The sequence below is a fragment of the Mycobacterium paraffinicum genome, assembly GCF_001907675.1.
Lineage (GTDB): Bacteria > Actinomycetota > Actinomycetes > Mycobacteriales > Mycobacteriaceae > Mycobacterium > Mycobacterium paraffinicum_A.
Map to the genome: position 1 here is coordinate 113,250 of NZ_MPNT01000003.1, position 112,947 is coordinate 226,196.

Sequence of the window (112,947 nt, forward strand, 5' to 3'; positions counted from 1 at the left end):
CGAGGACGAGCGAGCCAGCCAGCAGGCCTTCCTGTTCGGCCCGCCTCCCCTGGGTCCCGACGCCCCGCCGATCGACCGGCTGGTGGCATTCGGCCGGGCACGCATCTGTTTCGCCCACGCCCATCGCGAACTGCTGTCAGAGGCCCACCGCGATCCGCAGACTCGCTACAGCGCGCCCGTCCTGGTGCACCACACCCACATTCGGGTGTTGCTCCAGGCGGCGCACACCACCGGCGACCTCGACGCTCAAACCGATGCCTTGCTGGCCCTCCTGCACGTGAACTACGTCGAGCACCAGCTCAACGAACGCGGTCACACCCTGCAGACGTTGGGTGACGCATGGGAAAGCTTGGCGCGCAAGCTTTGTGGGCGATAGCGCAATGACCTCGCCGGCACCGCTCTGGGTCCTGCACGTCGACCTCGATCAGTTCCTGGCGTCGGTCGAGTTGCGCCGCCATCCCGAGTTGGTCGGCCGACCGGTCATCGTCGGCGGCAGCGGCGACCCGGCCGAACCGCGCAAGGTGGTCACCTGTGCCTCCTACGAGGCCAGGGAATTCGGCGTCCGCGCCGGCATGCCGTTGCGGGCCGCGGCGCGCCGCTGCCCCGACGCGACGTTCCTGCCGTCGGATGCGGCCGCGTACGACGCGGCCTCCGAAGAGGTGATGGGGTTGCTACGCGACCTGGGACACCCGGTCGAGGTGTGGGGTTGGGACGAGGCGTACCTCGGGGTCGCCGGGGCCGACCCGTCCGAGGTGGCCGAAGAGATCCGGACCGTCATCTCGTCGGAAACCGGGCTGTCCTGTTCGGTCGGGATCAGCGACAACAAACAGCGCGCCAAGGTCGCGACCGGCTTCGCCAAACCGGCGGGCATCTTCACGCTCACCGACTCGAACTGGATGACCCTGATGGCGGACCGTCCGGTCGACGCGCTGTGGGGCGTGGGCCCCAAGACGGCGAAAAAGCTTGCAGCGCTGGGGATAACGACCGTGTGGGAGCTCGCGCACAGCGATGCCGAGCTGCTGACGTCCGCGTTCGGCCCGCGCACCGGCCTGTGGCTGCTCCTGTTGGCCAAGGGCGGCGGTGACGCCGGCGTCAGCGCCGAGCCGTGGGTCCCCCGCTCGCGCAGCCATGTCGTCACCTTCCCGCGCGACCTCACCGACCGCGCCGAAATGAACTCGGCCGTAACGCAATTGGCGGAACAGGCGTTGGCGGACGTGCTGGCGTCGGGCCGCATCGTGACCCGGGTCGCGGTCACCGTGCGAACCTCGACGTTCTACACCCGCACCAAGATCCGCAAGCTCGATGCTCCCACCACCGAGCGCCACGCCATCGTCGCCGCCGCGCTGCGGGTCCTGGACCTATTCGAGTTCGACCGCCCGGTCCGGCTGCTCGGGGTGCGCCTCGAACTGGCCATGCCGGACTAGCGATGCCGGGGCGGGCCGCAGCGCCCGGGTGAACACCACGTTGACCTGACGCATCGCCACGCTGTAGGGCCACCAGGCCAGCCGCTTGAACGCGTACAGCGCCCGGATGTCAGCCGACGTGTAGATGAGGTAGCGGTTCTTGGCCACCCCGGCCAGGATCTTTTGGGCGGCCTTCTCCGGCGACACCGCGTGCCCGCTGAAGCGGTTCACCCAGCGCGCGACCTTGGGGTCTGCGCGGTCCACGCCGGCGATCTCGACGGTCTGGACCAGCGGGGTGTTGACCGCACCCGGCACCACGACCGACACCCCGATGCGGTGCCGGGCCAGGTCGAAGCGCAGCACCTCAGAGAGGCCGCGCAGCCCGTATTTGCTTGCGCTGTAAGCCGCATGCCACGGCAACGCGACCAAACCGGCCGCCGACGACACGTTGACCAGGTGCCCGCCGTTGCGGGCCGCCACCATCGGCGGCACGAACGTCTCGATGACGTGGATCGGACCCATCAGGTTGATCGCGATCATCTTGCTCCACTGGTCGTGGGTCAGCCGGTCGACGGTGCCCCAGGCGGACACTCCGGCGACGTTGAGCACGACGTCCATGCTCGGGTGGTCGCGATGGATGTCGGTGGCGAACGCCGCCACCTCGTCGTAGTTCGCGATGTCGAGGGCCCGGTGCGCGGGCACTTCTGCGCCCAGGGCGCGGGCGTCGGCCACGGTCAGCTCGAGCCCGTCGCGGTCCCGGTCGGTCAGATAGAGCTCGGCGCCGTCTGCGGCCAGCCGCAACGCGGTGGCACGGCCGATGCCGCTGGCCGCCCCCGTGACCAGACACCGTTTGCCTGCGAAGTACCCCTGCTGCCCCATTGCCGTGACGATACCGGCGGTAGCGCCTTACGGACGCCCGCCCCAGAGCGCGTGCAGCCACAACCGCTCAAGGACGCGCACGCGGCGGTCGAGATCGTTGTCGCGGCCGGCCAGGATGGGATCGCCGGTCAGCATCAGGGCGGTGGTCCCGGCCAGGGTGCGGATCAGGGTGGGCAGGTCGTCGCTGATCGGGTGGGCGGTCCCGGCCTTCATCTCGGCCTCCACGATCGCGACGATCTGGCCCAGCACCACTTCGAATTGCCGATCCATCAGGTTGCGGATCTCGACGTCGGTGTTGCGCGCCTCGTTGCAGGCGGTCATCAGCGGGTCGTTGTGCGCGTAGACGGCCGCGGCGCTGCCGACCATGCGTTTGGCGAACTGCTCAGGGGACTCCCCCGGCTCCCGCGGGGCGAAATCGTGGGTGAGCTGTTCGAGTTCCTCGGCGGCCTCGGCCATCAAGTGGGCGAGAACGGCGTACTTGGAATCGAAATAGAAGTAGAAGCCGGACCGGGCAACCCCCGCCCGCACGCTGATGGTGCTGACCGACAGCTCCGCGAATGGCTTCTCCTGCAGCAGTTCCCGCACCGCCTGAAGGATCGCCTGGCGCTGTTTGTCGCCGCGCCGTTGCCCGCCCGGTTCCGGGGTGGCGGGGTGGCTGCTCATTCCCCGACCTTGCACCACGCCGGCAAAAAAGCAAACTTGACAGCCGTCAAGTTTTTCCCGAAGGTTATAAGACAGTGACGGCTGTCACCTCGGAGGGAACGCGCAAAGGAGCGTCTATGACCGCCACCATCAGCACCCCGCAATACCTGCTTGACCAGGCGAGGCGCCGGTTCACACCGACGCTGAACACGATCCCGGGGATGGGTGCGGTCGAGAAGCGCCTGCTCGCCCACGACTTCGAAACCAAGGTGCTGGCCGAACCGCCCGCCGGCAGCAACCTCAAGCCCGTGGTCGGCGATGCCGGTCTTCCGATCCTTGGCCACATCATCGAGATGTTCCGCGGCGGCCCGGACTATGCGCTGCACCTCTATCGCACCCGCGGCCCCCTGCACTACCTCGACTCGCCGATCATGCCGGCGGTCACCGCGCTCGGCCCGGACGCCACCCAGGCCGTGTTCTCGAACAAGAACAAGGACTTCTCCCAGAAGGGCTGGCACCCGGTGATCGGCCCGTTCTTCAACCGCGGCCTGATGATGCTGGACTTCGACGAGCACATGTACCACCGGCGCATCATGCAGGAGGCCTTCACCCGCAGCCGGCTGACCGGTTACGTCGAGCACATCGACCGGGTGGCGAGCGACATCGTCGCCAACTGGCCGACCAACGACGCCCGCTTCCTGTTCCACCCGGCGATGAAGGAACTCACCCTGGACATCGCCTCGCTGGTGTTCATGGGGCACGAGCCGGGCACCGACCACGAGCTGGTCACGAACGTCAACCAGGCGTTCACGATCACGACCCGCGCGGGCGGCGCGATCATCCGGCAGCCCATTCCGCCCTTCAAGTGGTGGCGCGGCCTGAAGGCCCGCAAGCTGCTCGAGGACTACTTCATCGAGCGGGTGCGGGAACGCCGCCACGCGACCGGGACCGACATGCTCACCGTGCTCTGCCACACCGAAGACGACGACGGCAACAGCTTCACCGACTCCGACATCGTCAACCACATGATCTTCCTGATGATGGCCGCCCACGACACGTCCACGTCGACGACCACCACGATGGTCTACAACATGGCCGCCAACCCGGAGTGGCAGGAGCGGGCGCGTGAGGAATCGGCCCGGCTCGGCGACGGCCCGCTGGACATCGAGGCGCTGGAGAAGCTGGAAACGCTCGACCTGATCATGAACGAGTCGCTGCGCATGGTCACGCCGCTGCCGTTCAACATGCGCCAGGCCGTTCGCGACACCGAGCTACTTGGCCACTACATCCCGGCCGGTACCAACATCACCATCTGGCCCGGCATGAACCACCGGCTTCCCGAATTGTGGACGGACCCGGACAAATTCGACCCCGAGCGCTTTGCCGAGCCCCGCTCCGAGCACAAGAAGCACCGATACGCCTTCGCGCCGTTCGGCGGCGGGGCCCACAAGTGCATCGGCATGGTGTTCGGTCAGCTGGAGGTCAAGACCGTCGTGCACCGGTTGCTGCGCCGCTACCGGCTGGAGCTGACCCGGCCGGGCTATCGGCCGCATTGGGACTACGGGGGCATGCCCATTCCGATGGACGGCATGCCGATCGTGCTGCGCCGGCTGTGATCCATCGCGAGCAGACGCAAAATCGCGCCTTGCGCCTGCCAGACTTGCGATTTTGCGTCTGCTCGGCCAACTCGAACTAGGCGAGCAGTCGGTTCGCGCAGGCGATCAGCGCGCGCAACGCCGACTGCGTCGAGTCGTCCGACCAGCCCATCGCCCATTCCGCGCGGGCCCCGTTGCTGCCGCAGACGAACGTGACGGTGTGGCCGTCCGAGCCCAGCTGGTGGAACTTGAGGATCTCCACCGGGACTCCGCGGTCGTGCAGCATCGCGCTCAACGCCGCGATTGGGCCGCTCGCGACGGCGGTTGAGGTGTTGATGCGGTCGCCGACGGCGATAACGGCCTCGAAGTTGTTGGCCTGCGGCCCCCGCCGCCCGGCGGTATCGGTGCACGCCCAGCTGCCCAGCCGGATAGGCCCGCCCGTGTGGGCGTAGGTCGTAACGAACTCGTCCCAGCACATCGCGCCCGCCTGCTCCCGCAGCCCGCGGGGCAGCGGGGCGCCGAACTGCCCGGCGAACCACATCGTGGCGGGGCACGGGCTGGTCTGGTTGGTGGACGGATCGAACCGCTCGGGAATGGTCATGGTGCCGGTCTTCTTCGGTCGAAAGGAGTGACCGACGGCAGTAGCTTCCGACCCACAGCGGGGGGTCGGTCTAGGTCAGACCCCGCTGCGGGTGCTAGCTACTACGGCTCGCTCGAGAAGACGCACGAGCGCAGACTCTAGCGCGATAGGGCCCTGACGTGCAAGTTCCGCCTCGCCGCATAACGCGTCGGACCGTCACGAAATTAATCCGAAATATTGGTTTACACGTGTGCAGCAGGGGGTATGAGGCGGAGGCAACAGTCATTCAACGGCTGTGCAACAACCCCTCGAAGGAATGATGAAAGAAGGCTCATCATGAAGGCAAAACGCACCATGAAAACCCTCAAATCGGTCGCAGCGGCCACGGGGGTGGCAGCGGTGTTATTACTCCCGACCGGATGTGCTTCATCTGCGGCCGGCAGCGGTGGACTGCTCGGCGGCACGGTCGGCGGCGGTAGTGGTGGGATTTTAGGTACGGTCGGCGGGATTGTCGGCGGCCTCTAACCGATTTTTTCCAGCGGCCCTCGGGAAGCGATTCCCGGGGGCCGCTGGCTTTATCCGGTCGGCCCGGACGACGGCTCGAAGCGGAGATACGCCTGGATGGTCGTTCCGCTCGGCGTCGTGTGGGTGCGCACCAAGTCGGAGATGGCGTTGACCAGATACAGGCCCCGGCTGGCGGGACCGCACGGCCCCGGATCCAGGCGTCCCACCAACGGATCCTCGAAACACCCGGTGTCGCGCGCCTCGCAGACCAGATATTCGTCGTCGCGCCAGAAGGCGAGCTCGCAGGCTCCGTCGGTGTACATCAAGCTGTTGCTAGCCAGCTCGGTGGCGACCAGCTGCAGATCCTCGACTCCGTCCTGGGACAAGCCAATCCATCCCGCGTAGTTGACGGCGAACGACCGCGCGGGGCTCAAATCCGCCGACTTCCGCACCGTGTAGGTGACGGCCCCCGGATTCCCTGGCAGCGGCCGGTTGCAACGCCGCAAGACCGCGTCGGGCGCGTAGTCGGCGCTGTGCTGCAGGGCGCCGCCCCGCCACAGCAGCGGATGCGTCGCCCGCGCGTCCGCGAGCACATCGGCATCGAGCCGGCTGCCGTCGTAGAGGCACAAGCCGGTCACCTGGTAGCCGTCCATCGCCCCGTTGACCAGCGCCTCGTGTTCCACGCAGGCGACCAACTCTTGCTGGGTGCGTCCGGGCCAGGCGAGCTGACTGACGATCCGCGCCCGCCTATCGGGGTGGTCGTCGACGAAAGACCCCTCCATCGCCATGAATCGGCTCGGGTTGCGGCCCGCCTCCGTGATGTCGACCAACTGCAGACCCGCCGGCGCCTCGCTCGGGCCGAGCGCGTCGCGCAGCAAGGCCAACCTGTCGGACGGGACCGCGACCAGTACCGCCTCGTCCATCGCCAACCCCTCGCTGACGAAGCGGGTCACGACATCCAGGTACTCGTGCTGGGATTGGTAGATGAGCGCGGAGTGGACGAAGCCGAGCTGGCCGATTTCGGTGCCGGTCGTCACTCCACAACTCTCGCTTTCGATCCCCAAACGCCAACCCCCTGCTGGACCGGCCGTCTAACTTCTCCCTCCCCAGTACCCGCCGCGGGCCTTCGCTATACCGCGCTGCAGATCACATCTGAGAACTCAGTATTTTCCTAAAGCCACCAGGAGGCAGCGGCGTCCAGATGACGGCGAACCCGGTAACGGGCCAGGCTCTCGTCGCCCGCCTCGATCGCATCGGCAATCCGCAGGTGCGCGTGGTGAACGGCCAGCACGTCCGCCCAGGTCGGCGGCGCCTGTCCGGTGCTCGACCAATGCCGCCGGAACAACTCGACGATGATGCGCAAGAACAAGTCGAGCAGCGTGTTCCCGGCCAGCTGGGCCAGTCCGACGTGGAACCGGAACTCCTCCACGGCGGCGTCAGCGACATCGCCGGGCGCTTCGTCGACCTCCGACCGGTGGGCGGCCAGGAAGGCAGCCACCTCGCGTTCGCTGCACCGCTTGACCACCTTGGCGACGTTGTCGATTTCGATGGCATCCCGGACGCAACGGAGGTCTTCTCGGCTCGGGTCGCGGTACTGCAGGTACAAGGCGATGGTGTCGATGCTGGCCTGCGCCTCGGGTCTGGCGACGACGAGGCCACCGCCCGGCCCGCGGCGCATGTGCGCGATCGAGTGGTACTCGAGCAGCCGCACCGCTTCGCGGAGCACCGCGCGGCTCACCCGGTAGCGCTCGAGAAGGGCCGTCTCGGTGCCGAAGACGGACCCGACCTGCCAGCCGCTCGCCGCGATGTCGTCACCGATCGTCGCAGCCAGCATCTCCGCCAGCTTGCCGCGCGGCACCTCGATGTCGAGTGGCCGCGGCCTGCGCCGCCGGCTCGGGGTGCGGGAGTGGTGGTGCTGCAGCCAGGCGGTCACGGCCTCGACGTGCCGCTGGCTGAGCGTCTTGGCGCCCGCCGAGTCGCCGGCGGTGACGGCGTCGACCAGCTCGGAATGGTCGGTGTGCATCCGGTCGACCGCCTCGGTGGCCTCGGACGCCGAGTCGGTCCGCGACTGTAGGGCATACCGGGTGGTGAGCCGCATCAGCACGTTGACGAAGAGTTGCAAGACCGGGTTTTTCGATTGTTCCGCCAAGGCGATGTGGAACTCGTCCCGAGGCGTGGGGAGCCCGGGCCTCCACGCTTCTTCGCCGCGCAATACCGCCCGCAACCGAGCGATGCCCGCCTCGTCGATCCGTTCCGCGGCCAGCGAAGCCGCCAACGGTTCGAGCACCAGGCGCGCGTTCAGCAGGTCGCCCAGCGTCGTGCCGAGATGTTCGAGATAGATGACGACGGCGCGGGTGGCGGGCCCGGCATCGGGCTGGCAGATGATCAGCCCGCCGCCCGGCCCGCGGCGCATTCGGGCGACTTGGTGGTGTTCGACGAGCCGGACGGCCTCGCGCAGCACCGAGCGACTCACCCCGAAGCGCTCTTGCAGCGCGTGCTCGGATCCCAGCGATTCGCCGACGGCCCAACCGCGGCGAACGATCTCCGCTTCGAGGTCCCGCGCGATCCTGGAAGCCAGCTTGTTCGCCAGGCGGGTGCTCACGTCAGCCCCAACGACGTTTGGGCGCAGGCGTTTTCAGCATGTCAGCAACATGCAGCCGGCGACGGGCCCGCCCCCGACGGACACGACGCCCACGTCCGGGCGACGCGATACCTGCCGCTCCCCCGCTTCGCCGCGCAGCTGCAGACAACCCTCGTGCAACGCCCAGTAACCGTGCATGCGCCCGGCCGAGAGCTGACCGCCGTAGGTGTTCACGGGAAGTTCACCGTCGCGGGCGATCCGCGCGGCGCCTTCGACGAACGGCCCGGCCTCGCCGTCGCCGCAGACCCCCAGCGCCTCCAGCCACGCGAGGGTGAGATAGGTGAAGCCGTCGTACAACTCGGCGACCTTCAGATCGGCCGGCTTGAGGTCCGTGCGCGACCACATCTGCGCCGTCGCGTCCGACATCGCCATCTTCGGGTAGTCGTCGCGGTGGAACCAGCCCCCGGCACCGTCGGATCCGCCGATCGCCTCCACCGCCACCGCGCGGTGCGGGCAGTCCCGGGCGTATTCCGCGTGCGAGACCACCACCGCGATCGACCCGTCGATCGGGACATCGCAGTCCAGCAGCCCGAACGGGGTGGACACCGGCCGCGCGCCCAGGTAGTCGGCCATGGTCATCGGGTCGCGGTAGACGGCACGCGGGTTCAGGGCGGCGTTGCGCCTGCCGTTGAGGGCCACCCAGCCCAGCTGTTGCTTGGTGGTCCCGTACAACTCCATGTGGCGCGTGCAGTTGAGCGCCAGCCAGTTCGCGGCCGAGTAGGCGTTGGCCGCCACCAGGTCGTTGACGTCGTCCATCGCGCCGACGGCGGGGCGTTCCGCACCCTCCGGCGTCTCGAACATCCGGGCCAGCGGCGGCGCGGGCGCGTTCTCCTGCGGCTTCACCGGGACATTGCCCCCGAGCATTTGAATGGTCCGGTACACCACCACGTGCCGGGCGCGACGCTCAGCAACCGCGCGGCACGCCGACATCACCGGGCTGAGCAAGCCGCCGGTGCCGAAACCGGACCCGCAATCGGCCGCTTCGATCCGCAGCTGGGCGTTGACCTCCCGGGCGGGGGTGTCGCCCAGCGTCGCGATGCCGTCGATGTCGGAGGCGACCAACCCGGCGTCCTCGATGGCGGACCGCACCGCTTCCATGGTCAGGTCCAGGCCCGCGATGCCGGTGCGCCGGCCGATCCGCGAGATACCGATGCCGGACAGGATCGCGTCCTTCTCGAAATGCGTCATGCACACCGCCCGTCAGACCATCGAAATCAATTGAGTGTACTGTATTCGTCGTGCCGGACGAGCCGCTGCTCATCGACTACTGCGCGGACTGCGCGCGCTGGGTGCATCCGGCGACCGGACAGTGCCGCGCCTGCGGCGACCGACTGGTGGCGCGACCGGTGTCCGGGCGTGGCACCGTGTTCACCTACACCGTCAACCACCATCCGTACAACCCGGAGATCCCAGTTCCGTACGTGATCGCGATCGTCGAACTCGCCGAACAAGAGGGTCTGCGGGTGGCGGCCAATGTCGTTGACTGCGAACCTGATTCGGTTAGGTGTGGCATGCCCGTCGCCATTCGGCCGGACCGGGGCAGCGGCGGGGCCCCGCTGTTCGCGCCCGCCTGACCCGGGCGGCTAGTTGATCAGCGGGTCGCGCGGCATGCCGAGGATGCGCTCGGCGATCTGATTACGGGTGACCTCCGAGGTGCCGCCGGCGATCGCCATGCCGCGCGCTCCCATCACCAGCCGGCCCACCACCGCACCGGGCCCGTCCATCAGCGCGACCTCCGGGCCCGCCAGCGCCGCCCAGATCGCGGCCCCGTCCATCATGTGCTCGGCCAGCTTCAGCTTGGTGATGTTGCCTTCCGGGCCAGGCCCGGCCCCCTCGACGCTGCGGGCCGCGCGACGCAGGTTCAGCAGTCGCATCGCGTGGTCGTCGGCGAGGAAGGAGCCGATCCGAACCGGCGCCCCCGCCAAGCGATCTGACTGCTGCGCGAGCTGCACGAGGGCGGGCGCCAAGCCCTCGTAGTACGAACCGCTGCCGCCGATGGTGACCCGCTCGTTGCCCAGCGTCGCGCGCGCGACCGTCCACCCCGAATTGGGCGTGCCGACGACGTCCTCGTCGGGGACGAACACGTCGTTGAAGAAAACCTCGTTGAATTCCGAGCCGCCGGTGATCTGCCGCAGCGGCCGCACCTCGACGCCCGGGCCCTTCATGTCGATGATGACGGTGGTGATACCGGCGTGCTTGGGGGCGTCCGGGTCGGTGCGCACGGTGGCCAGGCCGCGCGCGCAGTACTGCGCACCGCTGGTCCAGACCTTCTGCCCGTTGATCTTCCAGCCGCCGTCGACGCGGACGGCGCGGGTCTTGACCGACGCCGCGTCGGAGCCGGCCTCGGGTTCGGAGAACAGCTGGCACCAGATCTCCTCCTGACGCAGCGCCTTCTCCACGAATCTTTCGATTTGCCAATCGGTTCCGTGCTGGATCAGGGTGAGGATCACCCAGCCGGTGATCGAGTAGTCGGGGCGCTTGATGCCGGCCGCCCGGAACTCCTCCTCGATCACGAGTTGCTCCACCGCGTCGGCGGCCCGGCCCCAGGGCTTGGGCCAGTGCGGCATGACGTAGCCCGTCTCGATCAGCTTGTCGCGCTGCGCCGCTTTGTCCAGGGCGGCGATTTCGGCGGCGTCGGCGCGGATCCGGGTACGCAATTCTTCGGCCTCGGGCGGCAGGTCCAGGCTGTTCTCCCGTTTGGCGCCGGCGGCGGTGCGCTCGAAGACATCCCGGGCCGGCGCGTCACCGCCGAACAGCGCCGTTATCACCAGCGCGCGGCGCAGGTGCAGATGCGCGTCGTGCTCCCAGGTGAAACCGATACCGCCGTGCACCTGGATGTTCAGCTCGGCGTTGCGCGCATAGGCGGGAAACGCCAGGGCCGCCGCCACCGCGGCGGCCAGCTGGAACTGGTCCTCGTCCTCCGACGCCGCGCGCGAGGCGTCCCACACGGCGGCGACGCCCGATTCGGCGGCCACCAGCATGTTGGCGCAATGATGTTTGACCGCTTGGAAAGTGGCGATGGTGCGCCCGAATTGCTGTCGCACCTTGGCATAGTCCACCGCGGCGTCGACGCAGTCCGCCGCGCCACCCACCGCCTCGGCGGCCAGCAGCGTCCGCGCCCGGGCCAGCGCGGAGGCCCGCCCGCCGGTCAGGATGTCGTCGGCGCCGAAGCTCACGTTCTCGAGGCGGACGCGTCCGGAACGCCGGGTCGGGTCGAAGTTATTCGGCACCTCGACCGATACGCCGGCACGGCCGCGCTCCAGCAGCAGCACGTCCTCGCCCGCGGCGATCAGCAACACCTCGGCCAGCCCGGCGCCCAGCACGATCCCGGCGTCCCCGTCGGCGACGCCGTCCTTGAGCCGCACCCCGCCGTCCAGACCGATCCCAGCGGTGACGGTGCCGTCGATCAGCCCGGGCAACAGCCGCGACTTCTGTTCGGCGCTACCGTCTTTGGCGATCACCGCCGACGCGATCACGGTCGGCACGAACGGCCCCGGCGCCACGGCCCGGCCGAGTTCTTCGACGACCACCACGAGTTCGGGCAGCCCGAACCCGGACCCGCCGTGCTCTTCGTCGATATGCAGGCCGAGCCAGCCCAGTTCGACCAGGTTCTGCCAGAACGGCGGGCGGGGTTCCTCGGCGGCATCAAGCAGCGAGCGCGCCGCCCAGCGGGCCTTGTGCGAGGTCAGGAACGCGCGGGCGACCTCGGCGAGTTCGCGGTGGTCGTCGGTCAGTGCGATACCCATAAGGGGCCCTCCTCGCTACCGGCTGGGTAGCCTGCCCCGCTTCGAGGGGAAGCGGGGCGGCTGCCTAAAGAGTGTACTTAATGCGAGGAGGGCAACCCGTGAGGGTGGCTACTTGGGCGCGAAGCGCTGGCCGGCGTCCAGCCGCAGGCACTGGCCGTTGAGCATCGGGTTCTCGACGATGGCCGCCACCAGCTTGGCGTACTCGATCGGCCGGCCGAGACGCTTGGGGAAGGCGGCGTCCTTGGTCAGCGCTGACGCGAATTCGTCGGGAATCCCCTGTGTCAACCCGGTGGCGAACAGGCTCGGTGCGATCGCGAGCACGCGGATGCCCAGCGAGCCCAGGTCGCGGGCCATGGTCAGGCACATGCCGGCGATGCCCGCCTTGGCGGCGGTGTAGGCGACCTGCCCGATCTGACCCTCGAAGGCCGCGATCGACGCGGTGTTGATAATGACGCCCCGCTCTTCGTCCTCGGGCTCGTTCTCGGCCATGTGCGCGGCGGCCAACCGGCTGATGTTGAAGGTGGCGATCAGGTTCAGGTCGATCACGGATTGGAAGGACTCCAGGTCGTGGGGACCGGACTTGGTCATCGTCCGCTTGGCGATGCCGCCGCCCGCGGTGGTGACGATGACGTGCAGGCCGCCCAGCTTGTCGACGGCGTTCTGCAGCGTCTCCTCGGTGCCCTTGAAGTCGGTGACATCGACCGGATAGAACGCGCCGCCGATGGCCTCGGCCACCGTCTTGCCGTCGGAACCCTCGCGGTCCAGGATGGCGACCTCCGCCCCGCGCTCCGCCAGCAGCTCCGCGGAAGCGCGGCCCATCCCCGACGCGCCGCCGATGACGACGACCTTCTTCCCGTTGATCTCCATCCGGACCCTTCCTTTCGGGTTGTCAGATCTCTAGCAATCTGTAACGTTACGCAGGAACGCTAGCCTGCGCGCCGCCGAGGGTTGACCCCGCCTTGTCCGAGAGCCATGCCAAGCTGATTTCGTGCTCCTTGTCGACGTGGCGACCACCTCACTTGACGTCGGCGGCACGTCGTCACGGCTGAGCAAGGTCGCCCACATCGCCGACCTGTTGCGCCGTGCCGCCGACGAGCGCGACGAGGTCGCCATCGTGGTCTCCTGGCTCTCGGGTGAGCTGCGCCAGCGCCAGATCGGGGTCGGCTGGGCCTCGCTGCGGTCGCGGCCACCGCCAGCGTCGCATCCGACGTTGACCGTCGCCGGGGTGGACGCCGGCTTCTCGGAGATCGGGGCGGTGTCGGGCAAGGGATCCCAGGCGCGGCGCGCCGAGCTCATCGCCGGCCTGTTCGCCGCCGCGACCGACACCGAGCAGACCTTCCTGCTGCGACTGCTCGGCGGCGAGCTGCGCCAGGGGGCGCTGGCCGGGATCATGGCCGACGCGGTGGCCAAGGCCGCCGGCATCCCCGTCGCGGCGATACAGCGCGCCGCGATGTTGGGCGGGGATTTGCCCGGCGTCGCGGCGGCCGCCATGGGCGGCGACGCCCGAGCGCTGGACGCGTTCGCCCTGCGCGTCGGCCGGCCGGTCGGCCCGATGCTGGCACAGACCGCGGCGGCGGTGTCCGACGCGCTGGAACGCCACGGCGGCACAACGATTTTCGAGGCCAAGCTGGACGGCGCGGGGGTGCAGATCCACCGGTCCGGCGACGAGGTCACCGTCTACACCCGAAGCCTCGACGACGTCACCGCCCGGCTGCCCGAAGTGGTGGAGGCGACGCTGGCGCTGCCGGTGCGTGACCTCATCGCCGATGGCGAGGCGATCGCGCTGCGGCCCGACAACTCACCGCATCGCTTCCAGGTCACCGCGTCACGGTTCGGCCGATCGGTCGACGTGGCTAAGGCCCGTGCGGCCCAACCCCTTTCGGTGTTCTTTTTCGACATACTGCACCGCGACGGCGTCGACCTGCTCGACGCGCCGACCGCCGAGCGGCTGGCCGCCCTGGACGCTCTGGTGCCGGCCGCGCAGCGCGTCGATCGGCTCGTCACCGGGGACGCCGCCGAGGCCGCCCGGTTTCTGGAGGCGACGCTCGCCGCCGGCCACGAGGGCGTCATGGCCAAGGCGCCGGACGCGCCGTACCAGGCCGGCCGCCGCGGCGCGGGCTGGCTGAAGGTCAAGCCGGTGCACACGCTGGACCTGGTGGTGCTGGCGGTGGAGTGGGGATCGGGGCGCCGACGCGGCAAGCTGTCCAACATCCACCTGGGCGCGCGCGACCCCGCCACGGGCGAATTCGTCATGGTGGGAAAGACTTTCAAAGGCATGACGGACGCCATGCTGGACTGGCAGACGGTGCGGTTCAGCGAACTCGCTGTCGGCGGGACCGACGGTTACGTCGTGCGGCTGCGGGCCGAGCAGGTGGTCGAGGTGGCCTTGGACGGCGTCCAGAAATCGTCGCGCTATCCCGGCGGTGTGGCGCTGCGGTTCGCCCGCGTGCTGCGTTACCGCGACGACAAAAGCCCGTCCGAGGCCGACACCATCGATACGGTGCGCACGCTGTACTGACAAACCGGGCGCTGCTCGTTTCGCGCGCGTAGGGTTTCGCCCGTGGCAGTGAAAGTGCACGACAAAGACGTCAGCTACATCCACACCGACGACCAACTGCCGCCCGTCGCGATCGTCGACCGCTCCCCCATCACCGTCCGGCACAAGGTCGTGTTCGGGGCCATCGCCGTCGTCGGTGCCGTCGCGTGGGCGATCATCGCGTTCGCGCGCGGCGAGACGGTGAACGCGGTCTGGTTCGTGGTCGCGGCGATCTGCACCTACGTCATCGGGTTCCGGTTCTATGCCCGGCTGATCGAACTGAAGATCGTGCGCCCGCGCGACGATCACGCGACCCCGGCCGAAATTCTCGACGACGGCACCGACTACGTGCCGACCGACCGGCGGGTGCTGTTCGGCCATCACTTCGCCGCGATCGCCGGGGCCGGGCCGCTCGTCGGCCCGGTGCTGGCCGCCCAGATGGGCTATCTGCCGTGCAGCCTCTGGATCATCCTCGGCGCGGTGTTCGCCGGCGCGGTGCAGGACTACCTGGTGCTGTGGATCTCCACCCGGCGGCGCGGCCGGTCGCTGGGCCAGATGGCGCGCGACGAGCTCGGCGTCGCCGGCGGCGCCGCCGCGATGGTCGGCGTCCTGGTCATCATGGTGATCATCATCGCGGTGCTGGCGCTCGTGGTGGTGCGCGGACTGGCCCAGAGTCCCTGGGGCGTGTTCTCGATCGCGATGACCATCCCCATCGCCCTGTTCATGGGGTGCTATCTGCGGTTCCTGCGACCCGGGCGGGTCGCCGAGGTCTCGCTGATCGGGTTCGCGCTGCTGATGCTCGCGGTGGTCGCCGGCAATTGGGTTGCCGAAACCTCTTGGGGCGCATCGTGGTTGAACCTTTCGCCGGTGACGGTGTCCTGGCTGATCGTCAGCTACGGCTTCGTGGCGTCGGTGCTGCCGGTGTGGCTGCTGCTGGCGCCGCGCGACTACCTCTCGACGTTTATGAAGGTCGGCGCGATCGCCATGCTGGCGCTCGGCATCTTCATCGCGCACCCGGTCATGCGGGCGCCCGCGGTCTCTGGGTTCGCCGCCCGCGGCGACGGGCCGGTGTTCCCCGGTTCGCTGTTCCCGTTCCTGTTCATCACCATCGCGTGCGGCGCACTGTCCGGCTTTCACGCGCTGATCTCCTCCGGGACGACGCCCAAGCTGCTGGAGAAGGAAAGCCAGATGCGCTTCATCGGCTACGGCGGCATGCTCACCGAGTCGTTCGTCGCGGTGATGGCGTTGGTCAGCGCGTCGATCCTGGACCAGCACCTGTACTTCGCGCTCAACGCCCCGGCCGCGCAGACCGGCGGCACCGCGGCCACCGCCGCGCACTACGTCAACGGACTCGGCCTGTCGGGGGCCCCGACGACCGCGGACCAACTCACCCAGGCCGCCGCCGGCGTGGGTGAGAAATCGATCGTGTCGCGCACCGGCGGAGCCCCGACCCTTGCGGTCGGGATGTCGGAGGTGCTCAACCGCGTGCTCGGCGGGGCGGGCCTCAAGGCGTTCTGGTATCACTTCGCGATCATGTTCGAGGCGCTCTTCATCCTGACAGCGGTCGACGCCGGCACCCGCGTCGCGCGTTTCATGCTGTCCGATGCGCTGGGGAACCTTGGCGGACCGCTGGCCAAGCTGCGTAACCCGAGTTGGCGCCCGGGCGTGTGGCTCTGCAGCCTGGCCGTGGCCGCGGGCTGGGGCAGCATCCTGCTGATGGGGGTGACCGATCCGCTGGGCGGGATCAACACGCTCTTCCCGCTGTTCGGCATCGCCAACCAACTGCTCGCGGCGATCGCGCTGACCGTCATCACCGTCGTCGTCATCAAGAAGGGCCTGCTGCGGTGGGCCTGGATTCCGGGGCTGCCCCTGCTGTGGGATCTGGCGGTCACGTTGACCGCGTCGTGGCAGAAGATCTTCTCGGCGGATCCCAACGTCGGATACTGGACCCAGCACTTCCTGTACGTGGCGGCGCGCAACGCCGGCAAGACGTCGTTCGGTTCGGCCAAGAACGTCCATCAGCTCGACGCCGTCATCAGGAACACCTTCATCCAGGGCACCCTGTCGATATTGTTCGCGCTGGTCGTAGTCCTCGTGGTGATCGTGGGAATCATCGTGGCGCTGGGCGTGATTCGCGGGCCCGGTCGGCCGCTGACCGAGGAGGCCCCGGTCCCGTCGACGCGGTTCGCGCCGTCGGGTCTCATCGCCACCTTCAGGGAACGGCAGGTGCAACGGCAGTGGGACGAGCTGCCCGCAGCGACGCCCGCGACTGTCGCCGCCCGCAAGCACTGACTGTTTGAAGAGGTGCGCTCGGCCGGAAATCGCGCCGGGTGGTACCTAACCCGTCGCGGCGGCGAGCTCCGCCGAAACAGGTAGTGAAGTACGCATGTCGGGCGTGATAGTTGGCCGTACGGTGACTACATAGGGCAAAACGCCTGGTCAACCGGGGAAACGGCAAGGAAGGTGCTCGAAATGATGGTTCCACTCACGGGACTTCCCGACACCAACGCGTCCGTCGACGCGGCCGGTCATCAACAGCCCGCGGCGCTGCAGGCCGAAGTTTCATCCACCGAAGTTCTGATCACTCCGCAGCAGGTGCTGTTCAGCACCGCGGCCGCGCTTGCCGGCCGCGAGAGCATTGGCGGGCGGCTCGTCGCCATCATGCGGCGAATATTCGCAACCGCGCCGCACCCGTCGAGTCCGCGGCCGCGGTACTGCCCGCGACGGTACGGATTCCTCGAAGACGCGCTCATGGCGCGCGAAATGGAAAGGCTATGAACGGCCTGACCGTCGTCGCCTCCGCTGTGCTGATGGTGCTCATCGCAACGGGGACCTACAACCTGCAGTGGTGGCTCGAGCGTTGCGATTACGAACGCCATTTCGAGGACTGAAGCGAGGGCGGCACGCCACGATAAATGGTTGCCCCAAAGTCCCCTGTGCGGTCCTAAAATTGCGCGATGAGAGTCGGCATCGACTTTGGCACCACCCACACCGTCGTTGCGGCCGTCGACCGAGGCAACTATCCCGTCATCTCGTTTGACGGCCTCGACGCGTGGCCGTCGATCGTCGCGGCTAACGCCGCCGGGGAGCTGCGGTTCGGCGCCGACGCCGCCGCGGTCCGGCACGACCCGGGCTGGTCGGTGCTGCGGTCGTTCAAACGCCTGCTCAACGAGGCCGGACCGCAGACCGAGGTGAGCCTGGCCGGCCGCAGCCATCGCCTGGCCGACCTGCTCACCGAGTTCCTGGCCCAGCTGAAAAGCGACCTGTTGCGCCGCTCCAATGCCAACCTCACCGCGGGGGAAACCGTCGAGGCCGCGATCAGCGTGCCGGCCAACGCCTCGAGCGCCCAACGCCTCTTGACGTTGGACGCGTTCGTGGCGGCGGGCTTCCACGTCGTCGCGCTGCTCAACGAGCCGTCGGCCGCCAGCCTGGAATACGCGCACCGCTACCGCTCCACCATCACCGCCAAGCGGGAGTACGTCCTCATCTACGACTTGGGCGGAGGCACCTTCGACGCCTCGTTGCTCAAGATGACCGGACACGCGAACGAGGTCGTCATCAGCGAGGGCATCCAGCGCCTCGGCGGCGACGACTTCGACGACGCGATCGTCGAACTGGTCCTGGAACGGTCGCAACTGTCGGGCGTGGACGCGGCGGCCCGCGACCTGCTGCGGGAGGAGTGCGCCGCCCGCAAGGAGGCCGTGGGGCCGCAGACGCGCCGGTTCCTGGTCGACCTCACCGGGGTCGGCGGGGCGGACCGGCCGCCGTTCTCCTGCCCCGTCGACGACGTCTATTCGGTGTGCGCGCCGCTCGTCGACGAGACGATGAAGTTGCTCGACCGCGTGCTGCACAATCCGGCCGACGGCGGCACGGGCGTGACGTGGTCGGAGGTCGCCGGCATCTACGTCGTGGGTGGCGCCGGCAGCTTCCCGCTGGTTTCCCGGATGCTGCGCACCACCTTCGGCGACAAGCGGGTCAAACGCTCGCCGCATCCCTTCGCGGCCACCGCGATCGGCCTGGCGGTCTTCCTCGACAAGGAGTCCGATTTTGAGCTGTCCGAACGCTTCTCGCGCAACTTCGGGGTCTTCCGCGAGGCCGAGGCCGGCGCCGGCGTCGTCTTCGACCCGATCGTGTGCAAGGACGTCTCCCTGCCCGCCGACGGGAGCGCCCCCCTGGTGGTGAAGCGGTCCTATCGCGCGGCGCACAACATCGGCCACTTCCGGTTCGTGGAATGCAGCCGCCTGGTCAACGGCCGACCCGACGGCGACGTGACGCCCTACGACCCGGTGCTGTTCCCCTTCGACCCGGCGCTGCATGATCGCGACGACCTCGGGCGCCAGCCGGTCGGCCGGTGGCGGGACGGGCCCGACGTCGAGGAGCGCTACGTCATCGCACCCAGCGGCGCGGTGGAAGTCACGCTGACCACGCAGCCGGCCGGATTCGAGCGCACCTTCCGCCTGGAGCGCCGCTCCCCCGCGAGCGCCTGACGCGCCCATGGAGCTCTATGACGTCATGCGAACGACGTTCGCGGCGCGTGAATTCACCGACGACCCGGTGCCCGACGATGTGCTGGCGCGCATTTTCGACAACGCCCGGTTCGCCCCGAGCGGCGGCAATCGACAGGGCACCCACATCACCGTCGTGCGCGACCCCGAAGCCCGGCGCCGGCTCGCCGAGCTGGGCAAGGCCGCGGCCCGCCGCTACGTCGCCCAGCTGCAGGCCGGTGAAAACCCCTGGAATCCAATCCATCCCAGCCGGGTGCCGCAGGACGTCATCGACCAGACCGACATTCCCGACACCTTCGTCGCGCCGATCACGAACGCGCCTGTCGTCCTTGTCTTTTCGGTCGACCTGACCGTCGTCGCCTCGATCGATCAGGACCTGGAGCGGGTCGGTCTGGCCGGCGGAGCGTCGGTGTACCCGTTGATCTGGAACGTCCTGCTGGCCGCCCGCGCCGAGGGGTACGGCGGCACGATCACGACGATGGCCATCGCGGCCGAGGACCAGGTTCGCCGTTTGCTGGGGATTCCCGATCTGCACGCGATCGCCGCGGTGGTGCCCATCGGCAAGCCGGTGCGCCAGCTCACCAAACTGCGCCGCCGCCCGATCGCGGAATTCATCACCCGTGACCGTTTCGACGGTCCGGCGTTCGAAGGCTCAGACGAGGATTCCGCACGGCCACCTGGCTCATCACCCGATGCTGCACCGGGCTCGGACGCGCGCTCGCCGAAGCGGGTGCCCCGCTAGGCATTTCGGTGGCGATCGTCGAGCCGTGCGCACCTCGACGACCACGCCGGCGCCCTCGTGGCCAGCATAGTTGGGCTCGGGCGCCGGAATGCGCGCGTAGACCTCGGTCAGCAACGCCTTGAGCATGGTGCGAGCGAGCCAGCCTCGCGAGGCGCGTGACCGCGAGTACCGGCGCCCGGACCGTCCCCGCGGTGACCTGGCCGGGCCGGCTCGTCGAGGGCCTTTCAGCCCTAGGCGCACCGGTGGTTTCTGCGCATCCTGGAGCCCGCAGTGTCCCTTCCCAAGCCGAGAACGCGATCATGACCACCACGCAAACCGAACCAAGCTCCGTCGAAGCTCCCGACGCGGCCGAACAGCGCAGACACGAAGTCGACGCGATCGTCGACGCGGCGGCCGCGGCGGCCCGGGAGTTCCGGGGCCTTGACCAGCAGCAGGTCGATGCGATTGTCGAGGCGATGGTGCGCGCCGGGGTGCGAGCCGCGGGGGAACTGGCAAGTGTCGCGATCGAGGAGACGGGCTTCGGCGTCTTCGAGGACAAAGTCGTCAAGAACTACGTGGCCACCGAGTTCCTGCACGACTACCTGCGGGGCAAGAAATCGGTCGGGGTCGTCGACGAGGACGTCGAGCACAACATCGCCTATGTGGCCGAGCCGATCGGGGTCGTCCTGGCGATCACCCCGGTGACCAATCCGACGTCGACCGTGCTGTTCAAGGCGATCGTCGCCGCCAAGACCCGCAACGCCATACTTTTCCGGCCGTCACCGTATGCGGTGCGCTGCTGCGAGCGCAGCGTGGAGATCCTCCGCGCTGCAGCCGAAGCGGCCGGGATGCCACCGGGGGCGCTGCAAGTCATCCCCGACGCCGCACACGAGGTGACCCACTACCTGTTCAAACACCCGAGGGTCGACTTCATCTGGGTGACCGGTGGACCGAAGATCGTCGCGCTGGCGAATTCGGCCGGAAAGCCCGGGCTGAGCGTCGGTCCCGGCAACGCGCCCATCTACATTCACAAGACGGCGGACATCAAAGGCGCCGTCGTCGACATCCTGATCTCGAAAACCTTCGACTCTTCGGTCATTTGCCCGGCCGAGCAAACCTGCGTCATCGACGACGAGGTGTACGACGAGATGATGGCCGAGTTCGAGCGGATGGGCGCCCAGTTGCTCACCCCGGACCAGTCAAAAGCTTTGGCAGACTTTGCGTTTGGCTGCGGGGACAAGATCTCGCTGGACGCGGTCGGACAGAAGGCGTCCGAGCTGGCCGCCCGCGCGGGCTTCAGCGTGTCACCGACCGTGAAGGTGCTGCTGGCACAACTGCCCGCCGACCTGGACGAACTCGCTGCGCATCCCCTGTTGGCCGAGAAGCTGATGCCGGTGCTCGGGGTGGTGCGGGCGAGCAGCGTCCGGCACGCGATCGATGTCGCCGTCCTGGTCACCGAGCACGGCGGCCTGGGGCACACCTCGGCCATCTACGCCAACGACGAGGAGGTCATCGACGCATACGGCCTCGCGGTCCGCACCGGCCGCATTCTGGTCAACGCCCCGACTGCCGTCGGCGCCCTCGGCGGGGTCTACAACAACCTGACCCCCACCTTCTCGTTGGGCTGCGGCACGTGGGGCGGATCCAGCACGACGGAGAACGTCAACTACCGGCAGCTGCTGAACATCAAGACGGTCTCGCGTCGCCGCACCCCGCCGCAGTGGTTCCGCGTCCCGTCCAACACCTACTTCAACGAAGGCGCCCTGGACAACTTGCGCGAACTCGACGGCGAAACGGTCGTCATCATCACCGATGCCCTCACGGAGGAACGCGGCGTCGTCGACCAGCTGCGCGGCAAGTTGCGCGCCGAGCACGTGCAGGTCTTCAGCGACGTGACGCCGGAGCCCGACGAGACGACCATCCGCCGCGGTGTCGCGCTGCTGCAGCGGGCCCAACCCGATCTGCTGATCGCCGTGGGCGGCGGTTCGGTGCTCGACGCCGGCAAGGCGATCCGGCTGTTCTACGAGCACCCGGAGAAGAGCCTCGAGGAGTTGACGATGCCGTTCCTCGATCCCCGTAAGCGCGTGGCCGACTATCCGGTCGACCGGCATCGGGTCCAATTGGTCGCGGTTCCAACCACATCGGGTACCGGTTCGGAGGTCTCGCCGGCTGCGGTGCTGACGGTGGGTGGCAAGAAGGAGACGCTCGTCGATTACAGCCTGGTGCCCGACCTCGCGATCGTCGACCCGGTCCTGACCTCGTCGATGCCGCAGAAGCTGACCGCCGACACGGGCATCGACGCGCTGACCCACGCCCTGGAGGCCGCGGTCTCGATCTTCGCCTCGCCCTATACGGACGCGTTGTGCGCCCAGGCGGCTCGACTGATCTTCGACGCGTTGCCCAGGGCATACGACGACCCCGACGACCTGTCCGCGCGGACCGACATGTCCAATGCGGCAACCCTTGCCGGGCTTGCCTTTTCGAACGCGTTCGTCGGGACCAATCATGCGCTCGCCCACGCCGTCGGCGCGAGATTCGGGATCTCGCACGGCCGGGCGAACGGGATCTTCCTGCCGCACGTCCTGCGCTACAACGCGAGCCTGCCAAGCAAGTTCATGCCCGCGCCGGGATATTCCGCCTACGTGGCGCCGGACAAATACGCACAGCTCGGCCAGCTGATATTCGGCGGCCATGAGCCCGACGAATCCCGCGCCCGGCTATTCCATGGGGTCGACGAGCTGCTGAACCGACTCAACATCCCGCGATCACTGCGGGAGTACGGCGTCGACGAGGAGCAATACCTGGCCGCGCTGCCCGCGCTGGCGATGACGGCGTTCGAGGACCTCAGCAACCGCACGAACCCGCGGATGCCGTTGGTCAGCGAGATCACGGCACTGCTTCGGCTCGGCTTCTACGGCACTACCGAAGGCGGCGCTCAGCCACGCAGCTGAGGCAGCACATCGCGCTCGTACGCGGCGAAGAACCCGTCCATGTCGGGGCCGATCTGTTGGACGTACACCTCGTCGATGTCGGCGTCGACGTACTCGCGGACCTTCGCGACATGGGTGTCGGGGTCCGGGCCGCACGTGACGACCTCGGCGACTTGGTCCGGTGTCACCAGTGACATCAGGGCGGCGAAATCCTTGGGCCGCGGCAAGGTTTGCGCCGATTGCCCGGGCAGCGCGTCGTTGCCCCATAACCGGTGCGCCACCTTCAGCGCCGTGTCGGCGTCTTTGTCCCAGCTGACCTTGGTGCCGCCCTGCACGGGCTTGTTGCCGCCGCCGGACTCGCGGAATGTCTTGACGAGGTCGGCCTCCGGCATCACCAGGACGTAGCCGTCGCCGATGCGCCCGGCCAGCTCGGCGCCCTGCGGCCCGAAGCCGGACACGTAGATGGGCACCGGTTGGTCCCGCCGGGTGTAGATGCGGGCCTCCTGGACCTCGTAGTGCTTGCCGTGGTGGCTCACCTCGTCCCCGCGGTGCAGCAGACGGATGATGTCGACCGCCTCCTCCAGCATCTCCTGACGCACACCCACGGACGGCCATGCGTCGCCGAGGATGTGTTCGTTGAGAGCCTCGCCACTGCCCACCCCGAGCACGAAGCGCCCGTCGAGTTGCACGGCCGCGGTTGCCGACGCCTGCGCGATGATCGCCGGGTGCGTCCGGATGGTCGGGCAGGTGACGGCGGTGCTGACTGGCAGCGACGTCACCTCTGACAGAGCGCCGATCACACCCCACACGAACGGGCTCTGGCCTTGTTCGTCGTTCCAGGGATGGAAGTGGTCCGAGATCCACAGCGCCTCGAACCCGGCCGCCTCCGCCCGCTTGGCCTGGTCGATGAGTTCCTTAGGGCCGTACTGCTCGCAGGACAGGAAGTATCCGATCTTGGTCATGGCGGCGGGCTACCCGCTGCGCGGCGCGTTATGCACCGCACTCGCTGTTTATCCGGTCCGCGCGGCACGGGTCCGTTGGCTCATCCGCCGGGCGCCTCGGCGCACCCGAATCACACTACCGGGCAGGAGGTTACGCAGCGCCGAGCGCCGGCCGTTTACGACCGAACGGCGCTTCTGACCAAAACCGCTTTGCAGCAGACACTTTCGTCACCAAATCCGAACGAACCGGAGTTCAGGCGATCTTCTTTGCGATCCGTTTGGCGATCTGGGCTCCCCGATCGCCGACGTGGTCGGCACATGCGCTCACGTCGACGACGACGTTGTTGGCCGTGGTCAACGCCCGCTGGCACGCCCAGCCGTCCGCACCCTCCTCTTGAAACCGAGTTACCGTCAGCACGCCGTCGTCGACGGCGGCCTTGTTCAGCATCCAGTAGTGGGGGTGGGGGTCGCCCGGGTCGTGGAGATCGACACGGCGGTTATCGCAGTTGGCCCAGCCGGTCACCTGGCCGGCATAGAAGTTATGGGCGGTCATTGCCTCGGGAAACGTCACCACCGCCTGGTAGGCGATGTGATCCGCACGATCGCGGTGGTCCTTGAGTTCCTGCACGCGCACCGCGGTCCAGCCGCTGCCTTCGTAGGAGTATTCCTGCGCTTCGGCCCATACCAGGCATCCATCCTCGAGGGGACGATTGGTGTACATGGTGTCGCCGGAAGCCACGACCTCCATGTGGGCGTCCATGATGTCGCCGACATCCCCGCTGTCGAGCAGCAATCCGGACAGCGCCGCGGGCGGCAGCGGTTGCGGGGCATGGCCCAGCGTCGGAGCCGCAACCACCCGCCCGTCGGTGGTCATGGTGCATCCCGTTGTCAGCGCGGTCAATACCACGAGCGCCAACGCGTGCCGCTTCCCCGCCGCATCCCTCATCGGTTCATTTCCCCGCCCCCACCGCTGCATCGTCACCAAGCCTAGGTTGCTGATTCGGCGCGCCGCGACCGCGGCCGGAAACAACACATCGGGCGAAAATCGTTTCGCCCCGGAGTGCCGTGCCGCCCGAGCGCGAGAATCCCTTCGCCAATTTGGAGAAGGTAGTTCTCCACAGCCGAGAGACGATTTACGATACCGGTGATCTGTGAGCTCCCCGAATGATCGGAGTCCGTCATCGACGCCTGGATTCTCGATGCGGTGCGCACGCCCCGCGGCCGGGGCCGCCCCGACGGCGGCCTGCACGGCGTCCACCCGCAGGCCCTGTTCGCGCGTTGCCTCACCGCGCTCGCCGAGCGCACCGGCTTCGAGCCGGCCGACGTCGACGACGTGATCGCGGGCAACGGCATCCTCGGTGGCGACCACGGCGACGACATCGCGCGGCTTGCGGTTCTCCTCGCCGGTTGGCCCGAGACAGTGCCGGGGATGACGCTGAACCGATTCTGCGGATCGGGCCAACAAGCCATCACCGTCGCAGCATCGTCCATCGCCGCCGGCAACGAGGATCTGGTGATCGCCGGCGGAGTCGAATCGATGTCGCGGTGGGGCGTCACCGTGGGAGCCCCGACGATCGACGGCCAGAATCCCGCCTTCCGAGCGCGGTATCCTACCGTGCCACAGGGCATTTCGGCCGACCTGATCGCGACCCTGGAGGGGTTCACCCGCGAGACCGTCGACGCCTACGCCGCCCAGAGCCAGGAGCGCGCCGCCGTGGCGATCGACGAGGGCAGGTTCGCGCGTTCGCTCGTCGACGTGGCCGCGCCGAACGGGCCGGTCGAGCGCGACGAACACCCCCGCCCCGGCACGACGACCGAGACGTTGGCGCGGCTCAAGCCCGCCTTCGCCGCGATGGGCGATGCCCGCGCCGACGGCGAGCCGCAGACATTCGACGAAATCTGCGTTGAGCGCTACCCCGGCATCGGCCACGTCGATCACGTGCACCACGCGGGCAATTCGTCCGGGGTGGTCGACGGGGCCGCCGCGGTGCTGGTCGCGTCTTCCAACTGGATGCACGCCGCGGGCGTCACCCCGCGGGCACAGATTCGCGCCGCCGCGGCGATCGGTAGCGAACCGATCATCATGCTCACCGCCCCCGGACCGGCGGCCCAGCGCTGCCTGGAGCGCGCCGGCATGGCGGTCGAGGACATCGACCTCTGGGAGATCAACGAGGCCTTCGCCGCGGTTCCGCTCAAGACGATGCGCGATCTCGACATCGACCCCGAGGTGGTCAACGTCAACGGTGGCGCCATTGCGCTGGGCCACCCCATCGGCGCCACCGGGGCGATGCTCCTCGGCACCCTCCTCGACGAACTCGAACGGCGGGACCTGACAACGGGTCTGGTGACCATGTGCACCGGCGGCGGAATGGGTACGGCAACCATCATCGAGCGGGTGTGACGGTGCCCCAAACCCTGGAGCTGGAGCGGCCGGGCGATGGGGTCGCAGTGTTGCGCCTGAACCGCCCCAAGCAACTCAACGCCATCAATGAGGCGATGCAAACCGAATTGCGCCAGGCGCTCGCTGATTTGACCGCCGATCACGCGGTGCACGCCGTGTTGCTCACAGGCGCCGGCCGCGGTTTCTGCGCCGGGATCGATGTGCGCGATTTCGGTCCTTCGATGCTGGATGCCACCGCGCCCGCGCTGGACCGGATGCGCTTCCAGGAGCGGATGGCCGCCCTGGCCGAGGCCGTGCGGGCGTTGCCACAACCCGTCATCGCCGCCGTCAACGGGCCGTGTGTCGGGGCCGGACTCGCGCTGTGCCTGGCGGCCGACGTCCGAATCTGTTCGCAGGTCGCGTCGTTCGCCAACGCGGCCATCTTGCTTGGTCTTTCCGGCGCCGAGATGGGCATGAGCTACCACCTGCCGCGCATCGTCGGCACCAGCGTGGCCGCCGACTGGATGCTCACCGGGCGCACCGTCTCGGCCACCGAAGCCGACCGGCGCGGCCTGGTCAGCGAGGTGGTCGAATCTGACCGGTTGGCGGAGCGGGCCGTCGAACTGGCCGCGCTCATCGCGAGTCATTCCCCGTTGGGCGCGCAACTGACCAAGCGCGCGCTGCAGGTCAACACCGACGCCGCCAGCCTCTCGGCGGCGCTGGAGCTGGAGAACCGCAACCAGGTCATCTCGCACGCCACGGGCGAGGCGGCCGAGCGCCGCAAGAAATGGTCCTCGTGACGGGCCCGCTGCGCGGCGTGCGCATCGTGATGATGGGCGGTTTGGGCCCCGCCCCGTTCTGCGGAATGTTATTGGGCGATTTGGGCGCCGACGTCATCCGCGTCGACGGCCTGCCCGCTGTGGACGGGGCCCTCCCCATCGACTACACGGTGCGCCGCAGCCAGCGGTCGCTGGCCGCCGACGTGAAGGATCCCCGCGGCAGGGAGCTGGTTGATCGTCTCATCGCCGACGCGGACGCCTTCGTCGACGTGTACAGGCCCGGGGTGGCCGAACGACTGGGCATCGGCCCGGACGAGCTGTGCGAGCGCAACCCTCGACTGGTCTACGCCCGGATGACCGGCTATGGGCAGGACGGACCCCTGGCGGGCCACGCCGGTCACGACATCAACTACATCGCGCTGGCGGGCGCCCTCCACGGCATCGGCACCGCCGAATCCCCAGTGCCGCCGTTGAATCTGGTCGGCGACTACGGCGGCGGCGGGATGCTGTTGGCCGTGGGCCTGCTCAGCGCCATCCTCGAGGCCCGTCAATCCGGCGTGGGTCAGGTGCTCGATGTCGCCATGGTCGACGGGGTGGCCACGCTACTGACACCGTATTTCGGGATGATGCCCGCCGGCACCTGGCGCGACCGGCGCAGCGACAATCTGCTCGACGGGGCCGCCCACTTCTACGGCGTGTACGCCGCGGCCGACGGCGGCCACTTCGCCGTCGGCGCAATGGAGCCCAAGTTCTACGCGGAGCTGTGCGATCGCCTGGGCGTCGACGTGCCGCACGACGACGACGCGCCGGGCGCGTGGGCCGCCCACCGCGCCACCCTGGCCGCCCGCTTCGCTGAGAAGTCGACCCAGGAGTGGCAGCGTCTCCTCGACACCCCGGGATGCTGTGCGACACCGGTGCTTTCGCTCACGCAGGCGCCACGACACCCTCATCTTGCCGCGCGGCAAACGTTCATCGACATCGACGGCGTCACCCAGCCCGCGCCGGCGCCCCGGTTCTCCCGCACCCGGCCGCCCACCCCCACGCCGCCATCGCTACCCGGTGACCACACGCGCGCGCTGCTGGTCGAGTTGGGGTTGAACGCACAAGAGATCACCGAGCTTGTCCAAGCGGGCGTGGTGGCACAAAGCAACCGAGAGGGACGATAAATGTCGTGGGACTTCTCCACCGATCCCGAATGGGCGCGGCAACTCACCTGGGTCGAGGAATTCGTGCGCGAGGAGTGCGAACCGATCGACATGATCGTCAAGGAATCCCATGACCTCAACGACCCGGTGCGCCAGGCGCTGATTCCACCGCTGCAAGACATCGTCAAGGAGCGGGGCCTGTGGGCCACCCACCTCGGGCCGCACCTGGGCGGCCCGGGCTACGGTCAGGTCAAGCTCGCGCTGCTCAACGAGATCCTCGGCCGCTCGGAGTGCGCGCCGATCGTGTTCGGCTCCCAGGCTCCCGACTCCGGCAACAGCGAGATTCTGGCGCACTACGGCACGCCTGAGCTCAAGGCGCGCTATCTCGAGCCGCTGCTCGACAACCGCATCGTGTCCTGCTTCTCGATGACCGAGCCGCAGGGCGGTGCGGACCCGAAGGTCTTCCGCACGACCGCGGTGCAGGATGGGAATCACTGGATCATCAACGGGGAGAAGTGGTTCTCGTCGTTCGCTTCGATGGCGTCGTTCCTGATCGTGATGGCCATGACCGATCCCGACGCGCCTCCCTATCAGCGCTATTCGATGTTCGTCGTGCCCGGTGACACGCCCGGGATCAACGTGTTGCGCGACGTCGGCCTCGGTTACCAGCCGATGGGCGGTGGGCGCGAGGGCTACGTCCGGTACGAGAACGTCCGCGTGCCGGCCGACCACATGCTGGGCCCGCGGGGCGGGGCCTTCGTCGTGGCGCAGACCCGCCTGGGCGGCGGACGGATTCATCACGCGATGCGCACGGTCGGCCTGGTCCGCCGGATCTTCGACATGCTCTGCGAGCGGGCGGTGTCGCGGTACACGCAAGGCGAGGTGCTGTCCAACAAGCAACTCGTCCAGGAGATGATCGCCGACTCCTGGATGGAGATCGAGGCCTTCCGGCTGCTGACCCTGCAAACCGCTTGGAAGATAGACCAATTCGACGACTATAAGGCGGTGCGGGCGGACATCTCGGCGGTGAAGGCGATGATGCAGAAGGTGCTACACGACGTGTCGTCGCGGGCGCTGCAGCTGCACGGGTCGCTGGGCACCACTCACGAGATGCCGTTCGTGCAGTATTTGGTGGAGTCGTTCGTGCTGGGACTTGCCGACGGCCCGACCGAGGTGCACAAGGTGACGCTGGCGCGGTTGCTGCTGAAAGATCGCGCCCCCGCACCCGACCTGTTCCCGTCCGAACATCTGCTGCGGTTGCGCGCGGCGGCCGAGGCCAAGTTCGCCGACAAGTTGGCCGGCGTCCCGCGCCGCGTGGCGATCGCTAGCGCGGCGGAGCCGGGCGAAGCGGGTCGCCACCATCGGCCGCGTGGCGATCGCTAGCGCGGCGGAGCCGGGCGAAGCGGGTCGCCACCATCGGCCGCGTGGCGATCGCTAGCGCGGCGGAGCCGGGCGAAGCGGGTCGCCACCATCAGCCGCGTGGCGATCGCTAGCGCGGCGGAGCCGGGCGAAGCGGGTCGCCACCATCAGCCTTAGACGGATTTGGTGACGCCGACGTACGACAGCACCACGTCGGACAGATCCGTCATCCGGGTGAGCACCGCGTAGGAGCGGATGAACGACTGGCCCACGCAGCCGTCGATCTTGATGTGGAAGTTGCTGATCATGACCCAGGGATTCGCTCCCTTGAATTGTTTCTTGATCACCGGCACCGTGATGACGAGGCCGGGCTTCATGCCGACGCTCATCGCGCCGTTGATGGGGGCGGAAATATAGGGCAGCAGGGGTGGCAATGTGCCGGTGGTGTCGAAGGTCGGGCTGACGCCCGGGATGAGGCCAGCACCGCCCTCCATGATCACGCCGTTGGATGTACTCATATCGATGCCACAGCCGATCTGGTAGCCGACTTCCAGGATGCCGTGGGGCTCTTCCGATCCTTTCAGCGAGCCGACGAAGATGCCGCTGGCCACGTATTCGCGCGACGCGATGGAGGTGGTCAACGGCGCCACCGGAACCTGCGCCTCGTCCTTCGCGCCCAGTCCCAAGGTCCAGCCGTCTGGGGTGTTGAGGATGACCGGGGGATTCGAGGGCACCGCTCCATCGGCGGCCGGCGCAGCAGTCGCACCGGCGGGCTCGACCTCGGGATCGGCGGCAGTGGAGGGCGCCGCGATCAGCGAGGTGAGGAGGCAAACGGCGACGATCAGGGCGCGACGAACGACCACAGCTACCGGCCTCACGCATGACAACGTACGGACTCACCCTTTCGAGTCGCGAAATTTGCTGGGCGGCCGATCGAAGTTGTTGTCCGTTCGTGACTCTTATGCGATATGGACGCCAAATGTAGGATTAGGCTCAGTTAGCCGGCAGTTCAGGCAAGCGACGGAAGGGCCCGCGATGACGAGGCGTAGGTGCGCTGCTCTACTTGTCGCAGCTTTGACGGCCCTGGGAGCTTTGATGGGCGGTGCCGGGATGGCGGCCGGCGTAGCGCTCGCGTCCCCGGATCCCGGTCAGCAGCCCGATATCTCGGACGCGATCGACGAATGGCCGATCGAGTTCCCGTCCTTCCTGACGAACCCCGTCGACGAGAGTGGCTTGGCAGGCGACTGGGGCGGCGTCGGAATGTGGTGCAACAATCTTCACGCCAACTGCGCCTGACCAACTACGCGGGTCAGTCCAGCAGTGACCGCGCCCGGTCCAGCAATCCCGGCAGCGTCGCCGCCATCGCTTCCAGTTCCGCTCGCGGGGACGCTCGCCGCCGATTGTGCTTGACGATCAGCGACCACGTCGCCGCCGACTTGAAACAGGCGAGCGCGCTGAACCACGCCATGTCGGTGACAGTGCGGCCCAGTGCTTTCCGGTAGATCTCGGCGAGCTCGTCGACGGGCGGCACCGCGACTGCCGAGCCCGGGACGCGCCGGTAGGTGTCCGGATCGCAGTTGATCAGGAACCAGCCCGCGTCGATCCGCGGATCGCCCACCGACCAGATCTCCCAATCGATCACGGCGTTGATGCGGGCGCCGGCCGCCATCAGGTTGCCCAGACGGAAATCACCGTGCACCACGCTTGGCCCCATAGCCGTTGGCGCGCAACCCAACAACGCGTCGCGCACCCCCGGCCAACCGGGCACCAGCGCCGCGTCGACGGTCTGCAGCGTCTCACACCACCGCCGGACTTCGGCGGTCGCATCGACGATCGGTTCATCACCGAGGCCCACTTCCCTGGGCTGCAGGCTGTGCAGCGCGGCCATGGCCCGGCACGCGTTGCGGTACCGCTCGGCCAGATCGCCACCGGCGGCACAGCCGTCGAAAAGCGGCTCCACACATTCCCCATCGACGTGTGACATCACGAACAGCGGCGGCGTGTGGGGCGGTTCCCCCGGGTCCTCCCACAACACCTCCGGCACCGGAACCGCCTTGCCCGCAAGGGCTTTCAAGACGCGGGCCTGCCGCAGCACGTCGCGATGCGCGACCGGTTCGACGCCGGGCGGAGCGACCTTGATGACCACGGGCCGGCCGCCCAGCGCACCGCGGAACGTCAGGCTGGAGGCGCCCCCGGCGAGTGGGGCGACCCGGGTAACTCCGGCGCCCGTCAGGCGCCGCCGCAGCGCCTCCGGATCGAGCTCGGCCATTCAACCGGTGGGCTGGGTCCAGCCGACCTCGGCGAGGAAGGGCTGTGTGTGCGCGATGCGCCCGGTCAGGCTCTTCGGGTCACCGGTACACAGGCGCAAGGCCGTCTCGGTGATCAGTTCGATGTCTTCGGTGTCGGTCTTGGCCAGGTCGAGGATGCCGGCGCCGGGCGTGGCCACGGGATTGCTGGGGGCGGCGGCGTTGACGGCAATCCCGTCGTCGTACAGTTCTGCCGCAAGGCTTTTCGTCAGCCGGTTGAGCGCGGCCTTGACCGTCCCGTAGAAGCCGAAGCCCGCGGTGCGGTCGAACTCGGAGAACGGGGGGCCCGGCGGCAGGTCGCCGCCCAACGAGGTCAGGTTCAGGATCCAGCCTCGCCCGCGCTCGCGCATCGCCGGAATCGCCAACTGGCTCAACTGCAGCGGGCCGAGGACGTGCATCTCCATCATCAGGCGGGCCCGCCGTTCGGGGAAGCCGTCCAGGGGCCGCAGGAAGGTCACCGCCGCGTTGTTGACCAAGATGTCGGGGGCGCCGACGGCGCTGACCACATCGGTGAAAAGCCTTTCCCGTTCCTCGGGGCGCGACAGGTCGGCCTGGACCGCGACGGCCTTCCCGCCGGCGGCCACGATCTCGTCCAGGGTCTCGCCCAGCGAGCCCTGGTACCTGGGATCGGGGTCCATCGTGCGGGCGGTCAGGGCGACCGTGGCGCCGCGCGCGGCGAGCCGTGCCGCGATCGCCTTGCCCAGCCCCCGGCTGCTGCCGGTGACGAGCGCCACCATCCCATCGCAGCGTTGGTCCGCGCTCATCCTCGACCTCCTCGGAAACGGCTTCTCCGTGTCAGAGAATGCCATTATCGCCGGTCGAGCGGAAGTGGCCTGCCGCGCAACGCGTCGATCGAGCAACTCCCGCCACCGGTGAAGACGAGCAGGAAGAAGGCAAAGCAGAACAGGATGGACAAGCCGCCGCCGTTGCCCGCCGGTGGGTCGGCGACCGGCCAGAGCGCTTGCGGTTGGTGGATCCAGAAATAGGCGACCGCCATCTCCCCCGAGGCCACGAAGGCGACCGCGCGGGTGAACAGACCGGCGGCGATCAGCACACCCGCGACGACTTCGATCAGCCCGGCGTACCAGCCGGGCCAAGAGCCGACCTCGACGCGAACCGGCGACGGCACGGGCCAATCGAACAGGCTCCTCGATCCGTAGGCGGCGAAGAGCAGACCGTAGACCACCCGAAACACGCTCAGCACCGCCGGGGCGTAACGGCTCAGATCCTTTGTCACGTTTCAGAGGTTACGGCCGCGGTCCAGCCGAGCAGGCGCCGCCAGAGCCGATGCCGGCTCGACGCCATGTTGTGGCAGTGTGCGCTGTCGGCCAGCACCACGGTGGTGATGTCGGGGCAGGCGCGATAGAAGCCGGCCTCGGCGCGCGGGTCGGGCGACACGTCGACGGCGCCGTACCCGAGCATCACCGGAACGTCGATCTGCGCGGCGCGCTCGGCGACGACGCCGGGAATCATGGCGGTCCCGAACACGCGGGGCACCATCGATTTCGCGACGACGCAGTCCGCCGCGACGACGTCGGCGGGGACGTCGGCCAGATGAAACCAGCTCTGCAGATGCTCGCGCGGGCCCTCGAAGTAGGGCTGCGGCAACGCGGCAAGGATCTCGCGCGCGAGGTCGGCGCGTCCCCGCGCGGTTGCCGACCGGGCGATGAAGGCGGGGTCCAGGTTCAGCGGCGCGACGTGTTGATTCGTGCAACCCAGCAGGGCCAGCGCGGCGTAGCTGGAGAACAGCGCCTGCTGGGTGATGGCCAGGTAGCCGCCTAGGGAATGCGCGAGGGCCACCGGCGGCGCCCGGACCCCGACGGCGTCGGGTAACGCGGACACGGCGTGCGCGAGGGCGGCAGCGATATCACCGAAGTCGAAATCCCGTGCTGGTTGCGAGCTTTCACCGGTGCCTAGTGGATCGATGGTCGCCACGGCGTAACCGTTCTCCGCGGCGAAATCGGCGAAGCTATATCCGTGCCGGCCGGGAATGCGCAGATCCCAGTAGTCGCGGCTGTAGGTGCCGCCCGGCAGGCAAACCAAGAGTCCGAGCGGCTCCCCGCGGGCGGGATAGTAGGTGGCCGCAAGCGACGCCTGCTCCCCGATCACGTCGCCGACGTCAAACGTCAACGGCCGAGCGGCAAACGTCATACGGCGCAATCCTGCCATGCCCTGTCCTGTACACACATAGATGTACGTCCGTACGCAAGGAGGCGTCTTGACCTATGTGTTTCTCCTCTGCGCCATCGTCGCGGAGGTGATAGCGACGAGTCTGCTCAAGAGCACGGAAGGTTTCACCCGGCTCTGGCCGACCGTCATCTGTCTGACCGGTTACGCCGTCTCGTTCGCGCTCTTGGCGGTGTCGATCGCGCGGGGCATGCAGACCGACGTCGCCTACGCGTTGTGGTCGGCGATCGGCACCGCCTTGATCGTGCTGATCGCCGTGTTGTTTCTCGGCTCGCCGGTGTCCGTCGCAAAAGTCGTCGGCGTCGGGTTGATCATCGCCGGCGTGGTTACGTTGAACCTGTCCGGTGCGCATTGAGGCGAGGCGCGGTTTCGTCGCCGGGCCGTGAGCTGGTGTTTACGTAACGGCCTTCAACCGCGCGCCTGGTGTGCAAACATCGCTGCCAGAATGACGCTCTGCCGTCCGCGCGGGCGGCTCGGTTGATATTGCGGCAACCTCGAGGGAGCAGGACCACCACATGACCGATGTCGAACAGACACCCCCGGACGGAATCTCTCCCTCCAGCCCCGCGCGGGCAGATCTGGTTGAGCACTCGCGCACCGGGATGAGCGCGGCCGCGCTGCAGCGGGCCATCAACGACCACCTGCGCTACTCCATCGGCCGCCCGGCTGCGGCCCGCCGGCCCGAGCATTACTACCGGGCGCTCGCCCTGGCCGTGCGCGACCGCATGCAGGACCGCCGGGTGGTATCGACGCAGACCTCGCTCGATCTCGGCCGCAAGGTGACCTGCTACCTGTCGGCGGAATTCCTGATGGGGCCGCAGCTGGGCAACAACCTGCTGAACCTCGGCATGGAGCGGGCGGCCCGCGACGCGCTGGCGGCGATGGGCCAGAACCTGGACACCGTCCTGGCGTGCGAAGAGGAACCGGGACTGGGCAACGGCGGCCTCGGGCGGCTGGCGGCGTGCTACCTGGACTCGCTGGCCACCCTGGAGCGGCCGGCGATCGGATACGGAATCCGTTACGAGTTCGGCATTTTCGACCAGGAAATCCACGACGGCTGGCAGGTCGAGCAGACCGACAACTGGCTCGACCACGGAAATCCATGGGAGATCGCCAAACCTGACGTCAACTACCTGGTCAAGTGGGGCGGCTACGCCGCTCACTACGCGGACGACGCCGGCCATGACCGCGTCCGGTGGGTGCCGAGGCGGGTGCTCAAGGGCGTCGCCTACGACACCCCCATCCAGGGTTACGGCGTGAACACCTGCAACGTGCTGACGTTGTGGAGCGCGCGAGCCGTCAAGTCTTTCGCGCTGGAAGCCTTCAACACCGGTGATTACTACGGCGCGGTCGAGGACGAGGTGATGTCGGAGACGGTCACCAAGGTGCTGTACCCGAACGACGAGCCGGAGGCGGGTAAACAGTTGCGCCTGCTGCAGCAGTACTTCTTCGTGTCCTGTTCCCTGCAACACGTGCTGCACATCATGGACGACCTCGCCGACGTCTCCGTCAAAGAGCTCCCCCAGCGGTTTGCCGTGCAGCTCAACGACACCCATCCCTCGATCGGCGTCGCAGAGCTGATGCGGCTGCTGGTCGACGAGCGAGAGCTGGACTGGGACGAGGCGTGGGAGATCACGGTCGCGACGTTCGGCTACACCAACCACACCCTGCTGCCCGAGGCGCTGGAGACCTGGCCGCTGGAGCTGTTCGCGGAGGCGCTACCGCGCCATCTCGAGATCATCTACGAGATCAACCGCCGGTTCCTCGACGAGGTGCGCGCCCGGTTCCCCGGCGACGAGGAGCGGGTCACCCGGATGTCGCTCATCGGCGAAAACGGCGGCAAGAACGTCCGGATGGCGCACCTGGCGACCGTGGGCAGCCACGCCATCAACGGCGTCGCCGCGCTGCATTCGGAACTGCTGAAAAGCAGCGTGCTCAAGGACTTCTACGAGATGTGGCCCGAGCGGTTCAGCAACAAGACCAACGGTGTGACGCCGCGCCGCTTCCTCGCGCTGGCCAATCCCGGGCTCCGGGAACTGTTGGACCGCAACGTCGGTGACGGCTGGCTGACCGATCTGGAACGCCTGCGCGGCCTGGAGCGATTCGTCGAGGACGCCGCCTTCCGCCGGGAATGGCGCGACATCAAACGCAACAACAAGGCGCGCCTCGCCAAGTACGTCCGCTCGGTGGCCGGGGTCGAACTCAATCCGGACTGGATGTTCGACGTCCAGGTCAAGCGCATCCACGAGTACAAGCGTCAGCATCTCAACGTGCTGCACGTCGTGGCCTTGTACCACCGGCTCAAGCAGGACCCCGACCTGTCGATTCCGCAGCGTGCCTTCATCTTCGGCGGCAAAGCGGCGCCCGGGTACTTCATGGCGAAGCGAATCATCAAGCTGATCAACGCCGTTGGGGAAACCGTCAACGCCGACCCGGACGTCAACCGATTCCTGAAGGTGGCGTTCGTGCCCAACTTCAACGTGCAGAACGCCCACATGATCTACCCCGCCGCCGATCTGTCCGAGCAGATCTCCACCGCCGGCAAGGAAGCGTCGGGCACCGGGAACATGAAGTTCATGATCAACGGCGCGCTGACGGTCGGCACGCTCGACGGCGCGAACGTGGAGATGCGCGACGAGGTGGGTCCGGAGAACTTCTTCCTGTTCGGCCTGACGGAGCAGGAAGTCGAGGCGGTCAAGGCGGGCGGATACCGTCCGGCGGACTACATCGACGGCGACGACGAACTGCGCGAGGTGCTGGATCTGATTGCCGGCGGCACGTTCTCGGGCGGCGACACCGAGGTGTTCCGGCCGCTGGTGGACAACCTGCGCCATGACGACCCGTTCCTGGTGTGCGCCGACTACGCGTCGTACGTGAGTTGTCAGGAGCGGGTCAGCGCAGCGTGGCAGGACCGGGAGTCGTGGACCAAGATGTCCATCCTGAACACCGCTCGCAGCGGCAAATTCTCATCGGATCGGGCGATCACCGAATACTGCGACGACATCTGGAACGTGTGGCCGTTGACCGTCAAGATCTGACGAACCGGCCGCTAATCGCGGCGCGCGCGGCGTCGCTGGCGAGGAAGAGCACCGCCTGGCTACCTCGTTGGTCGAACCGGGGCGGCGCAACGGATTCTGCGTGGTGCGATGCCGGTCTTCGCCGGTGATTCTCTCTTCAACCCCGCCCCTGCAACACCGCAACCGCCGCCCCAAGGTTGGCTTCCTTGCGGCTGCAGATCGGGATCCGGGCGCCGTGGCTGCCCAGCACCCGCGCGGTCTCGAAGCCCAGCCCCGTGGCACCGCCGGTGATCAGCGCCACCTTGCCCTGCAGCAGGTCGGCACGAAACGGGCTGCGCCGGGCGTCCACGGCGTCAAGGGTACGACGGTCGACCACCGGTCGACAGTGGACGTTTTCTGCGCCCACGGCAAGGATCGAGTCATCGACCCCTGGCAGGAGGAAAGTGACCCCACGATTCCGAGGGCTTGTGCTGGCCCCATTGACCGTGGCGCTGGCGCTGCTGCTCGCGCCGTCGGCCCTGGCCGACACCTACACGAACCAGCTGGTGGACAAGTTCAACGCGCAGACACACGTATTGGCCGACCCGGGGGCGAATCCGCCGTTGCAGAACCCGGATCGGCTGAACGACCAGATCTTGAGCACCCGGTGGGCGTGGAGCTCGCGACCGCCGATCTGGGTGGCGGCGGTGGCGCCAAACCAGACCGGTGTGACCACGCCGGATGCGATCCACAACGTCATCCTCGGGCGCGATCCCGGATTCAGCGGGATCATTCTGGTCATCGACTCCCGGGGCTACCACGTGCGCGCCTACAACGTGCCCAAGGCGATCGCAGACAGCGTCGATCCGGCGATGAGCCAGTCCGCCAAGGATCACCGAAACGACCCGGACGGCGCGAGCAGTGAATTCGTCAGCAAGTTAGCGAAAGTGGATGTGTCCTCCGGCGCACCGGCGGTGACCTCCCCCGCCGTGCAGAAGAACCACAACCAGGGCTCTGCGTTGTGGACGGCGCTGACGGTCATCGCCATCGGCGCGTCCGCGGTGGGCCTGATCTGGTTCGCGGTGAACCGGAATCGCAAGCGCCGCAAGACCGCTGACGCAAAAGAACAGATCAAGCAGGAGTTGATCACCGTCACCGCGGACGTCAGCGACCTCGACAACGCGGTGCTCACCAACAGCGACACCGACGTCAGCGCCGAGCAGACGAAGGCCAACGCGAGCCTCTACGACGCCCGCCAGGCCTACGAAAAAGGTGACTACGGCGCGGCGCGGGCGCACCTGAGGGTGGTGGAGTCGACGGTGGCCAAGGCCAACCAGAAGCTCTATCCCGGCCGGCCCGCCCCCAACGTGGCCGAAGTCTCCTCGGTGCCGGAGGGCGACCGGAAGCAGGCCTCGGTGCGGACGCGCAATCCCGATACCGGGGAATACGTGACGATCAACAACAACAACTACAGCGCCACCCCGCAGCCCGGTTATCCGCACTACTACGGCGGCGGTTACTACAACGGGATGTTCTTCTACCCGGGTTATTACCCGTACGCGTTCTGGGGTCCGGGTTGGGGTTGGGCGCTCACCGACGTGTTGTTGATGGATGCGCTGCTGGACGACCATTGGGGCGGCGGGTACGACCGCGGCTTCGAGGCGGGCCGGGACTCGGCGTACGCGGACGCCAACTATGACAGCGGCCAGAGCGCCGGCTACGACAGCCAGCAAGGCGACGTCGGGTTCGGTGGCGGTTACGATTCCGGGACCGACACCGGGTTCGGGGGCACCGACAGCTCGTATTTCGGTGGCGGCGACGTGGATTTCGGCGGCGGCTGGGACTCGGGCGGCAGCTCCGATTTTGGCGGCGGCTGGGACTCGGGCGGCAGCTCGGACTCCGGCGGCGGCGACTTCGGGTTCTGACCGAGAAGTAAGGTCTTGCGGATGAGCACCGACGGAATCAACCGCGGCATCCTGATCGCGATGGTGGTGATCGGGGCGATTGCGTACGCGTTGCTCTACTCGCACGCCTCTTCCGTCTTTCGGGTTTTGGTGCCCGTCGGCCTGGTCGTCGTGGTGGGTTTGATCATCCGCGATGTTGTCACCGCCCGGAAACGCTGACTCCAAGGAGTGGGATCGTGACTGAGGGACTATTCGGTTTGCTGGCCGCGGTCGCGCTGGCGCTGGCATTGACGCTGGCCGCCATCGCCACCGTGTACGTACGACGGCTGGAAAGGCGACCAACCACCCCGATCAGCGAAAAAATCGGGAGCGCCAAGGAGGTCGTGCGCAAATTGCGCAAGCGTGAACCGATGACGCAGGAACAGCTGGATTACGCCAAGCAACTCGTCGCCGATCGCGCTTCCGTCATGGCGCTCTGCATCCCCGCCGCGTTGTTCATGCTGGGCTGCTTCTATGTGTTCGGCAGCCTCTACCACTTGCACGGAGCGACGCCCTCGGAGCGAACCTTCCTCGGAGTGATCCCCATGTTGACCTCGACGAACCTGGCGTTGCGGATGCTCAGCAGCGCACGGCTGAAACGGCGCCTGCGCAGCGCACCCGTCGCGGCGTGACAGGACCCCATGACCGACGCCCGGCACGCCGCGATCGCGCCAGCGGATCCGGTGCAGTAGTCTCTTTACCGTGACATATCAATCAGGTTGATATGTCGAACTGGTCTTGCCGCCCGCGCACGGCGGTTGGGGATGGAACAAAAGCACAAGGTCAGGAGGGGTTTGGGGAGATGAACGAGTGAGCCCTCGTTCAATTGGCAGGACTGTCTTACAGCGGGCCTGGATGCCGTTGGTCACCGTGGTCGCGGTCGGTATCGGGTTGCTCTGCATGTACAAGGTGCATCAGTTCTCGGAACCCGAGCCGGTCATCACCGTCAATGGCCCACAGGCGCCTGAGCAGTTCAACCTCAAACGGATCACCTACGAGGTGTTCGGCTCCGCGCAGGGCGGAAAGCTCGTCTACATCGACATCGACGGCCATCCGCATCAGGTCGATATCACGACTCTGCCGTGGTCCCACACCGAGACCACCACGCTCTCGGTGGCGTCCGGAAGCATCTCGGTCCATGTCCGTGGTGGTCAGGTGGGTTGCCGGATGCTGGTGGATGGTGTGGTCCGCGACGAACAGATGGACGACCATCAGGACGCCGACGTCGAGTGCAGGGTGAAATCCGCATGACCGAGCACCGCCTCGACGAGCCCAGGCCCAAACGCCCGTTCATTCCCAGGATGGTCCGGGCTTTCGCGATCCCGATCATCTTGTTCTGGGCCCTTCTCGCGGTCACCACCAATACCTTTATGCCGCAAGTGGAACGGGTCGCGGAAGAACTCGCGGGCCCGATGGTCCCGCACTACGCACCCTCCCAGCGGGCGCTGCTGCACATCGGCGAGAAGTTCCACGAATCGAACTCGACCAACTTGACCATGGTGGTGTTCGAGGCGAACCGACCGCTGGGAGACGCCGACCACCGGTACTACGACGACCTGATGCGCCGCCTTCAGCACGACACCCGGCACGTGCAATACGTGATGGACCTGTGGGGCAAGCCATTCACCGCGGCGGGGGCGCAAAGCGTGGATGGCAAATGCACCTATGTGCTCCTTCGTCTCGCCGGTGACATCGGGCAGATCCAGGCCAACCAATCCGTGGACGCCGTTCGCGACATCATCAAGAAAGACACGCCACCGCCCGGCCTCAAGGTCTACGTCAGCGGCGCCGCTCCGCTGGCCTCCGACACGCTCACCATCGCCAATGCCAGCCTGAACAACGTCACGATCGTGACGATCATCCTCATCGTCGTGATGCTGCTGCTGGTGTACCGCACCCCGTCCACCCTGCTGGTGCCGCTGCTCGGAGTGCTCATCGAGATGCTCGTTGCCAAGGGCGTCGTCTCGACGCTCGGGCATTACGGATACATCGAACTCTCGTCGTTCGCCGTGAACATCGTCATCGCGCTGACCCTCGGCGCCGGAACGGATTACGGCATCTTCCTGATGGGCCGATATCACGAGGCGCGGCAGGCGGGCGAAAGCCGGGAGGACAGTTTCTACATCGCGTACAAGGGTGTCGCGCCCATCATCATCGGCTCCGGCCTGACGATCGCCGGCGCGTGTTACTGCTTGACGTTCGCGCGCTTGAACTACTTCCACACCATGGGGCCGGCCGTCGCCATCACCATGCTCTTCACCATCGCGGCGGCGATGACGCTGGGCCCGGCGGCGTTGACCGTCGGCAGCCTTTTCGGGATGTTCGACCCGAGAACCACCACCCACGGGCGTCTCTATCGGCGCATCGGCGCGAGCGTGGTGCGCTGGCCGGTGCCGATCCTGGCGGCCAGTTCCGCCGTCGTCATGATCGGGGCCGTCTTCGTTCCCACGTATCGGCAGAACTACGACGACAGGCAGTACCAGCCGGCCAGTGCGCCCGCAAATCTGGGATTCCAGGCGGCCGACCGGCACTTCCCGAAGAGCAAGCTGTTTTCCGAGATGCTGATGGTTGAAACCGACCACGACATGCGCAACTCGGCCGACTTCATCTCGCTGGACCGGGTCGCCAGGGCCTTGATCCGACTGCACGGTGTGGCGATGGTGCAGGGCATGACGCGGCCCTTGGGCCGGGCGCTCGAGCACGCCAGCATTCCCTACCTGTTCACCACCCAGGGCAGTGGCAACGGACAGCAACTTCCGTTCAACAGGGAGCAGAACTCCAACACCGACGCGCAGGCCGACATCCAGGCGCACTCGGTCGAAGTGTTGCGAAAGGAGATCGGCTTCTTTCAGAAGGTGTCCGACGAACTGCACCAGACCGTCCTGACCGTCGAAGACCTGCAAAGGGTCAGCGATGACATCAGGGACGAGGTCTCCAATGTCGAAGACTTCTTCCGTCCGATCAAGAGCTACTTCTATTGGGAGAGGCACTGTTTCGACATTCCCATTTGCTGGACGTTCCGTTCGCTGTTCGAGGCCATCGATCAAGTCGACAAGTTGGCCGACGACATCGCGGACGCGAAGCTGTCTCTGCAGGAGGTGGACAAGGCATTCCCGCAGATCATCGCGCAGCTGAAAGCCACCGCCGACGACACCGAGGCATTGCAGTCGAAATTGGTCAACAGTTACGGATCTGCCGATCTGCAAACCGTGCAGACGGAGCAGACTTTCGATGATCTGATCAACGTCGGCAACGACTTCGACAAGTCCCGCAGCGACGACTTCTTCTACATCCCGCACGAGGGTTTCGACAACGAGGACGTCAAGACCGGCATGAAGTTGATGATGTCGCCGGACGGTAAGGCGGCCCGCTTCATCGTCACTCACGAGGGCGACGCGATGGGACCCGAAGGTGTGGAGCACGTCGAGCAGTTCCCCGACGCGATCAAGACGATCCTGAAGGAGACCTCGCTCGCGGGCGCGCGGATCTACATCGGCGGTTCGGGATCCAACGACAAGGACATCAAGGAATACGCGATGTCCGATCTCATGATCGCGGCCATCGCCGCCTTCGTGCTGATCTTCTTGATCATGATGTTCATCACGCGAAGTTTGGTGGCGGCCTTGGTGATTCCCGGTACCGTGGCGTTCTCCTACGCCGGCGCGTTCGGGCTCTCAATCCTGGTTTGGCAACACCTGATCGGCCTGCACCTGCACTGGCTGGTCCTGCCACTGACGTTCATCATCCTGGTGGCGGTCGGGTCGGACTACAACCTGCTCCTGATCAACAGGGTGAAAGAGGAGCTGCACGGCGGAATTCACACCGGCCTCATCCGTGCCCTCGGCAGCACGGGCGGGGTCGTGACGTCCGCCGGTTTGGTGTTCGCCTTCACCATGCTGGCGATGCTCACCAGCGATCTGCGCACCATCGGTCAGGTGGGTACGACCGTGTGCATCGGCCTGCTGCTCGACACGCTGATCGTGCGTTCGTTCGTCGTGCCGAGCATCCTGCGAATCCTCGGGCCATGGTTCTGGTGGCCGACTTTGGTGCGCACTCGCCCAGCGGCAGCGCGCTAGCCGGCGCCCTTACCGTTGTCGACGCGATAGACGGCACCGTGAATAGCGGCCGCGGCGTCGCTGGCCAGGAAGGCGATGACGTTCGCCACGTCGCCGGGCTGCATCATGCCGCGCGGCGAGGCCGTGCGCATGATCAGGTCGTAGTTCGGGTTCTCCGGCGCCGTGAAGTGTTCGAGCTGCGGGGTGAGCATGCCGCCCGGGCATATCGCGTTGACGCGCAAGCGATCCGCGGTGTACTCCACCGCCAGGGCCCGGGTCAGCCCGACCAGCCCGTGCTTGGCTGCGCAATAGCCGGCCGAGTACGCCTGGCCCTCGACGCCGGCGATGGAGCCGACGTTGACGATGTTGCCGCCCCGTTCCAGCAGGTGCGGCAGCGCGGCCCGGCAGAGGTAGAACGGAGCGTTCAGGTTGACCGCGAGGTCCTCCGCCCAGTCGTCGTCGGTCATCGACTCCGTGCGCCGCATCTGGTGTCGGCCGGCGACGTTGACCAGGACGTCCAGTGCACCCAGCTCGCGCACGCACTGCTCGACAGCGTCGCGGCAGGCCTGCGCGGAAGCGACGTCCACCGATGCGTAGCAACCACCTTGGACGTCGGCGAATACCTCGGCCAACCGAGCCGTATCCCGGCCGATACCGAAAACCGTTGCGCCCTGGCGTGAGAACAACCGGGCGGTCTCAGCGCCGAGTCCCGACGACGCTCCGGTCACCAGGGCGACCTTGCCCTGCAATGCTGACATGGCTGTCCTCGCGGTCAGTAGGAACGGATCCGCGCAACGCTACCGCGCAGCAACCCCAGCGGAACAACGAATCTTGGCCCCCACAGGGTCATCGCACGGCGCGCGGTCAACAAGACGAGCAGGCTTATCGCGAGGCGCCCGAGCGCGACCCGGCTCGTGCGCCTCTTCCAGCTCGGCGGCGTCGATTTCGCGCGCCGGCCGAAGTAGTAGCCGACACCCATTGCCATCGCGAGGGCCGCGATGGCCGCCAGCATCGTCATGATGATGAGCGTTTCGCGTCATCGTCGCGCCGTGGTCACGCGCGGGACACACCTTGGCCACTACGCGCGGCCGGCGGTGAGGCGCTAGCCGGTCTCGCTTGCGACGTATACGGCGACGTAACCGATCGGGATGCCGGTCCAGGTGGCGATGCATTCGCGCGCGGCCAGCTCCACCGCGCCCCGGCGGACGGTGCGGGTGACCCTGCCGATCTCGGGAATACGGATCGTCCATCCGTCGGCGTCGCGAGTGACCTCGATGTCGAAGCACTGGCCGACCATGGGGCATTTCACGCTAGGCACGACCCGCGACGAGCGGGTGCTGCGCAGCGATTGTCGGCGCAGCAGGGTGGGCTGAATGGGCATGGCTGCTTTCGGAGAGTCGCAATCAGAACCGCGGGAAAGAGTAATGCGCATTCAGAAGAAAACCTAATCGGCCAGTCAGCCGGCACACACCTGATGCGTACTCTCCACCGAGTCGTCGCCGGAACTTAATGTTGATGTTCATGCGACCGGTCCAGGCGCCTGCCTTGGCGGCCAGTCTCGCGCCCGTGTTGATCGTCGGCTGCCTTGCCGGCGCGCCGGCGCGTGCGGACGGCGGCTACGGGCCCGGCTCCTACTCGGTGCCCGCGCAGCTTCCCTACGGCATCTACGTCGCCCACGCCGAACCGGGTGACTACCGAGCGGCCTGTGTCTTCACCACGTGGACCAGTGCTGGACGGCTGATCAACTCCGACAGCGGGATTCAGACGACCCCGGTCACGGCGAATCTCTCTGCGCCCGCGGTGGCGAAGTTCATCACGCACGGCTGCACACCGTGGACGAAGGTGGGTTGACACTTCAGCGCGGTGACGCGGTGCGGCGTTTACGTGACGCGGCCGAGCGTGCCGGCCTGGCCCGCATGTGATCGCGGGCGCGGCTCATGATGTCGGCGAGCGTGCGCACGTCCTCGCCGGAAAGCGCATCAAACAGCAGGTCGCGGAATACGTCGATGTGGCCCGGCAGCACTTTCGCGAGCCGCGCGCGACCCGCTGCCGTGATGCGAACGACCGTGGCGCGCTGGTCGTCGGCGCTGGCGTCGCGGCGGATGAGACCCTCCTGTTCCAGTAGGCCAGCCTGGTGGGTCAGACCGCTACGGCTGTAAACGACGCCGTCAGCGAGCTCCGTCATGGCGAACGGGCGGTCGGCATCGGCGAGTTTGGCCAGGATCTCGAACTGCACGTAGCCGAGGTCGCCCTCGGCCCGTAGCTGTCGCTGCACGGCGTACTGCAGCAGACTGACCCTCTCCATCAGGGTGAAGTACGCGCGCATCTGCTGGGGGTCGAGGGCCGGGGCCATGGCCCTCATCGCAGTGCTTCGAACTCGAAGCATTGTGGCGATCGTCACCCGACGCGGTGCTCAACCTGATCAGCACCGCACCGGGACGCCAAGGCGGGTGCGCGCAGTGGGTGTTCGTCCGCAGCGACGCTGCGCAGCTGGCCGCATGGGTCGACCAAGTCGACGCCGGAAAGCTGGTGATCGAGGTCGCCGAGCGCCGCCCGCTGACCGACGCGCCGTGCACGATGCCTCCGACGCCAATCGCCTTCCGGGGAAGACCATCCTGGTTCTCGGGCGCTGAGCCTTCGGCGGCCTCCCGCTGTCCGCGGGGATTCGCTAATCCGGTCGGCTCGGCGGGAACTCGGCTCGCTTCTCGATTGCCTCGCGGTAGGCATATACCCGGCCCGGGATCGTCCCGAGGACCGCGATGGTGCGGCCGCCGCGCCCGTACGCGGCAACGAACTCCCACGAGTCCGGGCCGCCCTCGACGATCTCGACGGAGTCGTAATCGGTTGGCACCCCTAGCATCTGGAGCTTGACGTCGTATTGATCGGACCAGAAGTACGGCACGTCGTCGTATGCCTCCGCGCCCCGCGGCCCCGCCAGCAGGGTCCGTGCGGCGGCCGCACCCTGACGGCCCGCGTCGTCCCAGTGCTCGGTACGCAGGTGCCGCTCGTACAGCGGGTGCCACCAGCGCGCGACGTCACCGGCCGCAACAACCGGGACGTCCGCGGTGCTGCCCTCCGCGACACCGCAGGCGTTGCACATCACGCCGTCGTCGACACGCAATCCGGAGCCGTCCAGCCAGGCGGTGGCCGGGGTGACGCCGAGTCCGACGATGACGAGGTCCGCCGGAACCCGTGAGCCGTCGGTGAGCCGGACACCTTCCACCCGGCCGTTGCCCAAGAATCCGTCGACGCCCACGCCCACCCGCAGGTCCACACCATGTTCACGATGGAGCTCGGCCCAGCGCGACGCCAGCTCCTCACCCAACGCGGAAAGCAAGGGGCTACCGGCTTTTTCGACCAGCACCACGTCCAAGCCCGTTGACCGGCAACTCGCGGCGACCTCGGCGCCGATGAACCCGCCGCCGACCACCACCACCCGCGGCCGCGAACTCAGCCGGTCCCGGATGGCCAGGCAGTCCTCGACCGTGCGCAGCATCAGTACCCCGTCGGGGACCGGGCCGCCCGGCCACTCGCGTGGCACCGCGCCGCTGGCGATCACCAGCCCGTCGAAAGGCACGGCGAGTTCCTCGTCGTCGTCGCGCACGTGGATGGTGCGCGAGGACATATCCAGGCTGAGAGCCGATGCGCCGCGCAAGACGCGCGCTTCCATGTCGAATTGGGGCGCCAGGTCGACGCCGGCCCGGTGCACCTTGCCGGTGAGGAACTTCTTCGACAGCGGCGGGCGATGGTACGGGGCGTGCCGCTCGGCGCCGACGACGGTCAGCGCGCCGTCATAGCCCTCCTGCCGCAGCGTCTCCGCCGCGCGCGTGCCCGCCACGCCGGCACCGACGACGACGATCTCTTTCAGGTCTCTGTGCTGGCCGCCCGGCATTGGTCAGTCCTTCACCGTGATTGCTTGCGTGGGACACGACACCTGGGCGCCAATCAGCTGCTGGCGCAACTCCTCCGGTGCCTCTTCCTGCAACACGTGCAGACCGTCCTCACGCACGTCGAACACGTCGTGGCAGATGCTCATGCACACGCCGTTGCCATCGCAGGTGTCAAGATCTACCGAAACCTTCATCGCGCCTTCACCTTTCGTGCTCCGTTGCCGGAAATCTCGATCCCTTGCGTTTGATCCGGTGACTTCCCTTGGGACCGCGCCCGCTCCCGGGCGGCCTTAGCCACCGGCGAATACGCCAGATAATCGATCGCCATCTGCGTGGACGCCTCGTCGTTGGGATGATGGCTAGGCCGCAGGTACCGGACGGGCGTCGTCACCATCAGCTTCCATGGGCCCGGCAATCGGTATTCGCGGGCAGCCCAGAGCCAGTCCCGCCAGCGCCACTTCCGATCGATGGTTGGGTCTTGGGCCATCAGGTAACGAGCCCCCGCGACCCACCAACCGATGAACAGCGGCGAGACGAACAACATCGAGAACGCCCTGATCAGGTAGTTCCCAGAGACGTGCTGGTACACGTCGTACACCAGCGAACGGTGCTCGACCTCCTCGGCGCCATGCCAACGCAGCAGGTCAAGCATCATGGGGTCGGCCTTCGCGTAGTCCAGGCCCCGGTTCGTGAGCACCCACTGGCCCAACATCGCGGTGTAATGCTCCAGCGCGGCCACATCGGCCAGCCGCCGATAGAGCCACCACCGCTTCATGGCCGGCGGAAACCACTTGGGCGGGTCACCCAGCGTCATCGACAACAGCCTGCCGAGCCGATCCGTATACGGCTTGGTCTCGATGCCCTGCTGGGCGAGGTGGTCGAGCACGACTTGGTGCGCCCACGCATGCCAGGACTCCTGCTGGATGAACGGCTTGATCGCCGCCTCCAACTCTGGATCATCGACCAACGACGACGCCTCGAGAACGGCCTTGATGAAATGGCGCTCGCCCTCGGGGAGCAGGAGGTGCAAGACATTGATCATGTGCGTCGAGAACGGATCCTCGGGCACCCAGTGCAGCGGCGTCTCGGACCAATCGAACCGGACCATCCGGCGATACATCGGGTGTCCCTCGTGGTGAAGTTGAACCTCGGGCATCAGAAGCTCCCTCCCGACGAGCTATGCGGGCGTCGATTCTTTGCGAACAACCGTTCACTCGGCCGCGTACCCACACGGACGGCCGGTTATGCGTACCGGCGGTACGAGGTCTCTGAGAGTTGGCTGGCCGAGTCGACGTCCCCGACCGGCTCGCGCTGTCAGCGCTGATAGGCCCGCTGGCACTTCCAGTCAGGACTCGACACGGTCAACCGCAGACACCGATTTGATATCGACTGCTGCGCGCCACTTATGTCGACAAAAGTCACAAATTTAACATCACGCGATGCAGGATTCGTCGGTGAATGTGCGGCGGTCGCGCCCCATTCCCCGGCGCGATTTATTGCGCTACGCCATTCCGTTATCTGCACTAACGGGGTTGTATGCGGCCTCGACAAGCGTCGCCGTCGCCGTCCCCGCGCCCGCCCCTTCCACTCCTCGACTGATCGACTTCGCCATGCGCCAAATTCCTGCGGACCAGATTCGAGCCGCCGGTTACTCCGGGGTCATCAACTACGTTTCGCTATCGCGTCCCGGCTCGTCCATGGGAGCCAAGCCGATCACGCGGCCTTACGCCGAGCAGCTGACCGCTGCTGGGCTGATGATCGTCAGCAATTACCAATACGGCAAGCCCGGCGGGTCGGCGCCGTCGGACTTCAGACGCGGGTTCGAGGGCGGCGTTGCCGATGCGCGCACCGCCTGGGAGCTGCATACCGCGGCGGGTGGTGGCCAGAGCGCCCCGATCTTCTTCAGCGTCGACGAGGACATCAATCACGACACCTGGAACAACTTGGCGCTCAAGTGGTTTCGCGGAATCAATTCGGTGCTGGGAGTGCAGCGCACCGGCGTCTACGGCGGTATCGATGTGTGCCAGTGGGCCGCCGCCGACGGCGTCATCGGAAATTCGGGCACTCCCGGCCACCGGTGGGCCTGGCAGACCAAGGCCTGGTCTCGCGGCCAGGTCGACCGCACCGCCGTTCTCTACCAACGGGTAGTGAGCACGCCGTCGAACCCTGGCCCGGTGGTCGGCGGGCTCCAGGTCGACGTCAACGACGTCCTTGCCGCGGATTGCGGCCAGTGGAACCTACATCGGTGAGCGAGCTCGTCACGACGAACAACTTGGCACGGCCTAACGTCAACCTTTCCCATGCTCACTCCATCGGGCGATTACCTGGCCGGCGAAGTCAAACATCTGGTCGAGGGTGGGAAACAGTGCGAAGGCATCCACGATCGCCTCATCAGCACCGGACTCGGTGAGGCGCTCGAGCTTGTCGGCTACCGAGTCAACGGACGTGCCCGGTTCGAGGTTGATCCGCATGGCCTTCTTCAGCGCGTCCGGATCGCGGCCCGCGTCCTTCGCCGACCGGCGCGCAATCGACCACAAGTGGTCGGTGACCTCGTCCTGCAGCCCCTCGACCCCGAGCCAGCCGGTGCCACTGCGGCCGACCCGCCGCATCGCGGCCTCGCTAACACCACCGATCCAGATAGGCGGACCACCGGCCTGGACCGGGCGCAAGTCGGCATGGACCGGGGGCAGCGAGAAGAACTCGCTGTTCCAGGACACCGGGGTCGTCGTCCACCACTCGTGCAGGAACGCCAGCAGGTCATCGAGCATCCGCCCGCGCCGGCTCCAGTCCGCGCTGCGGGCGATGTCGTGCTCGTCCTTCATCCAACCGATTCCCACGCCAACGTCGAGGCGGCCTTCGCTGAGCACGTCGAGCGTGGTCAGCAGCCGGGCCAGGTGGACCGGCTCGTAGTAGAACGTGCTGAGCGTGCTGGCGTTGAGCCGTACCCGGCTGGTCGCGGCCGCGGCGACGGTCCAGAGCAGCACCGGGTCGAGGTAGCGGGTCATCTGCGGCGGGTACGGCTGTTCTTTGCCCGGGTAGGTGCTGTGCATGTCGACCGGCGTGACCAGGCGATCGCCCACCCATAGCGTGTCGTAGCCAAGGTCCTCGAGCCCGCGGCAGAACGTGCTCAGGCCTGCGGCGCTGCCGATAGCGGGCCCGACGATGGGAAGTGCGAAACCAAGCTTCATCGCGGATTCCTTTCGATGATCTATCAACCATTATTTGGGGCCGCGGCGCCCCTCTTCGTTCACTTCTCGGACCCAGGCGGCTCAGCCGGGAACGGCCGCGCCGAGGGCGAAGTCGAAGTTCCCAACCCCATGGCGGGCGAGACCCATCACGACCAGGCCCGTTCCTTCCAGCCAGTGCGCCATGTGCAAGTCACCGACGTCGAGCGGGCGCAGCCCGAGGCTCTCGATGAACTCCGTGACGGCCGCCTTGGCCCGCGGGGCGTCACCGGCGATGAAGACGTCGAGCGGCCGGCCCTTTGCCAGGACGACGCCGAAGACGGTGTTGAACGCCTTCACCACGTGGGCGCTGGCCGGGGCCGCCTTGGCGACTTCCTGCGCGATCGACGTGTCCTCGGGTATGGCCAGCCCGTCGGCCGCGGCATTGAAGGGGTTGCTGATGTCGACGATGACCTTGCCCGCGAGGGCGTCTCCGTATTGGGCGACGACCGGAACGACGTTGGCGTACAACAGGGCCACGACGACGATGTCCCCGGCCGGCACGGCGCCGAACTCTCCCGTCGTGGTACTACCGCCGAGCGCCTTGGCCAGGTCGGCGGCCTTGGCCGGGTCACGGCCGATGACCTCGACGGCGTTGCCGCCCGCTACCGCCAGCGCGCCGATGGCGCGGGCCATGTTGCCGGTGCCGATGATGCTGATGCTGCTCATGAGGTGTCCTTACTGACGATCGAAAAGGTTGACTCCTCAACCTTAAGGAGTGTTTGTTGATGCGTCAACCAATCGCTAAGATGGACGCCGATGGAACCGAACTGGCTGACCCCGCGTGAAGACCGCGCCTGGCGGGCGTTCAAGCACGCGCATCACCAGCTCGGCGTGCACCTGAGCCGGGGCCTGCAGAAATCGGGCCTTTCCGCGGCCGACTACGAGATCCTGGCGGTGCTCTCGGAGCACGAGGGGGACCGCATGCCCGCGCACGACCTGTGCAACACGCTGGGCTGGGAGAAGAGCCGGGTCTCCCACCAGGTGCGGCGCATGCAGAAGGACGGGCTGATCTGCCGCGAGCCCAACCCCGACGACGCCCGCAGCACCATGGTCTGCCTGCTGCCGGCCGGCCGCGCCGCCATCGAGAAGGCGGCGCCCCGGCACGTGGAAGACGTCCGCCGGAAATTCATCGATCTGCTTTCCCCGGCCGAGCTCGACATGCTCGCCGCCCTCAACGAACGAGTCCTGCACCACCTGGCCAAAGAGGATGACTCCCCCTAGCTAGAAAGCCACAGCGAGCTCTTGGCGAGTCAATCTGCGCACACCCCAGAAGTAGGTGACGAGGGGCATGGTGCACCACAACAGGTTCAGGACCACGAACTTGATCCACATCTCGAGCGGGCTTGTCATGCTTTGCATATTGTTCGCGATCTCCACGCCGAAATAGACCGCCGGCAACGTGACCTCCACGATCATTCCGCCCATGATGAAGGAAAGTTGAGTGCTGGTGAAGCGCTTACCATTTCGGAAGAACTGCACCATCGCATACGCTTCGAACAGACCGATGAAGAACGCGATCCACTCAAGGACCACGATGAGCGGGTCACCGTTCAAATAGCGTGCGTCCCCGCCTAGCAGGATGGGCGACCACATGTAGCTCCAGAGCGCGCCGCTTTCAACGCCTGCTCGGATCTGATCGAAGAACAGAAGCCACGGGAGCTCCCAGATGAATCGTGGCGTCAGGGCGATGAATACCCACACAATCACCATCGCACCGAGCCGTTGCGATCTCGTCCAATCGCGTTGTCCCGGAAGGGGCAACCACGGAAGCGCAAGCGCGGTCACGAAGCAGCCGACGACAAAGATCACCAGCGTCGTGGATGCGACGACATGCGACACCCCGGCATGGAATTCGAGGTACCAGAAGACAACATGGATGACGAAGAAGAACGCCAGGATGCCGAAGAGGGATTTTTGCAGTGAGGAAAGCCCGCGCGTCGTCGACGAATCGCGTTTGCCATCCTGAGGGATCGTCTCCGTCATCGTCATACCTCCATGTACGTGGCGGAGTGGCCTGCCGGAGGCGAACTCCGCGAGGCTCCACTGACAGCAGTCACATTCGGTAACACGTGCCGACGGACCCATCGCTTCAGCTGAAGACTGACGTTTGGGTCAAGCACTAGCCGCGCCTTTGCTAGCATGGCATATGCCATGTTTGAATGGCAAGGATAAAGATCCGCATCGGCAGCACGCGTGCGCGACCAGTCGGCGCACACCGGTGTCATAAGGTGCTACGGATGAGGCGACACGCTAGGCGGGGCGCGCGGCAATGAGTGGGCGCAGGAGTCCCGACCGTCCCCCCACGGGTCGCCGTGAACGTGGTGATCGCACTCGTGAACGCCTCATCGACGAGACGGTCCGTTGCATCCGCGAAGAAGGATTCTCGGCCGCGAGCGCACGACATATCATCGACCGCGCCGGGGTGACGTGGGGTGTCATCCAACACCACTTCGGCGACCGTGACGGCCTGCTGATCGCAGTCATCGACGACGCGGTCGATCGCCTGGTCGCCTCGCTCGAAGCCTTGTCCGACCCAACTCAACCGATCGACACCACCGACTTGGTGCGGGGCGCATGGGAAGCGTTCGCCAACCCCAAAGCGATGGCCGGTCTAGAGATCCTCATATCGACCAAAGAGCTGCGTTCCGGACTCGACAGCCGGCACATGGAGCGACTCGGCGCAGCTCTCGCTCGTCTGACCCAGCGCTTGCAAACCAGTCATGGCGGCCAGAACGCGGTGGCCATCGGCATGCTGCTGTGGACGACTCCTGTCGCGATGATGATCGCCGAAATGTTCGCCACACTGCCACTCGAAGTCGGCGAGGCCCAACGGGCGATCATCGACCTGATCGATCGCCAACCCTGACGCACCCAATCCGCCGGGTCGCCGTCATACGTAGCTTCTGGACCCACCGGTAATCCGCGCGCGAGCCAAGCGTGGTGGAGCTAAGGGGACTCGAACCCCTGACCCCCACACTGCCAGTGTGGTGCGCTACCAGCTGCGCCATAGCCCCAAGTCGTGCCAGTCGAAGCTACACCAACCGCCACCCTGGTTCAAAGCTGCTGTTCAGGCCGCCTCGCCGTCGGACTCGGGCTCCGCCAAGCCGTGCTCCGGATGGATCACCGTCCGCGTTTCCGGCGCCAGCACCCAGCCGAAGCCGGCGATCAGCAGCACGATCCCGCTGATCCCGAAACCCCAGCCGAAGCTCAGCTTCTCGGCGGCCCAACCGACGGTGACGGATCCGACGATGGCTCCCAGGTCGGACAGCATCTGGACCGCCGCCACCGGAATGCCCGCGCGCGCCTCGCTGCCGAGGATGTCGGCCACCGCGGCCTGCATCGGCGACATGAAGATGCCCGTCGTCGCGCCGGATATGGCCGCGGCCACCATGAACGCCGGCAACGTCGACGCGACCCCCAGCGCGGCGGTCGCCACGCCGGACGTCGCCAGTCCGACGATCAACAACGTGCGCCGCCCCATCCGGTCGGACAGATAGCCGCTGGGAATGACGGCGACGGCGTTCCCGGCCGCGAAGGCCGCCAGCGAAGCTCCGATGACGCCAACACTCTCGCCCATGACGTCGGCGAGGAACAGCGGCACCAGCGCGATCCGCAGACCGAACGCCGCCCAGCCGGTCGCGAAATTGGACAGCAGCACCGACCAGTACGCGCGGAAGCGCAGCGCCTGCCGCATCGTCACCGTCGACCGTGTCGGCGGCGGGGGCGCGGCCAGCTCCGAGTTCCGCAGGCCGTAGAACAGCGCCACCACCACCCCGAGCATGGCGACGCCGTACACGATGAACGGAGCGGTCAGCCCCCACCCCGCCGTCAGGCCGCCGATCGCCGGCCCGCCGACGGCGCCGATCATGAACGACGTCGTGAACATGCCCGCGATCCGTCCGCGGGCGTCCGGCGGGCTGATATGGATCATCAGTCCCAGTGCCGAGACGTAAAACATCGTCGAGCCGATGCCGCTGACGGCACGGAAGAGCAATAGCTGCCAATAGGCCTGCGAGTACGCGCACGCGATCGTGGACAGGGCGACGATCAGCAAACCACCGAGGTAAATTCGCCGCTCACCCAACCGCTGCACCAGCACGCCGCTGACCGGCGCGAAACACAGCCGACTCAACGAAAAGACGGTGACCAAGAAAGTCACCGCCTTGATGCTCACCCCGAAGGTATGGGCGAAAGCGGGCATCGCCGGCGAAACGACCCCATAGCCCAGTGCGACCATCACATTCGCCCAGCTTAGGATCCAAACTTCGCGCGGCAGCCGGCTCGACCGGGTGCCGCGTCCCCCCGAACGGGCGAGGCGGAGGGAAATGGTCACCCAATGACTTTATTAACCACCTCGCGCGCGGCTTCCTGCACCTCCGCCAAATGCTCGGAACCATTGAAGGATTCCGCGTAGATCTTGTACACGTCCTCGGTGCCCGACGGCCGCGCGGCAAACCATGCGTTGGCCGTCGTCACCTTCAACCCGCCCAGTGCGGCGCCGTTGCCGGGGGCAGCGGTGAGTTTCGCGGTGATCGGCTCGCCGGCCACCGCGGTCGCGGTCACCTCGTCGGGCGACAGCTTGGCCAGCCGGGCTTTCTGGTCACGGTCGGCCGGCGCGTCGACCCGCGCGTAGAACGGCGTGCCGTACTCGGCGGTCAGCTCCTGGTAGCGCTGCGACGGGGTCAACCCGGTGACGGCCAGGATCTCGGAGGCCAGCAGCGCCAGGATGATGCCGTCCTTGTCGGTGGTCCACACCGAGCCGTCGCGCCGCAGGAACGACGCGCCCGCGGACTCCTCGCCCCCGAACCCGATGGTGCCGCCGATCAGTCCGTCGACGAACCACTTGAACCCGACGGGCACCTCGACGAGCTTGCGGCCGATGCCGGCGACCACCCGATCGATGATCGACGAACTGACCGCGGTCTTGCCGACCGCGATGCCGTCCGGCCACGACGGCCGGTGCGTGTAGAGGTAATCGATGGCCACCGCCAGATAGTGGTTGGGGTTGAGCAACCCGCCGTCGGGCGTGACGATGCCGTGCCGGTCGGAGTCCGCGTCGTTGCCGGTGGCGATCTGGTAGCGGTCGCGGTTGGCGATGAGCCCCGCCATCGCGTCCGGCGAGCTGCAATCCATCCGGATCTTGCCGTCGTGATCGAGCGTCATGAACCGCCACGTGGCATCCACCAACGGATTCACCACGGTCAGGTCAAGACCGTGCCGCTGTGCGATCTCGCCCCAGTAGTCCACGCTGGCGCCGCCGAGCGGGTCGGCGCCGATCCGCACCCCGACCGCCCGGATCGCGTCGATGTCCACCACATTGGGCAGGTCGTCGACATAGTTGCCGAGATAGTCGTGCCGCTGGACGCTCTGCAGTGCTCGCGCGAACGGCACCCGTTTCACCCCGGAGCCGTCCCGGAGAATCTCGTTGGCGCGCTTGGCGATTGCATTCGTCGCGTCGGTGTCCGCCGGGCCGCCGTTGGGCGGGTTGTACTTGAAGCCGCCGTCGGGAGGCGGGTTGTGCGACGGCGTCACGACGATGCCGTCGGCCAGCGCTTCGGTGCGGCCGCGGTTGTAGTTGAGGATCGCGTGGCTGACGGCCGGTGTCGGCGTGTAGCGGTCACGGGAGTCCACCATGGTGACGACCTCATTGGCGGCCAGCACCTCCAGCGCCGACACCCACGCCGGCTCGGAAAGGCCATGGGTGTCCCGGCCGATGAACAGCGGCCCGGTGGTGCCGTGTGCCGCGCGGTACTCGACGATGGCCTGCGTGATCGCGACGATGTGGCCCTCGTTGAATGCGCCGTCCAGAGCGGAGCCGCGATGGCCCGACGTGCCGAACACCACCTGCTGAGCGACGTCGTCGGGATCGGGCCGAATCGAGTAGTAGGCCGTCACCAGGTGAGGCAGATCGACAAGGTCTTCGGGCTGGGCCGGCTGACCGGCGCGGGGATGGGCCATGGTTACCAATTCTGCCCGCGACACACGTCGCTGACTTGTCAGGTACTTTTCTGACGTCCCGGATTCACCCACCCGTAAGTCCTGCACAGGGAAAGGGATCACGCGTGGCGCACGACTATCGCGAGCTGGCCGCGGTCTTCGCCGGCGGGGCGCTGGGCTCGCTGGCCCGTGCCGGCCTGGGGACGCTCGCCGCCGGCGACCCGGCGAGGTGGCCGTGGCCGACGTTCACGGTGAACATCGTGGGCGCCTTCCTGGTGGGCTACTTCACCACGCGGTTGCTCGAACGCTTGCCGTTGTCGAGTTACCGGCGGCCCCTGCTGGGCACCGGATTGTGCGGTGGACTCACGACCTTCTCGACGATGCAGGTCGACACGCTGCGGATGGTCGAGCACGGCCATTGGGCGCTGGCCCTCAGCTACACGGTCACCAGCATCGTGTTGGGACTGCTGGCCGTGCAGCTGGCCACCAAATTGGTGCGCCGGGTCCGGGTGCGCGGATGACGGCCGGCGCCGTCACGACGGTCGCGGTATGGGTCGGTGTCGCGCTGATCGGGGGCATCGGTTCGGTGCTGCGCTTCGTGGTCGACCGCGCGGTGGCGCGCCGGGTGGCCCGGTCGTTTCCGTTCGGCACGTTGGCCGTGAACGTCAGCGGCGCGGCGCTGTTGGGCTTTCTGGGGGGCCTGGCGCTGAGCAAGGAAGCGGGCCTGCTGGCCGGGACCGCGTTCGTCGGCGCCTACACCACGTTTTCCACCTGGATGCTGGAAACTCAGCGGCTCGGCGAGGAGCGCCAGTTGCGCGTGGCGTTCGCCAACATCGTCGTCAGCGTCGCACTCGGTGAAGCGGCCGCATTTCTCGGACAACGGATCGCCGAGCAGTTCTGAGTCAAGCGCCCCGGGGAATGTCGTCGGGTGTGCGGGGCAGCGCGTACAGCGCCATTCGCCGGTTGGACATCTCGTGCTCGCCGAGAAAGACGCAGCCGCCCCGCTCACAGAACGTACGCGCCAGGACGTTGCGGTGGTCAGGATCGAACATGATGCGCCGGCATTGCGGGTCGAGACCCAGGATGCTGCCAACCAGGTAGGGCAGCAGGTAACTGACGTGACCCCGCTTGATGTAGTCCAGATCGGCGACCGCGACGTGCAAGCCCAGATCGTGGGGATCGTTGTCATACCGGTTGGCAATGGAATCCTTTGCCGCCCTGTATAACTCGATATAGGCACGGGGTACCCCGTCGAGCATGGCGACGAACGGGCGGGAGAAGCCGCCGTCGAGTTGCGCCCGCAGGTATCGATGCCAGCGCGCCGGCGGCCAGGCGGACTCCCACGCTTCGACCAGGTGCGGCCGGTTCATCCACTCGGCGATCATCTCGGCGTCGGCGTCCGGATCGGCGAGCCGCAACCCGTAGGGCTCCGGCAGGGTGGGAATGGGCGGCGGCGGGACGGCGCGGACTTCGTCGTGGAGGTCGGTCAACTCCCGCGGCAGTATGGGGTCGTCGCTCACGCCGGCGCTCCCACCATCCACCGCTCGGCCAGGGCCGAAACCCATTCGGCGGCCGCATCGGGGCGATCGGGGGGCGCCGCGACGAGGACCAGTTCGTCGACGCCCAGCTCGGCGAGGGCGCCGACATCACCGACGCTCGGATCGCGCAGCGCCACCGAGAGCCGCAGCTCCCCACGGTCCCGCGCCGCCTCGCCGCATAGCCGCTCGAGCTTGGCGAGGCGATCACGCACGGCTTCGACGCCGTCGAGGTTGAAGCCGTACCAGCCGTCACCCCACGTCGCCACCCGCCGCAGCGCCGAATCACTATTGCCGCCAACCACTATCGGGATGTGGCGGTCGCGAACCGGCTTGGGGTTGACCCGAATCGAGTCGAAGCTGACGAAATCACCGTCGAACGAGGCGACATCGTCGCGCCACACCGCGCGCATCGCGGCAACGTATTCGGCGGTGCGCTCGCCGCGGCGGGCGAACGGCACCGAAAGAGCCGCGAACTCCTCCCGCGACCAGCCGACGCCGACCCCCAGGGTCAGGCGCCCGCCGCCGAGTCGATCCAGGCTCGCGGCCTGCTTGGCCACCACCACCGGATTGTGCTCGGGCAACAGCAGCACACCCGTCGCCAGCCCGATCCGGGACGAGGCCGCGGCGGCGAAACTCAGCGCGACGATCGGGTCAAGCCAATCCGCTTGTGCCGGAACGGCAATGACGCCGTCGTCGGAGTAGGGATAACGGGAGGCGGGTCGATCGACCATGACGACGTGTTCGCCGGCCCACAGCGTGGCAAAACCGCAATCGTCCGCAGTCGAAGCGACGGCGTCGATCACGGCGCGATCGGCGCCGGCGCCGATCCCCAGGGCGTGCAATCCCAGCCGCATCGCACGATCGTCTCACGCGTTCAGTGGCTTTTCAGCAGCTCCGCGAGGACGGCCGCGTGGCTGATGTCCGGGTCGCGGGTAGCGGTGACCAGGGTGACGACGCCGTGCCGTGCCAGCGCGCGCAGCTCCTCCAGCGCCGGGCTGTCGCTCAGCTCGGCTTCGTAACGCTCGGCGAATTCGTCGAAGTGTTCGGAACGATGGTGATACCACTCGCGCAGGTCCTTGGACGGCGCGACGTCCTTGGACCAGATCCCGACCCGCGGGTCGCCCTTGCGCACTCCTCGCGGCCACATGCGGTCGACCAGCACGCGCTGGCCGTCGTCCGGGGTGATGTCGTCGTAGACCCGCGCCACCCGGATCCGGTTCCCGGCGCCCACACCGCCAGCGTAAGCGGACTTGTCGGCTGGCGTCGCTATAGTCGAACACATGTTCGAAGAATTGGCCTCGGTCGACTCGTCGGCCGATGAATCGGCGCTGATCGAGCGCATCGCGGAGCTGGAGGCGGCCAAGTCGGCGGCCGCCGCCGGGCAGGCCCGCGCGACGGCCGCGCTGGATGCGGCGCGTCGAGGTGCCGAGGCGGCCGCCGGCCTACCCGCCGCACGGCGCGGCCGGGGCGTGGCCACCGAAATCGCCCTCGCGCGGCGCGATGCCCCGGCGCGGGGCGGGCGCCACCTCGGCTTCGCCAAAGCCCTCGTGCACGAGATGCCGTACACGCTGGCGGCGCTGGAATGCGGACTGCTCTCGGAATGGCGGGCGACGCTGATCGTGCGTGAGAGCGCCTGCCTGGACGTCGAGGACCGGCGAACCCTGGACGCCGAACTGTGCGGCGAGCCGGCGAACCTGGACGGCATGGGCGACGCGCGGGTAGTCGCGGCCGCCAAGGCGATCGCCTATCGGCTGGATCCGCACGCGGTCGTCGACCGTGCGGCCAGGGCGGAGAATGAGCGCACGGTCACCATTCGGCCCGCGCCCGACACGATGACGTATCTCACCGCGTTGTTGCCGGTGGCCCAGGGGGTTTCGGTATATGCGGCGCTGCGCCGCGAGGCGGATACCCGGGGCGACGGGCGCTCGCGCGGGCAGCTGATGGCCGACACCTTGGTGGAGCGGGTCACCGGCCGCAGCGCGGCGGTCCCTACCCCCGTGGCCGTCAACCTGGTGCTCTCCGACGACACGCTGCTAGGCGGTGACAACGCGCCGGCCGACCTCTCCGGCTACGGCCCCATCCCCGCGGCGGTGGCGCGCGCGATGGTCAGCGCCGCCATCACCGACCCGCGCTCGCGCGCGACCCTGCGCAGGCTCTACGCGCACCCCGGGGCCGGGGCGCTGGTGGCCATGGAGTCACGGGCACGGATCTTTCCGCGCGGGCTGGCCGCATTCATCGCGCTGCGCGACCAACGCTGCCGCACGCCCTACTGCGACGCGCCCATCAGACACAACGACCACGCGCAACCGTGGGCGGACGGCGGCCCGACCACCTCGGACAACGGCCTGGGCCTGTGCGAGGGTTGCAACTACGCCAAGGAAGGTGCGGGTTGGCGGGTGGGCACCGCTGTCGACGAAAACCACACCCACACAGCAGAATTCACGACGCCCACGGGCAAGAGCTACCGATCCACGGCCCCGCCGCGCGCCCCCGCGATCACGGTCAGCGAGGTGGAATTCCGAATCGGGGTCTCCATCGCGCGCCACGCGGCCTAAGCCGGGTTAGGCCTGGCCGGTGAGGCGCTGCACATCGACGACCTCACCGCGGTTGATGCTGACCCAATCGCGGCCGTCCAGATAAGGTCGCAACGCGCGGCCGATCAGCTCGGCGTCGGCGGGCGACTTGGGGCGCTGCAGCTCGTACACGTGGGGCAACTCCGCCATGCCGGTGACGACGTTCCACAGCGTCAGGGCCTCCGGCCCGATCGGCGGGTCCACCAATACCGGCCCAAACAAGCACTGCCCCAACACAAACAGCGTCGGCACCCCATAGCCACCGGCGTCGACGACGCGTTGGTGGTCGTCGTGTATCTCGTCGTGGGTGGTCGGGTCGTCGAGGGCCGCATCGAGGAGCGACGGCTCCACGCCGAGGTCGCCGAGCAGGCGGCGGGCGACCTCGGGGTCGTGCGGTTTGCCGCCCAGCGTGTGCAACTCATGTCCGATGGCGGCGTACCAGCGGTCGAGCAACGCCATGTCCGTTCGGCGCAGCAGCGCGCCGATCCGCATCAACGACCACCCGTAGGACCACTCCCGCTCCCAGGGGTGCTTCTGGCCCTCGGACCGGTTGATCTCCTCGAGGCTGAAGAAACGCCAGTCGATGGTGAGGCCGAGTTGCTCGCGAACGTCCCGGATCCAGAGCGAGGTCTGATAGGCGAACGGGCACATCGGGTCGAAATGAAAATCCACCACAAGACTCATCCCGGACCCGCTTTGCCGCTCAGTAGTGATAGGTGTCCGACGGCGCGGGTGAATGATCCCGTTCTTCGTCGTCGAAGTCAGACGATTCTATGTCGTAGGCGCGGGCCAGCTCGAGGATCTTGGTGGCCCGCGCAATCCGCGGCAGGTCCGATCCGTTGCGGATCTCTCCCCCATCGCGTTCGAATTCGGCGAAAAACTCCTTCGCCCAAGAGATTTCGTCCTGCGATGGCGACAGGCCCTCGTTCACCACGCCGCATTGGTCCGGGGTGAGGCAGATTTTGCCCGTCATCCCGAATTCCACGGAAACCGCGGTGGCCTCGATCAATTTCAGTGCGTTGGAGCCGATCGTGGGTCCGTCGATGGCGCTGGGCAGGCTCGCCGCCTTGGCGGCGATGGTGAAGCGAGACCGGGCGTAGGCCAGCGTGCCGGGGTCTTCCCCGAAACCGGTATCGCGGCGGAAGTCGCCGATGCCGAAGGCGAGCCGGAAGGTGCCCTTCGCCGCGGCGATCTCGGTGATGCGCTCCAGGCCCCGGGCCGTTTCTACCAGCGCCACGATCGGTACGTTGGGCAGCCGTTGCGCGGTCTCGGTGACGTGGTCCACCGATTCGACCATCGCCAGCATCACCCCGCCTACCGGTGTGCCGGACAGCGCGGCGAGGTCGTCCGCCCACCACGGGGTGCCGAAACCGTTGACGCGGACCCAGTCGGTGTTGCCGGCGCCCAGCCAGCTCACCACGTTGTCGCGGGCGGCGTGCTTGTCCTTGGGCGCGACGGCGTCCTCGATGTCGAGCACGACGATGTCGGCCCGGGAGTGCGCCGCGGATTGGAACCGGTCGGCGTGCGCACCGTTGACCAAGAGCCAACTCCGGGCGAGAACGGGATCGATGCGGTAGCCGATGACGTCGTCGGGCTCCGTCGCGCTGCTGTTGACCTGGTCGTACATTCGTCTCTCGTGATTATCGATAGCGGACTGGTGCCTTAACCGTAGCGATGTCCCCAAACGGGCGGTTGGGAATGCCCCCGGGCACAGAAAGGCCGGGCCGCCCGGGCGGAGGAAACCCTCGCCCGGGCGGCCTTGCGTTGAACTGCTCGGCTAATTGATGCCGACGACGTCTTGCGCGATCGCAGCGAGACGCGTTTGGGCGGCCGACACGATCCGCTGGCGGTTCTTGTTCGCCTCTTCGTAGGCGATGATCGCCCGCACGTCACTCGGATTCGCGAGCTCCTTCACCTCGGCGACGGCCTCGCTGACGTTGAGCTCGTCGTAGTTGGCGATGGGCAGCTCGTCGGCGTCGAGAACTCCGACAGCGGCGCGCGCCGCGTGCAGGGCGTCGGCCGTCTGCCGGGCCCCCTCGTTCCGGGTGACCTTTTCGGCCGCCTCGAGTGCGGCGTTGCGCGACGCGGCGAGCGCCCGGGTCGCCACGTCACCGGCGTGCGTACCCCGGCTTACCAGCTCGTCGAACGTCGGGCGGGCCGAGCGCAGCGCGTCCGCCGCCCTGTCGACGCCCCGAACCGACCATTCGACCGGCAGGTTGACCAGTTTCACCGCGGTGCCGGCTGCGGCCTGCAGCGGCGTGCGGCGCAGCGCGGCCGGACCGCCGAGCGCGTCTTCGGCCAGCACGGTCGTCAGCCAGTCCACGGTCGCCGAGTGCGCCGTGATCAGCCGCGTCGCGAGGCTCTCGATCTCGGGAAGTTCGGCCGCGACGGCCAGAGCTTTCAGGTACCGGCTTCGGTCCAGCAACTGATCTTCCAGCGCGAGGTCGCCCAGGAGCGCCTCGTCGAACGGTTGAGCCTGCTCGGTCAGGGCCTTGACCGCCGCGGCCGCCCTGCCTAGGAACGGGCCGACGATGTCGGGGACACCGCCGAGCGCGCGGATCGCCTTCTCGATCGCCTCGGACCGCTCGCGGGCGTTGGACGCGTTCTGCGTGAGCTCGCGCTGAACGGCCTCGGTACGGGCCTGCGCGACGCGGGTTTCCGCGATCTGGATCTCGGTGTTGGTCAGCTGATGAAGCGCGCGCAACTGCGCCAGCACCGTCGTCTTGTCCGATGAAGTCATCGAAGAATTCGCCTCCTGCGTTGATTGATTGGATCGGCACGAAAGCGCCTCTTTAGCGGCTACCCATTCGCCCCCCCGAACGAAACGCCTTGTGCGGCAGGCACTCAGCACCCCCGACACCGCGTCGTTTAGGCGGTTGTACAGCGGGTATGCCTGGCAAAGGCGCGTACAGCCCATAGTGCGCATCCCAAATCCGCAGAACACTGGAGGTATCGGCGATGGCCGACATGATTGTCCAATCGCCCGAGGAAGTCGTGGCTTTTCTCAAGGCGCAGCACAACCTCATCGAGGATCTGTTCGACGAGGTGCTGCACGCATCCGATCCCCAAGCACGGGAAAAGCCGTTCGCAACGCTGCGTCAACTGCTGGCCGTGCACGAGACAGCCGAGGAAATGGTGGTGCACCCGCGCGTGCGCCGGGAGGCCGACGCCGGTGACGCGATCGTCGACGCCCGACTCAAAGAGGAGCACGAGGCCAAGGAGATGCTGTCGAGCATCGAGGACCTCGACGTCACCTCGCAGCAGTTCGTCGACGAGGTCAAGAAGCTCCGCGAGGCCGTGCTCGAGCATGCGCAGCAGGAGGAAAGCGAGGAGTTCCCCGTCCTGCAGAAGGAAGTCGACAACGCCGACCTCAAGCGGATGGGCGCGGCGGTGCGCGCGGCTCAGGCCATCGCGCCGACCCACCCGCACCCTGGCGTGGAGTCGGCGAAGATGAACTTTGCTCTCGGACCGTTCGCGTCGATGCTCGACCGCGCCCGCGACCTCATCGGGCAGGCCCTCGGCTCGTAATTCGCCGTAGGCTCGTTGAGGTGAGTGTCGCCCCGGATATAACCGTTGCTCTCCAGGACCGGTTCTTCCGCGCGTTGCCGGAGATGGCCGTCCGGTGGCAAGCCGAACCGCCGGCCGAGCCGCGATTGCTCGCCTTCAACGAGCGGCTTGCGGCGGAACTCGGCCTGGACGCCGGGTGGCTGCGAAGCCCGGAGGGGTTGCGGTTCTTGGTGGGCGATCTGCTTCCCAGCGACGCCGTTCCGGTGGCCCAGGCCTACGCCGGGCATCAGTTCGGGGGCTTCGTGCCCCGGCTGGGCGACGGCCGCGCCCTGCTGCTCGGCGAGCTCGTCGACGGCGACGGGCGCCTCCGCGACATCCACCTGAAGGGCTCCGGGCCGACACCGTTCGCGCGCGGCGGCGACGGCCTGGCGGCCGTGGGTCCCATGCTGCGCGAGTACGTCGTCAGCGAGGCGATGCATGCGCTCGGGGTCCCGACGACGCGATCGTTGGCCGTCGTCGGCACCGGCCGCCCGGTCCTGCGCGAGGCGGAGCTGCCCGGGGCGGTGCTGACCCGGGTGGCCAGCAGCCACCTGCGCGTCGGCAGCTTCCAGTTCGCCGCCTCCACCGGCGACATCGACCTGCTGCGGCGCCTCGCCGATCACGCGATCGCCCGCCACCATCCCAGCGCGGCGAACGCCGAACGGCCCTACCTCGCGTTGTTCGAGGGGGTGGTCGCCGTCCAGGCCGCGCTCGTCGCGCGGTGGATGCTGATCGGGTTCGTCCACGGGGTGATGAACACCGACAACATGACGATCTCCGGCGAGACGATCGACTACGGGCCGTGCGCCTTCATGGAGGCCTACGACCCCGACACGGTCTTCAGCTCGATCGACTTCTGGGGGCGCTACGCGTACGCCAATCAGCCGGTCGTCGCCGGCTGGAACCTCGCCCGGTTCGCCGAGACGCTGCTTCCGCTGCTCTCCGACGATGTCGAGCAGGCGGTAGCGCTCGCGGAGACGTCGTTCGGGGTCTTCCAGCGGGAGTACGACGCCGTGTGGTCGTCCGGGATGCGCGCCAAACTCGGTCTACCCGACGTCGGGGCCAGCGCCTCGGCCGCCCTGGTCGACGAGTTGCTCACCCTGCTCAAGGACAGCCACGTCGACTACACCTCGTTTTTTCGCCAGCTCGGCCGAGCGGCGCGCGGCGACACCGAGCCCGCGCGGGGCTTGTTCACCGACCTCGCCGGCTTCGACGCGTGGCTGTCGCGCTGGCAAGCGCTGCGTCCCGACGCCGACGTCATGGACCGGGTCAACCCCGTCTACATTCCGCGCAACCACCTGGTGGAGGAAGCGCTGACGGCCGCGACCGCGGGTGATCTGGGCCCCCTCGAGCAGCTCCTCGCCGCGGTGACCTCCCCCTATGACGAACGGCCGGGCCTGGAACGCTACGCCAGTCCCGCCCCGGAAGACTTCGGCAAGTACCAAACCTTTTGCGGCACTTAGGCTTACGCCAACTTGGCGGACTCGGCCCGCAGCTCGTCGAGGCGCCGAAGCGTCTCGTCGCGCGGCTCGGTGGGCAGTTCCACCAGCAGGTGCTGCAACCCGAGAGCGCGGTAACCCTCGAGTTCTTGGGCCGCCGGCTCGCCGCCATGGAAGCTGATCACCGGCACATCCGGACCGGCCACGTCGCGCAGTTGCTCCAATTGCGGGGCCAAGACGTCCGCCGACGGTGTCATCGACAGCCAACCCGCATGCAGCCGGGCGATGCGTTTGAAGCCCCCGGGCCCGCCGCCGAAGTACAGCGGCGGATAGGGCTTCTGCACCGGCTTGGGCCAACTGTAGATCGGCCCGAAGTTTACGAATTCGCCGTGGAACTCCGCCTTTTCGTGCGTCCAGATTTCGATCATCGCGTCCAGCCGCTCGTCAACCACCCGTCCCCGAACGGACGGGTCGACCCCGTGGTTGGCGATTTCCTCGCGCAGCCAGCCCACACCCACGCCGAACCGGAATCGGCCCCGCGACACCACATCCAGCGACGCCACCTCTTTGGCAGTGTGAATGGGATCGCGCTGGGGAACCAGCGCGATGCCGGTGCCCAGGACCAGCCGCTCGGTGGCGGCAGCCGCGGCGGTCAACGCCACGAACGGATCCAGGGTGCGGTAGTACTTCGGCGGGATGGGACCCCCTGCTGGGTAGGGCGTGACGTCGCCCGCCGGGATGTGGGTGTGCTCGGCGAGGAACAGCGACTCGAATCCACGCTCTTCCAGTGCCTGCCCCAGCTCGCCCGGGCCGATGCCCTCATCGGTTACGAATGTCAGTACGCCTAGACCCATGGCGCCCAGTCAACCGCATCTACCTCGGACCGGTACAGCTTGGCCGCGATCGGTGACCGGCGTTATGGCGCCGGCTCTTCGCTCGGCCGCGTGGTCCGGCGCGTCGCGCCCCAAAGGCCGACGCCGATGCCGACGACGGCACCTCCCAGGCCGATGATCCGTTGCGACGGCCTCAGCTCCCGATGGACACTCATGCCGCCGAGCAGGTCCGCCGCGTCCGCACCGCCCGACGCCAGGAACCAGCCGCGGGTGTTCTTGCCGCGCAGCGCCGCCGCGGCGAGCAGCCCGCCGATCAGCGCGTCGCGATATCCCATGGACCGCAACAACAGTCGCGCCGGCGGCGACGGTTCCTCCGGATCGCCCCAGAATCGGTTCGCGCTCAAGGGGTCGACGAGGAACCAGACGCCGGAGGTGAGTCGGATACTGCCCGCCAGAAGTGCCGCTCGGTCGATTGACATGCCCGGCAGCCTAGGAGCAAACCGCGCCTTCGCGCACGGGTTCACCGCAACGGGCGGGTCACTCCACCGCGGGGTCGGGCAGCCCGCACAGCCAACACAGGGTGGCGAGGCCGTCGGGTGTGCCTGGCCAGTGCCTGGCCAACGCATCGGGTCCCGCGATGCGGCTGATCCAGCGCAGCACCAGACCGACGATGACCACGTCGTCGGCGAATCCGATCACCGGGATGGCATCCGGTATCAGGTCGATGGGCGACACGACGAAGGCGATCAGCCCGACCAGGACGACTCGGACCCGCCGCGGCAGTTCGGAATCGGTGGCGAGGCGTTTGAGCAGTCGAAGCACGTCGGGCAGCAGGCGCACCAGGTCCTGCAACTTGGCCTTGGGTCTCAGCAGCCAGAAGGTGGCGGCGAGGACCAGCCAGATCACCACAAACGCGCTCAGGAGACCCAGCGCGATCATCCACCAGTCAGGCCACATCCTGACCATCCTGTCGGGCCGGGCCGCCTTCTGCCAGCCGTGCGGCGAACCCCGGGCCCTGCCCTATGCCGCACCGGGCGGCGGGAATGGAATCCAGGGGAACATCCCGGTGTCGGTAGGACGTGGCGGTGGCTCGGTGTTCGGTTCCCCGATGTGCTGGGGGCAGTAGGCGCTCACCGCGCTGGTCGTGAAACTGGTGGCGTCCGACACCGTGAAGCCGGCGTTCTCCGAGGACACACTCTGGATGACGTCGGCTTTGGAATGGCCCTGGTCCATCAGTTCGCACGCCTTCTTGCCGACCCGAATGGCGACGGCGCCGTCCTTGTAGGGAACGCCGGCCTGATCGAGCGCCGCCAAGAAGCTCGCATCGGGATTGCCGGTTGGATCGGCCTGAGCGGGCGTGGCCGCACCGATGACGGCGGCGAAGCTCGCCAGCAGGAGAAGCATCCGCACCACCCCATCCTGGTACAGAAGTTCGCCGTTGTCGTGCCAGCCTCGTGCGGCCCGCCAAGCAAACATTTCCGCACCGCCCGGGTGTGGTACACAAGGCTTATGCCCGCGCCGAACCATCAACCTCGTTGAGAGCTCGGCGTGAGCAGCGATCAACTGTTGATCCCCGGACGAACGTGCTGGCGTGTGGAGCGCGCCGATCGGTGCGCCTACATCATCGATGCGGCCGATTACTTCAAGCATGTCAAGACGGCGATGTTGCGGGCCCGGCACCGGATCGTGTTGATCGGTTGGGATTTCGACGCCCGGACGACGTTCGAGCGGGGCGTCAAGACTCTCCCGGGCCCGAATCAGCTCGGGGCCTTTCTCTATTGGATGCTGTGGAAGCGGCCCGCGCTCGAGATCTACCTGTTGAAGTCCAACTTGCGTCTGTTGCCGGCCTTCGACGGCATCTGGTTCGGGCTTACCCCGGTGGCGCTGGTAAACCAGATCAGCAGCAGGCGAATCCACTTCGCGATCGACGGGGCCCATCCCACCGGCTCCGTCCATCACCAGAAGATCGTGGCCGTCGACGATTCCGTGGCGTTCTGCGGCGGGATCGACCTCACCGTCGACCGATGGGACACACGCGCGCACGACCATGACGGTCCTGTCCGCAGGACGTTGGGACGCGGCTATGGGCCGCGGCACGACGTCGCCGCGGCGGTCGACGGCGCAGCGGCGCGGGCACTCGGCGAGCAAGCCCTTCAGCGGTGGCAGACGGCGACCAAGCAGTCGCTGGATCCGGTCACCGCCAAGCACACCGCGTGGCCCAGCAAACTCGAGCCGGCGCTGCGCGACGTCGACGTGGGAATCGCTTTGACCCTGCCGGAACTCGGCCGTCGCCCCGAGACTCGGCAGGTCGAGGCGCTCAACCTTGCGGCCATCGCGGCGGCACGGGACTCGATCTATCTGGAGAACCAGTATCTGGCGTCCCGGCGCGTGGTTGATGCGCTGGCGGCTCGGCTGAAGGAAGACGACGGGCCGGAGATCGTCATCGTCATTGCCCGTCGGGGGAACAACCCCCTCGAGCGGGGAACGATGGACTCCGCCCGTCACCGGCTCATCCAGGTGCTGTGGGCCGCGGACGAGCACCGGAGACTGGGCATCTACTGGCCGGTGACGGACGGCGGGGCGCCGATCTACGTCCACTCGAAGGTAGTCGTGGTGGACGACAGGTTCCTGCGCATCGGCTCGTCGAATCTCAACAACCGGTCGATGGGATTCGACAGCGAGTGTGACCTGGCGATCGAGGCGGCACCGGCGAGCAACGACGATCGCGTGCGCGCCCAAATCACCGCGCTGCGAAGTCAATTGGTGGCCGAACACCTCGGCGTGTCGGTCGGTGAGTTCGAAGACGCGACGCGCCAACGAGGGTCGGTCCTCGGGGCCGTCGAGGCCCTCCGCGGCGAGGGCAAGACGTTGCGGCCGTTCACCGAGGGCACCGTGGCCGATGAGGCGGGCCCACTGGCGGAGAACGAGCTGATGGATCCCGACCATGTCCCGCGATCGCTGACCCGAAGCGTGCAGCGGTTCATCACCGGGTTGAGGGGTTGAGTTGAGGCGTACCCGGCCTAATCTGGACCGGGACGAAGGGCGAGTGCCAATGAATATCGACGACTCCGTCACGACGCTGGAAGACCTCCGGGGCGATCTGGCGCAGCGGTACAAGCGGACACCGACCGGCGGAAGTTTGGTGGACAGCGCGATCGTCGACGCCGACATGGCGGCTCTCGACCGCGACGGCTACGTCATCTGGCACGACCTGCTCACTCCCGAGCAATGCTCGGAGATTCGTGAGGTCGCGCGGCCGTGGCTCGGGCACACGGGCCGCAATTCCTTCGAGGGCCGGCGCACCCAGCGCATCTACAGCCTGCTCAGCCGGACCCGCGTGTGCGACGGGATCGTCGACAATCCGCGAGTGCTGGCGGTGCTCGATCGGCTGCTGATGCCCAACTACCTGCTTTCGGCCTTGCAGGCCATCAACATTCAGCCGGGAGAGGACGCGCAGCTGGCTCACCACGACGACGGCTTCTACCCGGTTCCGCGTCCCCGCGAACCCCTGGCGGCGGCGACGATCTGGGCCATCGACGATTTCACCGCCGACAACGGCGCCACCGTCCTCTACCCCGGCAGCCACCGCTGGGGCAAGCGCCGGCCCGGCCCGGACGATCCGGCCCTGCCCGTCGTGATGCCCGCCGGCTCGTGTGTCTTCTTCGTGGGCACGCTCTGGCACGGCGGGGGCGCCAACACCACCGACCGCGACCGTCTCGCCGTCACCGCCCAGTACTGCCAACCCTGGCTGCGGCCGATGGAGGCCTTCACCTTGTCGATATCGCGCGAGACCGCGCGGGCGGTTTCCGACGACATTCGCCGCATGCTCGGCTACAGCATTCACCCGCCATTCGTGGGTGCGGTCGACGGGCTGCACCCGCTGCGGTTGTTGGACGCCGACTCATAGCTCCCAGTTCCGCTTGCCGCCCGCGCCCGCCAGGGACGGCTGCTCGGCCGGGTAGCTCTCGACCTCGGTTGCCTTGCTCCGGCTGAGCGCGATAGCCGAGGCCGCCATCGCCGAGACCGCGACCACTAGCGCCAGCGCCGTCGAGCCGCCCACCGCGAGGTGTTCACCCAGCACGGCAACGCCGAGCAGGACCGCCACGACGGGCTCCCCCACCAACATGATCGGCACCGACGCCTGCAGCGCGCCGGCATGGAACGCCGAGTTCTGCACCGCCGTCACTGTCACAGCCAGGCCGACGAGTAGGTATGGCGCGGGGACCGTCAGCAGCCCATGCCAACCGCCGACGGCGAAACGGTGCGTGCAGATCTTCGTCAATACGGCGATCATGCCGAGCAGGACCGCCACGGCGACTCCGAGCAGCATCGCCCGCGCACGGCCGACGGCGCGGCCTGCCGCCATCACACAGACGACCAGCAGCGGCACCGTCACCAGCAACGTCAACGTCCACGCCGGTACCGGCGGGCGGCTGTCGCCCTCCCGGGGCTGACCGACGAGCACGAAGGTCGCCAGCGCGCCGGTCAAGAGCGTCGCCCACCCCCACTGAACCGCGCTGATGCGCTGGTCGCACAGTCGCGCGCTCAACGGCAGCGCGAACAGCAGCGCGGAAACCAGCAGCGGCTGGACCAGCAGCAGGGACCCGTGGGCCAGCGCGACGGCCTGGAACGCGTAGCCGGCAACGGCGGCGACCAGGCCCGCCCACCACAACGGTCGCCGGGCCATGGTCGTCACCATCGTCCCCGACATGCCCTGATCAGCGGGGACATCCTGTGCGGCGCGCTGGCGAACGACGATGCCCACGGCGGCCCAGAACGCAGACAGCAACGCCGAAAAGATTGCGACCGCATGTGATTGCACCCACCCCATGCCCGGACGGGTACCCGGGGCGCCGGCGCGGCTAACTGCGCTGGGAGCGAACTACCTCATACGTCGTAGTAGAGGGCGAATTCGTACGGGGTCGGCCGGAGGTTGAACGGTGCGATCTCGTAGGTGCGCTTGTAGTTGATCCACGTCGCGATGACGTCGGGGGTGAAGACCCCGCCCTCGGTCAGGTATTCGCTGTCTTCCTCTAGACGGTCGATCACCGCGGACAGCTGCGTGGGCGCCTGCGGGATCTCCGCGGCCTCCTCAGGAGGGAGCTCATAGAGGTCCTTGTCGACCGGCGGAGGCGGCTCGATCTTGTTCTTGATGCCGTCCAACCCGGCCATCAGCTGGGCCGCGAAGGACAGGTACGGGTTGCCCGACGCGTCGGGGCAACGGAATTCCAGCCGCTTGGTCTTCGGGTTGTTACCGGTGATCGGGATGCGCACGCACGCCGACCGATTGCGTTGGCTGTAGACCAGGTTGATCGGCGCCTCGAAGCCGGGAACCAGACGCTTGTAGGAGTTCACGGTCGGGTTGGTGAAGGCCAGCAACGACGGGGCGTGGTACAGCAAACCGCCGATGTAGTGCCGCGCGGTGTCGGACAGGCCGGCGTATCCCGTCGGGTCGTACATCAGCGGCACGCCGTCCTTCCACAGCGACTGGTGGCAGTGCATACCGGAACCGTTGTCGCCGAACAGCGGCTTGGGCATGAAGGTGACGGTCTTGCCGGCCTGCCACGCGGACTGCTTGACGATGTACTTGTACATCTGGTGGTCGTCGGCCGCGTGCAGCAACGTATTGAACTTGTAGTTGATCTCGGCCTGCCCGCCGCTGCCGACTTCATGGTGGCCCTTCTCCAGGGAGTAGCCGGCGTTGGTCAGGTGGGTGAGGATCTCGTCGCGCAGATCCACGTAGTGATCGGTCGGGGCCACCGGAAAATACCCCCCCTTGGGGCGAACCTTGTAGCCCAGGTTGGGGCTCCCATCCGCCTCGGCGTCCTGCCCGGTGTTCCACCAGCCGGACGCCGCGTCGACCTTGTAGAACGATTCGTTGGTGCTCGAGTCGAAGCTGACCGAGTCGAAGATGTAGAACTCGGCCTCCGGACCGAAGTAGGCGGTGTCCGCGATGCCGGAACTGATCAGATAGTTCTCGGCCTTGCGGGCGATGTTGCGCGGGTCGCGCGAGTACACCTCGAGGGTGAACGGGTCGTGCACGAAGAAGTTCACGTTCAGCGTCTTGCGGGCACGGAACGGGTCGACGGTCGCGGTCTCCGGATCGGGCAGCAACACCATGTCGGACTCGTGGATCGATTGGAACCCGCGGATCGAGGACCCGTCGAAGGCCAGGCCTTCCTCGAAGACGCTTTCATCGAAGGCGTAGATCGGAATCGTGAAGTGCTGCATGGTGCCTGGCAAGTCACAGAAGCGGACGTCGACGTACTCGATGTTCTCATCCTTGGCGAGCTTGAAAATATCGTCGGGCGTCTTCTCGGGCAAGCAACGCTCCTTAGCTTGATCGTCGGCAGTGGCGTGCGAGCGCTTTCTACGCCTCGACTATTTCGCCCGCGTCACCACCGCGGGTCGAACCTGTTGCGTCACAGAAAGACCAGGGCTTCGATTCCACCGGGGCCGGGTTCCGGTGGCACTTCCCTGCGCGTTGACCGATAGTCATAGGGACCACGCAGCTGCAGCAGAAGTAGGAGTAGTCATGCCACGCAACGCAACCGGCGGTCCTCCGGCGACCGGCCGTGGCGATCGACCCGCTTAAGAAGCGAACGAAGCCCGACGCGATGGGCGAACTCTTTCAGTTTCACCGCGAGATCATCGTCAGCGGTGACGACGCGCTGTCGAAGACGATCGCCGAGGAGTTGAGGGGCGCGGGCGCGCGAATCATCAAGATCAACACCGCCGCCGACCTCCTCGGCGCCGGGGTGCATCGCGCGCGCGCCGTCGTGTGCGCGGGCCCCAACGACGCGGTGAATCTCGAAATCGCCTTGTTGGCGAGGGAATTCAGTCCCAACGTCCGGGTAGTAGCTCGGTTGGCCAACGATGTCCTGCGTGAAGCCGTGGTCACCGTCAACGGCCCCGGCGCGATCCTGGACGTCGCCGACCTCGCGGCGCCGTCCATCGTCGAGGCCGTCCTGTCGCGCAACGCACACCAGTTCGACACGGCCGGTATCGAATTCGTCGTCTGGGGGTCCGAGGCTCCCTACAGCGCGACGCTCCGGGAGATCTACGCCGACCTGGCACCGGTCGCGGTCGTCCACGGCAAGAATTCACCCAGTCCGGGCGAGGTGGTGGCATGCCCCGGACGCGATCTGCGGGTATACGCCGGCGATTGGACGTCGATGATCGGCGTCAAGGACGAATTGGAAGCCCGCGGCATCACCGCGCCTCCCCCGACGGCGACGCGCGCTCGCCACTCCCCGGTTCGGCGGGTCGTCGACGCGGCGCGCGCCATCCGCGACGAGGTGAACCCGATGCTCTTCCCCTCGCTGGCGTTCGCGCTCTTTCTCACTCTTGGGTCGACGGCGGTGGTGCGCTTCGCCTATCACAACCCGCGGATGTCGTGGGTCGATGCCCTGTATTTCGCCTCGGAAACGATCACGACGGTGGGTTACGGCGACTTCAGCTTCGCCCAGCAATCCACAGTCCTGCGGGTGTTCGCGGTGTTGTTGATGTTCGGCGGCGCGAGCGTCACCGCCATCCTCGTCGCGTTTCTCGCCGACCTCCTGCTGTCACGCCGGTTCGCCCAAACGGCCGGACTACGGCGCGCACGCCACATGCGCGACCACGTCGTCGTCGTTGGGCTGGGTTCCATCGGCGTCCGGGTCGTTGGTGATCTGGCCGCGGCCGGATACGACGTGCTGGTCATCGAGCCGGACGAGAGCAACCGCTTCCTGCCGACCGTGGCCGAACTCGACGTGCCGGTGATTTTCGGGGATCCGACGATGCGCCAGACGCTGGAGTCAGCGCGCGTCGACCGCGCGCGGGGGGTGGCGCTGGTGACGGCGGACGACATGGAAAACATCGAGACCGGGATCGTGCTGCTCGAGATGTTGGGATCCGACACGAGGGTGCCGATCGTCATGCGCGTTCAAGGCCGCGCGCTGGGCACGGCGGTGCATCGGCGGTTCGGTTTCGAGAACGTGCGATCAATCGTCGACCTGGCGGCGCCGTGGTTCATCGGCGCGGCGATGGGCTTGCAGGTGCTCGGGACATTCTGGGTCGGCCAGCGCTCCTTCATGGTCGGCGGAATGCTGGTGGCGGCGGGCAGCGAGCTCGACGGGCTGCGGATGGTCGATCTGTCCACCCAGACGCGCGTCATCGCGATCACGCGACCCGAAGGGCCGGTCAGGTTGCGCCCCCGCCGCGACGCCCGCCTGAAAGCCGGTGACACCGTCTACCTGATCGGCCCTTACCGAGAACTGATCGCGACGCTGCGCAAGGGCCAACCTCCGCCGCTGACCACGATCAACGGCGAGCGCACCGTGGCATTGGCGGCCGCACGGTCGACACGCCGGCAGGATGTGCGACCGCCGCCACGGTGGGCGCCCGACCCGGACGGTTAACGAACGGCGAAAAAGTCCAGCCACTTCCTCGCGCCCGGTTGTGATGCGCAGCACAATTGTGCTTTCTTTGTATCCGAGGTCACAACGCGAGGGGAGCTTCTATGGCCGCACCCAAGGGCTCGGGCAAGTACGTAGTCGCTGCACCGCGCGCTAACGAGGCGATGCACTCACATCGGATACTGCTGGCCCTGGTCGTGGTCATGGCCCTCATCGCTGCGATCACCGGTGTCGTCGTCGCGGCGTCGACCGGGCACACCACGGCCGCGCTCGTGATCGCGCTGGTCGCCGGCGGATGGTTCTCGGCCGCCCTTTGCTAGGGGGCATGATCCGCGGCGCCCTCACTCGGTCAGCGCTGGTTGCCGCGTCGCTGGCCGCGTGGATTACGGGGCGCTAGCGCCTGGGCAGTACTTGATCCGACCCAGGTCGACCCACATGTTGGCGCGCTTGGCGGCCTGATCCGGGTTCAGCCCGGTCACGCCCTGGTTGTTCGCCTGTTGCATCGCGCCGACGATCTGGGCGCGTGACCAGCCGTCCGCCATGGCCCTGCACATCGTCTGTTCGGTCTGCATCTCGTAGTTGGGCCAGTCCGGTGGGAAGCCGATCGCGTCGGCGCGGGCGGTCGCGAGCGTGCCCGGCATCAGAGCCGAAGCAACGACAACTGAGAGGGCAAGGAGCAGCCGTCGTGTGGCCGATAGGGATGAAAGAGACTGATGCACGGATACTTCTCCTCGACTCGGCGCCTTGATGACCCGGAGGGTCCACAAGCGGTGACCCTCGCCCGTCAATGTTAGGACCTACGAGGCTGTTGGCGGCGAGAAGAGCCCCCAGAGGAGTCAACACGGACCTTCGGTCCGATAGCCTTGGCCGGGGCCGGCGCCCGAGGGTCCCGGTGTACACCGACCTCGAGTGAGGTTCTGGCGATGAAATTTGTGTTGGCGACCCTGGGAACGCGCGGTGATATCGAGCCCTGCGCCGCCATCGGCCGGGAGCTGCAGCGGAGAGGCCATCGCGTGCTTATGGCGGTTCCGCCCAACTACATTGGGTTCGTCGAGTCGGCAGGGCTGACCGCCGTCGCCCACGGCCGCAACCAAGTGCAGCAGAATGCCGACATCGTCCGCAAATACGGGACGACGCCGCCCCCCGTCCTCATGGCATGGGAAATTCTCAGCGACATAAAACAACTCTGGCCGCGGTTGGGTACGGCACTGGTCTCGCTGGCCGAGGACGCCGACCTGCTGTTGACCGACGCCGGCGAACAGGGGCTCGCCGCGAATGTTGCTGAACACTACGGCATTCCACAAGCTGCGGTGCACATCTACCCGATCCCGCCGGGCCACACGGGTTCGTCCATCACCAAAGAGGCAGAAGACGCCCAACGCCGGGCGCTAGGCCTCCCGGAATCGACGCCCTCGACGCGGCGACCGCTCGAAATCCAGGCGTATGACGAACTCTTCTTCCCGGGGTTGGCAGCCGAATGGGTCGAATGCGGCGCCCAACGGCCTTTCGTCGGCGGCCTGACCCTCGAGTTGCCGACGGAAGTCGACGACGATGTCTCGTCGTGGATTGCCGCGGGAACGCCGCCGATCTACTTCGGCTTCGGCAGCAGCGCACGAGTCGCGTCCCCCACCGACGTCATCGGGATGATCACGGCGGCGTGCGCGGAACTCGGCGAGCGGGCGTTGATTTGCAGCGGGGTGAGTGACTTGACGGCGCAGGGGGATTCCGTCGACGTCAAGGTGGTGGGCGCGGTGAACCATGCGGCGGTGTTTCCCGCGTGTCGCGCGGTCGTTCACCACGGGGGCCCCGGCACGACGTTCGCCGGCATCCGGGCCGGAGTCCCGACGCTGGCCCTCGCCGTATCGGTCGATCAGCCGATGTGGGCCAGTGCGGTCAACGAACTCGGAGTCGGAATCGGCCGGCGCTTCTTGGAAACCACCCTGGAGTCTCTCGTCGCGGATCTGCGGTCCATCCTCACCCCGCCCTACGTCACTCGGACTCGCGAGGTCGCTGCGCAGATGACCCCGCCCGCTCAAAGCGCTGCCACTGCCGCCCAAGCGCTAGAAGATGCGGCCACTCGTGGCCCGTTGGCCGATCAAGGGACGCCGCGGGACGCGGACTGATCTACGCGCCTGTCAGGGCTCGGCGATCGAGGATTCGACCTGGCTCTCCGAGACGGAGCGATACGACGGCAACTCGAAATCGGGCAGGGCACAGATGTCGGCACAATCTCGGACCCGCTCCGACCAGAAACTCCGATCAGCGGCGGACGTGCAGGCGTAGATCTTCATATAGGTCGCCGCGAACGGGAACAGACGGCCGTTGCCAACCGCCTGCCAGACCGCCGCGGCGACGCCGGGAGTTTCGACACCTCGATAGTCGTCTATCGCGATCACGCCGCGTTTAGCCGTGTGAGCGACCGCGAGGGCGATGTCGTTCGCGACGCACCGGTAGCTGTGACAGCCGTCGATGTGGACGAAGCGCAGTGCCCGTTCGCCGAGGTCGAGCTCCGATGACTCGCAGACTTCGAGCCTCGGCCGGCGGGCGTGGAATCGATCCCAATTGGCGAGGAACTGCTGCTGCTCCAGGCCCGAATACTGTTGGCGTGGGATCAGCGACATGTCCGCGTGATCCATCACGGCGTCGAACAAGTCGCAGATCACCAGTTCTTCATCGTCGCGCAGACCGTAGCCCATCAGGATGGCGGACTTGCCTTGGTATGCGCCGATCTCGAGCATGTCTCCGTTTATGCCCTCCGCCGTTTGGGACGCGAGCAGCTTGCTGAAAAGCTTGACATCGGCCTCGAAAAACCAGCCGTCGACGTTGTCGACTTCCTCGGCATACAGGCTCCAGGCGGCATCGGTCATGTGCCCATCTTTCCTCAGGTGACCTCGAGCGCCGTGGGCGGACGGACTCCGGCGCTCTGACGATCCGGGGCTGCGGCGAGAAGTGCGTTGGTCGCTTCAATCGGTGCCCTTGGTCCTTCTGCTTGCATCGCTTCGGCCCTGACACAGCGCGGCGGCGCCGGATGATCCTGCCTGTGGGCACGCGGCCGATCAGAAACGAGCTGGAATGTGGCAACCCCCACGTAGCGCGATCTTGGTAGGCGTCGACGGCTCGGCGGCGGCACTGGATGCCGTCCGGTGGGCGGCTCTGACGGCCGCGCTGCGCAACGTGCCACTCGCCCTGGTCCATGTCGTCGACGATCCGGTGCCGGGGTGGCTCCAGGCCGGCGCGCCGGCCGGGCGCTGGCAGCAGCACCGGGCGCGCGAAGTCATCTCCTCGGCGATCCGGATCGCCGAGGAGAGCATCGGTGAACGCGGGCCGATCCAAATCGACGGCGAGGTGATCTATTCGACCGTCGTCGCCACGCTCGTCGCCCTCTCCAAAGAGGTGGAGATGGTCGTCGTCGGCTATCGGGGGTGGGGCGGGGCGCTGGCTCGCAGCTTTCCTGGCTCGGTGAGTTCAGGACTGGTCTACAACGCGCACTGCCCGGTCGCCGTGATCCACGACGGGGAATCGCGGCTCGGCAATGGCGCACGGGCACCAATACTCGTGGGCATCGACGGATCGTCGGCGTCGGAAGCCGCCACTGCAATCGCATTCGAAGAAGCGTCGCGACGAGGGGTTGGTCTGATCGCTTTCCACGCCTGGGCCGATCCCCGAGTATTCAACTCCACCAACGTCTTTCAAGACTCCAAATGGGACGCCCGGCTATCCGAGGAGGAGGAGTCGCTGGCCGAACGGCTAGCGGGTTGGCATGAACGCTATCCCAACGTTGCGATTAGCCGCAGAATCGAAATCGGTGACCCGGCCCACTGGCTGATCGAGGCGTCCGAACTGGCGCAACTGATCGTGGTCGGCAGCCACGGCCGCGGTGGGTTCGCCGGCATGTTGCTCGGTTCGGTCGGGTCGACAGTGGTCAACCGGGCGAAGGTCCCGGTCATCGTTGCGCGTCAGCCCTGAGCTTCACCCTCGCGGTTCGTACGCCATAAAACACTGCACCTGCCGCACGGCATCGGGCCGGTTGACTCCCATAACGACCAATCTCTCGACGATTTGGGCCGGGGGCACAGCACCATCCATGTCCGTCTCGATCACATGAACGCTGGGAAACCAGTTCTCCGGACGCACCCCGGGCGGCGGGGGCTGCGCACCGCCACCGATGCAACGCGCATAGCCCTCGATGCCATTGTCAGCGTGAGCAGACCCCGCCACCAAGACGCTCGGCACGACGAGCAAAACGGCGATGGCAGCGACATGGATGAACCGCATGCTCGAATATAACCTCGCGTCGTTCAACCGAACACGGAAATCTTGCACGGACCGTGGCAGCACACGAGGCGTAACGTGACGGCGGGCTCGCAGGGTTGGAAGAAGCAAGCGGTGAACATTGCATCCCAGTTGACGCACGTCGAGCGGCGGGGTGCCGCCGTGGCCGGAATGCTCGCGGCGTGTCTGGTGCTGGCGCAGTGCGGGGTTGCGGCGCCACCACACGTAGCCACGCCGTCGCCGCCTGCGGCCACCTCGTCGTCGTCGGCGACGGCGGCGACGGCCAGCACGCCAGGGGCCGCCGGCGCCACCGTGGAACCGGTCACGGCCGCCGAACTCGGCGCGACCTGGCGGCCGGGTTGCCCCGTCGAGCCGGGGCAGCTGCGGCGGGTCGATGTCAGTTACCGCGGTTTCGACGGCCAGACGCACCGCGGCCAGCTGATCGTGCATCAGGACTTGGCGCCGGAGGTCGCCGTGATCTTCGAGCAGCTTTTCCGTCTGGGCTATCCCATCGAGAAGATCCGCACTGTCGACCATTACCCGGACGCCAACGACGAGTTGTCGATGGAGGACAACAACACGTCGGGTTTCAACTGCCGGCTCATCCCGGGAACCGACGAATGGTCCCCCCACGCTTACGGCCGCGCCATCGATATCAACACGCTTGTCAACCCGTGCCTGTACGCCAGCGGGTATTTCGAACCGCAGAACGCGGCCGCGTACCTGGACCGCAGCCGGACCGACCCCGGACTCCTACACCCGGGCGATCCGGCGGTGCGCGCGTTCACCGATCGTGGCTGGCGGTGGGGTGGCGAATGGGCGGCTCCCCTTGACTACCAGCACTTCGAGCGGCCCTAGAGGCCCAGGGCCCGGGCCGCGGCGGTTGCCACCTCACCCCGGAGATCCGAGATCGGTGGACTGCCTCGCGTATGAATCGAGTTGGTGAGCAGAACGACGTAGCTGTCCGAGGCCGGGTCGAGCCACACCGAGGTTCCGGTGAAGCCCGTGTGCCCGAAACTTCCGACGGGAAAGACCAATCCCCGCGGCATGGACAGGGGCGTATCGATATCCCAGCCGAGACCGAGCAGATTCTGTCCCGCGATCGCCGGATAGCGGGCGGCAAGTAGTGGATGCGCGGTTTTCGGCCTCTTCGCGGCGGCCGCGCGCGCGGCATCGTTCGCCGCGTTGACCTGTTGATCGGTGTGCCCCGGCTGCTGGGGGGTGGTCATCAACGCCAAAGTCGTTTGTTGCAGCGGGAATTCGCTTGGGCGGCCCGCGAGCCGATCGAGCAACGCCTGCGCATACACGCCGACGTCGTGCGCCGTGGAAAAGACGCCGGCGTGCCCGGCCACGCCGCCCATGCGCCGCGCCGTCGTGTCCTGCACCGTGCCGCGCAGCAGGTGGTCGAGGTCGGGATTCTTGGCCGGATCGGCTCTGCTTTCTTCATCCCGAGCTGTCGGTGCGATGCGCGGCAAGATGTCCGCGCCCCACGTGCCCGGCGGACATGGCTCTCCCGCGCCTCCCGTCGAAGCGGCGGCCCATCCGACCGCGGCTCCCCTGACCGTGTGTGGACCACATGCCTTGGACAGCGGGAGATAGCGAGTGTCCCGCAGGCCGAGCGGGGCGAATACGTGTTCTCCGACGTAGACGTCTTCCGCCTCGCCGGTGACTTTCTCGACGAGCGCGCCAAGCAGGATGAAGTTGATATCGGAGTAGCGGAACGACCCACCGGGACTCGACTCCAGCGGCGTCGTGAGCGCACGGCGAACGCCTTCGGATTTGTCTGGTGTGTCCAGCCCCCATGGATCCTTGAGTTCGACGTCGCCGGTCTCGCCCGAGGTGTGGGTCAACAACGTTCGAACCGTGACGTCTGCCCGCCGTGGATCGTTGACCGGGTTGAACTCCGGCAGGTAACGCTGCACGGGATCGTCGAGCCGGACCTTGCCTTGTTCGTAGAGTTGCATGACGGCGGTCGCCGTCGCCAGGCTCTTCGTCAACGACGCCAGGTCGAAGATCGTGTCCTCGGTCATCGGCTCCGCGGGTGCGGGTAGGTCATTCAACCCCGGTTCGCCCGCGAGCTTGCGCGAGCCGAAAGCCTGGTCGAACGCGACGGTGCCGCCGTGGCCGACGAGGACCACCGCGCCGGGCAGCCTGTTGGCCGCGATCGCGTCGTTGATCAGCTTGGAGACCGGCGCGAACTCCGGTCCGGGCGGCTTTGCGGCCGGGGAACCGGGCGGCTTTGCGGCCGGGAAACCGGGCGGCTTTGCGGCCGGGAAACCGGGTGGCTTTGCGGCCGGCGCCTGCGTGAGCTGCCAGCTGTCGCTTGCCGCTGGGTCCGACGCCTGGCCACGCCCGCAGGCCGCCACGAACGCAAGCACGACGGCTGCAACGGCGATGGCCCTCCGCCGGCCCAACGGCAAGCCGTCGAGCGAGCTGTCGCCAACGTCGCTGGCCCGTCCCATCGAAACGCCTCCCGACCTGGTTCTCCTAGGGCAAAGCGTAGTGGGGTTCTCGTCGAGCCATCCGGGTTTGCGGGGATGGTTCCGCGGCGATCCGTCCCCACGAATACACCTGCCAACCAACAACTCTCAGGCACTCGTCGGTCTCGCCCTGCCCTTGCAGACCGATTCAGGCGGCGAAGTCGCCGACGACAGTCATCTTGGTGCCGTCCGAGGCGGTGGCGAAGCCGGCCGCGGTATAAGCGCAGTTCAAAATGATGGCTCGGTGCGGGGGGCTTTGCATCCACAGGTCGAGCGCTTGGTTGGGATTCGCGGCGGACCCGGTACCCCAGAACACGACTTCACCGCTGTAGGGGGTGCGGTAGCCCGCGTCCGTGATACGCGTCTGCGGTGAAGAGCCGTCCGAACCGATGTGGCCGTTCACCCCGGTTCTCAGCATGTCGCTGGCGTGCCGTTGCGCCGCATCGGTCAGGCGTGGGTCCTGGCCGATCGGCCCGCAGGCTTGGCGAAGCCGGTTCACGCCGCTGTACAGCGCCGCCCCCGATCCGTCCGCGTGGGCGGCGATGTCAACGGACCCGGGAGCCGTTGCGAACAAGGCGCCGAGCGAGAACACTGCGACAACCTTGACTTTTCTCGTCACGTTGTCTCTTGCCACACCGGGTCTTTCGGTCTGCGGCAAGCAAACGTTACCGTCTCGTGACCATGGCAGGTCGCCGCGATCGCGACGTTCCGCAGTCCCGACCCCCGTATCGTGGTGAGCCGTGTGTGAGCCCGCATCGAGCCGGCCGGCCGTTGTCAGCCGCCGCCAGATGCTGGGACTGGCCGGCAGCGTCGGTGCGGCGGCCATGGTCGGCACGCGCCCCAAGACTTCACCAACGGCCGCCACGTCGACGGCAGATGTCCGGCTGGCCGCTGCGAGTTCGGCCCTGTTGCTGTGCCGGGACGCCTGGGGCGCCCGGCCGGCCCGCCCCGGCGGCCGGCGTCACACCATCACCCGAATGACCCTGCACCACGAGGCCGTGGTCCTCGGCGACAACCGCAACGCCCCGGGCCACCTCCGGCAGGACCAGCGCTACCACCAGGATCAACACGGATGGATCGACATCGCCTATCACGTCGGGGTCGACCGCAACGGCAACATCTACGAATTGCGGAGCACCGAGCTCGCGGGCGACACGGCCACGGACTACGACACGACCGGCCATTTCCTGGTCCTCTGCGAGGGTGACTTCGATCAAGAGGCCGTGCCCGAAGCACAGTTGCTTGGAGCGGCTCGGGCGTTCGCATGGGCCGCCCAGACATTCCGCGTCGCGACCACCACGCTGGCGGGCCATCGAGACCTCGCGTCGACCTCATGTCCGGGCGCCAACCTGTATGCGCACCTGGCTTCGGGGGACCTCAAACGCCGTATCGACGATCTGCTAGCCGCGGGCGGGGTGGACCTGCAGCGGTTCTGCGGACCCGACGCGGCCGCAACAGTCGCGGCGATCGAGGCCGGCAGCTGACGTCAGCGGCCTATTGGAATTGCGTCTAATTGAGCTGCATCGGTTTGCTGGGAGTGCTACGTTGCTGACCAATCGATAGTTCTACCGGTCTTTGCGAGGCCAACATGTTCGACTCTCGGGTCGCGGCGGCCGTAGCCGCCGCCTGCGTCGGTATGACCAGCATATCGATGCTATCTGGGTGCACTCTGGCGTCCCCGTCGACGCGTGCGGCGGCGACGTCAGCCACCTCCGACGGTGGCCGGAGCAACTCCAACCCGCCGACGGCCGGGGCGGTTGCCAGCGGCGTGTACGGCGACCCGGACGCTGCCGCGGAGTTCTGGCAGCAGCAGTCGTACGAGGACAACTGCGGGCTGGCTTCAGTGGCCGATGTGGTCGGCGAGGTCACCGGCCACTCCCCGACCGAGTCACAGATCATCAAGCTGGCCCAGCACACGCCCTCGTCGATCCGCGACGGCCCGATTTACGCCCCCACCGGCGACCCGGCGCACGACGGCCCGAACGGCGGGATCGAGATGGCCGACACGGTGGTGCTGCTCGACCACTACGGCATCAAATCGCACATGACCTACGACAAGCACCCGGAAGAGGTGGGCCTGTCGTCGCTCGAGCAGTACCTGAGCGGGAACCGCAAGATCATCGCGTGGGTCAACTCCGGGACCATCTTGAACTCCAACGACCAGCGCACGTCGGCCGATCATTTGCTGGTCGTCACCGGGATCGACACCAATAAGGACGTCGTCCACCTCAACGACCCCTACGCGGATCACGCCAACACGAAGGTCAGCATCGGCACGTTCATGACGGCGTGGAAGATCGGGCAGGAATCGATCGTCGTCACTGAGAGTTGACGGGTCCCGCCGTTTTCGTCGGGGTCGCGGAACTCGTCGGGCTCACGGCGCTCGTAGTGCTCGTCGGCGTGGTCGGGGTGGTCGGGGTGGTAGAGCTCGTAGGCTTTGTCGAACTCGTCGAACTCGTCGAACTCGTCGGGCTCGTGGGGCTCGTCGGGATCGCGGGGGTCGTGGGCGTGGTACTCGCCAGGCCCGGACCGTCACCGCACCAGTCCGCCACATCTTTCGGGTACTGCTCGATCGGCGGAGGACAACGCTGCCCCGGCGGGAAATTGGCGCCGGCGTTGAGCAGATCGCAGGGCACGTAGACCTGCTTGCCCTTCGGAGTATTGGTCAGGCACTTCGTCGGCGGGTCGCCATGGGCCATCACGGGAATGGTGGCCGCCGCCACCAACGCGCCGAGCACCCAAGCAAGACGGCGACAGGGCATGAAGGCTCCTCACTCTGGCTGCGAAAGTTCATCGCGAGAGTTCACTGGTGGTAATCCAAGCAAACCCGACGAGAGCGCTCACGTGTTGATGGCATCAACGCACCGCAACTCCTCCCTGTCTTGCAGCCAACGGGCATGGTGCAACACACAGGTTCAGCACTACGGACTTGGTCCACGTCTCGACGCAGGGATGCCGAGTGCGCCACTGCAGCGCGGCATAACAGTCCCTTACACGTGCCTGTAGGGATGCTCGGGAGCCGGCCAGTCATCCCCGGCCGCGATCGACACGTCGGTGAAGTTCGCCAGCTTGCGGCTGAGTCCGTTCTCCACTCGGAGGATTGGCACTCGCGCGGGGCCTACGACTAAATTTCTGTACGTGCGCACCCACGGGTGGGGCGGAGCCACTCCCGCGAGTGACGAAGAGGCCATCGAACGAATCCTCGACGCAGCGAGTGCGGCGATCGATGAGCGCGGCGCGGCCATGCGCGTTGCTGATGTCGCTCGGACGCTCGAGATATCCCGTCAGACGGTCTACAACTACTTTCCGGGCAACAGCTTGCTGGAAGCGGTGGCCAACCGATCAGGCATGCGTTACATCGATCATCTGGTTGCCCATCTCGAAGGCATCAAGGATCCCGTCGATGCGCTGGTGGAGAGCTTCGCCTACACCCTGGAGTGGCTGCCGAGCGACAAACCGTTTCAGCTCATGCTGGCTCAGGACCCGGGCAAGGTGTCGACCGGCGCCACCTCCGATGCCGCCAAGCGGTTCGGCCACGGCATCCTGGCAGGCCTGGACGTCGATTGGACAGCGCTCGGAATGGACGACGGAGCCATCGACGATCTGGTCGAGTACATGTTGCGGATGTTGCAGTCATTCATGGTCGACCCGGGTCACCCTCCTCGCAGCGGCGACACGCTCCGGACATACGTGCGCCGATGGCTCGGCCCCGTCATCACAGCCGAGATCGCCAGACATCAGCGTTGATCCGCAGAACCCTTGCTGATCACGGTAATTGGTACGTCGTGCTCCCACGGTTGCCGGCTCGCCACGTCGGCGACTCGGAATGTACCGCGTTCGAGTTCGCCGGCGGCGGCATCGACGATCCGATACTGCTGCCACCGGTGATGGATGGCCTGTCCGTCGAGGATGAGGACGCGTAGCTCCTCTGGTTCGAAGTGACATCGGCGCTGCAGCGCGGTGATCAACTGTTCGTTGTGTAGGTGGCCGTCGCCAAAGCTCCAGCCGACCGCATAGCCGGCGACCGGTTCGCCGTCAATGACGGTGTAGTCGGCTTCGCGTCCCGGCGGTATGACGTGATCCCACAACGTCATCAGCCCGCGACCGTGGGCGTACATCGCGCGAAACGCATGCCCGAGGCCCAGTGATAGTGCTGTGCCTTCCGGGGTGGACAGCTTCTCGATCTGCTTGTGCTGCACGAGACCGAGGCCGATTCGGTGGTCGGCCAACTTCTGGCTTGCGGCCTCGGTGAAGAACCACTGAGAGGTGTCCCAGTTGCCCGCGTAATAGCGCATGCCGGGCAGGAAGGACACCTTCGTGGGATAAAAGTTCCCGATCAAGATCGTGGCGTAGATGACGGCGAGCAGCGCCGCGATCGGGAGGGGCTCGGTGACGTCGGCCAATCCGATGGCCGACTTGTCGACGAACAACGAGCAGATTCCGAAGAGCATGAAAACGTTCCACTCGAGTGGCACACCCAATGGAATCGCCGTGAGGATCACGAGGTGGAACACGATCATGACGAACGCCGCGACATAGGTGACGACGCCGCCGTGTGAGAAGAACAGCACCAACGGCACGCCCATCTCGACCACGGTGCCGAAGTGGGCGAGGAACTGCGCGATCCGCCCCGGCCGCAGGTCGTCGGGAAACTTCCGGAAGAACGTCCGTTTCATCCACTTCGCCCGCACCAGTGGGTTGTTCGCCATCATCGTGGCGACCACGAACGGGAAATGGCGGTTGAGCTTTGACGTCGCGGCCCCGATCCAGATGGCCAGCATGACCAGCTTCGCGGCGACGACCATATTCGGGCCCGCGAACAGGAAGGTCACCGTCAGGGAGCCGTAGACCTCGCCGCGGGTGGCCAGGAAGATGACCTTATCCCGTAACCCGATCACTGCCAGGGTCGCCAAGACCGGCGCGATGTGCTCGGGCGGTATCAGGCCGATTGACGTACCCAATTCGGCGATCGGGCCGGCGCCGTCGGACAGCAGCGCATACACGGCGGCCGCGAGCAGCGCGGCATACAGCACGACGTCGAAAATCGTCCGCTCGTCACCGCCGGTAAACCGGATCCTGTTCGGCCACGGGGCAAGCCGAATTGTCCCTGGCCGCAGCCAGTACAGCGGCGACCCCATCGGCGGTGCGATCTTGCCCGTCAGCGGGCCGAACCCGCAGCCAAGGCCGAGCACCTCGAACAGCAGCGACCACAACACCACCTTCTCAAACACGATCGGTTCGCTCCACCACGCGCCGATGCTCCCCCATCCGTCGATGCCGGCGGTGGCCAGCGCGAAGCAGAGCCCGCCCAGGATGTAAAGAGCGATCTTCACGGTGTACAGCAGGAAGAACACGTCGGGATTTCCCATGCCGTGCTCGGCGATATGACGTGCCATCGGCTTGATGCGCTCGGACCGCGGGCGGGTGTGCCATTCCGCCACATCGATGCGCGGCATGTTGGGTTTCAAGAATCCCACGTCGGCAACGTAGCACATTGGGTTGACGGTATTGCTAAACTGTCCAGTCGGTGGATGCCGAGCCAAAGGAGCCTCCGCGCATGACGTTCGACAAGGTGATACTCAACGGCCGATGGTTCGACGGCACCGGAGGCCCGTCGGCGATTCGTAACATCGGAATCCGGGACGGTCGTATCGCCGCTATCAGGGAAGAACCGATCGAAGGCGCCGAGGTCGTCGACGCAACCGGCCAGTGGGTGATCCCGGGCATCATCGATATCCACACCCACTACGACGCCGAGGTTCTGGCCGCGCCGGCGCTCGCAGAGTCGCTGAGGCACGGCGTGACCACGATCGTCATGGGATCGTGCTCGCTGTCGACGGTGCACGTGAACGCCTCCGAGGCCGCCGACCTGTTCGGCCGGGTGGAGGCGATACCGCACGAGCACGTGACGCGGATCGTCGGCGAGCACAAAACCTGGAACGGCGCGCACGACTACATCGAAGCGCTCGAAGCACTACCGCTCGGGCCCAACGTGACTGCCTTCATCGGACATTCGGATATGCGCGTCGCGGTGATGGGCCTGGACCGTGCCACCCGCAAGGACGTCCGGCCAACGCGCGCCGAGCAGGCCCGCATGGAAAGCATGCTAACTGAGGCGCTCGACGCCGGCTTCATCGGATTGTCCTCGCAGCAACTGCTTTTCGACCGAATCGACGGCGACGTGTGCCGGTCGCGCACCCTGCCGTCGACGTATGCGAAGGCTCGAGAGCTTCGTCGCCTCAAATCTTTGCTGCGCAAGCGAGACCGCGCATTGCAGTCGGGCCCCGACATCACCCACCCGCACAACATCGTGTCGCAGGCATTGCAGTCCGTAGGGTTCTTCAGGCCGCGCCTCAAGACCAGCCTGCTCGCCGCCGCGGACATGAAGTCGGCGCCGGGTGGCATGTGGCTCACCGTGGTTCTCGCCGCGATGGCCAATCGCCTCGGTGGCGACATGCGTTTTCAGCATCTTCCGGTGCCGTTCGAGGTGTACGCCGACGGTATCGATCTGGTCATCTTCGAGGAATTCGGCTCGGGCGCTGCCGCACTGCATCTCAGGACCGAGATGGAGCGCAACGAGCTGATCCAGGACGAGGAATACCGTCGAGGATTCCGAAAGGACTACGACAGCAAGTTCGGTCCGCGTGCGTGGCACCGCGACTTCTTCGACGCCGAGATCGTCGCCTGCCCCGACGAAACGGTGATCGGCAAGTCGTTCGGTGAAGTCGGGATCGAGCGCGGTGGCTTACACCCCGTCGATGCCTTCCTCGACCTTGTCGTCGAGCACAAGTCCGAATTACGTTGGCGCACCACGATTTCCAATCACCGACCGAAGATGCTTCGCCAACTCGCCGTAACGGAGGGCATCCAGATGGGCTTCTCCGATGCCGGGGCCCACCTGCGCAACATGGCGTTCTACAACTGCGGACTGCGTCTGCTGCGCCATGTCCGGGACGCGGAACGCTCGGGCCAGAAATTCATGAGCGTCGAACGCGCAGTGCGTCGACTCACCGGCGAACTAGCCGACTGGTATCACCTGGACGCCGGCCACCTGCGCATCGGTGACTGGGCCGACGTCGTGGTACTCGACCCGGAACGTCTGGACTCCTCACTCGACGAGTACCACGAGGCGTCCATCCCGGCGTTCGGAGGACTGAACCGGATGGTCAATCGCAACGACGCCACCGTGAAGGCCGTCATGGTGGCGGGCCGCACGGTGTTCGCCGACGGACAGCCCACCGACGTGGTGGGCAAGCATCGCACCGGGAGTTTCCTGCGAGCCGACGGACGGCCGCGAAACGCGCCGATACACGACGCCTCCGAACGGTTGAGTGACGCGACGGTATGACAGACCCGCAGAGGCTGACCGTCGACCTCCCGCACCTCCGGTTCGAAGGGTTGGCCTGGGGCCCTCAGGACGGCCGACTGATGCTTTGTCTGCACGGCTACCCCGACACGGCATGGACCTGGCGACACCTGGGCCCGCACTTCGCAGAGCAGGCATTCCGCGTGGTCGCGCCGTTCATGCGCGGCTACGCGCCCACCGAACTCGCACGGGATGGTGACTACGGCATCGGCGCGTTGATGCACGACGCGGTCGAGCTGCACCGGGCGCTGGGAGGTGGCACCGACGCGGTACTCGTCGGCCACGACTGGGGCGGCCTCACCGCCAACGGCATCGCGGCGCATCCGGGCAATCCCTTCGCAAAGGTTGTGTCGATGGGCGTCCCACTGGTGGCGGGAATGGGTCCCGGTTCGGGCACGGGCCGGGCCTTGGTCCGTCTGCTGCCCCGGCAACTCCGGTTGAGTTGGTACATACTGTTTCAACAACTTCCGTGGATCTCTGAGCGCAGCCTCGACTGGGTACTGCCCAAGCTGTGGCGAGACTGGTGCCCGCCCGGGTACGACGCGACCGCCGACCTCGAACATTTGGGCAACAGCCTGCCTGATCGCAAGCACCGCACGGCCGCACTCTGCTACTACCGGGCGGGATTCCGGCCCCTTCGGCGCGCCAGGCACCACCGCGAGTTCGAACGCTATTCGATTAACGCGAAGCCCATTTCGCCGATGCTGGTGCTGCACGGAGGCATCGACGGTGCGATCGACGCACGCATCGGAACATTGGGAACCCGGGCGCTTCCCACTGGGAGTCGTGCCGAGATCATTGAGGGCGCAGGCCATTTCATGCATCTCGATAGACCGCGGACGGTACATCGGCTCATTGGCGAGTACCTGGCCGCGTGATGCCCGCGGTTAGCGGCGCAAATCGTAATCGTCCGGGTTGGGGCGGTTGGTCCAGTTCCAGTAGTCGAAGATGCGGAACGCGTACAAAGTGGGCACGTGGCCCGCAGCGTTCTTGTAGTAGCTGCTCGAGATCGCCGGGTGGCTGTACACCATCTCCTTCAGCCGTTCCCGAGCACGGCGGTTGTAGTCATTGCACACCTCGGCGCGAACTGTGGCCGAACCGAAATCGCCCGCTAGCACCATGTCGATACAGCCCAAGATGTAGCGCATTTGGCACTCGGAGTTGTAGATGATGCTGGCCCCGTTCACCGCATTCGTGCCCGGCCCGAACATACAAAAGAAGTTCGGGAAGTCCGGCACGGTGATGCCGAGGTAGGCGTAGGGGGAATCACCCCAGGCCGTGTTGAGTTCGACGCCGCCGCGGCCCCGGACGTTGATGGGACCGAGTTGATGGTTGACGTCGAACCCGGTTGCCCACACCACAACGTCGGCGGGGCGATACACGCCGTCGACGGTTGTCACTCCGTCAGCGGTGAGTTCGGCGATGCCGTCGGTGATCAGCTCGACGTCGTCTCGTTGCAGCGTGGTGAGCCAGGTTCCGTTGTCCTGCAACGTCCGCTTGCCCATCGGCGGGTAATTCGGAGTGACCTTGGCCAACAGGTCCTCGTCGGTGCAGAAGACCCGCATCCACGCGATGAACATCTCCCGAATCGCATGGTTCGACTCGCTGCAGGAGAGGCCGCCGTTGTCCCACGTCGGGTCGATCTTCACCTGCTCGTCGAGCGCGTCGGCGATTGGCCACCAGGACACAAATCGCGACCACCGTCCGTAGTAGGGCAGATGACGGATAGCCCACCTGGCACCCTCGGGAATGGCGTCATGGTAGATGGGGTTGGGGGCCATCCATTGCGGCGTGCGCTGATATACGTCGACGTGTTGTGTCACGTCGGCGATGGCGGGCACGAGTTGAAAGCCGCTGGCGCCGGCCCCGATCACCGCTACCCGCTTCCCCGTCAGGTCGACGTCATCGCGCCAGTCCGCGGTGTGGAAGGATGGTCCGCTGAACTCGTTGGCCCCCTTGATGTTCGGAATCACCGGATTGCTGAACTGGCCGACCGCGCATATCAGGGCGCGCGCGGTCAACGCCTCGTGGGTCCCGTCGGCCGCGCGGACCTGCACCTGCCAGGTCGCCGACTCCTCGTCCCAGGAGGCACCCGTCACCTCGGTGTTGAACCGGACGTCGGGCGTGATGTCATACCGCGTCGCAACGCCATTCAGGTACTGCAGGATTTCGGGCTGTTCGGAGAAGTAGTGCGTCCAGTAGTCCAGCGGTTCGAACGAGTAGGCGTAGTACTGGTTCGCGATGTCGACCCGACAACCCGGATAGCGATTCGCCAACCACGTTCCACCGACGCCCGACTGCTTTTCGATGATCGTAAAGGGCAAGCCGGCCGCCTTGAGCTTGATGCCGGCCAGCAGCCCGGCCTCACCGCACCCAATCACGACGACGGGAAAATCGCTGCGCTGTTCCGGCGTCGACGCCAAGGTCGGCCCGCACTGGTCGGCATCGCTGAACCGCAAGTCCGCGGCGACGTAGTCCACGTGCTCTTCGCGGACCTGGCCCGCGGACATCACCCGCAACATCGTGCGCATCTGTTCTGGGTCCGGAACGAACGGCGGAGGGCAACCGCGGTCGCGATAATCGCGGACCACGTCGAAAGCGCGCTCGCGCACCGTCGCTTTGTCCGGTTCACTCATAGCGCCCTGCAGGTCCATCGCAATGAGTTGGAACGGCCCCGGAAGCTCGTCGAGCAGACTCATGTCACCCGTCATGTGCACCATCGACATCAGCAACGCCGGCACGCTGGCCTCGTCGATCGCCGCGCGGATGACGTCGTCGGGGTCGGCGAACGGCAGGCCGATCAGCGCTTCGGCGTCCCTCGAAGCGGTCGTCTGGTCCATCTCACCACCAATCGGTCGACGTCGTTGTCTCGCCTGCGCCGCAATGCTAGCGTCTGGGTGGACACATAACAAGGACTGTCAACTCGACGGGAGGTGTCATCGCCGTGTCAAGTCTTCAGGTGAGACGGGTGCGGTTCGACTTCGCCGGCGATGACGTGCCCTTCAACTGGCAGCCCGCGCGCCCGGCGTTCGCGATGCAATGCAATATGATCTCGTTTTTCGCTCCCGGCTTTGAGAAGTTCATCGTCGACGCGACCAGGGAGGGCATCCCGCTGATCCGCGATCCCGAGGTCGCCGCCGAGGCCAATGCGTACCTACAGCAGGAGGCGCAGCACTCGGCCGCGCACGCCAGCCACGTTCGCGCGTTGGCCCGGCGCTGGCCCGGGCTGCGGCAAACGATGGACGAGGTGACGGCGTCCTTCGATCGCCTGACGGCAACGAAACCCCTGGCCTGGCGCCTCGGTTACACGGCGGTGATCGAGGCGACGTTCACGCCCTACTTCAGGGTCTTCCTCGATCACGAAGACAAGCTCTTCGCCCCCGGCGACGAACGCGTCGCCTCATTGTTCCTGTGGCACTTCGTCGAAGAGATCGAGCATCGCAGTTCGGCGTTGCGGGTGTACGACGCGGTCCACGACAGCTACCCGTATCGGGTGAAGACGATCGCGGGCGTGGTCAAGCACATCGACGAAATCCTACGCATAATCTCACGTGGGTTCCGGACACATGTTCCGGAGTGTGACGGCGGCAAGTTCGCCTCGCTGATTCCGAACGGATTGTCGTTCAAGGCCCTTCGCGCGACGCGGCGGGCGGCGCGCGAGATGTCGACCCCCGACCAGGGAACATATGCTGGCGTGCCGAAGCGGGAACTCATCAACATGGCGATCGGTCTCGTTCGTTCGCAGGGGCCAGGTCACGATCCTGCGAGGGAAATCCTGCCGCCTTTCGCCGGCCATTGGTTCGAACGCTTCGCGGGGGAGCCCAAAAGCGTATCCCGCTGGTACACGGCCGGAGCCGTGCGATGACAAAGCCGGCGTTCTCCTTCGATTCGGGGAGCGGCCTCGACGACGTGCTCGCCCCGGTGCGCAAAGCCGCCGAGACCGTCACGGCGCAACAGCCTTTCGTGCGGTCGATGACCCGACGCGTCCTGGATCACTTGACGACGAGCGGTCTCGACATCGCCGACGATGTGATGATCGTGCCCGCGGACGTGTTCACCAATCCGGACAGATTCGTCGCTGACCGCCAGATGATGCGACAGGTCCCCCATGTCGTCGCCTGGGGTGGAGAGATCGCCGAACCCGGCGACTACACGACCAAAGACGTCATGGGCACGCCGATTCTGCTGCTGCGCGACAAGGGTGGTGCCGCAAGGGCGTTCGTCAATGTCTGTGCTCATCGCGGAGCGCAGGTGGCCGCCGGATGCGGGCGTGCGACTCGATTCACCTGCCCGTACCACGCCTGGACTTACGACTCGAACGGCCGCCTGGCAAGCCTGCCGGGCCGCCAGATGTTCAAGGGTGTGGAACTGGCGGAATTGGGGCTGCGCCCACTCCCGGTCAGCGAGGAGGCGGGCCTGATCGTTGTCGGGCTCGATCCGTCCGTGACGGTGGACGGATTCCTCGATGACGCCCACGACGACCTCGCGAGCTTCGGGTTCGACCAGTACGCCCACGCGGTGAGCGCAGAGCTACACCTGAAGGCGGACTGGAAGCTTGCCGTTGACGTGAACTTCGAGGGCTACCATTTTCCGTTCCTGCACAAGGACACCCTGGCTCCGATCGTCACCAACAACTCGGTATTCGACGTCTTGGGCATGCATTGCCGATGGGCGTTCCCCTTCCGGAACATTGAAGAGCTGCGCGATGTGCCGGAACAGGATTGGCCCGAGCGGTTCAGCGGATCGGTCGTCTACGGAATCTTTCCGAGCTGCGTCCTGGTCGAATCACCGGTTTCGACACTTATGCTGCGCATCTACCCGGGCGAACGAGTGGGCACATGCGTGGTCCACATGGTCGGCGGTTCATTGCATCCGATGAAGGACGACGCGGACCGGTTACTGGCGCAATCCGGATACGACGGTGCCACGGCCGTGCTACGCGATGAAGATTTTCCCGCCGCCGAAGCGTGTCAACGAGGCGCCGAACACGGCCTAGAGAACATCATCCTCGGCCGCTCCGAGCCGCTAGTCCAACATCTCCATCGCACATGGGATGCCGCCCTCACACCGTCACCGTGACCTGATTGGACGGCAAAATTTAACTCAGGTCCAATCGATGCGTTTGGAGCTTACCGATGGCCAGACTCGTCGGCCTTCAACAACTTTGCGAGCGCCGAGCGTGTCGGCGGCACGGCTTCGCCGCAAACCGGGGTATGCGGTCATTCGTCGATGCTGATCGCCCGCTCTGGGCAGTTCGCAATCGCCATCAGCGCTTTGTCTTCCCATTCCGGCGGGATGTTCTCGACATGGACGAATGACTTGGCGTCGTCGTCGACGTCGAAAATCTCGGGATACGTCAGGGCGCAGCGACTGTGACCCTGACACGCATCGAGGTCTATCCGTAAACGCACCGTTGCTCTCCCTGCAGTCGAAGTCATGAATCTTGAGCGCCCGGCTGGTCGATGCCCTTGAGCCGGGTCCCGATGACAGATTCAGCGGTCAGTGCCTCGATCGCGGATTCGTCCAATCCGAGCAGTTCCTTCAAGATGGTCTCGTTGTGCTCTCCGACGGTCGGCGCTGGGGACCGACACCATCGATCGACACTGCGGAATCGGAACGGAAGGGTCGGCACCTGATGCGGACCGACGATCGAGTGATCCAAGTGTTCGAAGTAGCCGCGCGCGACCATCTGAGGATGTTGTGGGCTGAGCCGCGCGTCGTAAAGCGGTGACGCAGGAACCCCGGAAGCCGACAACAGGGCGGCCGCCGTCGCGCTCTCTTGGCCAGAGGCCCACTGTTCCAGATGCTTGTCGATCAAATCGTGCGCATGCCAGCGCCCTTCGTGGGTGTCGAGCGATGGATCGTCCGCCCAGCCTGGCCGACCGAGCACGGTTTTCAAAGCCGCCCATTGCTCGTCGGACGCGACCGAGAGAGCCAGCCACTGTTCCTCCCCGCGGCATGGGTACAGACCCTGTGGCGCCGCATCCCTGGTCCGATTCCCTAACCGCGATAGGACGGTTCCGTATGCGGTGTACTCGATCGCTTGCTCGGCTGCCGCGTTCAATGCCGCCTCCACCATGGAAACTTCGATGAAGGAGCCGTGCCCGGTCTGTTCCCGCCGGCTCAGGCCGACAAGCATCGCAAAAGCGGAATGCATGCCTGCCAACGGGTCGCACGGGCCGCGCGGAATGCGAGGTTGGTCGTATTCGTGGCCGGTCACCCAGGCCATGCCTGTCATCTGTTCCATCGTTTGCGCGAAACCGACGTTGTTCCGCCACGGTCCGTCCAGGCCGAAGGCGGGCATGCGGGTCATGGTCAGTCTCGGGTTGACAGCACTTAGTGCTTCCCAGGTGATGCCGAAATTCTCGAAGACGCGCGGCGAGAAATTCTCGACCACCAGATCGGCTTGCTCGACGAGCCGGAAGAACAACTCTCGGCCTTTTGGTGATGACAGGTCGAGCGTCAGGCCCTGCTTGTTGGTGTTGGTGGCCAAGAACATCGCCGAGCGCTCCCACCAACTGGGTCGGTCGACGAATGCCGCGGCTGTCATCCTGGCGCCGTCTGGATGCTGAGTCGACTCGAGGTGGATCACGTCGGCGCCCAACGCGGCCAGGATGTGGGTGGACGAGGGGCCGGCCCACCAAGCGGTCGCGTCGATGATCCGCATGCCTTCCAAAGGAAGGCTTCCACCAGGTTGAGTAACTTCCCGTTTCGTCGGGTGCGGCCGAAGCTCAGCGGCATCGAGTTCTCCGAGTCGCGGCGCTGCCTTGGGCGGGCTACCCGGCCTCATCGCGCCGATTCGGTAGGGCGGAAGCGGCTGGGTGTATGAGCCATCAGCGCTGATGCCCCAGACTCCGCGCGCGTTGAAGTGTGGGTGGTCCAGGACGGTCTGGCCGTTGTTGACCTGCGCGACTGGAATCCGAAGTGCCGAGGCGAGTTCGACGATCTCCTCCGTGGTGTGTCGAGTGGTCCAGTCCCGCACGATCTTGTTCCACTCCTCCATCCGCTCGTATCGAGTGGGAGCTAGGGCCCAGGCCGCATCCTGCTCGAGGAGATCTTCGCGCTCGATCATCAACAGAAAGGACTCGAACTGCTGACGGGTGTTGGTGTTGAACCCAACCCAACCGTCAGCCGTCGGCTCGATTGAGGGCAGCTCGGTCATCCGCGCTGGGCCCGATATCGGGGGACTGCCGGCAAGTGCATAGTACAAGTCGATGAATCCGCTGGCGCTGAGATGGCATGCCTCCATTAACGAACAGTCGATGATGTCCCCGCCGCCCCCGCCGCGGGCACGGTGAAACGCAGCCAACGCACCGACCGCCGCATAACTGCCGAGAATCCATTCGAAGACACGGCCACCAACTTGCAAGGGAGGCTGATCCGGCCGGGCTCTCAGACCCATGGTCCCGCTTTCGGCCTGCAATGTGAACTCTGTCGCCGGCTTGTCGCGATACGGACCGGTCAGGCCGAAGTTCGAGATCGTTGCAATCACCAAATGTGGTGACCGGGTATGCAGTTCGTCGTGGTCGATGCTGCCCAAAACTCCAGAGTCGATGAGGATGTCGGCACTGGCGATCAAATCCTTGAGATGCGGATCGCCGTAATCGCCTAGGACCGAGCGCTTTCCAGCGTTCAGATAGGTGAAAAGGGCTCCGTCGTTCCCCGCGCGGCGCCGCGAACCCCGGCGACGAAAGCGATCACCGTCCGGCGACTCGACCTTGATCACTTCCGCGCCTACATCCGCGAAGAGTTTGCCGCAATAAGGCCCGGCGATCTCGTCGGCGATCTCGATGATCCGCACACCTTCGAGAATGTTCATTCAGATCACTCCGTCGCGGCGCAACTGGAGGAGTTCCGCCTCATCGCAGCCGGCCAGTGTGGTTAGCACTTCACGAGTGTGTGTCCCAACGTCTGGCGGAAGGGGCGCGGCGAACGGACGGCGGGGTCTCGTCTTGACAGGCGTTGCGATGAGCCGCAATGGCGGGCGGTCCTGGCCGCAGGGTTCATACACCATGCCGCGCGCTTTCACGTGCTCGTCGTCAAGTAGGTCGGCGCCCTCGAAGGCTGGGGCACCGGCGATGTCGGTGGCCATGAAGAAATCAGTCCACTCACTACGAGTGCGGCCTTTGAAGATCGCGGTGAGTTCACCGCGCAGGCGTTCGTCGGCTTGCGGATCATCGCCGAGGCGGGCCTGTCCGGGCTCATAGAGATCCGTTCGGTTCACGGCTTCGCAGAATCTGCGCCAGAACTTGTCTTCCAACGCGTTGAACACCACGTAGTTGCCGTCGCTGGTCTCGTAGTACTGATACCGCAGGGAAGCCTGCATGCCGTCTGAATAGCCGAACAGGCCGTTGGCCAGCGCCGTCAGCTTCTGGAAGTTCCACGCGATGGCGGCGTCGACTTGAGAGACCTCGACGTACTGCGATTGCCCGTCGCGGCGCGCGCTGTGTAGGGCAGCGAGAACTGCCATCGCGGCGTAGAGGGGGCCGGCCAGTACACCCGTGGTGCCGGTCGCTCCGGCGGCCAGGCGCGGTGTTCCGTCGGGTTGAATTACTGGCGGGTTCAAGCCTGCGAAGCAGTCAAACGAGAGCCCATGCGTGGGGAGCTTGGCGTACGGGCCATAACCGCCCATCCCGTTGAGACTGCAATAGACGATCGTCGGGTTGAGTTCGACGACGTCGTCATAGCCAAGCCCGAGTCGCTCAGCAGCGCCTGCCCGCAGGCCGTCGATCACCACGTTGGCTTGCACCGCAAGGCGGCGAAAGATTGCAGCCCCCTTGTCTGATTTCAGGTTGAGCGTAATGCTCTTCTTTCCGCGGTTCCATTGGAGGTTTTGTACGTTATCGGGCGGAAAGAGTTCGCCGCGGAATCCGCCGCCCCCCGGTTGTTCGATCTTGATTACCTCGGCGCCCAGATCGGCGAGGTGTCCGCCGAGCGCGTCGGGGGAGAACAGGGATAGCTCGAGCACTCGAACATCGTGAAGCACGGCAGTCACCCCTCAGATTCCCGATGCCGGTGTGAACCGAACCCTCACATCCACGAGATCGACTTGATCTCAGTGAATTCCTCAAAACCCCAGCGGCCCTGCTCGCGCCCAAGACCGCTGTGCTTGAAACCGCCGAATGGGCCTCCGCCGTTGAACATTCCACGCGCGGGCACCGACCAGCCCGGGCCCTCGCCGTTGCCCGGGTTGGGAGCGTCGTCTACCGGCCCACCGCCGCAGCATTGAACGATGATTGTGCCGGTACGGATTTGGCGTGCCACGTTGAAGCCGCGTGCGGCGTTGCGGGTCATGACGAGCCCTGCGAGACCGAAGTCGGAGTCGTTGGCGATGCGCACCGCCTCCTCTTGATTCTGGTAAGTCTGCACTGTGAGAACTGGGCCGAAAACTTCTTCTCGGCAGATCCGCATGTCGTTGTGACAGTTGACGAAAGCTGTCGGCTCGTAAAAGAATCCTCTGCTCAGATGTGGCGGCCGCCGGCCGCCGGCCACCAGCGTGGCCCCTTCGTCGAGTGCCGACTGCACGTAGCTCTCGACTCGCTGCCGCTGCTGTTCACGGATCAGGGGACCCACCACGGTGGCCGGGTCGCGCGGATCACCGATGGTGAGGCTCGGGGCCATGGCCTTAACGCCGTCGATGTAGCTATCGAGTAGGTGCTCCGGCACCAGCAGGCGCGACGCCGCGACGCACGCTTGTCCCGAATGCATGAGCACTTGTCCGAAACCGATACCGGCTACGTCGGATTCGGTCACGTCGTCAAGGACAATGTGAGCGCTCTTGCCGCCCAGTTCCAGCTGGGCCCGCTTCATCGTCCGCGCCGATACCTCCCTGATGCGCTTGCCGGTTTCCGTCGAGCCGGTGAAGGCGATCATGTCCACCAGGGGATTCGTCGATAACTCCTCCCCGACTTCACCGCCACCCACGACGACGTTGAAGACACCCGCCGGTATGCCGGCTTCCTCGCCGATGCGGGCGAGTTCGAGTGCATTCATCGGCGTCCACGGATGTGGTTTCAAGACCACGGTGCAACCGACGGCAAGCGCCGGCAAGCACTTTTGCAGGTTGATCGAGAACGGGAAGTTGAACGGTGTGATCATGCCGACCACTCCGACGGGTTCTCGCACGACGACGGTTCCGCCGAGCCCGGTCGGTGAGACTTTCGGCCCTCCCGGAGTCTCAATCCAAGTGACGTCGTGCTCCACGAAATCGCTGTAGTAGTGCGATGCTTCGATCGCTCCGCCCACCTGCAGAAAGTCGGTAAGGAAGCCGACGGAGCCGATCTCGGCGACAACGAGCTCACGAAGCTCGTCATGGCGCGACTCCATGATTTCGCTGAAGCGCTTCAGTATCCTCGCGCGCTCGCGCACCGACATCCACGGCCAAGGGCCTTCGTCGAAGGCCCGGCGCGCAGCTTCGATAGCCATAACCGCTTGCTTGGCGCCGCCGTCAAGCACGCGGCCGACCACTTCCTCAGTGGCGGGGTCGATTACATCGATCGGTGCCCCGGCGTTGTCACTGGTCCATCGACCATCGATGAAATTCTCGTACTGCCGGATTGCCACGGTGTTGCCCTTCGGTCGCTAGTTCGCGATCGGGTACGGAGCGGGCTCGAAGTTGAAGACGCGGCGGGCATTGCCTTGCAGCACCTTGTACTTATCCGCGTCCGATCGACCCTCGAGGCTCTTGAGCGCGGCCTCCAGCGAGCGCGGCCACAGGCTGTCGGTATGCGGGTAATCTGTTTCGATCATCACGTTTTCGACGCCGATGTAATCGAGGTTGGCAGCACCGAATTCGTCCTCGATGAAGCAGCCGTAGATGTGATCGCGGAACAACTGCCGAGGCGACTCCGGGAAGATCGTCGGGTCCGTCGCGATTGCGCTCATGCGCATGGTTGCCGGATCCACTGTCCAGTTATTGGCTCGTAGGTAGCGATATTCGGCGGCGACGTGCTCAGCGCGCTCGAGCAGGTACGGAATCCACCCAATGCCACCCTCGGCGAGAACGATCTTGAGGTCGGGGAACTTCTGTAGCTTTCCCGAGAACAGCCAGTCTGTTGTCGAGTGGGCGAGGTTGAGGCCGATGTTGACCGACTGCACTCCGAATGGCGCGTCCGGTGATGTGTTCGGGCTGACCGACGACGACCCGATGTGCGTGCACAGCGGCATCTTCGTTTCGTTCGCCGCCGCGAAGAATCCGTCCCACTCCCCCGAGTGGATCGACGGGAAGCCAAGCGCGTGAACATTTTCCGAAAACGCGATCGCCTTCGCACCCTTGCCTGCGCACCGAAGCACTTCGGCGACTGCCAGTGCGGCGTCCCACAGCGGCACGATGATCATCGGAATGTAGCGACCCGGCGCCGCCCCGCACCACTCGTCGATGATGTAGTCGTTATATGCCGTGAGGCACTTCAGACCAAGTTCGCGGTCCTGAACCTGCGAAAATACCTGTCCGCAAAAGCGTGGAAAGAACGGGAAGTTCAACCCGGCAATGACGTGATCCTCGTCCATGTCCGGGATTCGGGCCTTGGGGTCGTAGTAAACCTTCGGCAGTTCGTCGTAATTGACGGGCAGCGGGGAGTAGTCGTCGGGCTGCTGATGGGCGGCCACCAGGATGCCCATGACGGTGGCGCGGTGTCTCTCGTAGACCCAGGTATCGACACCGTCGATGCGTTCCACGTGCGGCACTCGATCTCGGTCGGCAGCGGATGCGCGGTCAACCCAGACGTTCGGCGGCTCGATGATGTGATCGTCAACGGAGATGAGCCACTGCAGATCTTGTTCCACGGATACTCCCTAGGGCCGTTGTGCGGTCGGTTGCCCGGCCGCGCGTCGGGGTAACGGGCCACCGCGTGCAAATCCGCTGCTAGTACCAACCTCTTCGGACACTATGAGCGACCACCAGCCTTGTCAAGTAACACTTGATAACTGACGCCGAGCTTATCGAGTGCCACTTGACTACCCTTTTCACGCCATCTATCGTGCGAAAACACGGCTCTCCACGCATCACTGGGTCGACGCCCACCCGCTGCAAGAAGCCCGCGTATCGACGCCACGACATCGACGTTGTGGTCAACAAGAGAAGGACGACGCCCCAGTGCCCAAGTCGCTCGAGGACCACGCCGAGAACTTCGATCTTCGCCACGAGGATTTCAACGATCCGGAGTTTTTGTACGAGGTGTATGCGCACATGCGCGACAAAGCAGCCTTCGCGCACACCGACTTCCCGTTCCTTAGCCCAAACGAGAAGGGCGCCTGGGTCGCACTGCGCTATAACGAGTGCTACGAGGTTCTGCGGGATTGGGAAAGCTTCTCCAGCAATCCCACCGGGGATGGTGCCCAGCAACTTCCCGGGGACGTGGTGATCGTGCTCGACCCACCCCGACAGCAGCAGTTACGAAAGGTGCTCAACCCCTACTTCTCCCCGGGGCGAATGAAGCAGCTGCAACCCCAGATCCGCGCCGAGACAGACGCATTGATCAATGAGTTCATCGAGGACGGTCGCGGTGATCTGGCAGTGGTCGCGTGGCAGCAGCCCGGCATCGTGTTCTTCAAGTACGTGCTCGGCATGCCGGTCGGTGATGTCCTCCTGTGCATCGAATTGACGGACACTGCACTCAACGGGTCCACCGAAGAGATCCGCATGACCGCGTGGGGTGGTCTATATGCACACATCACCAACGCGGTCGCCACGCGGATGAAGCAGGGTCCTAAAGATGACCTGATCGACGTTCTGCTGTCAGCCGAGATTGACGGCGTCAAGCTCGAATTCGAAAGTGTCGTGTCGAATGCCATGCTGCTGGTTCAAGCCGGCCTGGAAACCACTGCCAGCGCAATGTCGTTTGCGTTGCACTATCTCGGAACACATCCCGCGGAACGTGACCGACTGATCCGCGAGCCTGAGCTCATGCCGACTGCCGTCGAGGAGTTCATCCGCTTCGCCGGATCTATTCACGGCATCCCACGGACGGTGACCAAGGATGTCGAGCTTGGCGGGCAGAAGTTCTGCCCGGGCGAATCGGTGGTGGTCAACTACGCGTCGGGCAACCGTGACAGTCGCGAATTCCCGGATCCCGACAAGTGCATCCTCGACCGCGAGGCCAATCGTCATCTCGGCTTTGGAGCCGGTGTCCACCGCTGTCTAGGGTCGAACCTGGCGCGCCTGGAGTTTCGTATCGGCGTGGAGCAGGCGCTGGCCCGCATGCCCGATTACACGGCTTCGGATACTGAGTCGGTCTTTCACGGCAACTCAGTGACTCGGGGGTTCCGGAAGATTCCAGTGGCGTTCACACCGGGGCCGCGAGTCACGCTGACCTAGCTTTTCGCGTGCGGAGCCGTCAGTGTTCGTGAATGATCACGCCACGAATGTTCCGGCCCGCGAGCATGTCGTCGTAGGCGTCGTTGATGTCGGCGAGTTTGTATTCGGTGGTGACCGTTTCGTCCAGCAACAGCTTCCCCTCGCGGTACAGGCTCAGCAGTCGCGGAATGTCGGAGCGCGGGTTGGCCTCCCCGTAAAGGCTTCCCAGCACTCGCTTCTGGAACAGCGTGACCATCGCGACCATCGACATCGGCAGTGTCGCCGTCATGTCGAGCATCGATCCCAGCGCGGTGATCACGACGGCGCCGTTCTTGCTGACGATGTTGAGAGCGTCGACGATCATCGGGGCTTCCACCAGTCCGACCGTCACAATCGCGGAGTCGGCCATCACGCCGCGGGTCAGATCCGCCACCAAGGCCGTCGCCTCCTCCGTCGACGTCGCGAAGTGGGTGGCCCCGAACTGAGACACCATGTCCCGCTTGCCTTCTACGATGTCAACGGCGATGATCTTCTCGGCTCCGGCCAGCCGCGCGCCCTGGATCGCCCCACTGCCGATGCCGCCGCACCCAATCACCACGACGGTGTCGCCCGGTTTGACTCCCGCCGTGTTCACGGCCGAGCCCCAGCCGGTGGTCACGCCGCAACCGACAAGGCAGGCCCGACTCAGCGGGAGGTCCTCGTCGATCTTGACCACCGATGCCTCCGGCACTGTGCCGTATTGCGCAAAGGCGCCGAGCCAGGCCAGCGCACCGATGTCGCGGCCCTTGGCGTGCCGGCGGAAGCCGCCGTCCAGTTGCTCACCGGTCGCCATCTGGGCGCCGAGATCGCACAGATTCTGATGGCCGCTCGAGCACCAACGGCATCGCCCACACGCCGGCAAGAACAAGCCCACCACATGATCGCCGACCTTCAGGTTGCGCACCCCTGGTCCGACCTCCTGGACGATGCCGGCGCCCTCATGCCCGCCGACCAGCGGCAGTGCGAGAGGAAGGTCGCCCTCGCGAACGTGATGATCGGAGTGACACAGGCCCGTCGCTTCGAAGGAGACGAGCACTTCGCCCTCTTTGGGGCCGTCGAGCTCCACCTCTTCGACGCTCCACTCCTGGTGCACGTCCCATAAGACCGCGGCGTTCATCTTCATCGTGGACGCATTTAACGGCGTTGCGCACAGTGTTGTCAAGTATCACTTGATAGCGGCGCGCGGCAGCGGCCCTCGGGAGCCTGATGTCAATGATGAAGTGTGCCGGGGCGTTACGGTGTCCCCATGACCGGTAGTGCGAAGCGAGTCCGAGACAAGGACGGCAAGCAGCGCGCCCTACTAGAGGCGGCCACTGAAGTGTTCGCCGAACAAGGGTTTGATGCGGCGGTGACGAAAGAGATAGCGCGGCGCGCCGGCTGTTCAGAATCGATGCTTTTTCACTATTTCGGCGACAAGCAGGGCATCTTCGAGCAGGTCGTATCGCGTCAGATAGCCGAGGGAGTTACCGAAGCCGAGGACAAAGTCATGGAGTCTTTGCCCGACAGGTTTGTCGATTTCGTGAGGCAACTATTTCTTGCGCGGTTGTTGGTAAAACCGCGCGGTGACACGGTGCCAGGTTGGGACATAGCCGGGCGCGCGCTATCCGACCCCGCCTTCTCCGTGCGGATCATGCGTCCGAATCACGAGCGACGTGTGCGGGTGATCGCCGACGGCATCGCTCATTATCAAGATCTCGGCCAAGTCACGCCCCACGTAGATCCCGTTACCGTGGCTGAGCTGCTCGCCAACTTCACCATCTTCACCACGACTGTCGGCCCGCGGTGGTTCGGTACAACCGAGGCTGAGATTCGTGCTCAGATCGACCTTGGGGCTCGAATCTTCGCCGAGGGAGTCCGCGGCTCCGCAGCAAGCGGGCCCTCCCGCCGCTCTGGCCGCTCGCGTCGCCCTCACACCACGGCGCCCTGACGCCTTGATGACAATCGCCGACCTCTCTCCTACCCCGTCAACACCACGTTCGGCGCTCGGACCGGGCGATTCGGTCAGCCGGAGCGCCGCCGGCCGTGTGACGTTGGATCCCCGAAGTCGATTCGAACGCCACAACCTCGTTCTGCTGTGCGGAGGTTCGCGCCGGTTCTCTCGGCCAAGGTAACCGGTGTGCCCACCGATATATATGGACGTGTGCGGAGCGCTGGGCGATCTGCTCTGCAGACACAAATTCGCGGGTGCTCACCTGACGGTACGGGCGCACAATTGAGGTATCGGTCCAAAACCTGGGAGCTGCGATGACCGAGCAACTGCACGACTTCTTCGGCGAGATCTTCCAGCGGTTCTTCAGACTCGCCATCGACGCACATCCGGGAAGGGGTGGAGCACTCGTCGAAAGGTTATTCACCCTGTCTGACGACGTTCCCGACAGATTGGCACAGACCCGGTGCGCCGCAACGGCATGGGCCAAAGCCGAAACCCAGAACGCCATGATCACCTCGGAACTCTTCGTGATCACCCAACACGGGCTCATGTATGCAGCGGGGTTGAACGAGTCGCGCCGGGCGCTGTATTACCTGGCCACCCCGCGCGCATTGTTCGACCCGTTCGTCGACCAGGTCGACACCGCCGAACTGCATGAGGGCGCGGTTGCCGCGGTGGACAGCCGGTTGGGCCGCGACCTCGCGTCCGCACATCCGATGGACGCCGCCCTGCGTCGGATACTCGATGAGCACCTGGCGCTGCGGGTGGATCTGACCGCGTAACCGGCGCCGCCCCCTCGGCCCGGGATCCTCCTGTCCGCTAACTGCGCGACGTGCCGATGGTTCACCGGAGCGCATCGGCGGAGACGACCGATTCGGCTCTACAAGCGGCCCGCGGCGAATGTCGCTGCCTGATTTGTCATTCCCGATTGGATGTACTGACCATGTGGCGCCATGCTCACACCGCGCGTGCAAATCGGATCCCCGGGCATACACATGTCGATTGTTTTCGCGACGTAAAGCGGCCCAATGGTGGGAAGCGCGCCGGGTGCCATTGCCCGCGCGAACGTGCCCGATGCCGACGGATTTCCGAAGACAGCGACGGCGGCGACATGATCGGCGACCCCGGGTGGCATCTGCGTGGTGATTACGTCGACCACGGCAGCACCCTGGGAGTACCCACCGAGGACCATCCTGGTGTTGGGACAGTTTGCCGCCATGGACTCGGCATGAGCGCTCGCGTCGTTGGCACCGGCGGCGATGGAACCACGGAAATTGTTGGTGGCAGGGTAGTTGACCGGATATACGCTGACAGTCCTCCGTCCTACCTGCGAACGCAGGGAATCAACGAAAGACTGTCCGACCCCCCCGACGCCAGGAGGCTCGGATGTGCCCCGGGCGAACACCACGTCGACGTCGGAGCAGGGAGCCGCAGTAGCGGATGGCAGGGACGAGGCAGCGGTCAGTAGCGCCCAAGATGCAACGACAGCCGCACCGAGCAGACCGGAAATCGGATGTGCGGTCACGGCGCGCGTAGCATGTGGCCCGGGCGCGCCGGTCCGACGATGAAAGCTCATGGTGGTTGCCCTTGGTGTGGTCGCCGCCCGGTCGGCAGCTCTCACAGTTGGGAGCAACGGGGCGGGTCCCAGGGGACACTTTTTCCGCAGCCGGCGTCAGTGTCGTGCACGTAGGTGCTCCACCCCCGCGTGTTGCCGCGCCGAATGGCGCCCCAGGGTGAGCTCAGGCGATCGATGTTGCTGAAAAGAAGACTGGCCAGACCCTTGACGGCTCTGACCAGCCAGTTTCCAGTGGAGCTGCCGGGAATCGAACCCGGGTCCTACGGCATTCCCTCAAGGCTTCTCCGTGCGCAGTTCGCTATGCCTCTACTCGGATCTCCTGGTCACGCGAACCAGCCAGGATGACGATCCCAGTCGCTGTTGGTGTCCCGATGAGTCCCGCGACCGAACTCACCGGTTGATCCCTCTAGCTGACGCCAGGCTCCGGGTCGAGGGCTTTCCCGGTCTGACGGACTAGCTGTCGCTTAGGCAGCGAGAGCGTAGTCGCGCTGATGTGAATCGGCGCTTATATGGTTGCAACGACGCTTACGGTGGTCTCTTGCCTGCACCGGCACGCTTCCCTTGATTCGATGCGCGAAGTCGAAACCGTTCAGCCCCTCGCATCCCCACCGATTTTCGGCAGGACAATCAATGGTACGCCGCGTTCAACGCGCGGCAACAAACTTATCTTCCCGGTCCGGGCCGCCGTCAGATCACGAAGTTCAGGTGCTCGACGACCTGGGCCGCCACGTCCTTGTCACCGCCGAGGTCGACGGATTGCGACCGTGCGCGGCACATGGGCCTCCCGCCGGTCAGCCGGGTGAACTGCAGGCCGTCCAGCCGGATCGTCACCGTCGGCTCCCGGCCGCCGAAGTCGTCGACCAACTGGGCCCGGCCATCGACGCTGATGCGGATGTCGCGGGAAAGCGGTCCGGTCAGCTCGAACAGCACCCGGGAGCCCTCGGGCGCCTTGGCCCGCTTGCCCACCACGTAACCCATCGTGGCGGCGATCTCGTCCAGGGACAGTTCGGCCGCGGGGCCGGCGAGCTGGTCATCGGACGACGGCCACCGCAGCGCCTCGCGAATGTCCTGCTCGTGCATCCAGCAGTCGAACACGCGCACGCGCATGAACCGCCCGTAGCTCTCCGGGCCCACCGGCGTCACGGTCACGGCGTCCCAGTCCTCGGCGGACATACCGGTCAGCGCCGCGCGCCGGTCGTCGGTGATGCCCTTGAACCGCTTGAGCACGCCCCCGCCCGCTTCCGCGCTCAGGTATCGCACCCAGCACTCGTTCAGCGCGCCGATGTCGTTGCGGACATGCTCGAGCGTCGAGACGTCGATGTCGGGTTGCGGCGCGGGGACGCCGGCGAGGAACGACTCGGTACCGATCATGTGGGCCACCAACGCCTTGACGTCCCAGCCGGGCAGCGGGCTGGCCGCCTCCCACTCCGCTTCCGGCACCCCGTCCAGCAGGGCGGCGATGTCGTCCCATACCGCGAAGAGACCGGCGAGAACTTCGGACTTATCGAGCTTGGTGACAGGGCGATCGGCCATGGTCGGATAGTAGGCCGATCATTTCCCGATGAAGAGTCCGATCCGAATAATGATCAGGGCGCTGACGGCCAGCAATCCGCCAACAACCACCATGACCGGTGGCCCGGGGTAAACGGCGACCCAGCCGCCGGCAACGACCGCCAGCGATGCGTGAGCGATGCGGAGCGTGGTGAAGGGTTGCTCGCGCAAAACGGAGAAAATTACGTGCCGGGGCAACGTACGCAACAACCAGTGCAACACGGCAATCAATCCGACGGTCAGTATTCCGACGAGCACTCGTAGCACCGCGGCCGAGTGGCGCGCGTCGTTCACCCCGGCGGCGCAAGCCAGAAGCACACCCAGAATCCCGGCGCCGATAGTCACGGCGATGAACAGCCGTTGCAGCACCACGCCGATGTTTCTGCGCATGACGTGCCCGTACGCCGGGTTGCTCCGTGCGGCGCCGAGGAAGCCCTTCAGGGCGCGACCGATTTTGAGACGCTGCAACCGGTGGATGGCCAGTTCGTTGAGTGCGTCGGCATTGTCGGGATCCAGCTCCAACGCCGCCCGAAACGACGCGTGGGATTCGGCCCCGCGCTTGAGGTCCCGCAGGATCGAACCGCGCAGAATGAGGGCATCGACGCTTTGCGGATCCAGTCGCAACGCCATGTCTATCACGGTTAGCGCCGAACGCGATTGCCTCGATTTGTGCAGCAAGCGTGCGTACAGCCGAAGGGGCTCAGGCCTATTAGGGTGAGTCGTGACCGTCCGCCAGGCCATCCACAGGGCGTCGCGCTCGCGTGCGAGGTTATATAGCGACGACGCATACAACCGCATGGCGAATTCGTCTTCGGGCGCGCCGGCCAGGGACGCGTAGGCGCTACGAGCCGCCTGCCAGTGGTTGCCGAGCGCGAGTTCGGCGCGCGCATAATTGGCCAGCAAGACAGGGTCATCGGGGTGGTTTCCCAGCGACCGGCCCACGACCTCCCGCGCGCTTTCGTATTTGCCGGCGTCGAAGTATGCATCGGCGAGGGCGACGACCTGGTCGATGCTGCCGAGGCCGGGCTCCGAGGTCACTGGCGACTACCGAAATTTCCTGCGGCGCAAGTACTTCGCCAACTCGTCGTAAGTGCCGTCACCGTTGGCGAATTCGACGACATTGCGCGCCGTCTCGAACCACGGCCCGGTGCTGGGCCGAATCTGGGCGAGGGCGTTGTCGATATCGGCCATCAGCACCGGCCGCACCTGGCCGCTGCGCATCGAATCCGCCATCGCCAGCTGCGTCGCGATCTCGCACACATAGGCCAGGTCAGCGCCGGAGAAGCTCTCGGTGCGGTTGGCGATCGTCTTGAGATCGATACCGGAAATGGGCCGATCCTGCAGGTGCGATCGCACGATGCCGGCTCTGGCCCCGACGTCGGGCAGGCCGACGAAGATCATCCGGTCGAATCGGCCCGGGCGCCTCAGCGCCGGGTCGACATCCCAGGGCGCGTTCGTGGCACCCAGGACGTACACCCCGTCGTTGGCCGAGCCCGCCGAGTCCATCTCCTCCAGCAGCGTGTTCACCACGGGGCGCATCCCCGAGCTACCGCTCAAGGCGGAACGCCGGTGCCCCAACGCGTCCACCTCGTCGAAGAACAGCACGCAGGGCGCGTTGCGCCGGGCGGTGTCGAAGACGGCGCGGATGCTGCGTTCGCTGTCGCCGAACCAGTGGTGCAGAACGTCGGCGATACCCACCTGGTAGAAGTTCGCGCCGAGTTCGCCCGAAACGGCTTTGGCGATGAACGTCTTGCCGCAACCCGGCGGGCCGTAGAGCAGCAGCCCGCCGCGCGCGGTCACCTTGTACGCCTTCATCAGCTCGGGGTTTCGGATCGGGCCGAGCAGCGAAAGGTCCAGCTGGCGTTTGACGTCGTCCATGCCGGCGACATCGTCCAGCCCGACGCGGACGCGCTGCACGACGTCGAAGTCGTCTTCGTTGACGGCGTCGGGGGGTCGGTCGACGAACGCCGGCTCGATGATGTCGGCGACTTCCCGTTCGGCGCTCGACCAGTCGAACCCCCCTTTGTCGGGTGGCCGCTCGTCGGCCGGGGCCGAGCCCTCCGACGGCGGCGCCCCCAACGCCGCACTGCACCGCTGTAGCAGGCTCAGCGCCTGGGCGTTGCCCGGTTCCTGGGTCAATGCCGTACTGCAGTGAGTCAGCGCCTCGGCGTACCGCCCTTTGTCCGCCAGCAGACCGGCGAGGTGCAGCCGCAACTCGATCACGTCGGGGCTGCGTTCCACCGCGCCCGACAACTCCCGGATGACCGGGTCCTCGGTTTCGGATGCCCCCACCGTGATCTCCCCGCGTATGCGTGCTGGCAGCCCAATACTAAGGGGGCGCAGCCGTCAGCTGGCGGCGATCATGGCCACGGAGCCCATGGCCATCACCATGCCGAACCCCTGCCAACGCGTCAGCCGCTCGCGCAGCACGACCATCGCCAGCACGACCGTGGCCGCCGGGTAGAGCGAGATCAAGATGCTGGCCAGCGAGAGCAACCAGGTGTGCAGGGCCAGCAGCATGGTCACGTTGGCGCAGATATCCAGCACGGCGACGGCCAACGCCAGCTTCAACGGCTTCCCGCGCGGCACCCGCAGATTGTCGCTGGCCGCGGCCATCACGAAGATCACCACGGTGGCCGCGAGCCGCGCGAACACCAGCGGCCACAGCTTGCACGCGTGTGGGGCTTGGTGCAGAAACACCAGGTTCAGTCCCATCGCCGACCCGGCCAACAACGTGAGCCACGCCACCTTCGGGGTGAATCGATACGGCGTCACGCCTTGAGCGGTGGCTTCCCGGCTCACCAGCATGACCGCGATCAGCGCCAGCACGACGCCCACCGACGCGCCCGGCCCCGGCCGCTCCCCCAGCGCCACTCCGACCGCCACCGGCACGGCCGCGTTGAGCACCGCGGCCAGCGGTGAGACGACCGAGATCGGCCCGGCGCCCAGCGCGGCGAAGAACGCCCACATGCCGACCGCCATTCCGACGCCGTAGAGACAGCCCCAGAAGACGGCCCCGCGCGAGATCGGCCCGCCCACGGCGAGGGCCAACCCGCCGAGCAAGATTGTCTCGATCGGATAGACCACCAGCATCACGCGCAGCGCGGCTACCCGTCGAGCGGCTACACCGCCCACGAAATCGCTGACGCCGTAGGTAACGGCCGACAGCTGGGCGTAAGCGGCCCCGATCAGTTCATGCCCTTGGCTCGGCGACCCAATTCACGGACCACTTCGCGCTGGGCATCGCGGCGGGCCATGTCCTGACGTTTGTCGTGCGCCCGCTTGCCGCGCGCTAACGCGAGCTCGACCTTGACCTTTCCTTCGGAGAAATACAGAGACATCGGCACGAGGGCGAGGTTACCATCTCGTATCTTCCCGACCAGACGATCGATTTGTTGCCTATGCAACAACAACTTTCGGTTGCGACGTGGCGCATGGTTGGTCCAGCTACCGTGCTGATACTCGGGAATGTACAAGTTGCGCAGCCACACTTCGCCGTCGTCGACGGTTGCGAACGCGTCGGCCAGAGACGCGTGACCCTCGCGCAGGCTCTTCACCTCGGTGCCCTGTAAAGCAACCCCGGCCTCGAACTCTTCGAGGATCGAATAGTTGTGCCGCGCTTTGCGATTGGTGGCAATAACCTGTTTGCTGCCACGCTTGCCGCCCGCTCCCTTGGCCCGGCCGGGATCCTTCGCCACAGCTACCGCCGGATGTAGAGACGCAGCGTGGCGTAGGAAGTCAGGCCGGCGATCGACACGCCGAGCAGGAACAACCACGGCGAGATGTAGAGGATGTCGGCGTAGTCCACCTTGGCGATCAAATGCGCTTGGTAGAACTGGCTCAGCGCGTTGTCCAGGAACCAGGCTCGCACCAGAACCAGGCCGACGATCGCGATGGCGACACCAATGGCCGCGGCCAGCATGGCCTCCACCAGGAACGGCAGCTGGGTGTACCAGCGGCTGGCGCCGACCAACCGCATGATCTGGATCTCCGTGCGTCGCGTGTGCGCGGCCACTTGGACCATGTTGGCAATCAACAGGATCGCCCCGACGGCCTGCACCAGGGCGACGGCGAACGCGGCGTCGCGCAAACCGTCCAGGACGGCGAACAGCCGGTCTATCAAATCCTTTTCGTTGAGGATGCTGCGCACCCCGGGCTGACCCTGCATCGCGGCGTCGAACTCCGCGTGCTGTTCGGGGTTGTTCAGCTTGACGATGAACGACGCGGGAAACGACTCCTTGCCCGCCACGTCCTTGAACTCCGGGAACTTCTTGATCGCGTCGTTGTAAGCGTCCTGCCGGTTGACGAAACGCACCGATTTGACGTCTTGCCGCGCATCGATCTTGTCCCGCAGCGCTTTACACGGGCCGGACCCGCACGTCGCGTCGTTGGCGGAGATGTCGTCGGTGAGGAACACCTGCGTCTCCACGCGGTCGAGATAGATCTCCCGCGAGTTGTCGGCCAACCGCACCACCAGCAGACCACCACCGAACAGGCCGATCGAGATTGCCGTGGTGAGGATCATCGCCGCCGTCATAGTGACGTTGCGACGAAGCCCGGTCAGGACCTCGTTGAACAGGAAGCCAAAGCGCACTTAGCGGTCCATCCCATAGATGCCGCTCTGCTCGTCGCGAACCAGCCGCCCCAGAGACAACTCCACGACGCGCTGACGCATCGAGTCGACGATGTGGTGGTCGTGCGTCGCCATCAGCACCGTCGTCCCCGTGCGGTTGATCCGCTCCAACAAATCCATGATGTCCTTACTGGTGTCTGGGTCGAGATTGCCAGTCGGCTCGTCGGCCAGCAGAACCAGGGGCCGGTTGACGTACGCACGCGCGATCGCCACGCGTTGCTGTTCGCCACCGGACAACTCGTGGGGCAGCCGGTTCGCTTTGCCGGACAGGCCGACCGTTTCGAGCACCTCGGGCACCACCCGGTTGATCGCGTCGGCCCGTCGACCGATCACTTCCAGGGCGAAGGCGACGTTCTCGTAGACGGTCTTCTGCTGCAACAGGCGGAAGTCCTGGAACACGGTTCCGATCACCTGGCGCAGCTTCGGAATGTGACGACCGCGCAGCTTGTTCACGTGGAACTTCGACACCCGGATGTCGCCGGTGGTGGGGTTCTCCTCGCCGAGCAGCAGCCGCATGAACGTCGACTTACCGGAACCCGACGGGCCGATCAGGAAGACGAACTCACCCTTGTCGATTTTGACGTTGACGTCCTCTAACGCCGGACGGGCCGACGCTTTGTACTTCTTGCTGACATGGTCAAGGGTGATCATCACGGCACGCCAGTGTAGCCGTGAATTTCGCTGGCAAGCCAAGTCAACTGGCCGGCGGTGGCGAACTGGGCGCCGGGCCGGGCCCCGGCTGCGGTAGCTGAGGCGGCGACGTGGGCGTGCTCGTGCTGGGTGGGCAGAAGGGCGGCGGCAGCAGGCACGGCAGCTGCGGGAACGGCGGTGGCGGCGTGGTGGTGGTCGTCGTCACGGGCGGTGGAGGCGTGGTGGTCGGGGTCGGCGTGTAGGTGACGGTCGGCGGCGGCTGTTGCACGCGACTGCGCGGCACCCAGGTGTAGTTCGGGTCGGGGACGAAGCCAGGCGGCACCACCTGCTGTGCCGGTGGCTTGGGCGCTGGTTCCGGGCGGTAGGTGTCGTAGACCCACCACACGACGAAGAAGGCGATGATCAGCACCAGGGTCGAGGTGCGAACCCGCCCGCCGAACATGTATTTCGGCCAGCGATGATCCGCATCCGAGTCTTCGCTGCGCTTCTCCAAGATGTTCAGGGTGAATTTCAACGCTTCTGCACCGCACCTTGGACGTCGTCGTCGGCCCGCGCTTCGGCGGCCTGGGCCGCCGGGACGGACGGGTCTTCCACCAGGCCCACCGTCGCGTCCGCCGCTGTCATGATGCCGACGCGGGCCAGTGCCCGAATGACCAGGACACGGAGCTGACGGCCGGCCTCGAACTGCTTGCCGGGCAGGGTGCGGGCCACGAGACGCAGGGTGACGGTGTCGACTCCGATGCTCTCCACGCCCATCACGGTCGGCGCATCCAACAGCAACTCGCCCAACACCGGGTTGTCCATCGCGCGTTCGCATTCCTGGTGCAAGACCTCGTTGACCCGGTTCAGGTCGGCGCTGGTGGACACCGGGATATCCACCACCGCGCGAGCCCAGTCCTTGGACAGGTTGACCACCTTGACTATCTGCCCGTTGGGGATGGTCAGCACCTCGCCGTCCGGCGAGCGCAACCGGGTCACTCGCAGCGTCACGTTCTCGACGGTG

At 66.4% G+C, this 112,947-nt stretch carries 113 protein-coding genes, 1 tRNA gene, 1 other RNA gene and 1 pseudogene (2 of these 116 running past the window's edge); 51 read left to right on the forward strand and 65 right to left on the reverse strand.

Annotated elements, in window-relative coordinates:
• Together BRW65_RS05105 and BRW65_RS05110 are read left to right on the forward strand one after the other, a co-directional pair.
• Positions 1-376 carry the 3' portion of a TetR/AcrR family transcriptional regulator gene (locus tag BRW65_RS05105; RefSeq protein WP_073871986.1) on the forward strand. The gene continues 239 nt to the left of window position 1, outside the view, so 376 of the gene's 615 nt are visible here — the last part of the coding sequence; the start codon falls outside the window, past its left edge; the stop codon is at positions 374-376.
• Positions 377-380: 4 nt separating this feature from the next.
• Complete coding sequence (locus BRW65_RS05110) at positions 381-1,424, forward strand: DNA polymerase IV (RefSeq protein ID WP_073871988.1); 1,044 nt, start codon at positions 381-383, stop codon at positions 1,422-1,424.
• Here BRW65_RS05110 and BRW65_RS05115 read toward each other — a convergent pair.
• Both BRW65_RS05115 and BRW65_RS05120 read right to left on the reverse strand, forming a co-directional pair.
• Positions 1,359-2,282, reverse strand: a complete 924-nt coding sequence (locus BRW65_RS05115; RefSeq protein ID WP_073871990.1) for an SDR family oxidoreductase — start codon at positions 2,280-2,282, stop codon at positions 1,359-1,361. The genes BRW65_RS05110 and BRW65_RS05115 overlap by 66 nt on opposite strands.
• A 27-nt stretch (positions 2,283-2,309) precedes the next feature.
• Positions 2,310-2,945 (reverse strand): TetR/AcrR family transcriptional regulator, encoded by a 636-nt coding sequence (locus BRW65_RS05120; protein WP_073871992.1) that lies wholly within the window; start codon positions 2,943-2,945, stop codon positions 2,310-2,312.
• A 116-nt stretch (positions 2,946-3,061) separates the two neighbouring features.
• Between BRW65_RS05120 and BRW65_RS05125 the strand changes: the two genes are divergently transcribed.
• Complete coding sequence (locus tag BRW65_RS05125; RefSeq protein ID WP_073871994.1) at positions 3,062-4,540, forward strand: cytochrome P450; 1,479 nt, start codon at positions 3,062-3,064, stop codon at positions 4,538-4,540.
• 76 nt (positions 4,541-4,616) lie between these two features.
• Here BRW65_RS05125 and BRW65_RS05130 read toward each other — a convergent pair whose 3' ends face one another.
• The gene (locus tag BRW65_RS05130) at positions 4,617-5,120 is read right to left on the reverse strand and encodes a homocitrate synthase (protein ID WP_073871996.1); all 504 of its coding nucleotides are present in this window, start codon (positions 5,118-5,120) and stop codon (positions 4,617-4,619) included.
• Positions 5,121-5,435: 315 nt separating this feature from the next.
• Between BRW65_RS05130 and BRW65_RS05135 the strand changes: the two genes are divergently transcribed.
• Positions 5,436-5,624, forward strand: a complete 189-nt coding sequence (locus tag BRW65_RS05135; protein ID WP_073871998.1) for a hypothetical protein — start codon at positions 5,436-5,438, stop codon at positions 5,622-5,624.
• Positions 5,625-5,674: 50 nt separating this feature from the next.
• Here BRW65_RS05135 and BRW65_RS05140 read toward each other — a convergent pair whose 3' ends face one another.
• The 3 genes from BRW65_RS05140 to BRW65_RS05150 all read right to left on the reverse strand — a co-directional run bounded on the left by BRW65_RS05140 (position 5,675) and on the right by BRW65_RS05150 (position 9,432).
• A complete protein-coding gene (locus tag BRW65_RS05140) occupies positions 5,675-6,640 on the reverse strand; it encodes a sensor histidine kinase (RefSeq protein WP_073872000.1) in 966 nt (321 codons plus the stop codon).
• 134 nt (positions 6,641-6,774) lie between these two features.
• Positions 6,775-8,205 (reverse strand): FadR/GntR family transcriptional regulator, encoded by a 1,431-nt coding sequence (locus BRW65_RS05145; protein ID WP_084187714.1) that lies wholly within the window; start codon positions 8,203-8,205, stop codon positions 6,775-6,777.
• Positions 8,206-8,238: 33 nt separating this feature from the next.
• Entirely contained in the window at positions 8,239-9,432 is a 1,194-nt protein-coding gene (locus BRW65_RS05150) for a thiolase family protein (protein ID WP_073872004.1), read from the reverse strand.
• Positions 9,433-9,482: 50 nt separating this feature from the next.
• On the opposite strand from BRW65_RS05150, the gene BRW65_RS05155 reads away from it, so the two are divergent.
• Positions 9,483-9,818 (forward strand): Zn-ribbon domain-containing OB-fold protein, encoded by a 336-nt coding sequence (locus tag BRW65_RS05155; protein WP_073872006.1) that lies wholly within the window; start codon positions 9,483-9,485, stop codon positions 9,816-9,818.
• A gap of 9 nt (positions 9,819-9,827) precedes the next feature.
• On the opposite strand, the gene BRW65_RS05160 is transcribed toward BRW65_RS05155, so the two are convergent.
• Entirely contained in the window at positions 9,828-11,990 is a 2,163-nt protein-coding gene (locus BRW65_RS05160) for an acyl-CoA dehydrogenase (RefSeq protein ID WP_073872008.1), read from the reverse strand.
• Between the two features lie 108 nt (positions 11,991-12,098).
• Positions 12,099-12,857: an SDR family NAD(P)-dependent oxidoreductase gene (locus tag BRW65_RS05165; RefSeq protein WP_073872010.1), complete on the reverse strand. Its 759-nt coding sequence runs from the start codon at positions 12,855-12,857 to the stop codon at positions 12,099-12,101.
• Between the two features lie 121 nt (positions 12,858-12,978).
• On the opposite strand from BRW65_RS05165, the gene BRW65_RS05170 reads away from it, so the two are divergent.
• The 6 genes from BRW65_RS05170 (at position 12,979) to adhE (ending at position 22,703) form a co-directional block, all read left to right on the forward strand.
• Positions 12,979-14,508, forward strand: a complete 1,530-nt coding sequence (locus BRW65_RS05170; protein ID WP_073872012.1) for an ATP-dependent DNA ligase — start codon at positions 12,979-12,981, stop codon at positions 14,506-14,508.
• A gap of 42 nt (positions 14,509-14,550) precedes the next feature.
• A complete protein-coding gene (locus BRW65_RS05175; RefSeq protein ID WP_073872014.1) occupies positions 14,551-16,818 on the forward strand; it encodes a carbon starvation CstA family protein in 2,268 nt (755 codons plus the stop codon).
• A gap of 180 nt (positions 16,819-16,998) precedes the next feature.
• Positions 16,999-17,304: a hypothetical protein gene (locus BRW65_RS05180; protein WP_073872016.1), complete on the forward strand. Its 306-nt coding sequence runs from the start codon at positions 16,999-17,001 to the stop codon at positions 17,302-17,304.
• A 179-nt stretch (positions 17,305-17,483) separates the two neighbouring features.
• Positions 17,484-19,013 (forward strand): Hsp70 family protein, encoded by a 1,530-nt coding sequence (locus BRW65_RS05185; protein ID WP_073872018.1) that lies wholly within the window; start codon positions 17,484-17,486, stop codon positions 19,011-19,013.
• 7 nt (positions 19,014-19,020) lie between these two features.
• The gene (locus tag BRW65_RS05190; protein ID WP_084187715.1) at positions 19,021-19,773 is read left to right on the forward strand and encodes a nitroreductase family protein; all 753 of its coding nucleotides are present in this window, start codon (positions 19,021-19,023) and stop codon (positions 19,771-19,773) included.
• A 299-nt stretch (positions 19,774-20,072) separates the two neighbouring features.
• Positions 20,073-22,703 carry a bifunctional acetaldehyde-CoA/alcohol dehydrogenase gene (adhE, locus tag BRW65_RS05195; protein WP_073872020.1) on the forward strand — a complete coding sequence of 877 codons (2,631 nt, stop codon included), beginning with the start codon at positions 20,073-20,075 and terminating at the stop codon, positions 22,701-22,703.
• Here adhE and BRW65_RS05200 read toward each other — a convergent pair.
• Both BRW65_RS05200 and BRW65_RS05205 read right to left on the reverse strand, forming a co-directional pair.
• Entirely contained in the window at positions 22,688-23,644 is a 957-nt protein-coding gene (locus BRW65_RS05200; RefSeq protein ID WP_073872022.1) for an LLM class F420-dependent oxidoreductase, read from the reverse strand. The genes adhE and BRW65_RS05200 overlap by 16 nt on opposite strands.
• Before the next feature lie 232 nt (positions 23,645-23,876).
• Positions 23,877-24,569 carry a sensor domain-containing protein gene (locus tag BRW65_RS05205; RefSeq protein ID WP_073872331.1) on the reverse strand — a complete coding sequence of 231 codons (693 nt, stop codon included), beginning with the start codon at positions 24,567-24,569 and terminating at the stop codon, positions 23,877-23,879.
• Positions 24,570-24,827: 258 nt separating this feature from the next.
• On the opposite strand from BRW65_RS05205, the gene BRW65_RS05210 reads away from it, so the two are divergent.
• From BRW65_RS05210 to BRW65_RS05225, 4 genes are read left to right on the forward strand one after another with little or no spacing between them, the layout of a single operon-like run.
• Positions 24,828-26,024 (forward strand): acetyl-CoA C-acetyltransferase, encoded by a 1,197-nt coding sequence (locus tag BRW65_RS05210; protein WP_244167988.1) that lies wholly within the window; start codon positions 24,828-24,830, stop codon positions 26,022-26,024.
• Positions 26,021-26,803 (forward strand): enoyl-CoA hydratase/isomerase family protein, encoded by a 783-nt coding sequence (locus BRW65_RS05215; RefSeq protein ID WP_073872026.1) that lies wholly within the window; start codon positions 26,021-26,023, stop codon positions 26,801-26,803. The genes BRW65_RS05210 and BRW65_RS05215 overlap by 4 nt, the downstream gene beginning before the upstream one ends.
• Positions 26,800-27,948: a CaiB/BaiF CoA transferase family protein gene (locus BRW65_RS05220; RefSeq protein ID WP_073872333.1), complete on the forward strand. Its 1,149-nt coding sequence runs from the start codon at positions 26,800-26,802 to the stop codon at positions 27,946-27,948. The genes BRW65_RS05215 and BRW65_RS05220 overlap by 4 nt, the downstream gene beginning before the upstream one ends.
• Entirely contained in the window at positions 27,949-29,310 is a 1,362-nt protein-coding gene (locus BRW65_RS05225) for an acyl-CoA dehydrogenase family protein (RefSeq protein ID WP_244167989.1), read from the forward strand. It abuts the gene before it with no gap.
• Positions 29,311-29,459: 149 nt separating this feature from the next.
• On the opposite strand, the gene BRW65_RS05230 is transcribed toward BRW65_RS05225, so the two are convergent.
• Positions 29,460-30,149, reverse strand: coding sequence for an MspA family porin (locus BRW65_RS05230; RefSeq protein ID WP_208611759.1), 690 nt, complete (start codon positions 30,147-30,149; stop codon positions 29,460-29,462).
• A gap of 232 nt (positions 30,150-30,381) precedes the next feature.
• On the opposite strand from BRW65_RS05230, the gene BRW65_RS05235 reads away from it, so the two are divergent.
• Positions 30,382-30,582, forward strand: a complete 201-nt coding sequence (locus tag BRW65_RS05235) for a hypothetical protein (protein ID WP_244167990.1) — start codon at positions 30,382-30,384, stop codon at positions 30,580-30,582.
• A gap of 13 nt (positions 30,583-30,595) precedes the next feature.
• On the opposite strand, the gene BRW65_RS05240 is transcribed toward BRW65_RS05235, so the two are convergent.
• From BRW65_RS05240 to BRW65_RS05255, 4 genes are read right to left on the reverse strand one after another with little or no spacing between them, the layout of a single operon-like run.
• Positions 30,596-31,555 carry a phosphotransferase family protein gene (locus tag BRW65_RS05240; RefSeq protein ID WP_073872030.1) on the reverse strand — a complete coding sequence of 320 codons (960 nt, stop codon included), beginning with the start codon at positions 31,553-31,555 and terminating at the stop codon, positions 30,596-30,598.
• Entirely contained in the window at positions 31,556-32,356 is an 801-nt protein-coding gene (locus BRW65_RS05245) for an SDR family NAD(P)-dependent oxidoreductase (protein ID WP_073872032.1), read from the reverse strand.
• A gap of 44 nt (positions 32,357-32,400) precedes the next feature.
• Positions 32,401-32,829: a DoxX family protein gene (locus BRW65_RS05250; protein WP_073872034.1), complete on the reverse strand. Its 429-nt coding sequence runs from the start codon at positions 32,827-32,829 to the stop codon at positions 32,401-32,403.
• Positions 32,826-33,743, reverse strand: a complete 918-nt coding sequence (locus tag BRW65_RS05255; RefSeq protein ID WP_073872036.1) for an alpha/beta hydrolase — start codon at positions 33,741-33,743, stop codon at positions 32,826-32,828. The genes BRW65_RS05250 and BRW65_RS05255 overlap by 4 nt, the downstream gene beginning before the upstream one ends.
• A gap of 67 nt (positions 33,744-33,810) precedes the next feature.
• Here BRW65_RS05255 and BRW65_RS05260 point away from each other — a divergent pair, with 67 nt between their 5' ends.
• Positions 33,811-34,134 carry a DMT family transporter gene (locus BRW65_RS05260; RefSeq protein WP_084187716.1) on the forward strand — a complete coding sequence of 108 codons (324 nt, stop codon included), beginning with the start codon at positions 33,811-33,813 and terminating at the stop codon, positions 34,132-34,134.
• Positions 34,135-34,381: 247 nt separating this feature from the next.
• Complete coding sequence (locus BRW65_RS05265) at positions 34,382-36,817, forward strand: glycogen/starch/alpha-glucan phosphorylase (RefSeq protein WP_073872337.1); 2,436 nt, start codon at positions 34,382-34,384, stop codon at positions 36,815-36,817.
• A gap of 136 nt (positions 36,818-36,953) precedes the next feature.
• On the opposite strand, the gene BRW65_RS30875 is transcribed toward BRW65_RS05265, so the two are convergent.
• Positions 36,954-37,145: an SDR family NAD(P)-dependent oxidoreductase gene (locus tag BRW65_RS30875; RefSeq protein WP_073872040.1), complete on the reverse strand. Its 192-nt coding sequence runs from the start codon at positions 37,143-37,145 to the stop codon at positions 36,954-36,956.
• 94 nt (positions 37,146-37,239) lie between these two features.
• Between BRW65_RS30875 and BRW65_RS05275 the strand changes: the two genes are divergently transcribed.
• The 5 genes from BRW65_RS05275 (at position 37,240) to BRW65_RS05290 (ending at position 42,794) form a co-directional block, all read left to right on the forward strand.
• Positions 37,240-38,700, forward strand: coding sequence for a hypothetical protein (locus tag BRW65_RS05275; RefSeq protein ID WP_073872043.1), 1,461 nt, complete (start codon positions 37,240-37,242; stop codon positions 38,698-38,700).
• A gap of 21 nt (positions 38,701-38,721) precedes the next feature.
• Positions 38,722-38,898 carry a hypothetical protein gene (locus tag BRW65_RS31640; RefSeq protein ID WP_167373999.1) on the forward strand — a complete coding sequence of 59 codons (177 nt, stop codon included), beginning with the start codon at positions 38,722-38,724 and terminating at the stop codon, positions 38,896-38,898.
• A gap of 17 nt (positions 38,899-38,915) precedes the next feature.
• The gene (locus tag BRW65_RS05280) at positions 38,916-39,350 is read left to right on the forward strand and encodes a hypothetical protein (RefSeq protein ID WP_073872045.1); all 435 of its coding nucleotides are present in this window, start codon (positions 38,916-38,918) and stop codon (positions 39,348-39,350) included.
• 223 nt (positions 39,351-39,573) lie between these two features.
• Entirely contained in the window at positions 39,574-39,969 is a 396-nt protein-coding gene (locus BRW65_RS05285) for an MmpS family transport accessory protein (RefSeq protein ID WP_073872047.1), read from the forward strand.
• Positions 39,966-42,794, forward strand: coding sequence for an RND family transporter (locus BRW65_RS05290; protein WP_073872049.1), 2,829 nt, complete (start codon positions 39,966-39,968; stop codon positions 42,792-42,794). The genes BRW65_RS05285 and BRW65_RS05290 overlap by 4 nt, the downstream gene beginning before the upstream one ends.
• Here the strand turns inward: BRW65_RS05290 and BRW65_RS05295 are convergent.
• From BRW65_RS05295 to BRW65_RS05305, 3 genes are all read right to left on the reverse strand, one after another.
• The gene (locus BRW65_RS05295; protein ID WP_073872051.1) at positions 42,791-43,531 is read right to left on the reverse strand and encodes an SDR family NAD(P)-dependent oxidoreductase; all 741 of its coding nucleotides are present in this window, start codon (positions 43,529-43,531) and stop codon (positions 42,791-42,793) included. The two genes, BRW65_RS05290 and BRW65_RS05295, sit on opposite strands and share 4 nt — an antisense overlap.
• 14 nt (positions 43,532-43,545) lie before the next feature.
• A complete protein-coding gene (locus BRW65_RS05300) occupies positions 43,546-43,791 on the reverse strand; it encodes a hypothetical protein (protein WP_073872053.1) in 246 nt (81 codons plus the stop codon).
• Between the two features lie 84 nt (positions 43,792-43,875).
• The gene (locus BRW65_RS05305) at positions 43,876-44,070 is read right to left on the reverse strand and encodes a long chain fatty acid-CoA synthetase Faa4p (protein ID WP_073872339.1); all 195 of its coding nucleotides are present in this window, start codon (positions 44,068-44,070) and stop codon (positions 43,876-43,878) included.
• A 224-nt stretch (positions 44,071-44,294) separates the two neighbouring features.
• Here BRW65_RS05305 and BRW65_RS05310 point away from each other — a divergent pair, with 224 nt between their 5' ends.
• Entirely contained in the window at positions 44,295-44,624 is a 330-nt protein-coding gene (locus BRW65_RS05310; RefSeq protein WP_139272886.1) for a hypothetical protein, read from the forward strand.
• A 4-nt stretch (positions 44,625-44,628) separates the two neighbouring features.
• Here BRW65_RS05310 and BRW65_RS05315 read toward each other — a convergent pair whose 3' ends face one another.
• From BRW65_RS05315 to BRW65_RS05330, 4 genes are all read right to left on the reverse strand, one after another.
• Positions 44,629-45,126 (reverse strand): MarR family winged helix-turn-helix transcriptional regulator, encoded by a 498-nt coding sequence (locus BRW65_RS05315; protein ID WP_073872341.1) that lies wholly within the window; start codon positions 45,124-45,126, stop codon positions 44,629-44,631.
• Between the two features lie 315 nt (positions 45,127-45,441).
• Entirely contained in the window at positions 45,442-46,665 is a 1,224-nt protein-coding gene (locus BRW65_RS05320; RefSeq protein WP_073872057.1) for an NAD(P)/FAD-dependent oxidoreductase, read from the reverse strand.
• 3 nt (positions 46,666-46,668) lie between these two features.
• Positions 46,669-46,857 carry a ferredoxin gene (locus tag BRW65_RS05325; protein ID WP_073872059.1) on the reverse strand — a complete coding sequence of 63 codons (189 nt, stop codon included), beginning with the start codon at positions 46,855-46,857 and terminating at the stop codon, positions 46,669-46,671.
• The gene (locus BRW65_RS05330) at positions 46,854-47,819 is read right to left on the reverse strand and encodes a metal-dependent hydrolase (RefSeq protein ID WP_073872061.1); all 966 of its coding nucleotides are present in this window, start codon (positions 47,817-47,819) and stop codon (positions 46,854-46,856) included. Before BRW65_RS05330 ends, BRW65_RS05325 begins: the two co-directional genes overlap by 4 nt.
• Before the next feature lie 283 nt (positions 47,820-48,102).
• On the opposite strand from BRW65_RS05330, the gene BRW65_RS05335 reads away from it, so the two are divergent.
• Entirely contained in the window at positions 48,103-48,912 is an 810-nt protein-coding gene (locus BRW65_RS05335; RefSeq protein ID WP_073872063.1) for a DUF1906 domain-containing protein, read from the forward strand.
• A 39-nt stretch (positions 48,913-48,951) separates the two neighbouring features.
• Here the strand turns inward: BRW65_RS05335 and BRW65_RS05340 are convergent, their stop codons facing one another.
• Positions 48,952-49,851 (reverse strand): TIGR03619 family F420-dependent LLM class oxidoreductase, encoded by a 900-nt coding sequence (locus tag BRW65_RS05340; protein WP_073872065.1) that lies wholly within the window; start codon positions 49,849-49,851, stop codon positions 48,952-48,954.
• Between the two features lie 81 nt (positions 49,852-49,932).
• The gene (locus BRW65_RS05345) at positions 49,933-50,556 is read right to left on the reverse strand and encodes an NADPH-dependent F420 reductase (protein WP_073872067.1); all 624 of its coding nucleotides are present in this window, start codon (positions 50,554-50,556) and stop codon (positions 49,933-49,935) included.
• A gap of 90 nt (positions 50,557-50,646) precedes the next feature.
• Between BRW65_RS05345 and BRW65_RS05350 the strand changes: the two genes are divergently transcribed.
• The gene (locus BRW65_RS05350) at positions 50,647-51,111 is read left to right on the forward strand and encodes a MarR family winged helix-turn-helix transcriptional regulator (RefSeq protein ID WP_073872069.1); all 465 of its coding nucleotides are present in this window, start codon (positions 50,647-50,649) and stop codon (positions 51,109-51,111) included.
• Here BRW65_RS05350 and BRW65_RS05355 read toward each other — a convergent pair whose 3' ends face one another.
• Complete coding sequence (locus tag BRW65_RS05355; RefSeq protein ID WP_073872343.1) at positions 51,112-51,873, reverse strand: hypothetical protein; 762 nt, start codon at positions 51,871-51,873, stop codon at positions 51,112-51,114.
• Between the two features lie 286 nt (positions 51,874-52,159).
• On the opposite strand from BRW65_RS05355, the pseudogene BRW65_RS32865 reads away from it, so the two are divergent.
• Both BRW65_RS32865 and BRW65_RS05360 read left to right on the forward strand, forming a co-directional pair.
• Positions 52,160-52,312: pseudogene (locus tag BRW65_RS32865) on the forward strand (TetR/AcrR family transcriptional regulator); the annotation flags it as partial.
• On the forward strand, positions 52,313-52,756 hold the full coding sequence (locus BRW65_RS05360) for a hypothetical protein (RefSeq protein ID WP_244167992.1): 444 nt from the start codon (positions 52,313-52,315) through the stop codon (positions 52,754-52,756). It abuts the pseudogene before it with no gap.
• A gap of 72 nt (positions 52,757-52,828) precedes the next feature.
• Here BRW65_RS05360 and BRW65_RS05365 read toward each other — a convergent pair.
• The 3 genes from BRW65_RS05365 to pgm form a co-directional block, all read right to left on the reverse strand.
• Positions 52,829-52,904: transfer RNA gene (locus BRW65_RS05365), tRNA-Ala, on the reverse strand.
• 53 nt (positions 52,905-52,957) lie between these two features.
• Positions 52,958-54,127: an MFS transporter gene (locus BRW65_RS05370; protein WP_073872073.1), complete on the reverse strand. Its 1,170-nt coding sequence runs from the start codon at positions 54,125-54,127 to the stop codon at positions 52,958-52,960.
• A 92-nt stretch (positions 54,128-54,219) separates the two neighbouring features.
• Positions 54,220-55,848, reverse strand: coding sequence for a phosphoglucomutase (alpha-D-glucose-1,6-bisphosphate-dependent) (gene pgm, locus BRW65_RS05375; RefSeq protein ID WP_073872075.1), 1,629 nt, complete (start codon positions 55,846-55,848; stop codon positions 54,220-54,222).
• Positions 55,849-55,952: 104 nt separating this feature from the next.
• On the opposite strand from pgm, the gene crcB (BRW65_RS05380) reads away from it, so the two are divergent.
• Together crcB (BRW65_RS05380) and crcB (BRW65_RS05385) are read left to right on the forward strand one after the other, a co-directional pair.
• Positions 55,953-56,348 (forward strand): fluoride efflux transporter CrcB, encoded by a 396-nt coding sequence (gene crcB / locus BRW65_RS05380; RefSeq protein ID WP_073872076.1) that lies wholly within the window; start codon positions 55,953-55,955, stop codon positions 56,346-56,348.
• The gene (crcB, locus tag BRW65_RS05385; protein ID WP_073872078.1) at positions 56,345-56,728 is read left to right on the forward strand and encodes a fluoride efflux transporter CrcB; all 384 of its coding nucleotides are present in this window, start codon (positions 56,345-56,347) and stop codon (positions 56,726-56,728) included. Before crcB (BRW65_RS05380) ends, crcB (BRW65_RS05385) begins: the two co-directional genes overlap by 4 nt.
• Before the next feature lies 1 nt (position 56,729).
• On the opposite strand, the gene BRW65_RS05390 is transcribed toward crcB (BRW65_RS05385), so the two are convergent.
• From BRW65_RS05390 to BRW65_RS05400, 3 genes are read right to left on the reverse strand one after another with little or no spacing between them, the layout of a single operon-like run.
• On the reverse strand, positions 56,730-57,392 hold the full coding sequence (locus BRW65_RS05390; protein ID WP_073872080.1) for a GNAT family N-acetyltransferase: 663 nt from the start codon (positions 57,390-57,392) through the stop codon (positions 56,730-56,732).
• The gene (locus BRW65_RS05395; RefSeq protein WP_073872082.1) at positions 57,344-58,219 is read right to left on the reverse strand and encodes an LLM class F420-dependent oxidoreductase; all 876 of its coding nucleotides are present in this window, start codon (positions 58,217-58,219) and stop codon (positions 57,344-57,346) included. Before BRW65_RS05395 ends, BRW65_RS05390 begins: the two co-directional genes overlap by 49 nt.
• 20 nt (positions 58,220-58,239) lie before the next feature.
• A complete protein-coding gene (locus BRW65_RS05400; protein ID WP_073872084.1) occupies positions 58,240-58,596 on the reverse strand; it encodes a DUF488 domain-containing protein in 357 nt (118 codons plus the stop codon).
• Positions 58,597-58,645: 49 nt separating this feature from the next.
• Between BRW65_RS05400 and BRW65_RS05405 the strand changes: the two genes are divergently transcribed.
• Positions 58,646-59,920 (forward strand): HNH endonuclease, encoded by a 1,275-nt coding sequence (locus BRW65_RS05405; protein ID WP_073872086.1) that lies wholly within the window; start codon positions 58,646-58,648, stop codon positions 59,918-59,920.
• Positions 59,921-59,926: 6 nt separating this feature from the next.
• Here the strand turns inward: BRW65_RS05405 and BRW65_RS05410 are convergent, their stop codons facing one another.
• The 3 genes from BRW65_RS05410 to BRW65_RS05420 form a co-directional block, all read right to left on the reverse strand.
• A complete protein-coding gene (locus tag BRW65_RS05410; RefSeq protein WP_073872088.1) occupies positions 59,927-60,622 on the reverse strand; it encodes a DsbA family protein in 696 nt (231 codons plus the stop codon).
• Between the two features lie 19 nt (positions 60,623-60,641).
• Positions 60,642-61,565: an HpcH/HpaI aldolase/citrate lyase family protein gene (locus BRW65_RS05415; RefSeq protein WP_073872090.1), complete on the reverse strand. Its 924-nt coding sequence runs from the start codon at positions 61,563-61,565 to the stop codon at positions 60,642-60,644.
• A gap of 150 nt (positions 61,566-61,715) precedes the next feature.
• Positions 61,716-62,678, reverse strand: a complete 963-nt coding sequence (locus BRW65_RS05420) for a hypothetical protein (RefSeq protein WP_073872092.1) — start codon at positions 62,676-62,678, stop codon at positions 61,716-61,718.
• A 218-nt stretch (positions 62,679-62,896) separates the two neighbouring features.
• On the opposite strand from BRW65_RS05420, the gene BRW65_RS05425 reads away from it, so the two are divergent.
• Positions 62,897-63,466 carry a hemerythrin domain-containing protein gene (locus tag BRW65_RS05425; protein ID WP_073872094.1) on the forward strand — a complete coding sequence of 190 codons (570 nt, stop codon included), beginning with the start codon at positions 62,897-62,899 and terminating at the stop codon, positions 63,464-63,466.
• A 20-nt stretch (positions 63,467-63,486) separates the two neighbouring features.
• Positions 63,487-64,947, forward strand: coding sequence for a protein adenylyltransferase SelO (locus BRW65_RS05430; protein WP_073872096.1), 1,461 nt, complete (start codon positions 63,487-63,489; stop codon positions 64,945-64,947).
• A 2-nt stretch (positions 64,948-64,949) separates the two neighbouring features.
• Here the strand turns inward: BRW65_RS05430 and BRW65_RS05435 are convergent, their stop codons facing one another.
• From BRW65_RS05435 to BRW65_RS05450, 4 genes are all read right to left on the reverse strand, one after another.
• On the reverse strand, positions 64,950-65,777 hold the full coding sequence (locus BRW65_RS05435; RefSeq protein ID WP_073872100.1) for an LLM class F420-dependent oxidoreductase: 828 nt from the start codon (positions 65,775-65,777) through the stop codon (positions 64,950-64,952).
• Between the two features lie 62 nt (positions 65,778-65,839).
• Positions 65,840-66,235, reverse strand: a complete 396-nt coding sequence (locus tag BRW65_RS05440; protein WP_073872102.1) for a DUF4267 domain-containing protein — start codon at positions 66,233-66,235, stop codon at positions 65,840-65,842.
• 58 nt (positions 66,236-66,293) lie between these two features.
• Entirely contained in the window at positions 66,294-66,713 is a 420-nt protein-coding gene (locus BRW65_RS05445; RefSeq protein WP_073872345.1) for a YkvA family protein, read from the reverse strand.
• A 63-nt stretch (positions 66,714-66,776) separates the two neighbouring features.
• On the reverse strand, positions 66,777-67,232 hold the full coding sequence (locus tag BRW65_RS05450; protein WP_084187719.1) for a DUF732 domain-containing protein: 456 nt from the start codon (positions 67,230-67,232) through the stop codon (positions 66,777-66,779).
• A gap of 72 nt (positions 67,233-67,304) precedes the next feature.
• On the opposite strand from BRW65_RS05450, the gene BRW65_RS05455 reads away from it, so the two are divergent.
• The gene (locus tag BRW65_RS05455; protein WP_073872105.1) at positions 67,305-68,759 is read left to right on the forward strand and encodes a phospholipase D-like domain-containing protein; all 1,455 of its coding nucleotides are present in this window, start codon (positions 67,305-67,307) and stop codon (positions 68,757-68,759) included.
• A 49-nt stretch (positions 68,760-68,808) separates the two neighbouring features.
• Complete coding sequence (locus BRW65_RS05460) at positions 68,809-69,663, forward strand: phytanoyl-CoA dioxygenase family protein (RefSeq protein ID WP_073872107.1); 855 nt, start codon at positions 68,809-68,811, stop codon at positions 69,661-69,663.
• On the opposite strand, the gene BRW65_RS05465 is transcribed toward BRW65_RS05460, so the two are convergent.
• Together BRW65_RS05465 and glnA are read right to left on the reverse strand one after the other, a co-directional pair.
• On the reverse strand, positions 69,658-70,587 hold the full coding sequence (locus tag BRW65_RS05465; protein WP_073872109.1) for a DMT family transporter: 930 nt from the start codon (positions 70,585-70,587) through the stop codon (positions 69,658-69,660). The two genes, BRW65_RS05460 and BRW65_RS05465, sit on opposite strands and share 6 nt — an antisense overlap.
• 56 nt (positions 70,588-70,643) lie before the next feature.
• Positions 70,644-72,080 (reverse strand): type I glutamate--ammonia ligase, encoded by a 1,437-nt coding sequence (gene glnA, locus BRW65_RS05470; RefSeq protein ID WP_073872111.1) that lies wholly within the window; start codon positions 72,078-72,080, stop codon positions 70,644-70,646.
• A gap of 293 nt (positions 72,081-72,373) precedes the next feature.
• On the opposite strand from glnA, the gene BRW65_RS05475 reads away from it, so the two are divergent.
• Positions 72,374-74,155, forward strand: coding sequence for an NAD-binding protein (locus BRW65_RS05475; RefSeq protein ID WP_084187720.1), 1,782 nt, complete (start codon positions 72,374-72,376; stop codon positions 74,153-74,155).
• A gap of 101 nt (positions 74,156-74,256) precedes the next feature.
• Positions 74,257-74,472, forward strand: coding sequence for a hypothetical protein (locus BRW65_RS31180; protein WP_073872113.1), 216 nt, complete (start codon positions 74,257-74,259; stop codon positions 74,470-74,472).
• 63 nt (positions 74,473-74,535) lie between these two features.
• On the opposite strand, the gene BRW65_RS05485 is transcribed toward BRW65_RS31180, so the two are convergent.
• Positions 74,536-74,793 carry a hypothetical protein gene (locus BRW65_RS05485; protein ID WP_073872115.1) on the reverse strand — a complete coding sequence of 86 codons (258 nt, stop codon included), beginning with the start codon at positions 74,791-74,793 and terminating at the stop codon, positions 74,536-74,538.
• A 282-nt stretch (positions 74,794-75,075) separates the two neighbouring features.
• On the opposite strand from BRW65_RS05485, the gene BRW65_RS05490 reads away from it, so the two are divergent.
• A complete protein-coding gene (locus BRW65_RS05490; protein WP_073872118.1) occupies positions 75,076-76,275 on the forward strand; it encodes a glycosyltransferase in 1,200 nt (399 codons plus the stop codon).
• 12 nt (positions 76,276-76,287) lie between these two features.
• On the opposite strand, the gene BRW65_RS05495 is transcribed toward BRW65_RS05490, so the two are convergent.
• On the reverse strand, positions 76,288-77,019 hold the full coding sequence (locus BRW65_RS05495) for a class I SAM-dependent methyltransferase (protein ID WP_073872120.1): 732 nt from the start codon (positions 77,017-77,019) through the stop codon (positions 76,288-76,290).
• Between the two features lie 205 nt (positions 77,020-77,224).
• Here BRW65_RS05495 and BRW65_RS05500 point away from each other — a divergent pair, with 205 nt between their 5' ends.
• Positions 77,225-78,118: a universal stress protein gene (locus BRW65_RS05500; protein ID WP_073872122.1), complete on the forward strand. Its 894-nt coding sequence runs from the start codon at positions 77,225-77,227 to the stop codon at positions 78,116-78,118.
• Between the two features lie 3 nt (positions 78,119-78,121).
• On the opposite strand, the gene BRW65_RS05505 is transcribed toward BRW65_RS05500, so the two are convergent.
• Positions 78,122-78,427: a hypothetical protein gene (locus BRW65_RS05505; protein WP_073872124.1), complete on the reverse strand. Its 306-nt coding sequence runs from the start codon at positions 78,425-78,427 to the stop codon at positions 78,122-78,124.
• 168 nt (positions 78,428-78,595) lie between these two features.
• Here BRW65_RS05505 and BRW65_RS05515 point away from each other — a divergent pair, with 168 nt between their 5' ends.
• Positions 78,596-79,282: a M15 family metallopeptidase gene (locus BRW65_RS05515; protein ID WP_084187732.1), complete on the forward strand. Its 687-nt coding sequence runs from the start codon at positions 78,596-78,598 to the stop codon at positions 79,280-79,282.
• On the opposite strand, the gene BRW65_RS05520 is transcribed toward BRW65_RS05515, so the two are convergent.
• Both BRW65_RS05520 and BRW65_RS05525 read right to left on the reverse strand, forming a co-directional pair.
• A complete protein-coding gene (locus tag BRW65_RS05520) occupies positions 79,279-80,886 on the reverse strand; it encodes a serine hydrolase domain-containing protein (protein ID WP_073872130.1) in 1,608 nt (535 codons plus the stop codon). The two genes, BRW65_RS05515 and BRW65_RS05520, sit on opposite strands and share 4 nt — an antisense overlap.
• 166 nt (positions 80,887-81,052) lie before the next feature.
• Positions 81,053-81,523: a CAP domain-containing protein gene (locus tag BRW65_RS05525; protein ID WP_167374000.1), complete on the reverse strand. Its 471-nt coding sequence runs from the start codon at positions 81,521-81,523 to the stop codon at positions 81,053-81,055.
• A 121-nt stretch (positions 81,524-81,644) separates the two neighbouring features.
• Between BRW65_RS05525 and BRW65_RS05530 the strand changes: the two genes are divergently transcribed.
• From BRW65_RS05530 to BRW65_RS05545, 4 genes are all read left to right on the forward strand, one after another.
• The gene (locus tag BRW65_RS05530; RefSeq protein WP_244167993.1) at positions 81,645-82,388 is read left to right on the forward strand and encodes an N-acetylmuramoyl-L-alanine amidase; all 744 of its coding nucleotides are present in this window, start codon (positions 81,645-81,647) and stop codon (positions 82,386-82,388) included.
• A gap of 152 nt (positions 82,389-82,540) precedes the next feature.
• A complete protein-coding gene (locus tag BRW65_RS05535; RefSeq protein WP_244167994.1) occupies positions 82,541-83,236 on the forward strand; it encodes a C39 family peptidase in 696 nt (231 codons plus the stop codon).
• The gene (locus BRW65_RS31185) at positions 83,233-83,544 is read left to right on the forward strand and encodes a hypothetical protein (protein WP_073872135.1); all 312 of its coding nucleotides are present in this window, start codon (positions 83,233-83,235) and stop codon (positions 83,542-83,544) included. The genes BRW65_RS05535 and BRW65_RS31185 overlap by 4 nt, the downstream gene beginning before the upstream one ends.
• A gap of 498 nt (positions 83,545-84,042) precedes the next feature.
• Positions 84,043-84,651 carry a TetR/AcrR family transcriptional regulator gene (locus BRW65_RS05545; protein WP_073872138.1) on the forward strand — a complete coding sequence of 203 codons (609 nt, stop codon included), beginning with the start codon at positions 84,043-84,045 and terminating at the stop codon, positions 84,649-84,651.
• Here BRW65_RS05545 and BRW65_RS05550 read toward each other — a convergent pair.
• Positions 84,642-86,381, reverse strand: coding sequence for a DUF3556 domain-containing protein (locus tag BRW65_RS05550; protein ID WP_073872353.1), 1,740 nt, complete (start codon positions 86,379-86,381; stop codon positions 84,642-84,644). The genes BRW65_RS05545 and BRW65_RS05550 overlap by 10 nt on opposite strands.
• Positions 86,382-86,461: 80 nt before the next feature.
• On the opposite strand from BRW65_RS05550, the gene BRW65_RS05555 reads away from it, so the two are divergent.
• Together BRW65_RS05555 and BRW65_RS05560 are read left to right on the forward strand one after the other, a co-directional pair.
• The gene (locus tag BRW65_RS05555) at positions 86,462-88,252 is read left to right on the forward strand and encodes an N-acyl-D-amino-acid deacylase family protein (protein ID WP_073872140.1); all 1,791 of its coding nucleotides are present in this window, start codon (positions 86,462-86,464) and stop codon (positions 88,250-88,252) included.
• On the forward strand, positions 88,249-89,148 hold the full coding sequence (locus BRW65_RS05560) for an alpha/beta fold hydrolase (protein WP_073872142.1): 900 nt from the start codon (positions 88,249-88,251) through the stop codon (positions 89,146-89,148). The genes BRW65_RS05555 and BRW65_RS05560 overlap by 4 nt, the downstream gene beginning before the upstream one ends.
• Before the next feature lie 9 nt (positions 89,149-89,157).
• Here BRW65_RS05560 and BRW65_RS05565 read toward each other — a convergent pair whose 3' ends face one another.
• A complete protein-coding gene (locus BRW65_RS05565; RefSeq protein ID WP_073872144.1) occupies positions 89,158-91,110 on the reverse strand; it encodes a flavin-containing monooxygenase in 1,953 nt (650 codons plus the stop codon).
• Positions 91,111-91,214: 104 nt separating this feature from the next.
• Between BRW65_RS05565 and BRW65_RS05570 the strand changes: the two genes are divergently transcribed.
• Positions 91,215-92,135 carry a metal-dependent hydrolase gene (locus BRW65_RS05570; RefSeq protein WP_073872146.1) on the forward strand — a complete coding sequence of 307 codons (921 nt, stop codon included), beginning with the start codon at positions 91,215-91,217 and terminating at the stop codon, positions 92,133-92,135.
• Positions 92,132-93,349: an aromatic ring-hydroxylating oxygenase subunit alpha gene (locus BRW65_RS05575; protein ID WP_073872148.1), complete on the forward strand. Its 1,218-nt coding sequence runs from the start codon at positions 92,132-92,134 to the stop codon at positions 93,347-93,349. Before BRW65_RS05570 ends, BRW65_RS05575 begins: the two co-directional genes overlap by 4 nt.
• A gap of 140 nt (positions 93,350-93,489) precedes the next feature.
• Here BRW65_RS05575 and BRW65_RS05580 read toward each other — a convergent pair whose 3' ends face one another.
• The 5 genes from BRW65_RS05580 to BRW65_RS05600 are packed head-to-tail and all read right to left on the reverse strand — an operon-like array spanning position 93,490 to position 100,054.
• Entirely contained in the window at positions 93,490-93,681 is a 192-nt protein-coding gene (locus BRW65_RS05580) for a ferredoxin (RefSeq protein WP_073872150.1), read from the reverse strand.
• A gap of 23 nt (positions 93,682-93,704) precedes the next feature.
• Positions 93,705-96,089 carry a CaiB/BaiF CoA transferase family protein gene (locus tag BRW65_RS05585; RefSeq protein ID WP_073872152.1) on the reverse strand — a complete coding sequence of 795 codons (2,385 nt, stop codon included), beginning with the start codon at positions 96,087-96,089 and terminating at the stop codon, positions 93,705-93,707.
• Positions 96,090-97,265 (reverse strand): CaiB/BaiF CoA transferase family protein, encoded by a 1,176-nt coding sequence (locus BRW65_RS05590; protein WP_347876615.1) that lies wholly within the window; start codon positions 97,263-97,265, stop codon positions 96,090-96,092.
• 35 nt (positions 97,266-97,300) lie between these two features.
• Entirely contained in the window at positions 97,301-98,833 is a 1,533-nt protein-coding gene (locus BRW65_RS05595) for an aldehyde dehydrogenase family protein (protein ID WP_073872154.1), read from the reverse strand.
• 18 nt (positions 98,834-98,851) lie between these two features.
• On the reverse strand, positions 98,852-100,054 hold the full coding sequence (locus tag BRW65_RS05600) for an amidohydrolase family protein (RefSeq protein ID WP_073872156.1): 1,203 nt from the start codon (positions 100,052-100,054) through the stop codon (positions 98,852-98,854).
• Between the two features lie 310 nt (positions 100,055-100,364).
• On the opposite strand from BRW65_RS05600, the gene BRW65_RS05605 reads away from it, so the two are divergent.
• Entirely contained in the window at positions 100,365-101,585 is a 1,221-nt protein-coding gene (locus tag BRW65_RS05605; protein WP_073872158.1) for a cytochrome P450, read from the forward strand.
• 19 nt (positions 101,586-101,604) lie between these two features.
• Here BRW65_RS05605 and BRW65_RS05610 read toward each other — a convergent pair whose 3' ends face one another.
• Positions 101,605-102,726, reverse strand: a complete 1,122-nt coding sequence (locus BRW65_RS05610) for an NDMA-dependent alcohol dehydrogenase (protein ID WP_073872160.1) — start codon at positions 102,724-102,726, stop codon at positions 101,605-101,607.
• A gap of 123 nt (positions 102,727-102,849) precedes the next feature.
• Between BRW65_RS05610 and BRW65_RS05615 the strand changes: the two genes are divergently transcribed.
• Positions 102,850-103,530, forward strand: coding sequence for a TetR/AcrR family transcriptional regulator (locus tag BRW65_RS05615; RefSeq protein WP_073872162.1), 681 nt, complete (start codon positions 102,850-102,852; stop codon positions 103,528-103,530).
• 317 nt (positions 103,531-103,847) lie between these two features.
• Positions 103,848-104,315, forward strand: coding sequence for a glucose-6-phosphate dehydrogenase (locus BRW65_RS05620; protein ID WP_073872164.1), 468 nt, complete (start codon positions 103,848-103,850; stop codon positions 104,313-104,315).
• A gap of 98 nt (positions 104,316-104,413) precedes the next feature.
• Here the strand turns inward: BRW65_RS05620 and BRW65_RS05625 are convergent, their stop codons facing one another.
• From BRW65_RS05625 to BRW65_RS05675, 11 genes are all read right to left on the reverse strand, one after another.
• A complete protein-coding gene (locus BRW65_RS05625) occupies positions 104,414-105,058 on the reverse strand; it encodes a cutinase family protein (RefSeq protein ID WP_073872166.1) in 645 nt (214 codons plus the stop codon).
• A gap of 280 nt (positions 105,059-105,338) precedes the next feature.
• Positions 105,339-105,706, reverse strand: a transfer-messenger RNA (tmRNA) gene (gene ssrA, locus BRW65_RS05630).
• A gap of 90 nt (positions 105,707-105,796) precedes the next feature.
• Positions 105,797-106,642: a maleylpyruvate isomerase family mycothiol-dependent enzyme gene (locus BRW65_RS05635; protein ID WP_073872168.1), complete on the reverse strand. Its 846-nt coding sequence runs from the start codon at positions 106,640-106,642 to the stop codon at positions 105,797-105,799.
• An 18-nt stretch (positions 106,643-106,660) separates the two neighbouring features.
• Positions 106,661-107,698, reverse strand: coding sequence for a tetratricopeptide repeat protein (locus tag BRW65_RS05640; protein ID WP_073872170.1), 1,038 nt, complete (start codon positions 107,696-107,698; stop codon positions 106,661-106,663).
• 6 nt (positions 107,699-107,704) lie between these two features.
• On the reverse strand, positions 107,705-108,952 hold the full coding sequence (locus BRW65_RS05645; protein WP_073872172.1) for an AAA family ATPase: 1,248 nt from the start codon (positions 108,950-108,952) through the stop codon (positions 107,705-107,707).
• Between the two features lie 54 nt (positions 108,953-109,006).
• Positions 109,007-109,852: an EamA family transporter gene (locus BRW65_RS05650; RefSeq protein WP_073872174.1), complete on the reverse strand. Its 846-nt coding sequence runs from the start codon at positions 109,850-109,852 to the stop codon at positions 109,007-109,009.
• On the reverse strand, positions 109,849-110,358 hold the full coding sequence (gene smpB / locus BRW65_RS05655; protein ID WP_073872176.1) for an SsrA-binding protein SmpB: 510 nt from the start codon (positions 110,356-110,358) through the stop codon (positions 109,849-109,851). Before smpB ends, BRW65_RS05650 begins: the two co-directional genes overlap by 4 nt.
• A 2-nt stretch (positions 110,359-110,360) precedes the next feature.
• Complete coding sequence (ftsX, locus tag BRW65_RS05660) at positions 110,361-111,254, reverse strand: permease-like cell division protein FtsX (protein ID WP_073872178.1); 894 nt, start codon at positions 111,252-111,254, stop codon at positions 110,361-110,363.
• Positions 111,255-111,944 carry a cell division ATP-binding protein FtsE gene (gene ftsE / locus BRW65_RS05665; protein WP_073872180.1) on the reverse strand — a complete coding sequence of 230 codons (690 nt, stop codon included), beginning with the start codon at positions 111,942-111,944 and terminating at the stop codon, positions 111,255-111,257.
• A gap of 43 nt (positions 111,945-111,987) precedes the next feature.
• A complete protein-coding gene (locus tag BRW65_RS05670; protein WP_073872182.1) occupies positions 111,988-112,458 on the reverse strand; it encodes a hypothetical protein in 471 nt (156 codons plus the stop codon).
• A protein-coding gene (locus tag BRW65_RS05675) for a mechanosensitive ion channel family protein (RefSeq protein ID WP_073872184.1) crosses the window boundary here: on the reverse strand, positions 112,455-112,947 show its 3' portion. The gene runs 503 nt beyond the window's last position; only the last 493 of its 996 coding nucleotides appear in the window; its start codon lies beyond the right edge, outside the window; its stop codon occupies positions 112,455-112,457. Before BRW65_RS05675 ends, BRW65_RS05670 begins: the two co-directional genes overlap by 4 nt.

What these genes read in the sequence shown, in the direction of transcription:
- BRW65_RS05620 (WP_073872164.1), top strand. Translation starts at nt 103,848, where the DNA reads ATGACCGAGCAACTGCACGACTTCTTCGGCGAGATCTTCCAGCGGTTC.
- BRW65_RS05340 (WP_073872065.1), bottom strand. Translation starts at nt 49,851, where the DNA reads ATGAAGCTTGGTTTCGCACTTCCCATCGTCGGGCCCGCTATCGGCAGC.
- BRW65_RS05130 (WP_073871996.1), bottom strand. Translation starts at nt 5,120, where the DNA reads ATGACCATTCCCGAGCGGTTCGATCCGTCCACCAACCAGACCAGCCCG.
- BRW65_RS05520 (WP_073872130.1), bottom strand. Translation starts at nt 80,886, where the DNA reads ATGGGACGGGCCAGCGACGTTGGCGACAGCTCGCTCGACGGCTTGCCG.
- BRW65_RS05325 (WP_073872059.1), bottom strand. Translation starts at nt 46,857, where the DNA reads ATGAAGGTTTCGGTAGATCTTGACACCTGCGATGGCAACGGCGTGTGC.
- BRW65_RS05335 (WP_073872063.1), top strand. Translation starts at nt 48,103, where the DNA reads ATGCAGGATTCGTCGGTGAATGTGCGGCGGTCGCGCCCCATTCCCCGG.
- crcB (WP_073872078.1), top strand. Translation starts at nt 56,345, where the DNA reads ATGACGGCCGGCGCCGTCACGACGGTCGCGGTATGGGTCGGTGTCGCG.
- adhE (WP_073872020.1), top strand. Translation starts at nt 20,073, where the DNA reads ATGACCACCACGCAAACCGAACCAAGCTCCGTCGAAGCTCCCGACGCG.
- BRW65_RS05180 (WP_073872016.1), top strand. Translation starts at nt 16,999, where the DNA reads ATGATGGTTCCACTCACGGGACTTCCCGACACCAACGCGTCCGTCGAC.
- BRW65_RS05475 (WP_084187720.1), top strand. Translation starts at nt 72,374, where the DNA reads ATGGGCGAACTCTTTCAGTTTCACCGCGAGATCATCGTCAGCGGTGAC.
- BRW65_RS05370 (WP_073872073.1), bottom strand. Translation starts at nt 54,127, where the DNA reads ATGGTCGCACTGGGCTATGGGGTCGTTTCGCCGGCGATGCCCGCTTTC.
- BRW65_RS05485 (WP_073872115.1), bottom strand. Translation starts at nt 74,793, where the DNA reads ATGCCGGGCACGCTCGCGACCGCCCGCGCCGACGCGATCGGCTTCCCA.
- BRW65_RS05490 (WP_073872118.1), top strand. Translation starts at nt 75,076, where the DNA reads ATGAAATTTGTGTTGGCGACCCTGGGAACGCGCGGTGATATCGAGCCC.
- BRW65_RS05425 (WP_073872094.1), top strand. Translation starts at nt 62,897, where the DNA reads ATGGCCGACATGATTGTCCAATCGCCCGAGGAAGTCGTGGCTTTTCTC.
- ftsE (WP_073872180.1), bottom strand. Translation starts at nt 111,944, where the DNA reads ATGATCACCCTTGACCATGTCAGCAAGAAGTACAAAGCGTCGGCCCGT.
- BRW65_RS05435 (WP_073872100.1), bottom strand. Translation starts at nt 65,777, where the DNA reads ATGGGTCTAGGCGTACTGACATTCGTAACCGATGAGGGCATCGGCCCG.
- BRW65_RS05555 (WP_073872140.1), top strand. Translation starts at nt 86,462, where the DNA reads ATGACGTTCGACAAGGTGATACTCAACGGCCGATGGTTCGACGGCACC.
- BRW65_RS05465 (WP_073872109.1), bottom strand. Translation starts at nt 70,587, where the DNA reads ATGGGGTGGGTGCAATCACATGCGGTCGCAATCTTTTCGGCGTTGCTG.
- BRW65_RS05410 (WP_073872088.1), bottom strand. Translation starts at nt 60,622, where the DNA reads ATGAGTCTTGTGGTGGATTTTCATTTCGACCCGATGTGCCCGTTCGCC.
- BRW65_RS05240 (WP_073872030.1), bottom strand. Translation starts at nt 31,555, where the DNA reads ATGGCCGAGCTCGATCCGGAGGCGCTGCGGCGGCGCCTGACGGGCGCC.
- BRW65_RS31180 (WP_073872113.1), top strand. Translation starts at nt 74,257, where the DNA reads ATGGCCGCACCCAAGGGCTCGGGCAAGTACGTAGTCGCTGCACCGCGC.
- BRW65_RS05355 (WP_073872343.1), bottom strand. Translation starts at nt 51,873, where the DNA reads ATGACGGAGACGATCCCTCAGGATGGCAAACGCGATTCGTCGACGACG.
- BRW65_RS05505 (WP_073872124.1), bottom strand. Translation starts at nt 78,427, where the DNA reads ATGCGGTTCATCCATGTCGCTGCCATCGCCGTTTTGCTCGTCGTGCCG.
- BRW65_RS05125 (WP_073871994.1), top strand. Translation starts at nt 3,062, where the DNA reads ATGACCGCCACCATCAGCACCCCGCAATACCTGCTTGACCAGGCGAGG.
- BRW65_RS05165 (WP_073872010.1), bottom strand. Translation starts at nt 12,857, where the DNA reads ATGGAGATCAACGGGAAGAAGGTCGTCGTCATCGGCGGCGCGTCGGGG.
- BRW65_RS05615 (WP_073872162.1), top strand. Translation starts at nt 102,850, where the DNA reads ATGACCGGTAGTGCGAAGCGAGTCCGAGACAAGGACGGCAAGCAGCGC.
- BRW65_RS05265 (WP_073872337.1), top strand. Translation starts at nt 34,382, where the DNA reads ATGAGCGCGGCCGCGCTGCAGCGGGCCATCAACGACCACCTGCGCTAC.
- BRW65_RS05235 (WP_244167990.1), top strand. Translation starts at nt 30,382, where the DNA reads ATGGGCGGTGCCGGGATGGCGGCCGGCGTAGCGCTCGCGTCCCCGGAT.
- BRW65_RS05200 (WP_073872022.1), bottom strand. Translation starts at nt 23,644, where the DNA reads ATGACCAAGATCGGATACTTCCTGTCCTGCGAGCAGTACGGCCCTAAG.
- pgm (WP_073872075.1), bottom strand. Translation starts at nt 55,848, where the DNA reads ATGGCCCATCCCCGCGCCGGTCAGCCGGCCCAGCCCGAAGACCTTGTC.
- BRW65_RS05345 (WP_073872067.1), bottom strand. Translation starts at nt 50,556, where the DNA reads ATGAGCAGCATCAGCATCATCGGCACCGGCAACATGGCCCGCGCCATC.
- BRW65_RS05560 (WP_073872142.1), top strand. Translation starts at nt 88,249, where the DNA reads ATGACAGACCCGCAGAGGCTGACCGTCGACCTCCCGCACCTCCGGTTC.
- BRW65_RS05390 (WP_073872080.1), bottom strand. Translation starts at nt 57,392, where the DNA reads ATGGGTTTCGGCCCTGGCCGAGCGGTGGATGGTGGGAGCGCCGGCGTG.
- BRW65_RS05110 (WP_073871988.1), top strand. Translation starts at nt 381, where the DNA reads ATGACCTCGCCGGCACCGCTCTGGGTCCTGCACGTCGACCTCGATCAG.
- BRW65_RS05395 (WP_073872082.1), bottom strand. Translation starts at nt 58,219, where the DNA reads ATGCGGCTGGGATTGCACGCCCTGGGGATCGGCGCCGGCGCCGATCGC.
- BRW65_RS05305 (WP_073872339.1), bottom strand. Translation starts at nt 44,070, where the DNA reads ATGGTCGGCCAGTGCTTCGACATCGAGGTCACTCGCGACGCCGACGGA.
- BRW65_RS05585 (WP_073872152.1), bottom strand. Translation starts at nt 96,089, where the DNA reads ATGAACATTCTCGAAGGTGTGCGGATCATCGAGATCGCCGACGAGATC.
- BRW65_RS05635 (WP_073872168.1), bottom strand. Translation starts at nt 106,642, where the DNA reads ATGGCCGATCGCCCTGTCACCAAGCTCGATAAGTCCGAAGTTCTCGCC.
- BRW65_RS31640 (WP_167373999.1), top strand. Translation starts at nt 38,722, where the DNA reads ATGAGCACCGACGGAATCAACCGCGGCATCCTGATCGCGATGGTGGTG.
- BRW65_RS05450 (WP_084187719.1), bottom strand. Translation starts at nt 67,232, where the DNA reads ATGTTTGCTTGGCGGGCCGCACGAGGCTGGCACGACAACGGCGAACTT.
- BRW65_RS05405 (WP_073872086.1), top strand. Translation starts at nt 58,646, where the DNA reads ATGTTCGAAGAATTGGCCTCGGTCGACTCGTCGGCCGATGAATCGGCG.
- BRW65_RS05290 (WP_073872049.1), top strand. Translation starts at nt 39,966, where the DNA reads ATGACCGAGCACCGCCTCGACGAGCCCAGGCCCAAACGCCCGTTCATT.
- BRW65_RS05310 (WP_139272886.1), top strand. Translation starts at nt 44,295, where the DNA reads ATGCGACCGGTCCAGGCGCCTGCCTTGGCGGCCAGTCTCGCGCCCGTG.
- BRW65_RS05535 (WP_244167994.1), top strand. Translation starts at nt 82,541, where the DNA reads ATGACCAGCATATCGATGCTATCTGGGTGCACTCTGGCGTCCCCGTCG.
- BRW65_RS05315 (WP_073872341.1), bottom strand. Translation starts at nt 45,126, where the DNA reads ATGGCCCCGGCCCTCGACCCCCAGCAGATGCGCGCGTACTTCACCCTG.
- BRW65_RS05285 (WP_073872047.1), top strand. Translation starts at nt 39,574, where the DNA reads ATGCCGTTGGTCACCGTGGTCGCGGTCGGTATCGGGTTGCTCTGCATG.
- BRW65_RS05150 (WP_073872004.1), bottom strand. Translation starts at nt 9,432, where the DNA reads ATGACGCATTTCGAGAAGGACGCGATCCTGTCCGGCATCGGTATCTCG.
- BRW65_RS05460 (WP_073872107.1), top strand. Translation starts at nt 68,809, where the DNA reads ATGAATATCGACGACTCCGTCACGACGCTGGAAGACCTCCGGGGCGAT.
- BRW65_RS05350 (WP_073872069.1), top strand. Translation starts at nt 50,647, where the DNA reads ATGGAACCGAACTGGCTGACCCCGCGTGAAGACCGCGCCTGGCGGGCG.
- BRW65_RS05245 (WP_073872032.1), bottom strand. Translation starts at nt 32,356, where the DNA reads ATGAGCGCGGACCAACGCTGCGATGGGATGGTGGCGCTCGTCACCGGC.
- BRW65_RS05500 (WP_073872122.1), top strand. Translation starts at nt 77,225, where the DNA reads ATGTGGCAACCCCCACGTAGCGCGATCTTGGTAGGCGTCGACGGCTCG.
- BRW65_RS05255 (WP_073872036.1), bottom strand. Translation starts at nt 33,743, where the DNA reads ATGACGTTTGCCGCTCGGCCGTTGACGTTTGACGTCGGCGACGTGATC.
- BRW65_RS05515 (WP_084187732.1), top strand. Translation starts at nt 78,596, where the DNA reads ATGCTCGCGGCGTGTCTGGTGCTGGCGCAGTGCGGGGTTGCGGCGCCA.
- BRW65_RS05185 (WP_073872018.1), top strand. Translation starts at nt 17,484, where the DNA reads ATGAGAGTCGGCATCGACTTTGGCACCACCCACACCGTCGTTGCGGCC.
- BRW65_RS05495 (WP_073872120.1), bottom strand. Translation starts at nt 77,019, where the DNA reads ATGACCGATGCCGCCTGGAGCCTGTATGCCGAGGAAGTCGACAACGTC.
- BRW65_RS05190 (WP_084187715.1), top strand. Translation starts at nt 19,021, where the DNA reads ATGGAGCTCTATGACGTCATGCGAACGACGTTCGCGGCGCGTGAATTC.
- BRW65_RS05120 (WP_073871992.1), bottom strand. Translation starts at nt 2,945, where the DNA reads ATGAGCAGCCACCCCGCCACCCCGGAACCGGGCGGGCAACGGCGCGGC.
- BRW65_RS05300 (WP_073872053.1), bottom strand. Translation starts at nt 43,791, where the DNA reads ATGACGATGCTGGCGGCCATCGCGGCCCTCGCGATGGCAATGGGTGTC.
- BRW65_RS05115 (WP_073871990.1), bottom strand. Translation starts at nt 2,282, where the DNA reads ATGGGGCAGCAGGGGTACTTCGCAGGCAAACGGTGTCTGGTCACGGGG.
- BRW65_RS05565 (WP_073872144.1), bottom strand. Translation starts at nt 91,110, where the DNA reads ATGGACCAGACGACCGCTTCGAGGGACGCCGAAGCGCTGATCGGCCTG.
- BRW65_RS05320 (WP_073872057.1), bottom strand. Translation starts at nt 46,665, where the DNA reads ATGCCGGGCGGCCAGCACAGAGACCTGAAAGAGATCGTCGTCGTCGGT.
- BRW65_RS05575 (WP_073872148.1), top strand. Translation starts at nt 92,132, where the DNA reads ATGACAAAGCCGGCGTTCTCCTTCGATTCGGGGAGCGGCCTCGACGAC.
- BRW65_RS05610 (WP_073872160.1), bottom strand. Translation starts at nt 102,726, where the DNA reads ATGAAGATGAACGCCGCGGTCTTATGGGACGTGCACCAGGAGTGGAGC.
- BRW65_RS05160 (WP_073872008.1), bottom strand. Translation starts at nt 11,990, where the DNA reads ATGGGTATCGCACTGACCGACGACCACCGCGAACTCGCCGAGGTCGCC.
- BRW65_RS05295 (WP_073872051.1), bottom strand. Translation starts at nt 43,531, where the DNA reads ATGTCAGCATTGCAGGGCAAGGTCGCCCTGGTGACCGGAGCGTCGTCG.
- BRW65_RS05330 (WP_073872061.1), bottom strand. Translation starts at nt 47,819, where the DNA reads ATGCCCGAGGTTCAACTTCACCACGAGGGACACCCGATGTATCGCCGG.
- BRW65_RS05205 (WP_073872331.1), bottom strand. Translation starts at nt 24,569, where the DNA reads ATGAGGGATGCGGCGGGGAAGCGGCACGCGTTGGCGCTCGTGGTATTG.
- BRW65_RS05420 (WP_073872092.1), bottom strand. Translation starts at nt 62,678, where the DNA reads ATGACTTCATCGGACAAGACGACGGTGCTGGCGCAGTTGCGCGCGCTT.
- BRW65_RS05445 (WP_073872345.1), bottom strand. Translation starts at nt 66,713, where the DNA reads ATGTGGCCTGACTGGTGGATGATCGCGCTGGGTCTCCTGAGCGCGTTT.
- BRW65_RS05225 (WP_244167989.1), top strand. Translation starts at nt 27,949, where the DNA reads ATGTCGTGGGACTTCTCCACCGATCCCGAATGGGCGCGGCAACTCACC.
- BRW65_RS05135 (WP_073871998.1), top strand. Translation starts at nt 5,436, where the DNA reads ATGAAGGCAAAACGCACCATGAAAACCCTCAAATCGGTCGCAGCGGCC.
- BRW65_RS05440 (WP_073872102.1), bottom strand. Translation starts at nt 66,235, where the DNA reads ATGTCAATCGACCGAGCGGCACTTCTGGCGGGCAGTATCCGACTCACC.
- BRW65_RS05415 (WP_073872090.1), bottom strand. Translation starts at nt 61,565, where the DNA reads ATGTACGACCAGGTCAACAGCAGCGCGACGGAGCCCGACGACGTCATC.